We start from the raw sequence: 115,343 nt of genomic DNA, 5'->3' as shown, positions 1-115,343 counted from the left end.
TGCCCCTCTGTGGAGACGCGGGGTGGAGCAGCTTGGTAGCTCGTCGGGCTCATAACCCGAAGGTCGTTGGTTCAAATCCGGCCCCCGCAACCAATTCACAACATACGCAGTAAGTTAAAATTTATAGATTCAGTCGCGGGATGGAGCAGTCTGGTAGCTCGTCGGGCTCATAACCCGAAGGTCGTTGGTTCAAATCCGGCTCCCGCAACCAATTTCTATGAATGTTTTCGGACGCGGGGTGGAGCAGCATGGTAGCTCGTCGGGCTCATAACCCGAAGGTCGTTGGTTCAAATCCGGCCCCCGCAACCAATCCTTTCCCTAATTCTATTTTCTACAAATTCCCATTAAATACTCTCTTAATCCCTACTCTATTTACAATAACCGATATACTCCCTGTTACTCAGTTATGATTTAACTTATTGGATAAAAAATAATAAGTTGTTACCTCTAGTAGAAAATAACTATTTATTTCCCACTAGAAGTCTCAAAAATAAGTTGTAGTTGTATAGCGAGATCAGCCTCGATCAGCTAATGTCAGTTCACCACCATTAGCAAAATAGGCTTTAATACCTTTGAAAATAGATTCAGCAACTTGTTGCTGGAATTTGGCTGTTTTGAGCTTTCGCTCTTCTTCAATATTACTAATAAAAGCCGTCTCTACTAAAATAGAAGGGATCTCAGGGGCTTTTAAAACCGCAAATCCGGCTTGATCGACCTTATTTTTATGTAGCTTATTCACGCCACCTAATAATTTTAATACCTCACTACCAAATTTTAGGCTGTCATTAATTGTCGCGGTCTGTACTAAATCAAGCATTGCGTGATCAACATAGCGATCACCACTTCGACTCACCCCACCAATTAAATCCGCTTCATTTTGGGTTTGAGCTAGGTAACGTGCGGTATTACTTGTTGCGCCTGTTTTGGATAGCGCGAAAACAGAAGAGCCTCTAGCCGAGCGATTGGTAAATGCATCTGCATGAATAGAGACAAAGAGATCAGCCTGCATTTTCCGCGCTTTCGCTACTCGCACTTTTAAGGGGATAAACACATCCTCATTACGCGTCATATACGCTTTCATTTTGGCATCTTTATCAATCAAAGCTCTTAAGCGACGGGCAATTTGTAGTACAACGTCTTTCTCACGAGTTTTATATTTCCCCATCGCTCCCGGATCTTCACCACCATGACCGGGGTCAATCATGATAATAATCGGCCTATCTCGTCCTGCTCTTCCGGGCTTACGCGTATCCGTTTGTTCAGGCACAGCTTGTTGTAAATCCCCTTCGTTATATTCACGCAATAGCGCTAATAGCGGATCATCTTCACTTGTCGCCGCATGACTTGGATAGAAATCGAGCACTAAGCGATTTTTAAATTCAGCAACGGGTTTTAAAGTAAACATTTGTGGCTGAACGGGGGTTTTAATTTCAAACACTAAACGAACCGTAGTTGGGGCATTTTGACCGACACGAATAAGTTTTAAGTAAGGATCGTTTGTTTGCACTTGACTAGCCATACCTTTCAGAACGCTATTCAGTTGGATACCTTCAAGATCAACCACAATTCTATCTGGTGCTGATAACGCAAACTGGCGATATTTCAAGGGTCTACTTGATTCGATAGTCACACGTGTATAAGTCGATGCAGGCCATACCCTGACGGCAACCACTGATGATGTTGCCGCTAAGCCAACAGGACTAACACTTAATAACAATAACGCGCCAATTCCTTTAATAAGACGACGACGTGTTTGATTATGTTCTGAATGACTCATGAAAATATTCCAAAAAAAACGATTAACATCAAAAAGTGCTAAAACAGACGGTCAAAAAATATCTGAACGAAAAACTTTACCGAATCCACACTTCACTGTCACTTAAAAACAGCACAATTACACACTTTTATACAAATATTCTGCCTTCTGTTAAAACAGTAAGATCGGATTTTACTTGCCATTTCCGCTCAAAAAGAATAAAAATACATTAAATGCGAATAAAAATTCACTCGAGAGGGGCTTTATGAAAGAGCGTAGCACCGAATTGGTCGATGGTTTTCGACACTCGGTTCCGTATATCAATGCACATAGAGGTAAAACATTTGTCATTATGCTAGGGGGAGAAGCAATAGCCCATGAGAACTTTCCCTCTATCATTAACGATATTGGTTTATTGCATAGTTTAGGAATACGGTTAGTGGTGGTTTACGGCGCTAGACCACAAATCGACATGGCTCTTGAAGAGCAAAAAATTTCTCCGCTCTATCATAAACACACACGAATTACTGATAGTAAAACCCTTGAAGTAGTTAAACAATCTGCCGGTACCTTACAACTCGATATTACTGCTCGTTTATCAATGAGTTTAAGTAATACGCCCTTGCAAGGAGCGCATATTAATGTGGTTAGCGGTAATTTTGTCATTGCCCAACCTTTAGGTGTCGATGATGGGGTCGATTATTGCCATAGCGGTAAAATTCGCCGTATTGATGAAGAGGCCATTCATCGTCAGTTAGATAACAATGCCATTGTGTTAATTGGCCCTGTTGCCGTCTCTGTTACAGGGGAAAGTTTTAATTTAACCTCTGAAGAGGTCGCAACCCAGCTAGCTATCAAACTTAAAGCACAAAAGCTTATTGGCTTTTGCTCTTCGCAAGGGGTTGTAGATGCAAGTGGCCAGATTGTGTCTGAACTTTTACCTAATCAAGCAGAAGAACGAATTCAAGCATTACAAACTACAGGCGATTATCACTCAGGTACTGTACGTTTTTTACGAGGTGCGGTAACAGCCTGCCGTCGTGGTGTTGAGCGTAGCCATTTATTAAGCTATCAAGCGGATGGTGCCATTGTTCAAGAGTTATTTTCTCGTGACGGTATTGGTACGCAGATTGTGATGGAAAGTGCCGAGAAAGTCCGCCGCGCCAATATTAATGATATTGGTGGCATATTAGAGCTTATTCGTCCATTAGAGCAACAAGGCATTTTAGTACGCCGCTCAAGAGAGCAACTTGAGATGGAAATTGATCAATTCACTATTATTGAGCGCGATAATCTCACCATTGCTTGTGCCGCCCTCTATCCTTATCAGTCTGAAAAAATAGGAGAAATGGCATGTGTCGCCGTTCATCCTGACTATCGTAGCTCTTGTCGAGGTGAAGTGTTGTTACAACGCATATCAACCCAAGCTAAACAGATGGGGTTAGATAAATTATTTGTGCTCACGACTCGTAGTATTCATTGGTTCCAAGAAAAAGGCTTTACGCCTGCTGAAATCGATAAATTACCTATTGAAAAACAGGCTCTGTATAATTATCAGCGCCGCTCTAAGATCTTAATTTTAGATCTACATAAAGAGTAGTTTTATTAATAAAGTAAAAAAGACAGGCTCCCCCTCTCAAAGCCTGTCTTTTACTATTCACTATAATTATATTAAATTAAAAAATCACTCAGTAACGCAGTTTTTCAACTAATCCACTGCGGCGTTGAATACGTGTCTGGATCGCCATTTTCACCATATATTCAGAAGAATAAAGTGATAGCTTCTGCTTGGCTCGCGTTATCGCCGTATAGAGTAATTCTCGGCTAACAATAGGAGAAAATTGTGTCGGCAATACCAATGCCGTATGGGTAAATTCCGAACCTTGTGATTTATGCACTGTCATCACATAGGCAGTCTCATGTTGCGGTAAACGACTAGGTTGGATAGCTTTCAATGTGCCATCAGGCAACTGAAAGAAAGCTTTCATTTCCCCTTCATCGTTATTAAGCATAATGCCGATATCACCATTAAATAGCCCCAATGTGCTGTCATTACGCTGGATCATAATTGGTCGCCCAATATACTCCCGCTGATAACTATTTATAGGTCGTCGTATCAAGTGTTGGCGATGTAACAGCATCTCAATACGTTCATTTAGTCCTGTGACACCAAAAGGCCCTTCTCGCAAGGCGCACAATAAACGATATTGATTAAAGCTATGAAGAATAGTCTCTGGTGCTGCTTTTTGCGCGACTAACGATAGATAGTGATGATAAGCCTTAGCAACATCTTGAAGCATCTTCATATAGCTCTCATCGGTGTCTAATGAGATAAATTCGATGTCCTGCGGATCGGTATGTTTTTCTCGCTCAGTGCTCTCTTGTGTTACTGTCGCTTTTTTCAGTAACGTCATAGCACTCTTCACTTGTCCTTGATTAACCGCAAAAGCTAATTGACCAATACCTGAATGTGAGCCAAAACGATAACTTTTACGCAATAAACATAGTGAATCACTGACCACCGAAACTGGCGTAGTAGAAGTCGTCATAGAAGCGGGATCTTTCTGTAATTCACCTTGTGTTAAGCGATCAATCTGCTCAAAACGGCGTTGGCTAAACCCCTGATCCGCAAAACGACAAATATCCCCTAAAACGGCTCCTGCCTCTACCGAAGCGAGCTGATCTTTATCTCCCAGAAAAATAACATGGCAATGTTCCGGTAAAGCCTCAATTAAACGCGCCATCATCGGTAAATCCACCATAGAAGCTTCATCTATAACCAAGATATCAAGTTGTAGCGGATTATCGCGATGATAACGAACTTGCTGACTTTCCGGTTGGGCACCTAATAAGCGATGAATGGTTTGCGCTTGATCGGGCATCCATTTTAACTCTTCTTCACTTAGTGCCAATTGCGCTAATGCTTTACCTAATGATTCGGTCAATCTAGCTGCCGCTTTTCCCGTGGGTGCGGCTAGTTGAATAATGGGTTTTTCATTCGCCGTTAGCATGACAAAAGCAGCTAAAATCTTTGCTACTGTCGTGGTTTTTCCTGTCCCTGGGCCACCCGAAATAATCGAAATAGGGCTTGTAATAGCAACCGCTGCGGCGACTTTTTGCCAGTTAGTTTCAGCATGTGTTTTAACGCTTGGGAAAAGTTGATTTAATACGTTTGTTAATTGATTTTCATCGATATCAACCGCCTGTTGCTCTTGGCGAAAAAATTGCGCAACTTGCTCTTCATAACGCCACATTCTTTGTAGATAAAGTAATCCGTTATCAAGAATAATAGGTGAAGGTAGATCACTATGGCCCTGATTAACACACTCGCTCTGATTAAGCTCTGCCAGTATTTCTTTCGCTGATGGTTGCGCCATTTCCTGCCAAATGGCTTGTGAAAGCTCGGTGTGTCGTCCATCAAACAATTTATCTTGTTGTATGATATTTAACGGTAAGCAAACATGACCCGCCCCTGTTTGAGCACTGAGATAGGCAAAAATAAACAGTAGGATAGGATTTTCATCTGCCACCAGCATTTGAGCAAAACGTAAATCTAATGGGCGCAATAGGTTTTGTTCAATTGCTTGTTCTAATAATTTAATCATTTGAATTGTTCTCACCCAGCGTGTTCACTTTACTGCCGTTAACCTCAAGCGCTTCCCCTTTAAATAGCGCATCTAATGCCTCTACAAACTTTTCTTCAGGGAAATAGGTATAGACGCCATTGCCCGGGTAGTCAGCATCAATACCACGTAAGAAGAGATAGCAGATCCCACCAAAATGACGTTGGTAATCATAATCAGGTAAGCGTTGTTGTAAAAATCGATGTAGCGCTAAAGTATAGAGTTGATACTGTAAATCATAACGATGATCGCGCATTGCATTGCTCATCGCCTCTTGCGTGTAATCCTCACTCGATTCACCAAGCCAGTTAGATTTATAGTCAACCACATAATACTTGCCCTCCCAACAAAATACTAAGTCAATAAAACCTTTTAGCATGCCTTGCACTTGCTGAAAATTGAGGGCTGGACATTGCGCAGATAAAGGATCGTATTGACGGGTTAATGCTGTTAACTGTGCCGCCGACATCTCCTTTTCAATAGGCAGATAGAATTGTAGCTCATCGAGTTGATGCTCCTTGGGAATATCAGCTAAACATAAGCCTTGCGCATTTAATGGGGTGTGAAAAAGGGTTTCCATCCAAGCCACCAACAATGGCGTCCATTTTTCCTCAAAACCTTGGGCAATAAGTTGCTCTTGCATCCAACTTTCATCAATAGGCTGTGAAAAATCAAGCTCTTCAAGCAAACTATGTAAAAATGTCCCCGCGACTGCACCACGAGGGAAGTGATGAATAGAGAGTTCATCGCTGTGTTGCGCTGTTTTCTCACCTTTAGCATCGGTATCTAAGCCCGGTGCGATAGATTGTACCAAGGCATCCAAATCAGCACTATCAAATAGATATCCACGAGCAGAGTGTTGTGCCGTTAATCCCGAATAACTGGTGATACGCCAATTATCATTAATTTTTCGCTTAAATATGGCGGCATCTAAAGCAATATCCGTTGTATGTGGAGATTGATATCGATGCGTTGAGGTATCACCTAACGTGATCACTTTTATATTGTCATCAAGCAATTGATTAATGGATTGATGTAATAGCTCACTATTACCCTCTTCCCCATGCTGCAACAGATATCCCAGCGCATTTTTATGCAAATCAGTTAATCCTGATTTACGTTTATTTCCTTTAACCAAAGGCGCAACACCAACATAACAACAAAATTTCGCCCGAGTTAATGCCACATACAACAAGCGTAAATCCTCTGCCAATCGCTCTTCATCAGCAAGACGCACGCTATCAGGTTGATTAAAAATATCTAATTTTGCGTAAAATTCATCTCTATCATGATAAAGCGCGCCCTTTTGTTCTTGATAATTACAGGCAAAAGGTAGACAAACAATGGGATATTCCAATCCTTTAGATTTGTGAATGGTACAAATTTGCACTAGATTTTTATCACTTTCCAAACGCATTTGCTGACTTTCCGCTTGTGCATCTGGTCGAGAAATTTGCTGGGCTAACCAACGAATAAGGGCGTGCTCGCTATCAAGCTGTAATGATGTTTCTTGTAGCAACTCGCCAATATGCATGATATCGGTTAAACGTCGTTCTCCTGCTTGGCTTGCGAGTAAGTTCTCAGCGATTTGGTTTTCTATCATGACTTTACGTAGCATAGGTAACACACCACGTTTTTGCCACAAGACAAAATAATCAGCGAATTGCTCCACATAGCGGTTCCAACGCTGTTCATCTTGATTAAGTTCGTCAATTTGTTGTGCGTTAAATCCAAACAGTGCACTGGCAAGAGAAGCTCTTAACACCCGTTCTTTTTCAGGGGTTACCACTGCTTGTAGTAACCAAAGTAGATCTTTGGCTTCATTGGTTTCAAACACACTTTCTCTATTGGATAAAAATACTGATTGGATAGATAACAGATCTAATGCATCTCTGATCAATAATGCTTCTCGGCGACTACGCACTAGCACCACAATATCGGCAGATGTAACAGCGCTTTTATTGTCTTGTTCGATTAACCAAGCTTGTTGATTGTCACCGGCTGATAACCAGTCACGAATTTGCATCGCACATTGCGAGGCCATTAATTGTTCATAATTACCAGTTGAAAGGCTTTCACCTTCAGCTAACCAAAAATTTAATGGGGCAACTGTTTTTTGCTGGTAAATAAACTTCATATGCTGATTTTTTTCAGCCGAATTGACCTCAATAAAAGGAATATGATCAAACAAAAAAGGGGTTTTAGAACGTAAAAACAGTTTATTAACTGCACTTACCATACCCGGAGCCGAGCGCCAGTTAGTATTCAATGTATAGTGGTGATCGGTTTGTTGCCGTGCCCGAATATAGGTAAAGATATCTGCACCACGAAATGCGTAAATGGCTTGTTTGGGATCACCAATAAATAGCAAACCACTCTCTGTATGCTCACCATAGATAGTATCAAAAATACGATACTGCTGAGGATCGGTATCCTGAAATTCGTCAATCATCGCGACGGGATAACGTTGGCGAATAGCATCTGCTAATGCTTCGCCTCCTTCTCGTTGCAATGCCTTATCGAGACGCGTTAACAGATCATCAAATCCCAACTCACCACGACGCATTTTTTCATTTTCTATCCCTTGGCGTATTTCAGGAATGGCATTGGCAATGATCACATCACGTAACGTTAAACTTTGTTGGCAAAGTAGTTCGATTTCCGCAAATAAAGCGTGCTCAGGCGCAGCACCCTTTGTAGTTTTTTCATGTAGGGTTGCTTGCGAAAAACGACTTAAACAGTCAGGTAACTGATAACTTTTGGTTTCGAGTGGAGTGGCCCATGCGGTGATTTCATCGATCCATTTAGGTAAGAAACGACTACTGTAACTGCGTTTATCAACACCAGATGAAGTTATCCAATCTGCAATTTCATTGCAATGATGACGCCATAGTGCTTTAACTTTATCAATGGCCTCAATGACTGCTTGATGACGCTGTTCAACAGTCTCTTTTTTAGCGTCGAAATCAATACCTTGAATTTCGGGGCATTCACCTTGTAAATAGGGTTGAATTTCATACAGCAGTTGCTCAGGGCCAGACCAAATTTCGCTTACCGCATAGGCAACATCATAAGAAAGGGGATAACAGTGCCTGCGCCAAAAATCAGCGCAGACACGTTTTTTTAACTCATATTCATCTTGGATCAACACCTGTTCAAACAATACACCAGATTCAAAGGCGTTAGTGGCTAACATGCGCTGACAAAAACCATGAATAGTATAAATGGCGGCTTCATCCATTTGACGCTCAGCTTCTAGTAGCCATTGCGCCGCCACCATTTTATTCGGGATTTGATCTAATAATATTTGGTAAGCGTTATTGTCATTTTCTACTTGATGACGGATACAGGCTAGCCTTAACTGATGAATATTTTGACGAATACGGGCGCGTAATTCATCCGTTGCCGCTTCGGTAAAAGTAACGACTAAGATCTCTTCAACACTTAAGGGACGATGAAATGCTGACTCACCCCCTAATCCAAGCAGTAATCGTAAATACAATAACCCTATAGTGTACGTTTTCCCTGTTCCCGCAGACGCCTCAATGAGGCGTCTTTGATACAAAGGAAGTGTATAGGGATCTAATACCTGTGCCTGTATCACTTCACTCACTCTTTAATTTCCTCAACAGGTAATGTTTTTTGTAATTCACTCACGGTTGAATAGATTTTCCACTGTTTATTTTGCGCATAATCAGCGTTGTTACCCTCTTTCCCGATTATTTGTGAAACAAACACGAGTCCTGTCGGTTTAATTATCGCTTTTTCATAAAATTCGATTGCTTGTTTTAGCGTTACCTTATTCAGTTGGGCTAAAAACTTCTCACGACCATCATATTTTAAGTTATTACGATAGAAATCATTACGATAAAGAGAAACCTCTTCATAAAATGTTTGCGGTGGTTGTTTTACTTCATCAATAATGGCTTTTTTATATTGATTAAATTCAGCTTCACTTAGCTTTTTCAAGCGATCATAAGCTTGTTGATAAAATGCATGATAACGCTCATTGAGATAAACAGGTGGTTTAGCATTACTTTGCAGTAAAAAGCCTAAACCGGACTGCTCACCCATTGAAGCTTGGAAAGCAAAGACCGCATAACCTAATTGCTCTTCTGTTCTGAGTTGTTCAAAGAACCAAGGATGCACGATAGAGGATAATACTGATGTAATCGCTTTTCCTTGTAGACGCTCATAGCCAACAGGAATAAACAGTTCACCTAGCGCATTATCGGTGCTTTTAGATTTATTTTGGAATGTAACTTGATTTAATTTATCAAAAACTAATGTGTCGCCAATCCAATATTCTGTTCCTTTATTGCCTAATAATGCCTGTGCCGATTTAACTATCTCACGGCTCTGCTCTGGCGTTAAATTACCGATAATTAATGCTTGAAGCGCTGCATTTTCAATGACATCACGACGATTATCTTTAATATCTTGTAACGTTATCGACTCTAACGCCTTAAGTTTATCGGCTTCTTCATAATAAGGGATCGTATTTAGGCGACGGGCAGGTAACATTGCAGCATCATACGCTTTAAGGTTATGCGTCACTTCCAGTTGTTCACGATACCAAGATTTAGCTTGATCAAGCTCTTGCTGAGTAGCTTCAAACGTTATATAGCTTTTTAGTGTGGCATTCACTAGCTCTGGTAAATGTTGAGTATAACCATTGACTGAGAAATCGACTCCACGCCCAGAAGAAGAGGAGATATTCATGCCGGCAACAGAAGCTTGATAAGCCAGTTCACTAGACGTTAGATCAGCAAGGTAATTGGTCAATGTTTGTATAACTTGCTGTTTAACTGTGCGATCTGCATTTTTATTCACTAAACTTAACGTCACACTGGCTTTCGGCTCATCAGAAAAATAGTGCGATGGCATATAGAATAACCGAGCATGACTGTCTTGCCATAATAATTGAGGCTTAGTGATGTTACTATCAGCATCAATAAGTGACAGATTATCAGGAATATAAGGGTTTAGTGTCGGTAATGACAATGAGATATCGCTGGCTAATTCCTGCCATGAAGCTAATTGCTTCGCAGTAATTTTATCCACTTGATAAGGTGCATGAACAAAATAGGCTTGCTTATTTGAAGGCTCATTAGGGCTAATCACCCAAATACGCGCATTTTCTGGTGTAAGCGATTCTAGACGAGAAAGGATCGCGGAAGGTTGATAGTCATCGGCAATAAAATCCGCATTAAGAATATTTTTAATCGGATAGCGCAGCATCATATCGGAGATATCTTCAATATAGTTCATATCTCTAACAATAGAGCCATAGCGGAATGAGAGGTCAAGCACATTGGCTATTTCTTTAAAATAGCGCTCACTGACCCCTTTATTTTGGATCAGTTGAATATAAGAAAATATCGCTGAAATAACTTTATCTTTCTCAGCAAGGCCTTTGTCTGTTAAAGAAACATAAATGGTAAATGAACCTTGGTTACGATCGATATAGGATTCAGATGAAGCACTAATATTCTCTGCTAATCCTTGCTCTTGTAGCCAAGTTGCTAGTGTACCCGTGCTACGATTGCTAATAAGGTAGCCAATATATTCATCTGATTTACTGCGAAAATCGGCAAGATTATTATCAATACCAAATTCGATTTGTAAGGTTTTTTGTGGCTGAGCTGGGACTAAGTGGATCATTATCCCTTTTTCTTTTTCTGTCATCGCTGGCACCGTCGTTACTGGTGCTTGGGTGTTTTTATTAGGAATACGGGAAAAAGTATCAGCCGCTAATTTAGCGAGTTCGTCCAGTGATTTATTACTATAAATCACCCCATTCATTAAGTTACCAGAATAGTATGTTTGATAGAATTTCACTAATTCATCTTGTAATTTACTCTCTGGCTTATCACTTAATGTTTCTAAGTTTCCTCCCATAAAGCGAGAGCTTGGATGAGCCGGATTCAAAGTTTCGGCTCTCACTTGCCAAAAACGCATTCCATCGCGGGAGCGAGCCATGGTTAATTCCGCATTAACCGCATTACGTTCACGATCGGCATATTTAGGATCAAGTAATGGCTCCGCTAATGCATCTGCCAAGCGATCGACTGCTTCATTAATGGCGCTATTTTCAACTTCTAAATAAAATGCGGTGCGGTAAGTGGTTGTGCTGGCGTTATGAGAGCCACCATTTTTATTTAAAAACTCTGTCAGATCCCCTGATTTTGGGTATTTGGTCGAGCCCATTAACACCATATGTTCTAAATAGTGGGCAAGACCTTGTTGGCTATCTGGATCTTCTAATGCACCGACAGGCAGAGCAACGGCTGTTAATGATTTGACCGCTTTTTTATCAGAAACCAGTAATACGGTCATATCATTAGCTAATTTAATAGCCTGATAATCACGTGGATCACTTTCACTTTTTTCAATGCTATCCGGCAATACTTGCCAAAGTGGATCTGTTGCGAAGCTGTTGATACTGACTAGCATCAATAGCAACATAATCCAAAGTTGCGATAAGTATTTTCTCATCTGATATGAGCTCCCTTATTTTTTTATAAATGGAATGATTGGCTTAAATATGGCTAACGTGGTCTGTTTTACTGCCTCAAGAAAAGGTGCATCAAGCTGATGAAATACACGTTGAATATAGATATCATTCATTTCACCTTCTCGGTTATAGCTATCGGTTAAATATTGCGTTAATACCAATTCTGCCTTGTTTTGTATCTCTTCATCATCAAATAAAAACGTCTGTGTTTTTTTATCGAAGCAAGCTTGTAACCAAGCCCAACCACTGTTGGCGAATAAGGCTAAAGGTGTATTCATACCTGTTTGATAATCTTGGATCAATCTTTCAAGGGTTGAATACGCAATATCCGCAGACACCGGTGATAGACACCATTGCGACTCTTTTCTACCATAAAAACGGCTTTCGCCAGTTCCACCACTTAAGCAGTACACGAGATGTTCTATCCATAATTGCAGTAGATCATTAGCTGTTAATGTGGCAGGTCGCCAACGGAGTAACCCATCGGCTTGTACTTCATTTAAACGACCAATTAATGGGATCGTATTAAATTGGTATTCTATTGTGACAGAATGGGTTGCTAAACGTTCACTTCTGACTTTTTCGGCTAAAGGTTGCAACGTTTCTATTTGTTGCTCCCAATAAATTTGACCAAACGCACTAGCTGGTAATTTTCCAGCAGCTTTAATGCGTTCATAAAGTGCTTCTGTTGATGTCCCTTCGATTAAGGCTTTTAATAACCATTGGTTTAATAGATAACGTTGTAATGCATTAATGACAAAAGGCTCTTCTTCCGGTAGCTCGGTCTCTTCAATAACAAAATTCGTTTTTAGACTTTGCTGGAAAAAAGCGCGTACGGGATGGCGATAAAAGCGTGATAGTTCATCTAAAGAGACTTTCTCAATTTTTTTATTTAATGGCGTTGAAAATGCTTGGTGAGCAGTCCCTTTCCCACTTGCTGCCGGTAACCATTCAGCGGCATAAGAGCGATATAGCGCATCCGTTTTAAAGTTTTCTGGCGCAAAAGGCACTCGACTATGTTGGGTTAATAAGTGGCTGATGATACGCTGCGCACTGTCATCAACATTTAATGATGCATCTTCCCTTAAACGGAAATTTTGACCAATATAATCTTGTAACTCTTTAATCAATACCGAAGGATTACATTCGCGATCGTCACGAATAGATTTACCAATATAACTGATATAAAGGTATTTTTCTGCTGAGCTTAATGCTTCTAAAAACAGGTAGCGATCATCATCACGGCGTTTTCTATCACCTCGACGACGTTTTTCTGCCATTAAATCAAATCCTAATGGCTGAATATTACGTGGGTAGACCCCATCATTCATTCCCAATAAACAGACTGCTTTAAATGGAATTGAACGCATTGGCATTAAGGTGCAAAAATTAAGGCTTCCGGCTAAAAAGCGTTGGCTAATTTTCTCATCATCAAAACGCACTGTAAGTTCATCGCGGATCAACACTAATGGAATTTCATGTTGATAGTGCGCCTCTAGACCATTTTTTATCACCTTTTGCCACTGTTGCGTGATAAGCGCCAATACCAGCTCTGTCTCTTCATCTGTGTCAAAAAAGGCATCAACAAGCTGTTGACCGATATCAAGCCACTCTTCTAAGTTGCGAGTTTCGCTTAATCGTGTTCGCCATTCACTTAAGGTATATAAAAAATCTGCTAGATGCCCTGCTAACTCAGCGACTAGGCCACTTGATTCATCGTAAGGCAGTACCCCTTGCCACGGCCCTGCCTCACTGTCCATCGCATAACCAAGAAGCATCCTTAATAACCCAAACTCCCACGTATTTTTTCCTGTCACAGGTAATAAAAAGGAGGCCACATTTTCATCATCTAATCCCCAACGTATACCTGACTCTTCAACCCAGCGCCGTAGTAGCTTCAACTCATTTTCAAAAATGGCAAAATGCGCAGCTAAGGCGGGTACTTCAAGTAATGCAAGCACTTGCTCTGCGGTAAAACGGCTTTGAGGTAATTCTAATAAAGTGATAAAAGCTTGTAAGACAGGATGTACTTGGCGAGCTTTTCGGTCTGAAATGGCAAAAGGAATATAACGCTCTGCGGGCGCATTACCAAATACGGCTTGAATATAAGGCGTATAGCTATCAATATCCGCCACCATAACAATAATATCTCGCGGTAATAAATCAGCATCTTGCTCGAGGAGATGCAGTAATTGGTCTTGTAATACCTCGACTTCCCGTTGTGGGCTATGGCTAGCATGAAAGGTCAAAGAACGATCATCATTGGCAATGATCCGCTTTTTTTCACTACGTTGGTAATCCTCAAGCGTCTGACCTATTTGTGAAAAATCCTCTAAATCGAGTATATCGGCCTGAAGTTGATGCAGTAAATTATCTCTTGGTATATCAACAAAAGCATCTAACACATCGCTATATTCAAGCTCAGAAAGAAAATAGAGATTATCTTTACCTAACTTTCCCCAAGACGCTAATAGTGGATTGCCGACATTTTGCTCCCCTTCTTCATTAAATAGTGTCGATGCATTTTGTTCATCTTTAAACCAAGGTAGTTCATGAAGTTGCTGATAATGTCGAGGCTTTCTACTATTTAGACGAGCGAGGAATTTTGGATCTTGAATATCTCCCCAGTAATAGCGGCAAGGATTAGTAAACAATAAATAGATTTCGGTATGTCTGCCGATTGCTTGCAGTGCTTGCAAATAGACTTGTGGCAATGCTGAAATACCACAAATAAAAATACGTGATGGAAAACAGTGCGCTAGCGCCCCTACAGGCGCATCATTCAAAGTAGAAATAAATTGTTGATAAAGATTAGCACGATGCCATTTGGGTTGCGCAAGATCTTCTGTATAGCGTTGCAGTGCCAACCACAGTGTTTTTTGCCAGTATTGATTGTCACTCAAGCCATCAATTAGTTGATCATTTTCCCATGCCGACAACCAATCGGGACGATAAACCAGATATTGGTCAAAGAGATCCGCCACACGCCCCGCTAGTTGATGTAATTTACGTTTGTCTTCATCATCTTTAAGATAATGTAGCAAGGGTTTAAATGCCGGATCATCAAGGTAATTAGGCAATAATGCCATTAGTTTCCATGTCATGGCATCTTTAGAAAACGCACTTTCTTTAGGTATACCTGATAATACCCGAGTAAACATTTCCCAAATAAAAGTAGCGGGTAATGGATAACGGATATTAGCAGCAATACCCAAACTTTCTGCTAATTGGATTTGTAACCACTGCGACATTCCGGGACTTTGCACTAAAATCACTTCTTGCTCAAAAGGCGATGATAGTGGCCGATTTTGCATAAAATGTACCATCAGTGATTTAAGTAGTGATAATTGATTTGAATGGTAAATATGGAACATCAGATCCTCATTTTATTAATCACATGACCAATGGTATAAGCGTGTCACATAACCTGAATGGTGGGTTATCGATCCCTCTATTTTTTGACAGCCTTCCGCTTCAATAAGTGATTGTGTCATTATTTTAAGGTTATCAACAGAGTTGAATGACATTTGCCCATAAAAAGCAAAAAGAGACGCTCCGGCTTGTTGGATAGCCACTAAGCGCTGAAAATCAACTTTTAAGGCTTGGCTATACCATATAATAGCGACAAAGCTAATATTAAAGAATAGCAATACTGACATCATATTAATTAGCATACTATCTTCTTTTCTTTCATGATTAATTAAGTATTTATTATCAAATACAGCCTTCTTTAACTAGTGGACAGTAGTCTAGCCAACCATTATGTTGGGCTTCAATATGCAGTTTTTCCTTACCCACCAGATTAATCCATTGATAATGAGATATCTTATCTCCGCTATGACTTTTAGCCTCTCCGAGTAGTAAAGCGCTTGTCTTTCCTCTCAAAGAGAAACAGCTTTTCATATTAGGTTCAGCAGTAAAAGTACGACATTGCCATTGGTAAAGACGAGAAGGCGATAAATCCCATGTTAAGATCATTCCCCATGACAACGCAGATCCAGCGAATAAAAAGGTCTGCTTTGCTTGTAACTCTTGCATCACCATTAATTGACATTGACGATAGTGATAAGCAAAACTTGTCAGTAACGATAAACTTATCACCATAAAACCTACTGCAGCCATCAGACCGATGACACCCTGTTGCTCCTTTATTGTTCCCTGTGTCGTTATCACGAAATATTCCTTAATAGTATTGATGTTTGATAGTGTACTTTTAGGTTAATATTTTGTTTTTCTTGGAATTTTAATGATAATGATAGATAGTTAAATGCACGTTTTTTTATTGGAGAATAGTGTGTATAGGGAGTTAAGATAAATTCTGTCACCTCAATTTCTTCTTTTTCGAAGATCTGTTGCCAACCTGTTGAATCACAATTTTGCACACCACGACGTTGTTCAAGCTGACCGTTTTTTAATCTAAAACCAAAGTAATCACTTTCTTGTTCTTCTGGACTCTCCCAACGGCCGTTATTGTTCATATCGTAAACAAACAAAACACAAGAGCCATGAGGGTGATAAGGATAATGACCTATTTTAAGTGGTACAGGTAAAGAAGCCTTTTTAACAGTGCAATCACCATTGCAGTACCCTGCTCGCCTTAATTGCGTTTCCAATAACTGCAAACGCTGCTTTAGATAAATTTCTAAACGATATTGTTGATAAGAAGAAGTTAACTCATTGATAATATAAGGATAAGCACGTCCAATACAAACTAATAAAATACTACTTATCGTCATCACAAAGAGGCACTCCATCAACATAAAACCCGCAAAATCATGATGTTGAATAGACAAAGGACGCTTTAGCATACTGAAAATGCCTTTATTGTCTGACTGCACGCTCGAATACGCCCTAATGAAGAGATAATAATTTTGACCTCTTCATCACCATTTGACAGCACAAAATGCATCGGTCGTAATGTTTGGCGTAAGCCACAAAATGTAAAGCGTGTTGCTGTAGAGCGAATAAGCTGATTGCTTAACCCTAATTGAATACTGTCTTTGGTTGTGGATGTTGTTAACGATCTTGCCTCTAATTTATTGATAGGTGATAGCCACAATACAATTTGCACTTTGCAATTAAAGAGCAGTGAGCGTTGTTGTTGATAAGCTAAAAACGCCATCACTTCTCTTACACTTTGAACTAACTGGCGTTGGCGTAACAACTGATGATATGAGTTCAAAGATAAAGCGCTCAATATTGCTACTATAGCCATAACAATAAGTACCTCGAATAAGCTACTCCCTAAATGTTTAGAGTGGGAATAATGATTGCCTGTCATCCATGCCTCCTGCTTGTTTTCCTTGTCATTTTTACTGTTTTATCTCAATAACAATGCAGGCAAAAACCAGATAGGTAAATAAAAGCTCATCAAATTTAAGAGAGGTTACGCAATACGATATTTTTTTAAGTTAATAACAATAAAATGACGATTTTTTGATATCAAAAACCCCCAATAATTGAATTCAACTATTGGGGGTCACTTCAAAGGTTCGGGCTTAGCTGGAGTGCTACATTTCAAATTTTTTTACTGGCTTCGGATCTTTACTTCCATAAATATCTGTTTGGATAGTGACTAGCAGTTCATGAAGAGTAATTTGTAAAAATTCAAGAAAATCTGGGTGAAGGAGAGTTCTATCTACGACAGACACAGGTAAGAATCGCTTCATCTCTCCCTTAAACTTTTCACTCGCAACCAATGCAGGCAAAGACTCAATTCTTGCTTGCAACCATTCCTCAAAATGCTCATTGAGCTTATAATCGGCAACCTTTTTCATTACCAGTTCAGCGTCTGGTTTAACCCCTTTCTGGTGCAACCACACCAAATCCCACATATCTCTATACCGAATACGTGAGGTTGTTGCTGGGAATGAAACCAATTTATCAGCCATGACCTCCGTGAGCTCTTCCACTCTAATAATCAGGTCAGAATAGCCACTAGGAAGCTGCTCATAGTTTTTAACAAGCGTTCGAAGGGTGTTGGTGTATGCAGGAATGTTGGCTATTTCCACTTTGATCTTCTGCTTTGGTAGGTCTTTTTTTCCTGGATTGGTAGTCACTGATATTTGCCACTTATCGACTTTTACATCTGCATAATCAGGTTCTTTTCTTAGCTCTTTTGGCTCTTTAACCACAACCTCCAAGCCATATCGTTCACCAACATATTTCTCAATACACGCTTTAATCTCAAGCAGTTGCGCTGAACAGAAGTCACGACCACCAGCAAAGTCCAGATCTTCACTAAATCTGTTTGATCCATAGCAAAGCCTAAGCGATGTACCGCCCTGAAATGTGATGTGCTTTAAAAGCCCTGTGGCGGAAAGAGCATAAAGAATGTCATAATGTAGCAATTCTTTTTCCACGACAGGCCTGTTCGCGCCGTAATCCTTTTCGATGACAATGCTGTCAACCAGCTCATTAAAATTGACAAAATCAGACATAGTTTAATTCCTCACGTTGGATGAGGTGTGTATTCCTGCCAACCTTCATTAGATCCTTAATGGCAGTCTCCTTTGTTGCAATTCTTAATGGCCCCCTTCCTTCCACCGTAGTATTGAGTATTTCAAGAGGCTTCTTGGCAGTATGGGTAACCTCAATAACGCCCCAAGGCGTTACAAACTCTCCAGACCGACCTGTGGACATAATCGTAAGTCTGTCGATGGGGATCTGTGAAATTACACCGTACTGAGATAGAGCGGATTCCAAACTAATATAGTTGTAGTGGCCTCGTCGAATATTTTCGGCCAGACGTTCTAAAGGGTAAGGCCCCAATGAACCTTGAGTATAGATATATACACCTTTTGATGCTCGGCGTAGCACATCATGCGCGATCAGCCGGTCAACTGATTTTTGTAATGTTTTCGGAGACTCATCAGGAAAAAGCATTTTTAAATCTTTGGTGAGGAAGATATTTCTACCTTGCTTACTGAATTTGTTAAAAACATTAATTGCTCTTATTAACTCCATATCAACCTCTACTAAATCACCCCCAACGAGGGGTTATTTTGTATATTTGAGTATAGTACATTACCTTGATATACAAATAAACCCCAATAAAGGGGGTGTTTTGTATATCAAAAACCCCCAATAATCGAATTCAACTATTGGGGGTTATTAAGTGTTAAACCAAATCAGTGAGTTAAACTACACCGTAAACGGGTATTTTATCGCCTCGTGACACTGATAACCTTCAACACTAAAGTCATCTGTCGTGACCCAAGTTTCTATATCATCTAATGTCTTAATGTTTGGATTAATATGTAGCTTAGGTAATGGCAATGGCTCTCTTTTTAGTTGAACATCACGCATCAGAGGTAATTGGTTCTCATAAATGTGAGCATTAACTATCTTATGGAATGCTTTACCTGGTTTATGCCCTGTGATTTGAGCCACCAGCGCTAATAATACAAAGCATTGAATTTGATTAAAATTCAACCCTAATGGGACATCACAGCTACGTTGATATGAGGTTAAATAAAGCCTGTCACCGAGCAATGAAAAAGTATGTGTATGCATGCATGGACGTAAACACCCTAACGCTGTTTCTCCGGGATTATAGAAAGTGACTATCTCACCACGATCGTCAATACCGTTAGTTAAGTTATCTACCACTTTACGTAATTGATCAAAGTGCGAGCCATCAGGGCGTTGCCATTGGCGTCCTTGAACACCATAGACTCGGCCCATATCATCTTCACCCTTACGATGCGGATTATTTAACCATGCGCTATTTTCATTAGCATTCGCGTTCCACGTATTACAGCCAATAGCACGAAATTGTGCTGCATTATCATAACCACGTAAGTACCCTAATAGTTCCGCAATCGCGGCTTTGTAAAAACTTTTACGTGTTGTTATGAGTGGAAATTGGTTATTGGCAACATCATATTCCAGATCGGCATTTATCACCGTTAAACAACGGGTTCCTGTCCGTTTATTATCAATCCATTCACCTTCATCGATAATGCGTTGACACAATGCCAGATACTGCTTCATGTAGTCTCTCTTTTTTGTTAGCTAATAATAGTTAGTGTGTTGTTGGCGTCTGTGGAGTGGCTTTATCGCGACGATACGCCCACACCATAAAGATAATGCCTAATATTATCATTGGAATGGAAAGAATTTGCCCCATGCTGATACCGCTAAATAAACCTAATTGCGCATCAGGTTGGCGGAAGAATTCAACAATAATACGGAAAGCACCATAACCAATTAAGAATAACCCCGATACACTGCCCATAGGACGATTTTTGCGTACAAAGATATTCAGAATAATAAATAATACCACGCCTTCTAGGAACATTTCATAGAGTTGCGATGGGTGGCGAGGCAATACACCGTATTGCTGAATGATAGGTAATAGTGTAGTGGGATCTTGCGCGACAAGCTGTAGATCTTCTGCACGGGAGCCTGGGAATAAAATCGCCCACGGGGTATCTAAGGTGACTCTCCCCCAAAGCTCTCCATTAATAAAGTTACCAATACGTCCTAAACCTAAACCAAATGGAATTAATGGAGCAACAAAGTCTGCGACTTGAAAAAAGTGACGTTTAGTGCGACGAGCAAACCAAATCATGGCGCAGATCACCCCAATTAAGCCACCGTGGAAGGACATTCCGCCATCCCAGACTTTAAATAGGTAAAGTGGATTGTCTAAAAATACCGGTAAGTTATAGAATAAAACATATCCTAGACGCCCACCAATAAACACGCCCACAAACCCTACATAAAGTAATGTTTCGACTTCACTTTTTTGCCAACCACTGTTAGGTTTTGCCGCTCTGCGGTTTGCTAGCCATAATGCAAACACAAATCCAATCAAATACATCATGCCGTACCAGTGCAAAGATACTGGCCCGATAGAAAACATAACTGGATCGATTTCTGGAAATTTAAGGTAGTTTATACTCATTCTTCCCTACTTCACTTTATTAATGATTTTCTATCTATGGGTCGATATGGATAACCCCTTAGACAAAAAGTTTATACGAAGGCCTATCAGATACCTCCGCGAATTAATCCACCTAATCCTTGTCTTTCCATAAAATCAGCAGACAATTTTTTTATCTCTATTGCCGTTTCAGCTTTCAACACCTGTTGCATAAAAGGCTGTAAGATAGCAGGATCTAGATGGCGCAATAAGTATTTTACCCTAGGTAAACTACGGCCACTCATGCTTAACTGACGAAAACCTAGCCCTATTAGTAGCAATGCCCCCATCGGCGTACCCGCCATTTCGCCACAAACACTGACTGGTAACTGATAACGTTGGCATTCTAAAGCAATAATATTAAGCGAACGCAGTAATGCAGGATGCAAATTATCATAGAGCAGTGCTACATGGGTATTATTACGATCGACTGCAAGTAAATATTGCGTTAAATCATTAGTACCAATCGAGATAAAATCTACTCGATGTGCTAATTGCGGTAACATAAAGACCAATGAGGGGACTTCAAGCATGATCCCCACAGGTGGTAGAATGCATTCGCATTTCATTTCTCGGCTAACTTCAGCACATGCTCTTAGTAACAATGCTTTCGCTTCTTCAATTTCATCAATACTTGTCACCATCGGCAACAATATTTTCAAATTTTTAAATTCAAGATTAGCTTTTAACATCGCTCGTAGTTGGATCAGAAATATTTCTGGCTGATCGAGTAATATTCTGATCCCCCGCCACCCTAAACAAGGGTTCTCCTCATTTATCGGCATATAAGGAAGCTGTTTATCTGCACCTATATCTAAAGCACGTAGTACGACGGGTTTATTGGGAAAAAATGATAAGATTTCACGATAACGGTTTTTTTGTTCATCTTCGGAAGGAAAACCGCTTTGTAACATAAAAGGGATTTCTGTGCGATAAAGACCAACACCATCTATGCCAACGCTAATACGTTGTTCATATTTAATGCTTAGCCCTGCATTTAATTGCACACTGATGGATTCACCATTTTTTAATACCGCTTGCTGTTCAAGCTGCTCTTCAGCAAGTTGACTCAATACTCTTTCTTCATCAATAATTTGCCGATATTCCTGCATGATAAAGGGTTCTGGTTCAATAAAAATCTCACCACGATAACCATCAAGAATCAGCATTCGGTTGTGAAGTAGCTCCGGTTGAATATCTGCCCCCATAATGGCAGGGATCCCCATTGCTCGAACTAAAATCGCTGAGTGTGAATGAGTCGCACCATCACGAACTATCACCCCCGCCAGTTGTTGTTCTGGCAACTCAGCCAATAGATTGGCACTAAGCTCATCCGCCACAAGAATAAAGCGATCTGGCCATGTATTTGTCGTGCTGAGATCATCATCTAAATGAAATAGTAAGCGCTGACCTAATGCTTTTAAATCTGAAGCTCGTTCTCGCATATAACTATCTTTAAGACTTGAGAACTGTGCAGAAAACTTCTCTATCACCACTTTTACTGCCCACTCAGCAACATAGCCTTGTTGTATAACCCCAGTCATTTTTTGTCTTAATTGAGGATCGTTAAGTAAATGCGAATAGAGATCGAAAATAGCCGCACTCTCTTTTTGTGAATTTGCCATAAAGCGCTTACTAAAACGGCGACACTCCGATGTCGCATCTTCTAAGGCGACCATTAATCGGTTTAATTCACTTTTTATATCCAGTGCGCTGGCTTTAAAAACATGATCTAAGGTTGGCTGAGACATCTCTTGCCAACCATATGCCATCACTACCCCCGTAGAAACGGATAGGGCTTTAATACGGCTTTGACGATATTGTCCAAATAATCCTTTCGTTTGCACTTGCGACAATATCGCCCCTAATTGGGTGGCTAGTGTCACCATAAAAGACTCTTCGCTTTCATTAAATAAGCGTCGCTCTTTTTGCTGAACCACCAGCACCCCAAGTAACTGACGACGATAGACAATGGGCACGCCGAGAAAAGCGCGCAGATCATCCTCTTTTACTTGTGGCAGATAGGTAAAATTAGGATGTTCACGAATATCAGCCAGATTAATCAGCTCAGAAAGACGTCCTACTTCACCCACCACCCCCTCATCAAATGAGAGGCTGACGGCACGCCCTTTCGGCTTTTTCAATCCTTTTGTGGCCATTAAATAGAAACAGCGATGGGGAATATCGGCAAGATAAATAGAACACACATCCGTGTGCATAGCTTGACACGTTTCTTTCACTAATAGTTCAAGTGCTTCTGGCAGACTCGCTGCCATAGCCACTTTTTCTACAATTTCCCGCAAACGTGTCAGCATAGTGTTATCTAATACCTTTTACGGCGATATCCATAGGAAGGACGAGACATAGACACTTGTTCTTGTAATGGCATAACTACTGGTGCGAACTCTTTCATCACGCGACGATATACATCTCGCTTAAAAGAGACGACTTGACGAACAGGATACCAATAGCTAACCCAACGCCAACCATCAAACTCTGGCGTTTTGCTCTGCTGAACATTAATGTCCTTGTCGTTACTTGTTAACTGCAAAAGGAACCAACGCTGTTTTTGTCCAATACAAACAGGTTTTGTGTCCCAACGCACCAAACGCTTAGGTAACTTGTAACGTAACCAGTTACGCGTGGAGGCAAGGATTTTAACATCCTTACGACTTAATCCAACTTCTTCGAACAACTCACGATACATGGCTTGTTCTGGTGATTCTCCAGGATTAATTCCCCCTTGAGGAAATTGCCATGAATGTTGTCCATAGCGACGGGCCCAAAGCACTTGCCCTTGCCGATTACAAATTACAATCCCCACATTCGGGCGGTAGCCATCATCATCGATCACCAGACTACCTCAATAACCAAACTTGAAAGATAACTCATTGTTTCATACTACCCACAAACGGTAAACCACTATCAACAGACTTTGCACAACGTGAGTATTTATCTACAATGGGAATGTCTCAACGGGGTGCTTTTTTAAGCTGAGAAAAACTCGTGGAACCTGATCCAGCTAATACTGGCGTAGGGATTTGAGTCAGGATGGCGCAATAATAACTCATTTGCCTCCTCACTCCTCAGATCCTACTTGACTTTTTACTGAGGAAAATAGCGTGTTAATAAATTCTCTTCGTTCAACTCTCTTATTCAGTGCACTAGGTTTGTTCAGTGCTTTTGCCGCAAATGCACAACAAACCAAACCCACACTTACCGTCTATACCTATGACTCTTTTACCGCGGATTGGGGGCCTGGTCCGGCAATTAAAAAAGCATTTGAACAGCAATGTGATTGTGAGCTAAAACTGGTTGCCCTTTCTGATGGGGTTTCTCTCCTTAATCGTTTACGTATGGAAGGGAGTAAAAGTAAGGCAGATATTATTTTAGGGCTAGATAACAATCTTATTCATGCGGCAAAACAGACCGGACTTTTTGCACCAAGCAATATTGATACATCAAAACTGGCATTACCTGAAAAATGGACTGATGACACTTTTGTGCCTTATGACTACGGTTATTTTGCTTTTATTTACGATAAAAATCGTATTACTCAACCCCCTAAAAGCATGGATGAGCTGTTAAATAGCCAACAGCCGTGGAAAATCCTTTATCAAGATCCACGTACCAGTACCCCCGGATTAGGCTTAATGTTATGGATGCAATCACTGTATCCAAACAATACCGCTGAGCAGTGGCAAAAATTGGCGAATAAAACACTGACAGTAACCAAAGGCTGGAGTGAGTCCTATGGCTTATTCTTGAAAGGAGAAGGGGATTTTGTGCTTAGTTACACCTCATCTCCGGGCTACCATATTTTGGCTGATAAAAAAGACAATTATGCGGCTGCTATTTTTGATGAAGGACACTATTTACAGGTAGAAGTTGCAGCCAAGCTAAAATCCAGCAAACAGCCAGAATTAGCTCAGCAATTTATGCAATTTATGCTAACCCCCGCTTTCCAAGAAACCATCCCAACCACTAATTGGATGTATCCTGTTATTGATATGCCACTACCTGAGGTCTACTCCGTTATGCCTAAACCGCAAAAGTCATTACAATTTGATGCTGATGTGGTAGCCAAAGAGCGCCAAACATGGACTCGTAATTGGCAATCTGCGGTTAGCCGCTAATGGGTAAATGGCTTATCCCGGGGCTATGTGCCTCGGGATTATTACTTACCGTCGCCCTTCTCTCCTTCGGTGCTTTATGGTTTAACGCGCCAAGTGGTGATTTATCGACTATTTTTGCTGATAGTTACCTATGGCATGTGGTGCGCTTTACTTTTTGGCAAGCATTTTTATCCGCGCTATTTTCCATTTTACCGGCAATTTGGTTAGCAAAAGCGCTCTATCGACGCCAGTTTGTTGGCAGAACGCTCTTTTTACGCTTATGTGCAATGAGTTTAGTTCTACCGGTGTTAGTGGCGCTATTTGGCATTTTAACTGTGTATGGTCGCATGGGGTGGCTGGCTCAAATATGCCAATGGTTAGGGATTGATTATCATTTTACGCCTTATGGTTTACAAGGCATTTTACTCGCACATATTTTTTTCAATATGCCACTGGCTACCAGAATGTTGTTACAAGCCTTGGAAAGTATTTCTACCGAGCAACGCCAATTAGCATCACAATTGGGAATGAATGGCTGGCAACGTTTTCGTTTTCTCGAGTGGCCCTATTTATGGCGACAAATCCTGCCTACTGCATCACTGATTTTTATGCTCTGCTTTGCAAGTTTCGCGACTGTATTAGCGCTGGGAGGTGGGCCTGCGGCAACAACTGTTGAATTGGCAATTTATCAAGCATTAAGTTATGACTACGATTTACATCGTGCAGCGCTATTAGCATTAATTCAGCTATTTTGCTGCTTAGGATTAGTACTTGTTAGCCAAAAATTAAAGGGAACACTCTTTGTCGGTAGTCATCAAAAACTAAGCTGGCGTGATCCTAGCGACTCATTAATCAATAAAATAACGGATAGTTTAATTATCGTACTTGCTATGCTCTTTTTACTTCCTCCGTTATTAGCGGTGATAAGTGATGGCTTAAACAGTCAATTATTAGGTGTTCTACAACAGCCGGTACTTTGGCAAGCCTTTACAACATCATTAATTATTGCACTTGGCGCTGGGGGACTTTGTGTTATTTTAACGATGATGTTGCTCTGGAGTAGTCGAGAATTACGCTTACGCCATTTTAAAAAGGCCGGACAAGCGCTGGAAATGAGTGGGCTCATTATTCTGGCTATGCCGGGCATTGTATTAGCGACGGGCTTTTTTCTATTATTAAACAGCACAACCGGATTACCTGAATCCCCCTATCTTTTAGTGATCCTCACTAATGCGCTTATGGCTATTCCTTATGCTTTAAAAGTACTTGAAAACCCGATGAATGATATTGCAGCCCGCTATAATCTATTATGTGCTTCCCTTAATTTGCGAGGTATTAATCGTTTACGTTGGATAGAGCTACGCGCTTTGAAAAAGCCACTATCACAAGCACTGGCTTTTGCTTGTGTCATTTCCATTGGTGATTTTGGTATTGTTGCCTTATTTGGAAATGAAACTTTTAGAACATTACCTTTTTACCTCTATCAGCAAATCGGTGCTTATCACACACAAGATGGCGCTGTCACCGCGATGCTCCTTTTGCTGTTATGTTTCACGCTTTTTAGCCTTATCGAACGCGTTTCAGGAAAATCCCATGATTAAGTTAGAGCAGCTTTCTTACACCTATGAGCACCAACATCTGACCTTTAATTTAACGGTAAAAGCGGGGGAGCGTATTGCTATTTTAGGTCCCAGTGGTGCAGGTAAAAGCTCATTACTCAGCTTAATAGCGGGTTTTCTGCCCTCAGAGTCAGGCTCATTATTTTTAAAAGGGAAAGATCATACCAAAACAGCCCCTGCCCAACGCCCTATCTCGATGTTATTTCAAGATAACAATCTTTTTCCTCATCTCACGGTAAGACAAAATATTGGTTTAGGGCTAGATCCGGGGCTAAAGCTCACTGTGGCACAGAAAGCACTATTAGAAAGTCGAGCCAAACAGGTTTCTTTAAGTGATTATCTAGAGCGTTTACCTTCACAACTATCTGGGGGTCAACGTCAACGAGTGGCAATTGCCCGTTGTCTGGTACGTGAACAGCCTATTTTATTGTTAGACGAACCTTTTTCCGCCCTTGATCCCGCATTACGTATCGAAATGCTGACATTATTAGAACAAATTTGTGACGAAAAAAATCTCACTTTACTCATGGTGTCTCACAGCTTAGAAGATGCCCATAAAATCGCACCAAGAGCACTTGTTATTGATAATGGCACCATTGTCTATGATGGAAATACAGCGTCATTAATCAAAGGCGAAGTGGATCAATCACTGCTTTTAGGGATACCTTTTAATTAATCTATTGAAATATAGCGATATCGAAAGAAGCTTATTCCCCCCTACAAGCCTCTTTCGAATATTTCGAATACTTGACTATTTTTCGAATATTTCAGATAATCTAGTTATTAAAAAGGGGGAAATACTAATGAATACGATAAGTGAGAGACTTAGTGCTGAAGATATTGCATTAGCAAAATTAAGTAGCCAAGAGCTATCCGCTGTTATGGATATTAATGGCAAAACGCAGAAGCTATCCATTATAGATAAGACGGGTAATAATCATATTGTACAAATACCAAATAGTGCATTACGCCTAATGATTGAAATTCTTACTCAACTAGGGCAAGGGAATACTGTTAGTATCACACCAATCCATGCTGAGCTAACGACACAGGAAGCGGCTGATATACTCAATATGTCCCGTCCTACATTTGTAAAATTATTAGATACACGAGCGATACCCTACTCTAGAAAAGGAAATCGTAGGAAAGTTGCTTATGCTGATATTGTTGCTTATAAAAATGAATTGGAGCAAAAACGACTTGATGCCCTTGCTGAATTATCGCAATTAGATCAAGAAATGGATATGGGGTATTAATGACAAACTATACTGTTTTGCTTGATGCCTGTGTCATGTATCCAGCCCCTCTTAGAAGTTATTTAATGTATCTTGCTAATACTGGTTTATTTAGAGCACGTTGGAGTAATCAGATCCATGATGAATGGATCACTAATTTATTAGTCAACAATCCAACATTAACAGCTGAGCGACTAATACGAACCAGAGATTTAATGAATGCACATGTTCCTGATTGTTTAGTAGAAGGCTACGAACCGCTTATTTGTGGTTTAAAGCTACCTGATCCTAATGATCGTCATGTGCTAGCAGCAGCAATAAAAGGACAGGCTCAAGCTATAATTACATTTAACTTAAAAGATTTTCCGCAAAAATACCTTAATTCTTTTGATATTTCAGCTATCCATCCTGATGAATTTTTGAGTGACATGTTTGAATTAAATCCTAGTAGCTGTATTAAAGCGGCGCAACAACATAGACAAAGCCTAAAGAATCCACCAATGACCGTAGAGACCTTTTTAGGCTGTTTACAAAAGCAGAAATTACCCCAGTTTATTTCCCATTTACGGGCATTCCAGATATTATTATAAGTACATCAACCCGTATAATATCCCATTTCCTATCATAACAAGGCTATGATTAATATTATAATTAATAGTTAACGATCTCTTTTTCAAGCTTCAATATCTCGCTTATTAGGAAATTATGACAATTCACACAGAGCAAGGCTTTATTCTTACCCGCCATTGGAGTGATACCCCACAAGGTATCGCTGTCTCCTATTGGTTGGCGACAGAAAATGGACCGCGTAAAGTCACGGTTGCAAAGCAGTATGCTATTGGTTTTGTTGCCCAACAAAATGAAAGTATATTACGCTCAGTGGTTGGTCATAATCGCGATATTGATATTCGTCCTCTGGCGTTAAAAGACTTTGAAAGACAACCTGTTTTGGGGGTTTATTGTAAACAATACCGCCAACTTACCCAGCTTGAACAGCAATTAAAACAGCATAATATTCGCCTATATGAAGCCGATATCCGCCCACATGAACGCTATATGATGGAGCGTTTTATCACCGCGCCTGTATGGTTTCGTTATCAAAATAGTCATACTGTCACGCTAAAACCTGCCAGTGTTTATCGTCCTACATTACGTACCGTCTCTTTAGATATTGAAACCAGTGAGTTTGGTGAGCTTTATTCTATTGGATTAGCCGGTTGCGGTGATAACGTTGTTTTTATGCTTAGTGACACCCTCCCAGAAGTTCAAGAAAGCCAACAACCTGAAGGCTATCGTCTGTGCTATGTAAGTAGTCGATTACAACTCCTTGAAAAACTAAATGCTTGGATACAAGAGTACGATCCTGATGCGATTATTGGTTGGAATCTTATTCAATTTGATTTGCGTATCTTGCATACCCATGCTCAGCGTTACGGGATCAATTTATTATTAGGACGACAAAATACCCCATTAGAGTGGCGTGAACATGGCTTTAAAGCGGGGCACTTTTTTGCCTCAGCACAAGGGCGTTTAATTATTGATGGTATTGATGCTTTAAAAATGGCGACATGGAATTTTCCCTCTTTTAGCCTAGAGTCAGTTGCTCAAACACTGCTAGGGGAAGGGAAAGCGATTGATACACCTTATGCCAGAATGGACGAAATCAATCGCCGTTTTAAAGAGGATAAGCCCGCCTTAGCGTATTATAACTGGCAAGATTGTGTCTTGGTTAATCGTATCTTTGATACCACACACTTAATGGAATTCTTATTAGAAAGAGCCAGTGTAACAGGACTGGCAGCAGATAGAAGTGGTGGCTCTGTCGCAGCATTTACTCACCTCTATTTACCCTCAATGCATCGTCTTGGTTATGTTGCCCCCAATCAAGGTGAAAAACCCGAAGAGCATAGCCCTGGTGGTTTTGTCATGGACTCAACACCGGGTCTCTATGACTCAGTGGTGGTACTGGACTATAAAAGCCTATATCCCTCTATTATTCGCACCTTTTTAATCGATCCGGTGGGTATGATTGAAGGTATGCATCACCCTGATAGCACACATGCCGTTCCCGGTTTTCGTCAAGCGTGGTTTTCACGAGAAAAACACTGTTTACCCACCATTGTTTCACAAATCTGGCATGAACGAGATAATGCTAAACGTCATAACAACGCCCCGCTCTCTCAAGCATTGAAAATTATTATGAATGCTTTTTATGGTGTATTAGGCTCGGTAGGCTGTCGTTTTTTTGATCCTCGATTGGCTTCATCAATTACTTTACGTGGTCATGAAATAATGAAAAAGACCCGTGAATTAATTGAGTCAAAAGGCTATCAAGTGATTTATGGTGATACTGATTCTACTTTTGTTTGGCTTAAAGCCGCTCATAACGAAGTACAAGCAGAGCAGATCGGTCGTCAATTAGCGCAAGATGTTAATCAATGGTGGAAAAGCTATCTGACTGAAACTTACCAGCTTGATAGCCAATTAGAGCTTGAGTACGAAACCCATTATCGCCGATTCTTGATGCCCACTATTCGAGGCATGGAAACCGGAAGTAAAAAACGTTATGCAGGGCTAAGTCATGATAAAATGGTGTTTAAAGGATTGGAAACGGTCAGAACAGACTGGACACCACTAGCGCAAGCGTTTCAAAAAGAGCTTTATACACGCATCTTTAATCAGCAACCTTATCAACAGTTTATTCGTGATTATGTTGCTGATACGCTATTAGGAAAATATGATGATAGACTGGTTTATCGAAAAAGATTGCGACGAAAATTATCAGACTACCAGCACCATATCCCCCCTCACGTCAAAGCAGCTCGATTAGCGGATGACTATAATCAGTTACAAAATAGGCCGCAACAATATCAGCAAGGCGGTTGGATTAGTTATATAATTACTCACTTGGGGCCAGAGCCGTTAGAGCATATCACTTCGACACCTGACTATGAACACTACATTAATAAGCAATTAATGCCGATAGCAGATGCTATTTTGCCATTTCTACAAGATGATTTTTCTACCTTGTTAAATGGGCAAATGACGCTCTCTTTTTAAGATGTGTTATTTTGCAGGTGACGGCTTGCTTTGCATCTATTAACATAACGCCCCTTTGGTGATAATCACCTTTTTTCTCATCTTGAGAAAGATACTATTTTTTATCCCGTAGATTGGATGACAACACCGCAATACTGCATTCATTAATAATGATTTTATAAATTATATATTTGAGAGCTGAGTTTATATATATGCCTTTTACTCTTGGTCAACGTTGGATTAGCGATACAGAAAGCGAACTTGGACTAGGTACTGTTGTGGCAATTGATGCCCGTATGGTGACCTTACTTTTTCCTGCATGTGGCGAAAATCGTCTTTATTCCCGCCATGATGCCCCAATAACGCGGGTGATGTTTAATGTGGGGGATACTGTCACCAGTCATGAAGGCTGGAAGCTCGCCATCGACAACGTTGTGGAAGATAATGGCTTACTTATTTATCACGGCGTACGTTTAGATACCGAAGAGCCAGCACAACTGCGTGAAGTATTCTTAGATAACAAACTCACTTTTAATAAGCCACAAGATCGTCTTTTTGCTGGTCAAATAGACCGTATGGATCGTTTTGCTTTACGCTATCGTGCGCGTAAATTTATGAGCGAACAGTTTAAGCAAGCACAAAGTGGTCTACGTGGTATTCGCGCAAGTCTTATTCCTCATCAGCTCTATATTGCTAATGAAGTGGGTAAACGTCATAACCCACGTGTTTTATTAGCGGATGAAGTTGGGCTGGGTAAAACTATCGAAGCGGGTATGATAATCCACCAGCAAATCATGGATGGACGCGCTGAGCGTGTTTTAATTATCGTTCCTGAAAGCTTACAACATCAGTGGTTAGTTGAGATGTTACGTCGTTTCAACCTACGTTTTTCACTATTTGATGATAGCCGTTATAGCGAATCTTTATTAGATAGCGATAATCCTTTCGAAACAGAGCAGATGATCATTTGCTCATTAGACTTTGTGCGTAAAAACAAACAACGCTTTGAACACCTTGTTGAAGCGACTTGGGATATGTTAGTTGTCGATGAAGCCCACCATCTGGTATGGAGTGAAAAGGCACCAAGTCGAGAATACCAAGTTATCGAAACGCTGGCTGAAGCGATCCCTTCTGTATTGTTATTAACCGCAACACCGGAGCAACTTGGTCAAGAGAGCCATTTTGCCCGCTTACGTTTGCTCGATCCTAATCGTTTCCACGATTACAACGAATTTATTAATGAACAACAAAAATATCGCCCCGTGGCCGATGCGGTAACTATTTTGCTTTCAGAAGATGATTTAAATAACGAACAGCAAAATAGCATCAGTGAGATGATCAGCGAGCAAGATATAGAGCCGTTGCTAAAAGCCTCTAATACCCAAGGTGAAGAGCGTACAAAATCTCGCCAAGCACTTATTCATATGTTGATGGATAGACACGGTACGGGTCGTCTGTTATTTCGCAATACTCGCTCCGGCGTCAAAGGCTTCCCTAACCGACTGTTGCACGCAATAAAAATGCCACTACCAACTCAGTATCAAACCGCCATTAAGGTGGCTGAGATTATGGCAGCGAAAAAGAGCCTCGAAGTACGAGCAAAAGAGATGCTCTACCCTGAACGTATCTACCAAGAGTTTGAAGGTGAAAATGCCACATGGTGGAACTTTGATCCACGCGTTGAATGGCTACTAGGCTTTTTAACCGCCAATCGTCATGAAAAAGTATTAGTCATTTGTGCTCAAGCCGCCACAGCATTGCAATTAGAACAAGTTTTACGTGAACGTGAAGGTATTCGTGCCGCAGTATTCCATGAAGGGATGTCTTTACTTGAACGAGATCGTGCAGCCGCTTATTTCGCCTCAGAAGAGGAAGGCGCACAAGTGTTACTATGTTCTGAAATCGGTTCAGAAGGGCGTAACTTCCAATTTGCTAATCAACTAGTGATGTTTGATCTCCCCTTTAATCCTGATTTATTAGAACAACGTATTGGTCGTCTTGATCGTATCGGTCAAAACCGCGACATTGATATCAGTGTGCCTTATCTTGAAGGAACCGCTCAATCTGTTCTATTACGTTGGTATCACGAAGGGTTAGATGCATTTGAACATACCTGCCCGACGGGTCGTACAATTTATGACAACGAATATGATGCGCTAGTCAATTATCTTGCTCAACCTAATGAACTAGGTGATTTTGATAAGTTTATCGTTTCTTGTCGTAAGCAACATGATGAGATGAAACTCAAACTAGAACAAGGTCGTGACCGTCTATTAGAAATGCACTCTAACGGCGGTGAAGTTGGCGTTGAGTTAGCGAATAAGATTGCAGAGCAAGATAACGATCCCGATCTGGTTAACTTCGCCTTAAACTTATTTGATATTGTGGGCATTAACCAAGAAGATCGTAGTGATAGCTTAATTGTATTAACGCCATCAGATCATATGTTAGTTCCTGACTTCCCAGGATTACCACAAGATGGTTGCACAATTACCTTTGATAGAGAGCACGCACTCTCTCGTGAAGATACGCAATTTATCAGTTGGGAACATCCTATTATCCGTAATGGATTAGATTTAGTCTTATCTGGTGATACTGGTAGTTGTACGGTTTCTTTATTGAAAAACAAAGCATTACCTGTAGGTACGCTATTAGTTGAACTGATTTATGTCGTAGAAGCGCAAGCCCCTAAACATCTTCATTTAACTCGCTTCTTACCGGCAACTCCAGTACGCTTATTACTTGATTTAAAAGGTAATAATCTTGCATCACAAGTTGAGTTTGAAAGTTTTAACCGCCAATTAAATGCGGTAAATCGCCACACATCCAGCAAATTGGTCAATGCGGTACAAAATGAAGTTCATCATGTACTAAAAGCATCTGAATCCTTAATGGAAGCGGAAGCGAAAACGCTAATTGAACAAGCGAAGCAAGAAGCAGACAACGCATTAACACATGAGTTATCACGCTTAGAGGCATTACGTGCCGTTAACCCAAATATACGTGATGACGAAGTTGAAGCAATTGAAAATGAGCGTACGCATATTCTTAACCACTTAGATGAAGCGACATGGCGCTTAGATGCGATCCGTTTAATTGTTGTTACCCACCAATAATCACTGTTAAAACGGGGGAAAGCTTTATCTCCCCCGTTATTTTGCTGAGATATCCACTATGATGGAAGTTTATAACCCCCCCACTGATCCTTGGTTACACGTTTTATATCAAGATGAGCATATTATTGTTGTTAATAAACCCAGTGGATTGCTATCTGTACCCGGTAAAGCGCTAGAACATCACGACAGCATTATGTCGCGTATAAAAGCCGATTTTCCTGATGCGGAATCTGTTCATCGCCTTGATATGGCCACGAGTGGTGTGATGGTTGTTGCGCTTAATAAAGCAGCCGAGCGTGAATTAAAACGCCAATTTCGTGAACGAGAGCCGAAAAAAACCTATATCGCCCGTGTCTGGGGAAAGCTTGAAAAACCACAAGGATTAGTTGATCTGCCGTTGATCTGCGATTGGCCTAATCGACCTAAGCAAAAAGTGTGTTATGAAACAGGAAAGTCTGCACAAACTTTTTATGAAGTGTTGGAATATGAAGAAAATGCAACGCGGGTAAAACTATCACCAATAACCGGACGCTCCCATCAGCTACGGGTTCATATGCTAGCATTAGGTCATCCTATTTTAGGGGATCGTTTTTATGCTCATCCGCAGGCAAGAGCACTTGCACCTCGCCTGCAGTTACATGCTCAGGAATTATTTATTACGCATCCGGCCTTTCATTCACCGATACATTTTGAATGCCTGGCAGATTTTTAACCTGTCTTACGACACTAAAACGGTCACCGAACTTAGTGAAGCAAGGAGCAGACAGAGCGCTAATCCTATTACCCCAACAAGAACACGGACGTTTGACATTGATATAGTTCCTTTTATAAGAGAATGAGAGTGAAATAATTAAATTTCACTTATATTTTACCGTGACAAATAATAATCTCAACTAAGACTGAGTTATCTTCATCACGGATTAATTCTCTCTTTTCTCATCTTTATTTACAAGATGTTAACGAAATCCTTTTTCTTTTTTAATCAAATCGTAAGCAACTTGGATAGCTTGTGCTTTTTGTTTTGCAATTTCCATCATCTCCGGTGGTAAACCTTTTGCAACCAATTTATCAGGATGATGTTCTCCCATTAATTTTCGATAAGCTCTTTTTATTGTTTTAACATCATCCCCCTCTTTAATACCTAACACTTTATAGGCGTCAGAAAGCGTTGGGCCTTGAGTTTGTGGCTGATAATTTTGCCCTTGTTGATAATGAAAACTTTGCCCCGCCTGCATCATGGCTAATATATGTTCAAAACGGGCGCGAGAAAATCCGAGCTCATCAATAATAATAAACAGCATTTTACGTTCGTTAGGATGTAACTGCCCATCAGCAAATGCGGCTTGTAATTGAATTTCCAGAAACATCTGCAGTAAATCACGGCGACCAGCACAAATTTGGCGAACACGTTGTAAGGTGGCTCTGAGTGGGAAATCAACCTCTTTACCTTCTCGAAACGCCTGTTGTGCTGCTTGACGTGCTGCCCCATGTAAATTCATTCTATCCATTAACGTACTGGCTAATGTGATATCGGTTTGTGTCACTCGTCCTTTGGATTTGGTTAAATGCCCTAAGACTTGGAATGTGGCAGCAAAGAAATAGGCTTGTCTATCACGATTATAGCGCCCACCATAGCTTAATTTACTTCTTTGTACGTCATAAAGGTGTCCTAGAAAAACCCCAATCACAATGCCCCAAAAGCCGATCCCGGCAAAACTACCGATGATAAGGCCTAATAATTTTCCCCAATAGCGCATAGACTCCTCAAATCTTCAATGCCCTGCTCACAATTTTGCATTATCATACTATTCATTTGCTTTCACACCTAACATCAAGCAAGCTCAAATAAACTTTTTCTTAAAATGATGAGGTTTTCGCTAGCTGCTTGCACAGAGATAATGCTGTTTTCGTTTAAATTGTGTTAAAGTAAAATAAGTGACCAAACGAATAACTTTAGCGTTGTTATGCAGCACGAAATACCGCACAAGCGCGGTGTTTTTTTGTTTCTAATAAAGCTATAAACCGATTTCAACATAGAAACATCGAAAAAAGGGAACTGCTCTTTTTTCGGTTACCGTTAGAACAATGTTCAGGACGTTGGGCTAGTGTTGCATAACTCCCTGCGTTAGTTTCTCGCTATTTAGCAGTAGAAGCCACTGATGACGGAAGCACATAAATACTCATGAAAAAAAGTTATCCCACACTGCTGGCCACCTTAGTTTGGGCCACAATTTATGCTCAGCCTGCATATGCTGATCTTGCCTCTCAATGTTTACTGGGAGTCCCTGTTTATAATAAGCCATTAGTCGAAGGCGATCCTAACTCATTACCTGTCACCATTACGGCTAAGGATATGCAGGGGGAATACCCACGCATGATCCAATATAGAGGCAATGTAGACATTAAACAGGGAAATCAAACATTAAGCGCAGATAATGTTGAGTTGACCCAAACAGAAGGTGAAACACCATTAAGAATGGTCACCGCGACAGGTAATGTCTCTTATGATGATCCACAAATCATCTTAAAAGGCCCACGTGCTTGGTCTAATCTAAATAATAAAGATACTGATATCGAAGAAGGTAAATACCAAATGGTGGGCCGACAAGGCCGTGGCTACGCGAATAAAATGCAAATGCGTGGCGAAAACCGCTATACCATTATGGATAAAGGGATGTTTACCTCTTGTCTACCCGGAGACGATAGTTGGAGTGTTGTCGGCTCTGAGGTTATCTTAGATCGTGAAGAGCAAGTAGCAGAAATTTGGAATGCGCGTTTTCGTGTTGCTAACGTCCCAGTTTTCTATAGTCCTTATCTGCAATTACCGATCGGCGATAAACGTCGCTCTGGTTTCTTAATTCCTAATGGTAACTATTCTCGTAGTTCTGGGTTTGACTTCCAACTACCTTACTATTGGAATATTGCCCCTAATTATGATGCGACTATTACCACGAATTATATTAGTCGCCGTGGTTTAAAGCTCGATAATGAATTTCGTTATTTAACAAAACCGGGTCGCGGTACGATTGCGGTTGATTGGATCAACCACGACAGTCAATACAATAAAGATAAAGCAGACGAAAAAGCGGGTTATCTGGCGCGTGATTCTGCTACACGTTGGTTATTCTATTGGGGTCACAGTGGGGTGATGAACAATGTGTGGCGCTTTAATGTTGACTACACAAAAGTCAGTGATAACAAATATTTCACCGACTTTACTTCGCAATATGGTAATACCACTGATGGTTATGCGACGCAAAAATTCAGTACCGGTTATGCTCAGCAAAATTGGAATGCCACATTAACCACTAAACAGTTCCAAATTTTCTCGGATAATAAAGATGCAAGGGCTTATCGTGCTGAGCCGCAGCTTGATCTTAATTATTATAAAAATGATATTGGCCCATTTGATTTTCGTACTTATGCACAATTTGTCCGCTTTACCAGTGTCGGAGAAAACACCCCTGAAGCGAACCGTTATCATATAGAGCCAACCATTTCCTTACCTGCCTCCACTGGCTGGGCAAGCTTTAATAATGAGTTTAAATTGATGGCGACTCATTATGATCAAGATATTCCTGATGCTTATAAGAAGAAGTATCCACATCAAAAACTTGATGATAGCGTCAACCGCGTACTACCACAATTTAAGTCAGATATGAAAGTGGTATTTGAGCGCCAATATGACACTAACGATATTACGCAAACGTTAGAGCCACGAGTACAATATCTGTATGTGCCGTATAAAGATCAGTCTAATATCAATAACTTTGACTCAGCGCTATTACAATCCAACTATAGCGGACTTTTCCGTGACAGAATGTACGGTGGTCTAGATCGCATTGCTTCTGCAAACCAATTAACGGCGGGTGTTACTTCACGTTTTTATGACAGTGAACTGGTTGAACGTTTTAATATTTCTGTTGGTCAAATCTATTTCTTTGAGCGTCCGAAAACAGGTTCATCGAATGAAATTATCAATAGCAAAGATGAAACCGGATCTATGGTATGGGCAGGCGATGCATATTGGCGTATTACTGATACTTTAGGTATGCGTGGTGGTTTACAATATGACCGTCGTTTAGGCAGTGTCTCTATGGGTGATGCGATTATGGAGTATCGCCGTGATAGCGACCATCTCTTACAATTGAGCTATCGTTATGTAGACCGTGATTATATTCAAGCAACACGGGTTCGCCCTTATGATGGCGGGGTCAATCAACTACCAGAATACCAAAAAGGCATTTCTCAAATTGGTATTGTCGGCAGTTGGCCTTTAGCAGAACGTTGGGGACTGGTCGGCGCTTATTACTTTGATACCAAAGATTCAGAGCCAGTAAGCCAAATGGTCGGCTTGCAATATAACACCTGTTGCTGGGCGGTAAACGTTGGTTATGAACGTAAAATTGTTGGCTGGAAAGAAGACCACAGCGATATTGACAACAAATGGTCAATCAATTTGGAACTCAGAGGCCTAAGTAACAATCATAGTTTAGGTAGTCAAAAAATGCTTGAGCGCGGTATCTTACCTTATCAAAGAGCGTTTTGATTAACCCAAACGACAAAATTGGCTGAATGAATATGTCATCGCGCAAAATGCGGAAAACACATAATGGGAAACTTATGAAAAATTGGAAAACGCTGGTTATCGGCTTAATGATCACGGTTGGTGCAGCCACCAGCACAACCACTTTTGCAGCACAAGAACTCAACCGCGTATCGGCTATCGTCAATAACGGTGTCGTTCTGGAAAGCGACGTCAATAGAATGTTACAAACGGTGCAAATGAATGCCAAAAATGCCGGGCAAGAAATGCCTGATGAGCAAGTTTTGCGCCAACAAATCTTAGAGCGCTTGGTGATGGATAACATCATCTTGCAAATGGCTCAACAGATGCAAATTGATATTCCTGAAGCTGCCGTTGAGTCAACCATTCAAGGGATTGCCGCAGAAAATAACCTGACACTAGAGCAGTTAAAAAAACGTCTTGCTGCCGATGGCATTGCTTATAACGATTATCGTCAAGATATTCGTAAAGAGATGATGTTAGCAGAAGTGCGTAATAACGAAGTTCGTCGTCGTATTACGATTTTGCCACAAGAAGTGGACTCATTAGCTAAACAAATTGAAAGCCAAGCAAGCCAAAGTATTGATCTTAATCTTAGCCATATCTTAATTCCATTATCAGAAAATCCATCACCTGCAGAAATTGAAAAAGCACAGCAAGTGGTGAACCGTATTAAGAACCAGCTAAAAAACGGTGCTGATTTCGGAAAATTAGCCGCCACTTATTCTGCCGATCCACAAGCACTTAATGGTGGTAATATGGGATGGGCATCAATTGATGAGTTACCGACAATCTTTGCTAAACAGCTTGCTAATGCACAAAAAGGTGAAATTGTCGGGCCACTGCAATCAGGTGTTGGTCTACATATTATTAAAGTCAATGATATACGTGGTGCTTCAAAAACCGTTTCTGTGACTGAAGTAAAAGCACGCCATATCTTACTAAAAAGCTCGCCTATCATGAATGATGAGCAGGCTTATGCCAAACTACAGAAAATTTCCGCCGATATTCGTAGCGGTAAAATCAGTTTTGCGGATGCGGCTAAAGAGTATTCTGAAGATCCCGGTTCAGCATTACGTGGCGGTGAGTTAGGATGGTCAATGCCTGATATTTATGATCCAGCTTTCCGTGACGCGTTGATGCGTTTAAACAAAAATGAATTAAGCCAACCTGTGCGCTCTAATTTTGGCTGGCACTTAATTGAACTTGAAGATACGCGTAGCGTTGATAAAACAGATGCAGCGAATAAAGAACAAGCTTACCGCTTACTGTTTAACCGCAAGTTTAATGAAGAAGTGCAAAACTGGATGCAAGAGTTGCGTGCAGGCGCTTATGTGAAAATAATGAACGAGAATAATGCAAACTAAGCTAAAAAAACCCCTCGTTATCACCCCCGGCGAACCCGCCGGGGTTGGTCCTGACCTGATTATTTCATTAGCACAGTCACAGTGGGCACTTCCTTGGGTAGTATGCGCTGATCCTCAATTATTACGAGCAAGAGCACAGCAACTCAATCTCCCACTCACTTTAGTTGAATATTCCCCAGATAATCCACCTACAGCACATATCCCTGGCCAAATTTGTGTACTTGCCGTTGAATTAACCGACCCTTCGGTTGTCGCAGGTACACTTAATACTGCCAATGGCCACTATGTGGTACAAACGCTTGCTCGCGCTTGTGATGGATGTTTAAACGGAGAGTTTTCTGCTTTAGTCACAGGGCCGGTACATAAAGGGGTTATTAATGATGCCGGTGTGCCATTTACAGGGCATACAGAGTTCTTTGCCGATCGTAGCCATTGTCAACGAGTGGTGATGATGCTGGCAACGGACACTTTAAGAGTCGCTCTCGCCACCACACACCTGCCCTTAAGAGAAGTTGCTGATGCGATTACGGGTGAGTTGCTTAATGAGATCATCACCATTTTAAACCATGATCTAAAAACCAAATTTGGCATCTCATCACCACATATTTACGTATGCGGCCTAAATCCTCATGCTGGAGAAGGCGGTCATATGGGGCGTGAGGAGATCGATATTATTGAACCCGCATTAGAGCAATTACGCCAACAAGGTATTCAACTTCATGGGCCTTACCCTGCGGATACCTTATTCCAGCCTAAATATTTAACACATGCAGATGCTGTGCTTGCGATGTACCACGATCAAGGATTACCTGTGCTAAAATATGAAGGTTTCGGTCGTGCTGTGAATATCACGCTCGGTCTACCTTTTATTCGTACATCTGTTGATCATGGGACAGCCCTTGAACTTGCAGGTACTAAAAGCGCAGATGCTGGCAGTTTTCGCACCGCATTAAATTTAGCCATTAATATGATACAAAATTGTAATGAATAATAGAGTCCATCAGGGGCACTTTGCCCGCAAACGCTTCGGGCAGAACTTTTTAACAGACAGCTATATTATTGAAAGTATTGTTGAATCTATTTATCCACAACCCGGTGAAGCCGTTATTGAAATCGGTCCTGGTTTAGGCGCGCTTACTGAGCCGGTGGGGGAAAGAATGGATAAAATGACGGTCGTCGAAATTGACCGTGATTTAGCTGCACGCTTAGAAGTTCACCCTACATTAAAAGATAAGCTAACCATTATTCAGCAAGATGCGATGACGATTGATTTTGCCCAATTAGCAAAAGAGCGTCAGCAACCTCTGCGGGTTTTTGGTAACCTACCTTATAATATTTCAACGCCATTAATGTTCCATCTATTTAGTTTTGCTGATGCCATTTCTGACATGACTTTTATGTTGCAAAAAGAGGTGGTTAATCGCCTAGTGGCAAGTCATGGTAGTAAAACTTATGGCCGCTTAAGTGTCATGGCACAATACCACTGCCAAGTCATTCCTATTATTGAAGTGCCACCAAGCTCATTTAGGCCAGCCCCGAAAGTAGATTCTGCCGTTGTGCGTCTGATCCCTTATAAGGAAAAACCCTATCCGGTGACAGATATTGCTATGTTAAGCCGTATCACATCACAAGCCTTTAATCAGCGCCGTAAAACGTTACGTAATAGCTTAGGTGGACTACTTACAGCAGAAGATATGCTGGCATTAGATATTGATCCCACTGCACGCGCAGAAAATATTTCTGTTGAGCAATACTGTAAAGTGGCAAACTGGTTATCATCACAACAGCAACACGCTGAGTGAAATAGCGCACACTAGACCTAGGAGGTATTATGTTTACTTCATCCAAAGTGGCGATACAGGTACAAAGCGTTTACATTGAGAGCCAATCTTCGCCAGAAGAACAGCGCTATGTTTTTGCTTATACCATCACCATACATAACTTGAATAAACATGCTATTCGCCTCCTACGTCGCTATTGGTTGATCACCAATGCACAAGGAAATACCACTGAAGTTCAAGGTGAAGGGGTTGTTGGTGAACAACCTCTGATTGAAGCTGGCTCACGGTATCGTTATACCAGTGGCGCGGTTCTTGAAACGCCGATGGGCACCATGGAAGGTCATTATGAAATGATTGACGCACAAGGACGTCTGTTTCAAATTGACATCCCTGTTTTCCGCCTTGCTATCCCTACATTGATAAATTAATTATGGCTACTTATTTAATTGGCGATGTTCACGGCTGTTATCGTGAATTACGCCAACTTCTCAATCAAGTTAATTTCGACGCCAATCAAGATACACTTTGGTTAACGGGGGATCTGGTTGCTCGAGGACCTGATTCACTTGAAGTATTGCGTTTTGTCAAAAGCTTAGGCTCAGCGTTAAAACTCGTATTAGGGAATCACGATCTGCATCTACTGGGTGTATTTGCAAAGATTAGTCGTAATAAACCCAAAGATAAGCTTAATGAATTACTCAATGCACCAGATGCTGATGAATTAATTAATTGGTTACGACGTCAACCGCTATTACAAGTTGATGAAGAAAAGAAAATCGTTATGGCACACGCAGGTATTACCCCTCAGTGGGATTTAGCAACAGCTAAAAAATGTGCCCGAGAAGTAGAAGCCATATTAAGTAGCGATAGTTACCCCCTTTTCATTAATTCTATGTATGGTGATATGCCCAATAATTGGTCACCCGAATTAACTGGCTTACCGCGATTACGCTTTAGCACCAATGCTTTTACTCGTATGCGCTATTGTTTTCCTAACGGGCAGTTGGATATGATTTGTAAAGATAAGCCTGAAAATGCGCCTGCGCCATTAAAACCTTGGTTTGATTTACCTAATCAACTACCAAATGATTACAGTATTATCTTTGGCCACTGGGCCTCTTTAGAGGGAAAAGGCACCCCTGAAAACATCTATGCGCTAGATACTGGCTGTTGCTGGGGCGGTGTTCTAACCTGTCTACGTTGGGAAGACAAACGTTATTTTATCCAACCTAGTCTCACACATTTACCATAATTTGGTAGCGTCAAGATAGCATAGGTGTTGATTTATTTTACTATGCTATCTGGGCTATCTGGGCTATCTACTCTCTTCTGAGAGCTATTACAAAGATAACCTGATTTAAATCAATAGATTGTTTTTTCTCAAAACAAATTAAGTAGCTTTTTTATAACAACAAGCAGAATTCACCGCTATATTGCGCTATTTATTATAGATTATTCTTTATAAAGATATTTATTAAAAGATAAATAATGAATATTTAATTATAGGGTACTCTTTATAGCTAATTATATTTTAGTTATAGTATATATTCATATTTAAATATGAATATATTAATAAATTAATAAAAATAAAAAGGAGATATTTAATCTCCTTTTTTATTTAAATTTTGTTATTTTCTTCTTTTTAATATTTCAAAACAGTAGTTATGCGAATTATTTTCATCTGCCTCATGGTATTCCATAAAAGTAGAATCCCACTCATCAGGCTCATAATCGGGGAAAGTTGTATCACCAATCACTTCAGCATCAATATGAGTAAGGTATAATTTATTCGCCATTGGTAGGAATTGCTCATAAACCTTACCGCCACCAATCACCATGATTTCATCATTATTTTCAGCAGCTTGTAGTGCTTCTTCAACGGATTTCACCCAAACAACATTGTCATCATTTCCAGGCTGACTGCTTAATACAATATTGAGACGATTAGGTAAAGGACGCCCGATAGACTCATAAGTCACCCGGCCCATAATAACGGGTTTATTTAATGTATTTTTTTTAAACCATGCGAGATCACCCGGTAATGTCCAAGGCATCGCCTTTTCCATACCAATAATACGATCCGCCGCTAATGCTGCGATTAAACTAATATTCATTTACATACCTACGGGTAAAAATGGGAAAACTATTTATACTATACGGAAAGCGAAAACTTGAGTCGATACAATTTATGCTTCACCGATAATAAATAATTGCTTTATACAGGAAGTGTTAACTTAATCATGAAAGCTTTAAACATTATAATAGTGCTATATGGCAGTTGCTATTATATTTGAAAATTCTTTAGGTGTTTTTACAATTACTTTACGCTCATTACAGGCGCGAGAACCTTACTTTTTTCTCATCGTAAAAAATGTAGCACCTTATCAATAACATGCGAAAAGAGGCACTGCTACTTCTCATTGACTGGCTTATAGCACTTTTAACATTAAAGTATCACTTTTCGTTAAGGCAATCATACGATTGATAAAAATAGAGAGTATTAGTTGCAAATCTACGTTAAAAAGACTCTTACACCATTTTCTCTTTCATCAACACTCTCTTAAGCTCCCCCCCTTTTTTATCGCTATGTAACATCAATATGAGTCAGTTCGAGTACAGGTGAAAAATTGTGATACGCTTTTATTACTTAGGATTAATAGTCGTTTGCTTGCTTTTGTTAGTTAAAGTTTGCCAATAAAAAAATGGCTCAATAAAGTGCTAAGTGTCGTGCTGGTTGGTTTAAAAATTAAAGTAGTGTTAAAGAAACAAAGATCTCTTTAATAAAAAGAATTAAAATAGGTGTAACGGATTATTAATGAATCAAAATTCCAATCCTTATCGTCCCTTAAGTAATCAATAATATCCAGTAAAATATCTTTATATTTATCTTTAAGATCATCACACTCATTGTCTATTTGTTCTAAAATATCCTCATAATTATTTCTAATAATATTAGCAATGGTATATTTCATTTCATCACTATTTTCATTCTTAGTAAAAATATTTTGCATTCTTCTATTATGTTTAGTGATAAAACTCTCGTCTTCCATTGTCATTTTTTTAGCTTTAATAATATCTTTTTTTTCTAACACTCCTAATGTAAGCATATCATCTACAAACTTTTGAACGTCTTCATTATTTCTTAATTTATTAGTTAGAAAATTTAATATTGACTTTTTAAAAGTATCGTTAATATAGTTTACCGTATTAAATTCCATTGCTTTATCAATAAAACATTTAGTTATATTGACAATAAACGCTTTATCCATCTCCACCGAATAAACATTATACATCATAGTAACTAAATTTATTATTGAATTAATTAATTCATTATTATCTTTTCTATTAATCTCTTTACAAACATAACTTAATGCCATATCAATATGTTGTTTATAGTTAAAATCACTATAATATACCATATCATCGCACTTTGGGTGATATTTCTTCAATTGTTCAAACATTTCTTTTGGATAATGATTAATTACATTGAAAGCAATGTTCATTATAGTAATAAAGTCTCCTTTTGTTTTTGATTGTTCATAAAGATAACATTGTATTAATCTTTTAACATCATCATGACAATCATTTTTTATTGCAAAACTTAAATTTAAAAAAAATGTCTCTAAATGTTTATTCTTAAAGCTAACAAAATCTGAGTTAATTAGCTTACAGTTTTTAAAATATACTTCCCCTCCATTTCTCATCAAAATGGATAATGTATTAATTTTAGCATGTTGACTTTTGTCTAATAGAAAAACCACCCCAACATTAATATTAAAAATACTCTTTATAAAAAATGATATTTTAGATAGTAAAGTAATCTTTTCCCTTTCAATATAAAGACTTGAAAGTGTATTTAACACATTGTTGATTTTATTTTTTATTTGGTATTTCTCTTTTATATTTTCATAGTGTTTTTTTATTGAAGTAACGTTATCAGAATTATTTCTTATATGCATAAAAACTCCTTATTCATAGTAAAACTATCCTTTATTTACTTACATCTTCATACAAAAAAAAGCCCTTATTACTAAGGGCTATAAATATCAAAAAACAAATAAGATTTAGAAATTAATTTTCAATATTGCATTAATACCACTCGAATTGATATCACTATTATATTGACCTTGATAAGAGATACCGAAAGTGGTTGATTTACTTAACTGCGCATCAACACCTAGACCAACACCAAATAAATTATCTAGTTTACCACCTCGTAGTGATGCCTCACCTGAATTGGATAACCATAGACGTGATTCAGGGCGATTATCACCAAACAGATGGCTTGCTGATATATCACCTTTTAATGCCATATTAATATTGCCTGCCATAAATGGATATCCACCACGTAAACCAACCGTAGTAACTTGAATATCTTGTGCATCTGTTTTAGTGGTAAACTTCATATTACCCACATTTTCATTGATATTATCAGTGGATACTCTTAACCAACTAAATCCAGCATAAGGTTCAATTGAGTACTGGCTAGTATTCAATTGAGTATAAGCGCCTTCTAAAAAGAATTGACTAATTTTCGCATCGTAACTGGTTGAGTTATAACCTGCAGTTTGTCCTATCCAGAGTGTTCTTTTTGCATCTCTATCTTGGTTTGTATGTGTAAATCCATAATTTAATGAGGCAACATCATAAAGATTAGAGATCCCATAAGCACCAATATGAATATCATTACTATCTATCTTTCCATATTGATTGCCTTTATATTTGGTGGAGCCTGCACCGAAAAATAGACCCGCTTTAGTATTTTCAGTAACATCAATTTCAGCACCTAATAACCCAACATAGAAATCAACATCCATATCACTGTGGCCATAATCCGTCTTACCCCACTGACCCATGCCGCTGATCCAAATACGCGCATTACTATTACCTAGTTGTGCATGACGACCATCACCGATACCAATAGCCTGATCTTTCACTGTACGAGTTAAACCCAATACATTAACAATACTGGCATTATTGGCATTTAAATACATATCACTACCCAATGATTGATAAGTGGTTTTCAGATCATTTTCATTCATCGGTAATACAGCATTAAATAGCTCACCATCTCCTGTATTATCTAATGCATTAGCAATAGCACGACCATTTTCATTATCAGCAAAGGTGGCTAAAGTCGTATTTTCTTTCTTAGTTAAACTGCCACTGATGGTTTTATCTGTTATCGTGATATGTTTATCAAATAAAGCATAATCATTATTGGTGACAGTAGTGGTTGTGGCTGGATCTGCAACCACACGGTTACTGGCTAACATTTTCGTTTTAGTACGATTATCAACTAAACTATCTGTATTCACCTCACCGACAACAACACTATTATTAAGATAAATATCTTTTAGTTGCCCAACATTATCCGCCCCCACATCAATATCGGCTCCTTGATTAAGCACTAAGTTACCAATATTAACATTGTGTCCTGCGGTCACTAAATAACGACCTTTATCATTAATATTAATGTTTACTTTATGGTTTTGGTTTGAGGTTAATTGGCCTTTTTGAGTAAAAGTATCGTTATAACGCTCAATAATACCTAATTTCCCACCATTAACATTGACGGCTTGTGTCCCAAAAGATCCGCTAAAGCCATATAAAGTACCTTGTTCGACAGTTGTACCACCACGGTAACTATTATTTCCCGTCATGACTAACGTACCTTCGCCTCGCTTCACCAAAGCACCATCATATAAGCCAGCATCAATTTTAGCTTGAATAGCATCAGCGCGTTTTTGGTAATATTCTTGACGCCATTTTTCAGCATCTTCTTGGCTAACAATATGTGATGTAGGATCAGGATTGCCATCATTAATCACAAAATCAGTACCGAGATGATAATCACCTCCTGCCGCAATACCTTTTTCGGTATATTCTTTCAACCATGCGAGATCTTCTTGCTTACGTAGATCTAAAGCTGTTTGGGAAATATCATTAGTCCACACATCAAGCGGTGTCGCATTTAGGTTATATTCAAATTTACCTAGCAATTGACCCGGACCATACATCCCTTTATCTAAATCTGGTGTTCCCCACCCATAACGTACATCGGGAGTACCTTCTGCAGCCGTCCAGCTCTCATATAAAGAGCCATCAGGATCACGATGGTTAGCGGTAGTGAACATGACATCACGAACTTGAATGGCGTTCATGGAAGGATAACGAGACATTAATACTCCCATCGCCCCCGTCACATGAGGAGCTGCCATTGAAGTACCACTAAAGGTATCCCAACCTGGATTTCCCTCTTTATCAACCACTGTAGAATAGATATTTCGACCTGGTGCAACCACTGTCCACCATTTTGCATTACCCGCTTCATTGAAGACTTTTTCTAATACATAACCGGTGTTATCCGCATTTTGCTTCAATCCTGCCACCGCAATCCAATGCTGTTCGGCTTCGGGATTAAAATAAGGATAAAGAGGACGATAATAAGGTTGAGCAAAGTCGCGATTACCCGTTGTAAAGACCTGAACAACATTCGTTCCTTTAACTGCATCATAAGCAGCATCAACAAAGGAAGGTTTATCACCATAGACTTTTTTAAAGCAGAAATATTCGTATTCTGTCTGTGCCGTGGTGTTAACAGGCATATGTATCGTGGTATTACCACCATCAGGCCCCTCTGTTTTATCTGTATTAATAATGCGCGGGTTAGTCCCCCAGCTATTATTAATCACTTGCGCACCCGCATCGACCATCGCTTTCCAGCCAGTATAGAAATAGGTATAGTCTTGATAAGGGCCATAGTTATTGCTGTCTGTTGCCCCAGTATTCCCTAAATAAATATCAGCCCCCCACGCCACACCATGCATACCATTACCATCACGGTTAGCCCCCACAGTACCAGTGACATGTGTGCCATGGGTATCATTCACCCCTTTGATCCAATTACCATCGACATCAAAGACTTGGCCTTTTTCATAATGTCCGCCCATTTCTTGTGGATAGCGCATTCCCGTAGAGCCATATTCACCTTTGGCTTTTACTGCATGAAAACGAGATCCACTCAACTCTTGATGTGAGAGCAGTGCACCAGAGTCCATCACCCCGACTTTAGCACCTTGACCATGAAAACCCAGAGCATAAGCACTAGAGGCATTCATGGCTGCAAGCCCCCAGTCTTTTTGATATTCAGGGCTTTCCCAACTTTGTTTATTACCTAATTGTCCAACTTCTGAATATGCAACAGCATAGCCAGAAAAAAGAAGTGCCGAAGTAATAAGGGAGAGTTGAAATAGAGAGTTTGTGGTATTTTTTTTCTGATTAATGGGATGGTGACTTAAAGCTATTTCTTTGTTCATTCTGTACCTTCTGTTATGTTGAAAGGGATAACATTAATTAAGGAATAAAAACAAAAGACGTAGCGATCCTCTCTTTTTTATAACAATAATTACTTGAGGGATCTCTCAAATATACGAAGCTAAACCACAAAAATAGATAGATTGCCTAACAAATCACAACTTAATAGTTTAATTAAACAATTTTAAAACATAATCTAATATTATATAAATAAATAGATTTAACGTTTTCTACGGTAATACTGACAGCTTTCAATAGCTAAATAAAGCTGATAAAAAGCAAACCAATAAAAAAACATAATAGCTAAATTAATTAACAATTTATTTTATAATCTGATTTAGCTATTTAATTCTAGTATGAAAAATTTATTTTTCTTAATTTTATAGTAATAAAAAAAACAGTATCTTTATTTTAAAAATACTGTTTTTATTTTAATTTTTGACGTGATATTACTTAATTTTTATTCTGATGGCGTGATTTCCATTTGCCCCGCAATCCCTTTATCCGCATTTTCGAGTATTTGGCTATAATAAACAAAAGGGAAATGGGAATAAGAAGGCTGTTTTAGCTCAACTAATAATTCACTCTGTTTTTCGATCCACACTGTATCTTTCCAACCAAAATCAGCAGGCGCTGGTTTTTGTCCATCATGATTAATCACTTTAAAACGTGCACCTTCAATATGAAAAGGTTGTGGTGTTTCCACTGTCACTAACCAACGTTCCCAGCCATTTTGTTTACCGACAAGATCGATCCTTGATAACTCCCAACGCGCATTATTAATACCTGGAGGACTGTTTTGTAATTGGATCGTTCTCGGTTGAATTGAGGTGGTAATTTGTGTGTCATCCACCACCAACTGTTGTGGAGCTTTATCGGTAACCAGTGACATCAGTCCAGTAGGCTTGATGGTTAGCACATTGGTATTGCGCAATAAGTTAGAAGGTTCAAAAATACCACGTAATCTATCCATAAATCCGGCACTTTGCCCAGCAGTGATAGTCACTTCTTCGCCTTCTGATAGATCAATAAGAATTTCACGTCGCTCACCCGGTGCCATAGGAATAGATTTCAATTCTACCGGTGATGTTAACAAACCTTGATCAGAGGCTATCAGATAGAGTGAGCGACCATCATTCGCCGATAACTCATAGCGTCGGGCATTCGAGGCATTAACTAAGCGTAAACGAATCCAACCTCTTGATACTTCAATATAGGGATCTTCACAGCCATTCACTAATAATGTGTCACCATAAAAGCCCTCTGTCGCGGCTTCTTTGTCGTACTGTGGAGTTCCAAAGTTATCAAGGCGTTTATCTTGAAGAATAATAGGAAAGTCATTTACCCCATAATGTTTAGGCAATGGTAACGATTTGCTCTCTTCGTCTTCAACAATCCACATGCCTACCAATCCGTTATAGACATGAGGCGCCATTTTAAAAGGCGTATTCGCATGATACCAGCAGGTGGCCGCTTTTTGACGAATAGGCAACACCGGTGACCAATAGGCTCCCGGAGACATCATCCTTGCAGCTCCACCTATTTGTGTTCCCGGAACTAATAAGCCACTTACGGTCATAGAAACGGGTTCATTAAGGCGATTGCTATAAATCAGTTTGACATCATCACCGCTTTTTACTTTGATTGTCGGACCCGGCATTGAGCCATTAATGCCCCAGACTTCTGTTTTTTGTGTGCCATCAAAGGCCCAATGCACTTTTTGTAACGTTACAAAAAGAGGCTGACCATTACGTGATTCAAGTAATGGGGGAATAGGTAGTTTTCTATCACTAACTGATCCTGCACGAACAGATGAAGATAATGAGCCCAGACATACCGCTAAGCCTGAAGCCTGTAAAAACTGGCGACGACTAAATGACATACTTTCTCCGCAACAAAATACCCATATTCCTATCCCACGAGTGAGGATCAACTGATAGGAAAAAAGCTGCTGTGATATTTAAAGACAAAAGACTTAAATCAAATTATGACAGCATAATAACGCGGATATGACATAAATCCTAAAAATAGTTGATAACTTAGTGCATTTTAATTTATTAAAGACAATATCCGTCCGAAAATCGGGATATATTCAAACGATCAATCAACCTATAACGTTTATTGTTAGCCATTATAAAGTATATAATTAAACCATTAAAATCATGATGTTATAAAAATGCCAAATCTAATCGATTTGGCATTAGGTATGATAAACAATTAAATAAATTACAGACTGTTAATTTAACTTACCTGCAAAATCGCGTTTATTCATTTCTTCCACTTCTTTATCAAGTTCTTCAATTTTAGCCTTCATGATCTGACGACAATCTTCAGCTAATTCTCTCACCTGATCTTTGTTATATTTTGATACATCAATCGGTGGCAACATTTCAACAATAACGTAGCCATTATTCCAGCGATTTAATTTTATCTTACCTTGTGTGGTAGAGACACAAACAGGCACAATAGGCACCCCCGCTTGCATCGCCGCGTGAAAAGCCCCTGTTTTAAAAGGTAATAAACCACGTCCTCGGCTACGAGTTCCTTCAGGAAACATCCATACAGAGATTTTTTTCGCTTTGATTTGCTCTGCAACCTGAGTGATGGTGCTATGGGCTTTAGAGCGATTACCTCTATCAATCAAAATATTGCCAGTGATCCAATAAAGCTGTCCAAAGAAAGGAATAAACACCAAGCTTTTTTTACCCACCGTCACGGTATTAGGTTGTACCGCATTCGACATTGTCACCATATCAAAGTTATTTTGATGGTTACCAATATAAATACTGGGTCCATAACTTTTAGCTTCTTTAGGAAAACGCTCAACTAATTTGATCCCAAAGACATGTGATAATTTGCCGAATAAACGTCCATAAGTCATTACGTGTTTCGGATTTCTGGGAGAAAACATGCAATAGATCATCCCAAAAGTCACCACAATAATGGTGTACAGAATGACAATAATGCCTCGAATAATGGCTAGCATAAGCTTTTAGCGTCCTAATAATAAGTGGGTCATATGACCCACTAATCTACATTGAAAGTTAAAATTAATGAGTTTCGATATCTATATGATCGATACTTTGTGCACCACGAGGGAGCGAGGTTCCACGACGACCACGTTTGGCTTTAAATGTCTGTAATTCATTCATCGACATCGTGAGTTTACGTTTACCAAAATGCAATGTAACACTGGCATTTTCTGGTAATACCCGCAACCAAGCGACTTTATCTTCACCACTTGCAGCCTGTGAAGCAGGAATAGAAACCATTTGGTTACCTTTTCCTTTTACCATAGTTGGCAACTCAGAGGCTTCAAAAATCAGCATTCGCCCACCCTGAGTAATGATCATGATCAAATCACTCAATTCAGCATTTAAGCGTTGAGGTGGTAATGGTAATGCATTTTCAGGTAATGTTAATAATGATTTACCAGCTCTATTTTTAGAGGTTAAGTCATCAATACTACAGATAAACCCATAACCAGCGTCGGATGCCATTAAGATCTTATCGCTACTTTCACCCATCACCACATGACGTAATTGAGCCCCTTTTTGGACTTTTAATCGTCCTGTTAAATCATCACCTTTACTACGGCCTGATGGTAATGCGTCAACATCAACAGTATAACTTTGACCCGTGGTATCAATCAGATGTACCGCTTGATTGCTCATCCCTTCAACTGCATCAAAATAATCATCCCCTGTTTTAAAGCCCACTGATTTCGCATCAATGTTATGGCCTTTTTGGCAACGGATAAGCCCTTTTTCGGACATGATCACGGTAACCGCTTCAGGGTGAAGATGTTTTAATGGGATAGGCTCATCGCCAACATCACCACTAAAATAGCTAATCTCTTCTGCTTTTAATGTTTGTTGTTGACCATCAACAGTAAAAGTGAGGGCTTCATTTTTTGCTATTAATACGATTTGTTCGATAACATCACTTTGCTCTTTGCCTAATGCAACTAAGCGAGTGCCTCGACCTTTCTTATTCATCTCATTTAGATGTTCTGCAGATATCGCCAGAATACGTGTTTTATCGGTGATAATAACTAACCAATGTTGATTGTTTTTCTTTTCTGCATCGACTAAGAAAGGCGCTAGCAATTCTGTTTCATCTGAAACCGTTAACAACCCTTTACCGGTTTTATTTTTTGTCTCCATCTCTTCATAACTGAGTACGGAGCCATAACCCTCTTTTGTTGCCAGTAAATACTCCTGTTTAGCGGCTCCCGCTAACATATATTTTACGCTGGCGTCAGGGGGGAAGGTCAATTTACCGGTTAAAGGCTCACCTTGGCTACGGCCTGATGGCATGTCATTGGGACTTAAACTATAGCTTCTACCCGTTGAATCAAGGAACAATACTGGCTGGTTGCTCATACCCCGTACCGCACTATGATAACTGTCTCCGGCACGATAACTCATGGTACTAGGATCAATTTCGTGCCCTTTCGCACTACGCACCCATCCCATTTCAGAAAGCACAATAGTCACAGGCTCTGATGGCAACATATCTTGTTCATTAACCACTTTCGCCTCTTCTTGAGGTCGAATAGGAGAACGTCGTTCATCACCAAACTCTTTAGCGTCTGCCTCTATCTCTTTTTTCAATAACGTATTGAGACGGCGAGGAGAATTTAACAGTTTTTCAATACTGTCGCGCTCTTTTTCCAGTTCATCACTTTCAGCTTGCAGTTTTATCTCTTCAAGCTTAGCTAAGTGACGTAAACGTAACTCTAAAATCGCTTCTGCTTGAATATCTGATAATGCAAAACGACGCATTAATTCGGCTTTTGGCTCATCTTCATAACGGATGATCTCAATCACTTCATCAATATTGAGATAAGCGATTAATAAACCTTTTAGAATTTCTAAACGACGTAATACTTTTTCTAAGCGATGGTTTAAACGATTGGTTACGGTTTGACGGCGATATACTAACCACTCATTTAAAATGGTTAATAGCCCTTTCACAGCAGGACGGTTATCTAACCCAATCATATTGAGGTTAACGCGATAACTTTTCTCTAAGTCTGTATTTACAAATAAGTAATACATGACTTGTTCTAAATCGACGCGATTACTACGAGGAACAATCACCAATCGAGTAGGATTTTCATGATCTGACTCATCACGTAAATCATCAACTAAAGGCAATTTTTTCGCTCGCATTAATGCAGCAATTTGTTCAAGTACCTTAGCACCAGAGACTTGATGAGGGAGAGCTGTTATCACCGCACAACCCTCTTCTTTTTGCCAAACAGCACGCATTCTAATAGAACCACGTCCTGTTTTATAAATCTTTTTGATATCCTCAGGAGCGGTGATCACTTCCGCTTCTGTTGGATAATCAGGTCCTTGTACATATTGCATAACATCAGATAACCCAGCATCAGGATTATCTAATAGCATGGTTAATGCTTGGCCGATTTCCCGCGCATTATGTGGCGGAATATCCGTTGCCATACCGACAGCAATCCCCGTTGTCCCATTTAATAAAATATTAGGTAAACGAGCAGGCAACATTTTTGGCTCTTGCAGGGTGCCATCAAAATTGGGGATCCAATCAACAGTACCATGTCCCAATTCGCTTAGCAGGATCTGTGAATATTTAGATAAGCGAGACTCGGTATAACGCATAGCTGCGAAAGATTTTGGATCATCCGGAGCCCCCCAGTTACCTTGCCCATCAATTAATGGATAACGATAAGAGAAGGGTTGCGCCATCAATACCATGGCTTCATAACAGGCGCTATCTCCGTGGGGATGATATTTACCTAATACATCCCCCACTGTTCGTGCTGATTTTTTAAATTTAGCACTGCTGTTTAAACCTAATTCAGACATCGCATAGACGATACGACGCTGTACTGGCTTTAACCCATCGCCAATAAAAGGCAATGCACGATCCATAATCACGTACATTGAGTAATTGAGATAGGCATTTTCCGTAAATAAGTGGAGCGGTTGGCGCTCTACACCATCATGAGTCAGTTCACTCATTCAATATTTTCCTCAGACGCTTGGTGAGTTCCATTACACTTCGATGTCAACTTCGTCGCCTTTTTCTTGCAACCAGTTACGGCGATCTTCAGAACGTTTTTTGGCAAGTAACATATCCATCATGCCCAACGTTTCTTGATAATTTTCATCATCAATCACCAATTGCACTAAACGACGTGTATTAGGATCAAGCGTTGTCTCACGTAATTGCAGTGGATTCATCTCACCTAAGCCTTTAAAGCGTTGCACATTTGGCTTACCTTTTTTACGGCTAAGGCGTTGCAAAATAGCGTTCTTTTCTGCTTCATCAAGGGCATAACTCACTTCTTTACCTAAGTCGATACGATAAAGAGGTGGCATAGCCATATAGACATGACCTTGCTTTACTAATGCCGGGAAATGACGAACAAATAAAGCACAAAGCAAAGTGGCGATATGTAAACCATCGGAGTCCGCATCCGCAAGGATACAAATTTTTCCGTAACGTAATTGGCTTAAATCATCACTATCAGGATCCATCCCGATCGCCACAGAAATATCATGCACTTCTTGTGACGCTAATACTTCATCAGAAGAGACTTCCCAAGTATTAAGAATTTTACCACGTAGAGGCATAATCGCTTGATATTCACGATCGCGAGCTTGTTTAGCAGAGCCCCCCGCAGAGTCCCCTTCAACTAAGAAGAGTTCGGTATAACGTAAATCTTGCGAAGTACAATCTGCTAATTTACCCGGCAATGCAGGCCCCGAAGTCAGTTTTTTTCTCACCACTTTTTTAGCCGCACGCATACGTCGTTGCGCACTACTAATAGCCATTTCAGCGAGTAATTCACCGACTTGAACGTTTTGGTTTAACCATAAACTAAATGCATTTTTTACTGCACTAGCAACAAAGGCACTGGTTTGACGTGACGATAGACGCTCTTTGGTTTGTCCTGCAAATTGAGGATCTTGCATTTTTACTGATAACACATAAGCACAACGCTCCCATGTATCATCTGCGGTTAATTTAATGCCTCTTGGCAATAAATTATGGAATTCACAAAACTCGCGCATGGCATCTAATACACCTTGGCGCAAACCATTAACGTGTGTACCACCTTGTACGGTTGGAATGAGGTTCACATAACTTTCTGTGAGTAAATCGCCTCCTTCCGGCAACCAAAGCATTGACCATTCAACGGCTTCGTTATCACCTTCAAATTTCCCTGTAAATGGCTCTTCAGGCAGGCGAACAAATTCAGCGACAGCTTCACTTAAATAGTCTGTTAAACCATCAGCGTAACACCACGTTTCTTGGGTATTATTGACTTTATCGGTAAAAGAGACATTGACGCCTGGGCACAACACCGCTTTGGCTTTTAATACATGAGATAAGCTTTTTGATGAGAAACGAGGAATATCAAAGTAAGTGCTATCCGGCCAGAAATGAACACTGGTTCCTGTATCTCGTTTAGCACACGTACCTATTTGATGTAGCTCTTCAACTTTATCACCGTTCTCAAAAGCAATTTGATATATTTTGCCTTCTCGGCGCACGGTGACTTCAATACGCTTTGATAACGCATTAACCACTGAGATCCCGACACCATGCAAGCCACCAGAGTATTGGTAGTTTTTATTGGAGAATTTTCCTCCGGCATGAAGATGGGCAAGGATCAGCTCAATAGCAGAGACTTTCAGTTCTGGATGGATATCAACCGGCATTCCTCGCCCATTGTCGATAACCTCAATAGATTGGTCTGCATATAAGATAACTTCGACCTTGGTTGCATGCCCCGCAAGCGCCTCGTCCACGCTATTATCTATCACTTCCTGTGCCAAATGGTTCGGTCTAGTGGTATCGGTATACATACCAGGACGCCGACGTACAGGCTCTAGACCATTAAGAACCTCAATATCCTTTGCATTATAACTTGATTGAGTCATTGTTTTAATCTGCGGTTCACTGTTTGAGAATACTGTTTATAATAACAGGTGTTAGCGGTAATATGATATTCATTTTTGAATTGAGACATCAACCCCAGTATTGCAGGTTAATGAGTCGAAAACGATGTTATTTTCAAAAACTGAACAATTTCCGGGAAAAAACGTTCAAAATTAACAAAAGCATGGTTTCCTCCCTGCTCTACTGTTTGCTTACAAGCGCCAAGATATGAAACCGCTTGACGATAATCAAGTATTTCATCTCCAGTTTGTTGAAGCAACCAAATAAGATCGGGGGAAGTTATCGTAGGAATACGTAAGGCAAGTAACTCATCCATATGGTGAGGTGCTAATCTATACTTTTGATGAGTATAAGGATTTTCATTATCGCCTAAAAAATCCTGTAGCAAATCAAACGGGCGAACCGCAGGATTCACCACCACTGCAGGTAAATGAAAACGTTGTGATAACCAAATAGCAAGATAGCCCCCCAGCGACGAGCCAATTAATCCTAACTTATCATTGGCATTATCTTTTACTAATTTTTCAATTAATTGAGCGGCTTGCTGAGGATAAGGGGGTAATTGGGGTACAAGTAGCTCAATATCAGGATGAGTGACTGATAACCATTGTTTAAACCCTTGCGCCTTGGCTGATTGAGGCGAGCTATTAAAACCATGTAAATAGAGGATACGAGACATGACTTAATAGCCATCCGCGTCAAGATCTGGACAAAAATCTTTACCCACTAGACGATGTACTTGAGTATCAATATTCCTCTTACCCTGTGCAGATAATGATAACTCTAAATAGCGCCAACCCGGCGAAACGGTATCTAAAGAAAAATTAGTACAATGCGGGCGAAACTGAATACAGGTAGAGGGTGTTGCTAATAAGCGAATACCATTCCACATTTCATCCATTTCTTGATGAATATGACCACATAGCATCATTTTTATTTGAGGGTGATCTTTAACACGCTCAGCTAACTGGTGAGAGTTTCTTAAACTATGTTGATCTAACCAAGTACAGCCAGAAGGCATCGGATGATGATGCAATAAGATCACAGTATCTCTTTCTTTGTGGCTTTCTAGACAGCGAGTTAGCCAATCTAACTGACAGTCAGATAACTCGCCATGGGGAACACCTTGAATTTGGCTATCTAATAATAACAATTGCCAATGTTCACCAATTAACACTTGTTTTGCCGACAGAATGCCTGCCTGATTTAAAGCATCAATCATTGCTGGTTGATAATCATGATTACCGGGTAACCACACACAAGGTGAAGGTAATCTTGCAATCCCATCAGCAAAATGCTGATAAGCTGCAAAGGATTGATCTTGAACTAAATCCCCAGTAGCAACAATCAAATCAATCGATAACCCTTGCTGTTTAATCGCGTCCAATACCGCATGATAGCTACGATAGGTATTAATTCCCAACAAGGTATCATCCACATTAGCAAAAAGGTGGGTATCTGTGATTTGTAATATTCTAACGGTGTGTTGTTGATCCACCGACAATTCAAGCTGGCTTTCCAAAAGGTTTCCTTGTTTCTCTCTTACTAGCCGTTATTTTAACGTAATTTTGTATTAAAGATCTGCCACCCAATACACATTTCAAAAGATTATTGAGAAATATTCTCGCTACCAGTCACATTTTTTATCTCTTATGTTCAAGCTTAATCGATTGTATATTCATATACTTTAAAGATAATTACGTCATTTATCATATCTTTTCATAGTGACGAATAAAGTTTCTTTTGGCAATTATCACAACCAATCTTTTCTTAAGGTGACATGATGAAGTTGTAACCACTGAAGTGCGATGACAGAAGCAGCATTATCAATTATCCCTTCTTCAACCCATTGATAAGCCTGCTCTCGGCTGACGACATGAACACGAATATCTTCATTTTCACAAGCTAGCCCATGTATGCCTGTTGCTGTTGTGGCATCCACTTCCCCTACATAGACATACATCCGCTCACTGGTTCCTCCGGGGCTTGAAAGGTAACTTACAATGGGCTTACAACGACCTATTGTGATCCCAGCTTCTTCTGTGGCTTCCCGTCTTACCACCTCTTCAGGGCTTTCTCCTTCTTCCACCATGCCGGCAATCACTTCTAATAACCAAGGTGTTTGACTTGTTTCATAAGCTGGAATACGAATTTGTTCGATTAATACAACTTCGTCTCGTTTAGGATCATAAGCCAATAAAACACCCGCATGACCACGTTCGAACACTTCTCGCTTAACTTCTGCACTCCATCCTCCCTTAAATAAACGGTGTTTGAAACGATACTCGTTCATACGGAAAAAGCCTTTATAGAGTGTTTTTTTACTTATTAGCTCAACATCATTACGTGTATATAAAAATGGTGTATTTTCCTTTTTGTTCATACAATATTCCTCTGGTTATACTTAAGTCTTTTTTTATTGCATACGTTTAATACAGATTTAAAGATATTTGCCCGCAAATCCTGTAAAGTTAACCTAAAATAAAAGGATATGGCACAAATGGCTACCCCTACTTAGGGAAACAATCTGCTAGAATTGTTTCTATACAAGATTAACAGAGGCAACTCAGCGAAACTGTTGCAACAAGGAATTAAAATGAAAAAACTGCTCTCTCTTTTAGTCACGATGAGTTTGGCAGGATTCAGCACTGCAAGTCAGGCTGAGGATCTGCTACAAGTTTATCAAAAAGCAAAGGACAGTAACCCAGAATTACGTAAGTCATTAGCTGAACGCAATCAAGCTTTTGAGAAAATCAATGAGGCACGTAGCCCATTATTACCACAATTAGGATTAGGCGCTTCTATTGATTATAAAAGTGGCTATCGTGATGCTAAAAATACCGAGTCTAACTCTCTTGGTGCGAATTTAACGCTGACTCAGACTATTTTTGATATGTCTTTATGGCGTCAATTGACCATGCAAGAAAAAACGGCGGGTATGAGTGATGTTACCTATCAAACAAGCCAACAACAGCTTATTTTAGATACCGCAACAGCTTATTTTAATGTTCTGCGTGCCATTGACTCCTTATCATTTATTGAAGCACAAAAAGAGCAGGTTTATCGCCAATTAGATCAAACTACACAGCGTTTTAATGTAGGACTTGTTGCGATTACTGACGTACAAAATGCGCGTGCAAACTACGACAGCGTGTTGGCACAAGAAGTGGCCGGACGTAATGAACTGGATAACGCATTAGAAAAACTGCGCCAAGTCAGCGGTGTGTATTATATTAATCTGGCTTCACTTAATATCGCACGTTTTTCCACCACTCCACCAGACGCCATTGATAAACTGTTAAAAGACGCAGAAGAGCGTAACTTAAGTTTACTCAGTGCTCGTTTAGGTCAAGATTTAGCCCGTGAAAATATTCGTTTAGCGCAATCAGGCCATTTGCCAACCGTAAATTTAAATGCTTCAACGGGTGTCTCAAACAGTCATAATCATGGTAGTGCTTTACCACCAGAAACACCGGCTAACAGCCGTAATAGCTATAATGGTCAAAGCAGCATCGGACTCTCTTTAAGCATTCCATTATATACAGGTGGCAGAACGAGCTCACAAGTAGAACAAGCTCAATATGGCTTTACCAGTGCCAGTGAGCAGTTAGAATCGGTATACCGTTCTATCGTACAAATTGCACGTTCTTCTTATAACAATATTTCAGCCTCCATCAGTAGCATTAAGGCCTATCAACAAGTGGTTGTATCCGCGCAAAGCTCTTTAGATGCAACTGAAGCTGGCTACCAAGTGGGTACTCGTACTATTGTTGATGTCTTAAATGCGACCACAACGCTTTATGATGCTAAACAAAAATTATCAAGTGCACGTTACGACTATTTGATTAACCAATTAAATATTCAATATGCACGTGGTACCTTAAACGAAAATGACTTAATTCAGTTAAATAATGCGTTGGGTGAAGAGATTTCTACTTCCCCTGACAACATTATTCGTCCATTAACAAGTCCCGTACTGAATACGACAAATTAATCGTTAATAGACACCGTTAACCATCAAAACCGCTTACAGTGATATACGGGTAAGCGGTTTTTTTATACACTAGCGAGAAAAAACATTTTTGGTTACAAATAGATTAAAAATAAATTCACCTAATGCCCATTACTTAAATTTATAAATAACCTAATCATTATTTGTTTAATAAATAGAGGATTTAGCTGATTTCATTGCCATTATCCCTATGAAGATCACAAATTTCTGCTAATCGCTGATGATTAGGTGTTTCTTATTTATTTTCTAACCTATTTAACCTATCCTAGCTTTTATTTTGAACGTTTTACTTTTTATGGATCTTACCAATATGACAATGAAACGTACCAAATCGATTAATCGCGATGCTTTTCGTAAAGCATTTCGCCCTTATCGTCTGGCGCCTGTTGCCATCGCCATCACCGCGGTATTCGCCCTTTCAGGGTGTGAAGAGAGTGATGAGACGGTTTCACTGTATATGAATGCACAAGAATGTGCGCAAGCGAATCCATCACAAGCAGCACAATGTGAAGATTCTTACCGCACGGCATTACAAGAAGCGCAACGTACTGCACCTAAATACGCAACAATGGAAGATTGTGTTGCTGAATTTGGTGATGCGCAATGTACACAAACTGCCTCAATTGATGGTAACCCCGTTAACACCGAAAACGCCAATAACCTCAACCCTGATAGTTCACAAATGGCACAAGCTAACTCTGGTGGTAGCTTCTTTATGCCACTGATGGCAGGTTATATGATGGGGCGTTTAATGGGTGGTGGCGCACCAGCACAGCCTTTATTTAGCTCACGTAATCCAAGTAGCCCAGCTAATGGTAAGTTTGTTGATGCAACGGGTCGTAACTATGGTCCAGCTGTCGGTGGTCGTCAAATGAACGTCCCTAAAACAGCTATGACACCAAAACCATCTACAACATCAACCATTACGCGTGGTGGCTTTGGTAATACCGTTTCACGACAAGCGGCAGCTCAACGTGCAAGCGCGACAAATAACAACCGTAGCTCAACAGGCTCCTCTTCATATCGTGCAGGTGGTTAATTAAACCATGAAACGCGAACAAATTATTGAACGTCCTGATTGGCGCGAAAAAGCCACTGAATATGGTTTTAACTTCCATACCATGTATGGCGAGCCTTACTGGTGTGAAGATGCTTATTATCAATTTTCAATGGAAGAAGTGGAAACATTAGAAGAAACCACGGAAGAGCTTCATCAGATGTGCTTACAAGTCGCTGATAAAGTGGCTAATAGTGAAGAGCTATTGACTCGTTTTCAAATTCCTCGCCATTGCTGGGATTTTGTCCGTGAGTCATGGAAAACCTCGCAACCATCGCTTTATTCACGTCTTGATTTAGCTTATGACGGTAAGGGGCCGGCAAAATTACTCGAAAATAATGCCGACACACCAACTTCATTGTATGAGTCTGCTTTTTTCCAGTGGATCTGGCTTGAAGATCAAATCAATGCGGGTCGTTTGCCACAAAATGCCGATCAATTTAATAGTATCCAAGAAAAATTGATCGACAGATTCGCTCAATTGCGTGATCAATATGGTATGCGTTATCTGCACATGTCATGTTGCCAAGATACGCAAGAAGATCGCGGTACCGTACAATATTTACAAGATTGTGCAGAAGAAGCCGAAGTCACTACCGATTTCGTTTTTATTGAAGATATTGGTTTAGGTGAACGGGGTGAGCTGACCGATCTACAAGACCAGATCATCAGCAATATGTTTAAACTCTATCCTTGGGAGTTTATGTTCCGTGAAGATTTCTCGACCAAACTTGCTGATGCAGGGATCCGTTGGTTAGAGCCAGCTTGGAAAAGTATTATTTCCAACAAAGCATTACTGCCAATGCTGTGGGAAATGTTCCCTAATCATCCTAATTTATTACCCGCTTATTTTTATGACGGTAAAGCGCCAGATTCATTATCACGCTATGTTATCAAACCGCTCTTTTCACGAGAAGGGGCGAATATTCGTATCGTTGAAAATGGTAAAGATATCGCTGTTGCTGATGGCCCTTACGGTGAAGAAGGCTTTATTGTTCAGGACTTCCATCCACTGCCAAAATTTGGTGATAGCTATACATTAATTGGTAGCTGGCTAGTTAACGACCAATCTGCAGGTATTTGTATTAGAGAAGATAAAGAGCTTATCACGCAAGATCTGTCTCGTTTCTATCCACATATTATTTTAGATTAATAACGCAATTGCTGTGATAGCAAAACTTATTGTCTAGCATTGACCCCCTCCCCGCCCTGAACTAAAGGGCGGGGTTTTATGGCACACCTAAAAAATAAATTTAGCCTTAACATTCTATCAATTAGTTTTATTGAATATTTTACCCAATTTGAAAGGTCATCATGCTAAGTGATTTATTAATAATATCATTATTTAATAAAGTTACTTTTTCATCCGGCTGTTTTAAACCGAGTAGATATAATGCAGGTAAAAAATGTTCTGCTGTTGGGTGTGCGAGTTGCCCTTCTTGCGTTGATAAAATGGTAAAAAGCGCTTCAGGCACTTTATCACTTTGTAAACAGCGCTCTACTGTTTCACTAAAAGATAATGCCCAAGAGTAAGGCTCTGCTTGGTCATTTTGCCAATCCATCATTCTTAAATTATGAACGATATTACCACTGCCAATCACTAATACACCTTCTCTACGTAGCTCAACCAGTTTTTTTCCAAACTCATAGTGCCACTGTGGCGATTGGTTAGCATCAATACTTAACTGAACAACAGGAATATTAGCATTAGGGTACATCTTCTCTAATATTCCCCAACTACCGTGATCGAATCCCCATTGCTCCATATCCAGTTTTAATTTCATCGGATCAATCAGATCTTCAATTAATGCAACGAGACCAATGGAGCCTTTTGCAGGATATTCTATTTGGTATAACTCTGGTGGAAATCCATAAAAATCATGGATAGTTTTAGGATGAGTCATCGCTGTAATATAAGTCCCTTGCGTATACCAATGCGCTGAGATGACTAATATTGCTTTAGGCTTAGGCAGTGTCTCTCCTAACGTCGTCCAGAGGCGAGTATATTTATTATCTTCCAATACATTCATTGGACTGCCATGTCCAACAAATAGCGCTGGCATCAATTTTCTGTCCATAATCACCTCTTATCATCTTGCTATCTATGGCATTTAGCATACTGCCTTCTTACTTGAAATATAGTCAAAGAAGTGTGAAATAGTTATTCAAAAAATATGAAAAAGCCACTTAGGGAAACTTAAGTGGCTTGAATAAGTGTGTGTGTGTTTTCAGTGTCGTTTTAACTTGTTAATTTCAGCCCGCTTTCTTCTCCTCGCGAAGACGATAAGCCACTAAATCTTCAATCGTTAACACTGGCATATCATGCTGTTTAGCAAAAGTGACAACTTCTGGCGCTCTGGCCATGGTGCCATCGTCATTGGTTAATTCACATAACACGGCAACAGGTTTAAAACCCGCTAACGTTGCTAAATCAATAGAAGCTTCAGTATGTCCACCACGTGTTAATACACCACCAGGTTGCGCTCGTAATGGGAATACGTGACCTGGACGATTTAAATCACTTGGTTTTGCATTATCAGCAGCAGCTGCACGTACTGTCGTTAAACGGTCTGCTGCTGAAACTCCCGTAGTCACCCCTTGGGCTGCTTCAATAGTTACCGTAAATGCGGTATGAAAATGACTGGTGTTATTTTCTACCATCATAGGTAAATCGAGTTGTTGACGGCGCTCTTCGGTAATACAGACACACACAATACCACTGCCATGACGAATAGACATCGCCATTTGTTCTGTGGTCATGGTTTCTGCGACAAATACCATATCGCCTTCATTTTCACGGTTCTCATCATCAAGCACCATCACACCTTTACCGGCACGAAGGGCTTCAAGCGCACGCTCAACACGCTCTAATGGAGAGCCAAATTCGGAAAGTAGCGTCTGATTCATGGTAAAAAAACCTCAATAATTAATGAAAGTTACCAGAACCAGGGCAGTCTTAGGAGTGGATCTCTGCTGTATAAATAGACAAGCAGAAACAACAGGAATGGATACAAGGATCCCACTGATGCTATTTTATTCTCTCCCATCCAGACTTTAACTGTCGGCTCCAGAATTACACTGGATCTGCTGACCTTTGCATCACATTGGTAATACAAAGCGCTCGCGGGCTTTACCTGATTATTCAGGTATCTACCGCCGGTGGGGACTTTCACCCCGCCCTGAGATAAACAGGGAAACTATACGCTTTAAAATAATAAGAGGCAATCCCAATCCACAATAACCCTTGTCAAATCACACTAATCTGTTATTGATAGGCAAAGAATTTAACGATTTATCATAAAAATATAACAATAATATCGATATCAGGTTTTATTCCCACAGCCCTCATATTACACTTAGCATAGCTTTCTATTTTATTGTGAGGACTATCCATGCTGGACCCAAAAAAAATTGAACAAGTCGCTCGCCAAATCCAAAATGTACTACCACAAGGTATCAAAGATTTAGGTGATGATATTGATAAGAAAATCCGTGCAATACTTCAATCTCAATTAAACAAATTAGATTTGGTTAATCGCGAAGAATTTGATGTGCAAACACAAGTGCTGTTACGTACTCGCGAAAAATTGGCTCGTTTAGAGCAACGTTTAAATGAGTTGGAAGCAGGACAACAAGCGCCAGTGGAAGTTGCACAGATTGAAGAAGTTGATGTTATTGTTGAAACTGGGAATGACAGTAAAGCTTAGTTGATAGTGTAATAACACCCTGTGCCACATTCGGACAGGGTGTTTTCTCAAAAATAACTTTCATTTGTTAATAAATTCTCTTAGTTCGGCTATTGTTTGTTCTATTTTATCTTCAAAATCAATATCGAGGATATTAAAAAAAGCTTCGTAACCAATATCTTTAATTACTGTTTTACAGTAATATTTACTTTTACAATTATCAACCCCGATTGAAGGTAAATTAAATCTATTATTTTCTTCAGTATATTTTCTAAAAAACTCATCTTCTATATCTAAAAATGGACTATATAAGATATTATCTCCAGATACTTTACCTCGAGAGTCACCATCTAAAAAAGAAATCATATGTTTACTTTCACAAATAAAGTTTTCCCGCTTATTTCTTCTCATAAAATCTATAACATTTGAAGCACCACCTATATAAATAATCTTTACTGATTTATTTGTATCAATTTTAGAAATTAATCTTTTTAAATAAATTTCCAACATTATATCTTCTGTTAGAATATATTTATCATAATCTTTAAAACCAAAAAGCTCACCCACAATATAACTATATGAGACTTCTCTCATAATTAGCCTGGAATTAATATTCTCTAAATAAAATATAGACTCACCAACCTGTTGATATAACACTCTCATAATAGGAAGAGAATGTGTTGTAAATATTATTTTTTTCTTATATTTATCACACAAATTATTGAGGGCTTGTATTAATCTAACTTGAGCAGAGGCATCAAGAGAAATATCAATTTCATCTACAACAATTAATTTACAATCAGAAGTTACTGTCTTATATAGATTTATTACAAAGTACTCTCCAGAGCTAAAATAATCCTCTCTAATATATCTATATCCATCAAGAGGAAGAAAATAATACTTATTACCTCTTATTATTACCTCTTTGAGTGATGAGAATCTCTCTCCTATATAGATTTGGCTCAAAAAATAAATTATTTCTATATTTTTATTAAACTCTCCCTTAATATAACTCTCTCTTAATTCTTTATCAATATTACCTAAAACAGGAAAATTAGAGAAACGTTTTCCATAAGGAATAGGGAGTTCAACATTTAAAAAACTTTCATCAATAATATCTTTTGAATCAATTTCTCCGTTATTACAATAATAATGATAATTGTTTTTATTTATAGATATTGTTATATTAGTTTCTTTATTTATACTGAAAATTGAAGATGTCTTATTTAAGACACTTATATCTTTTAATAAGCATAATGATTTTACTATAGATGTTTTCCCTATTCCATTCCGGCCAGTTATACAAATTAAATTCCTATTGGAAAAATCGAAATCTAATAAAACATTATTAATGTGTTGTAATGATTTAATGTTTAGTGATATAAACATCACAAATCACCTTTATTTTTAATTAATTTATTAATTATTGAATTACCATATTTACGTCTTAGCTTATTTATATAAACTGGATCAACACCTAATGCATAAGATAATTTTCCAGCTAAAGAAAATATTGCACTCATTTCATCCATTTCTGAAAACTTGACAAATTTATCTTTATTATTAATAAGAAAAAATATTTTAACTTCTATCTCTTTTTTTAACTGACGACTTATCGAAAGAGTTCCTACAGGAGAAATACTTATACCTAATATATTCCTTTCAAATTTTTTTGTTATTATTTTTGTTTTTTTATCATTTAAATGAAATACATTATCCTGATTATAATTCAATATATTATTAATCTCTTGGTTAATTGAATTCTTATCTAAGTTATTTTTACCTGATAAAATAATATCATCCGCATATCTTGTATATATTAAATCGTTATTTTTAGCAAAACAATCTATTTTACAATCAATATCATACATAACAAAATTACTTATAGCTGGTGATGAAGAAAAACCTATAGGTAGTTTTTTATCTATAGTAACTAACTCTAATATTCTAGATAAATGAACCATTACATCATTTGTATCTAAAAAAGAAATATCTTTTACTTTTTCTATTATTTTATTTTTTATTAAGTCATAGCCTATAGATGGAAAAAAATTTTCAATATCTGTTTTATATATATAATTATTAAACCTATGAGGAGAAATACAATCTACTACATTAACTCCTTTTCGATAAGAGTAAACTAAATCTTTTCTAAACTCTATATTTTCAAAAATAAATTTAGATAAAAATAGTTGAATTGTTTTTAATTCATCACTGATTGAATAACATTTTTTATTATTAAAATTAAATTCTTTAATATGATCATTTAAAGATAATGTATAAAATTGTTCGAAACTCTCTTTTCCATTAAAATAAAAATTAAAGACTTCCTCTAATTTCATATTCTTTCCCCCTATATATTAGAAAGGGTGAAGAATCTCTCTTCACCCTTTCTAATATATTTATACTGCCTTTAGGGACTCCCTTTATGACTGGAGATAACTCGCTAGTCAGGAGTATGGTTATATTATAGCCATTTCCAACATAAACGGCAAGTACATCCAACAAAAGCACTCATTAGAGTGCCCTTTCAATTATAATAAACAGCTTAATTATTTCTTTTTAATGGCATTAATAATATTAGTTGTGGAAATACCATCTTCAAAATTAAGTACTTTCACTTCACCACCCGCAGCCCACACCTCTTTACTGCCAGCAATGTCTTCGGGTTTATAATCGCCACCTTTTACTAAAATATCAGGCAATACTGATGCAATTAAACGCTGTGGGGTATCTTCTTCAAACGCGACAACCCAATCAACTGCCCCTAACGCGCCTAATACGGTCATTCGTTGCTCTAATGGGTTGACTGGGCGACTTTCACCTTTTAATCGTTTAGTTGATGCATCACTATTTACCGCAACAATCAGGCGATCACCCAATTTACGTGCATTAGCTAAATAACTAACATGCCCAGCATGAAGAATATCAAAACAACCATTTGTCATCACTATGCGCTCACCACGTTGACGCGCTAAAGCAACCGCTTGTTTGAGTTGTGACTCTTCCATAATACCAAAGCCGTTATCAGCACGCCCGCGAATAGCATTTTCAAGCTCAATAGGAGAAACCGTTGACGTTCCCAGTTTCCCCACAACCACACCAGCCGCAGCGTTGGCAAGAAAGCACGCTTCCGCTAATGGTTTGCCTGCAGCTAACGCAGTAGCAAGCACGCCGATAACCGTATCTCCCGCCCCTGTCACATCATAAACTTCTTGTGCTTGAGTGGGTAAATGCAATGGCGCTTCATTGGCTTGTAATAAACTCATGCCCCGCTCTGAACGAGTGATCAATAGTGCATCAAGTGCTAAATCTTTTACTAGTTGAGTGCCCTTTTCTACTAGCTCATCATCTGTATGACAAACGCCCACTACTTGCTCAAATTCTGACATATTCGGTGTTAAGAGTGTGGCACCACGGTAGCGTTCAAAATCACTGCCTTTAGGATCGATTAGTACCGGCACACCTGCTTTTTTAGCTAATTGGATCATTTGCTGTACGTGAGAAAGTGCACCTTTAGCATAATCCGATAAAATTAAGGCACCCATTGAGGGTAATGCTTGTTGAATACGCTCATAAATTGGCTCTGGAGAGACATTGCTAAATCCCTCTTCAAAATCAAGGCGGATAAGTTGTTGGTTACGTGATAGGACACGTAATTTAGTAATAGTTGGATGTGTCGCAATAGAGACGAAATCACAACGCACATTAACCTGACTTAATGTATTGCTTAATGCTTTTGCCGCTTCATCGATGCCGGTTAACCCCACCAAACGAGAATTAGCCCCTAAAGAAGCAATATTCATTGCAACGTTAGCTGCACCACCCGGACGCTCTTCTATGGTATCTACTTTTACCACAGGCACTGGTGCTTCTGGTGAGATCCGACTTGTAGGACCATACCAATAACGGTCTAACATGACGTCACCGACAACCAGCACATTGGCTTTATTAAAATCCGGCAGCGTTACTTTCATCCCATACTCCACATTATTTTCAAAAATAAGCCGAAATAATACCATAACTTGTTACGCAAAAAGCGAAACTCATCAGAATAGTGTGAACAAAAAAGAGCGTTTATTCATCTAACCATTTTTGTTTACTACTCAATACCCATTGCCGTTCTGTTATAAAACAATGTTCATCAACAACCGCAGGTAATGTTTGTAATGCAAGATGATGAAGCTCATTACGTAAGGTGACATAAGCTTGAGTTAATAACTGAGCCTCTTGTTCACTCATCACTTGGTATTTTGCCATTAATTCCAAAATTCGCACATTATCAGACCAACGGGTCAAAGCCGGATATTGATGTGAAAAGCGCAATACCAAATATTGTGCGATAAACTCAATATCAGTGATCCCCCCTGATGAGGCTTTTAAATCAAATGTATTGCTTTGAGTGGGTGCCAAATGCTGTACCATTTTTTGGCGCATCTCACGCACTTCCTGCTGCAGTACAGTTGCGTTACGTGCTAAACATAATGTTTCATGGCGAGTACGTGCAAACATCTGCTGTAATTGGTCATCGCCATAAATCATTCTTGCACGAATTAATGCTTGATGCTCCCAAGTCCAAGCTTCATTTTTCTGATACTCATCAAAAGCTTGAATAGTGCTTACCAACATACCTGATTCACCAGAAGGACGTAAGCGTGCATCTACTTCATATAACACGCCGGAAGAGGTTCTGGTGCTAAATAGATGAATAATACGCTGCGCTAAACGTAAATAGAATTGGCGAGCATCAATCTGTTTTGCCCCCGTTGTCAGAATATTCATTGGGCAATCTAATAAAAAAACCAAATCTAAATCAGAACTATACCCTAATTCCCAGCCCCCTAATTTGCCATACCCAACGACCGCAAAACCTAAACCGTCTCGTTGCGCTAAATGCGCAGGCTCCCCATAGCGTTTCACCATATAGGACCATGCTTGGTGAACAACGGCATGGATAATGGCTTCCGCTAAATAGGTTAGGTGATCGCTGACTTTCATCACCGGTAATACCCCTGCAATATCCTCTGCGGCAATACGCAATAGCTGGGCTTGTTTAAATTGGCGTAATGCTTCTAAACGTTGCTCTTCATCTTCTTCTGGCACACGCAATAAATATTGACGTAATTCGTCCTGATAGGCATTTAATGGTAATGGTTGATAGAGGGAATGAGGATCGAGTAATTCATCCAATAATAATGGATGTCGTGTTAATTGTTCAGCAATCATCGGTGATGCAGCACATAAGCGCACTACGTGGGTTAATACCTCATCAGACTCTTGCATTAACTCTAGATAAGTGGTTCGACTTACAATGCCCAATAACAACGGGGTGATACGCTGTAAGATCACCAACGCTTGTGGTTGAAGACACACTTTAGCCAATAACTTAGGCATTAGCGCATCAAGCACGTCACGCCCTCTAGGCCCTATAGTACGTTTACTGATATCTTGGCGAAACAGTTGCAGTGTTTGACAAATAGCTTGCCTATCTTCTGCCGTTAGCCCTTGATGAAAAAGCGTTGCGCTATCAGGTAAACGCCCTAATAACCATAATCGCTTAAATTCGCTGACATCTTCTTCATCTTCATTTTCATCATCTTCGCCAATCAGTTGCGTAAAAATAACGGAAACAGCCTGCATTTTTTGGTTAATTTGTTGATAGAGCATTTGCCAATCGTCAAATCCCATCGCAAACGCCAGTCGTGCCTTATCTTCAAGATTGTCAGGTAACGTTTGTGTTTGTTGATCCGCAATAGATTGAAGAAGATTTTCTAATCGACGTAAGAAAAGATAGCTATCTGCTAACTGTGATGTTTCTTGTGCAGAGAGTAATTCCAATTTAGCAATGACATTAAGCACTGTTAATAGTGAATGACTTTGTAGCTCAGGCTCTCTACCGCCTCGAATTAATTGAAAAACCTGAGTAATAAATTCAATTTCACGTATCCCCCCCGCCCCAAGCTTTATATTATCAATCATCCCTCGACGACGTACTTCACGACTTATCATCGATTTCATATTACGAAGAGATTGGATCACACTAAAATCGATATAGCGACGATAAACGAAAGGGCGCAACATTTGGCGTAAGATTTGGCAATACTCTCTTTTTTCTGCCCCCAAAACACGCGCTTTTACCATTGCATAGCGCTCCCAATCACGCCCTTGCTCTTGATAATAATCTTCAAGCGCGGCAAAGCTCATCACTAAAGGGCCACTTTCGCCAAAAGGACGTAAACGCATATCTACACGATAAACAAAACCATCTATTGTATGTTGATCTAACACTTTAATCAGTTTTTGCCCTAATCGGGTAAAAAACTGAGCATTATCTAATTCACGTCGCCCACCTTGAGTCACACCATTTTCAGGATAAGCAAAAATAAGATCGATATCAGAAGAGAAATTCAGTTCAAATCCACCTAACTTGCCCATTCCCAAAATAAGTAATGGCTGAGGTTTTCCCTCACTATCACAAGGCGTTCCCCATTGTTGGCAACATTGCTGATATAGCGTATCTTTGGCGACACTAATCAAGGTTTCCGCGAGTACACTCAATTGTTTGAGCGTACAGGGTGTATCACAGAGTTGGAAAAATTGTGACCAGGCAATACGCACTAATTGTTGATGACGGAACTGTCGTAAAATGGCCATCAAGTCATCTTCATTATCAACATGAGTGAGTTGTTGCTTTAATTGAGATGAGTAATTTTGCCACTCATCACTAACAGGTGGTGTTTGTCTGATTTCCGTTAACCAGTGAGGATTGACACGTAAATGCTCGGTTGCAAAGGGGCTAAAGGCAAAAAATTGCTGCTCTCGCTCACTAAAAGGGGCAAGCTCGTTGAGCTTTGTAGAAAACGTGCATTGTGCTTTATCCCATAATTGTTGAAACACACTGTTAGCAGACATAATAAACTCTCAATTGTCAGAAAATTAAGCGATAGCCAGCAACCACGCCATTGCAGATAATTTAAAATTCAGCCATAACACATGATAATAATCCGTTGCGCGGGTAAAGGATAACAACGAAAGATTATCGAGTGCTTGCTGCATTGATTCAGGTAACTGAGGCTGCTTTTTACACCAATCAGAAAACAGTGCTAACATAGCGGGCATAGTGAGTGTTGGTGGCGTCGGATTAGCAAAAATAGCTTCTTCTAACGCTTGAATAGCCGCTAACCACTTAGTCAGCTGTTCCGCTATTGTGTCATTAGGTGCAAGATTGACCACACTTAACGATAATGCGGGCTTATCTTTAGCAAGATAATAACCACGGGCAGCTTTACTGCGTGAAGCAAGTCGTAATCCCCCTTGTTCACCTAAAAAAGTCGCCAAAGCAATCACATCCGCCACTTGACCTTTTTTTAGCTCCAGTTCAAACTCTTCAATAGGTAATTCATATTGCGCTGTACGAATAGTGCCTTTATCTAGCACCACTTCAATTTGACTCTCTAAATAATCCACCAGCCAAATTTCACGATGAAAATCGGTATGAAAAAGAACCTTTAATTGTGCTTGTAATGCCGTTAAATCGGTATTATCCGGCCAAATTTCTGCGGGGAAACGGGTTAAATCGAGGGTTGGCTCATTTAATGTCACATTATATTCTGGGCGTTGATGTAACCCCGCAACCACTTTACCCGCTGTTTTAATTGTCATTTCATAATGAGAGTCAATGCCACGGATACGTAGCCCCATGTCCCAATTACGCATCTGATTATCTGAGGTTTCAAAGTAAAGATTAGTCAATTTATGCGATGGTGTATGCTGGTATGGCAAAGTCAGAATGCGCTGAATAATCTGAGGAATAGCGGCAGGTATCGCACTAAGTTTGAGTTCGGTTTCTAATTGGCTCATTCTATTTCCCTTAAGTAAATCAATCGATTAGTAAAATATTTAACGCATTGTTATTTCGCAAATGGTAGTCTATTCACAATAATGAATAAAAGGCAGATTACCCTTATATTCTATCAGTTAAGACTGTTCTCATTCTGGTTTACTATTTGCTTACGCAAACTTTACTCTTTAGTATCAGTAAAAATATTCTCTTGTATAGATAAAAAAGTTGAAAACATAATGCGAAAATTACCTTTACTTTTTCTTTCCTTACTTGGCTTAGGCGTTTCTCTGAGCTCACACGCAGAAACTCGTTATGTTTCCGATGAATTATCCACCTATGTTCACAGTGGCCCTGGTAATCAATACCGTATTGTTGGCTCATTAAGTTCAGGGGCAACAGTTACGGTACTTTCTCGTAATGCCGCTACAGGTTATGTGCAAATCAAAGACGATAAAGATCGGACAGTTTGGTTACCAGAAAATCAATTAAGTACACAACCGAGTATGCGCACTCGCATTCCGGCTATGGAAAAAGAGATCCAAACCCTACGCGATAAATTAGCGAATATCGACCAAAGCTGGAACCAGCGCACAATTGACATGCAAAATAAAGTGTCAAACAGCGATGAAATTATCAATGGTTTGAAAAAAGAAAATGAGCAGATGAGAACAAAATTAGCGGTTGCTGAGAAAAAACTCGATTTTGCTAATCAACAATTAGATGATAGGCAGCGTGATATCATCCTACAGTGGTTTATGTATGGTGGTGGTGTTGCCGGTGCTGGTCTTATTTTGGGTTTAATATTGCCACATATTATTCCTCGTCGCCGTAAGCGTAATGACCGTTGGATGAATTAATCACAGGCAATTAAGGATCAAGATCCCGTGAAAATCTACCTTGTTGGTGGTGCTGTGCGCGACCAACTATTAAATTTACCGGTAAAAGACAGAGATTGGGTAGTGGTTGGCGCAACGCCAGAGACACTATTACAACAAGGCTACCAACAAGTGGGTAAAGATTTTCCGGTTTTTCTTCACCCTGATACTCACGAGGAGTACGCTTTAGCGCGTACCGAACGAAAATCAGGCTCAGGTTACACGGGATTTACCTGCTATGCAGCCCCTGATGTGACCTTAGAAGATGATTTGCAACGGCGTGATTTAACCATTAACGCCATTGCTTACTCTGCTAAAGGTGAATATATCGATCCCTATCATGGCATTGATGATATTCATGCCAAATTACTGCGCCATGTTTCTGATGCATTTAGTGAAGATCCATTAAGGGTACTACGTGTCGCTCGTTTTGCGGCTCGTTTTGCCCCCTTAGGTTTTACAATAGCGCCGGAGACGATGTCATTGATGCAAGAGATGACAAACAGTGGTGAATTAAATGCCCTCACGGCTGAACGAGTGTGGAAAGAAACGGAAAAAGCACTTCACAGCCAAGCCCCACAAGTCTATTTTGAGATCTTACATCAATGTGGCGCTCTAAAAATACTTTTCCCTGAAATTAATGCACTCTTTGGCGTTCCTGCCCCTAAAAAGTGGCATCCTGAGATTGATACGGGTATCCATACCATGATGGTATTAGCCATGGCCAGCTGGTTGACTGACGATATCGCGGTACGTTTTAGCGCGCTTTGTCATGATCTCGGTAAAGGTGTTACCCCGGTAGAAAATTGGCCTCACCATCATGGACATGGCCCTGCGGGTGTTCCTTTAGTTGAGGCTCTGTGCCAACGTTATCGTATTCCTAACCAGATACGTGATCTCGCCAAACTGGCAGCCAAATATCACGATCATCTCCACCGCATAGAAAAAATGCGCCCCTCAAAAATAATTCGACTTTTCGATGCGATTGATGCTTGGCGCAAACCAGAACGCATCGATCAACTCGCTATAATTAGCGAGGCCGATGCAAGGGGACGCCAAGGAGCAGAAAATTTGCCTTATCCCCAAGGAATATTTTTTCGCCAAGCCTTTAAGATTGCCAATCAAGTTGATGTTAAATCAATTGTCAGTCGTGGTTTAAAAGGCAGTGCCATACGAGAAGCATTAACTAAACAAAGAGAAGTCGCGATAATAGAATGGAAATCGCGACTTTAACTATTGAGGCAAATATTAAGCGTAACGCTCAATAATCACCCCGACGTTGGCGGCTTGTGCTATCGCCCCTGGTTTAGCTAATTTTATTTTGACTCGTGGTACAGAAAACTGAGTTATCAGTAGCTGTGCCACTTCTTCAGCAACACGCTCGACTAATTCAAAACGTCGCTTTTCCACATACTCTATTATGGCGTGACTGACACTGGCATAATCTAAACAGTGAGCAACATCATCGGTTTGGGATGCGCGTTTATTATCCCACTCCATTTCGATATCGAACACTAACTTTTGCTTAATGGTTTTTTCCCAATCATAAACACCGATTGTGGTTATTACTGATAATTGTTCAATAAATACGATATCCATCACGTCATCTCTTATTTTTTCTGCTCATCGGATACCACTTCCGATGAAATATGCGTATTATCCATACATGTCTAACGAACGTTCATCAACATTGGAGAATACAAATGAGTGCTAACGCACTTGGAATGATCATCTTCGCCTATTTGTGCGGCTCAATCTCCAGCGCGATTTTGATTTGCCGACTGGCAAGACTCCCTGATCCAAGAAAATTTGGCTCTGGTAATCCTGGCGCCACCAATGTGCTACGTATTGGTGGTAAACTTGCAGCGGCATCTGTGCTTATCTGTGACGTCCTAAAAGGGATGATCCCCGTTTGGCTCGCCTATTACCTAAATGTGCCTCCCTTTTATCTCGGTATTGTCGCAATAGCGGCTTGTCTAGGCCATATTTACCCTGTTTTTTTCCACTTTAAAGGCGGAAAAGGGGTTGCTACTGCATTTGGCTCTATCGCTGCTATTGGTTGGGATCTTAGCGGACTGATTGCGGGAACCTGGCTACTAACTGTTTTACTCAGTGGCTATTCCTCACTGGGTGCTATTATCAGTGCATTGCTTGCCCCATTTTATGTCTGGTGGTTTAAACCCGAATTCACTTATCCCGTTGCACTATTATCATGCTTAGTACTTTACCGTCATCATGACAATATTCAACGTTTATGGCGAGGACAAGAGAGTCGCATTTGGCATAAGCTGAAAAAAAAGACAGAGAAAACAGATAAAGAGATAATCCAAGAAGCCAAAGAGCAAGAAAAAGAAGATTAACGCTTATCCTTATTAAAAAAAGGTCATTTATTAACTAAGTGACCTTTTTTATTTAATAATTAAATTCTATTATAAAATATAAATAAATTAAAAACAATCACACATAAAAAAAACACCCTTTTTATATTCGAAAAATAAAAATAATAAATAACATTATTAATAATACCCTTCTATATTTAGATTAAATATATCAACATTGGTTTTATTTATTACAAAAAAACATTAAAAATAAAAATCTTAAATAAGATAAACTTATATAAAAAATCAAATTTAACGAAATAAATAGCTTGAAAAAAAACCAACTTACATCTATTAATTAATAACCATAAAAAAATAATCATTTAACTCTGTGAAACATTGGAGTTCACCATGCTACAAAAAATATCTGCCAATAAAATTGCATTAATAAAAAGAATGCAACTTAGTACTCCTACATTAGTCGATATTCTCGATAGTTTAGGAAAAACCATTGTATTAAATAGTCAATTAAAAAGTATTAACCTAGAAAACTTTTATTCTGTTGGACAAGCTTATACTGTGCAATGGAAATTAATTAGAAAACAAAAATCTATTTTAGATAAACAACCTTCTACGTGGGAACAAGTTAGTTCTTTTTTAGTCCCTGAAATAACAGATGCAAAAGGATTATTCTATATAGCCGGAGGACATGAACTAATAACCGAAGCAGCACTTGCAGGAGGCATGAGTTGTACTTATTTTGAAAAATTAGGCTTTGAAGGAGTTATTTTAGGGGGTGCGGTACGAGACAAGAAAGATCTCACCAATCTAACCATTCCAGTCATTGCCACCAATCTTACTCCTACAGATACACAAGGCGCTTATTTTGTCAGTGAGACTGGCACTCAATGCACCATTGAGCATGCCACAATCTGTAGTGGTGATTTAGTGATATCCGACCCTAATGGCACCGTGATTATCCCTTTTTCACTCGTCGATAATGTTCTAGAAGAAGCGATTAAGATAGATAGCATTGAAAATAACATGCTAGAAAAAATCAAACATGGGCAACGTTTACCAGAACTTATCAATATAACGGGACGTATATAATAAATAAAGGTGACTGACCATGATAAATATTCATACATTGGGTCCTGCAGGAACAAACTGTGAGAAAGCCGCTTATTATTGGCTAAATAAAAATAATCAACAAGGAAATATTATTCTTCACCCTACATTAGAAACCGCAGTAAAAGAAATGGAGGTAAGCCAAAATAGTATTCTATTAGGTTGTATTGTTTATCCTTTTTTACACAATATTGTTTTTAATAATCTCTCTTTTATCAAATTAACAGATTGTTTTGTTATGGATACCCATAACATGTTATTTGCTAGCCGATTTAATAATATTAAGGAGATAAAAAAATTAGGTTCTCATCCCGCACCACAAGATCTATTTAGAAAAATAACAGAACTCGATAATATTGAAAGAGTTCTTTTTAATTCAAATAGTGAAGCAGCACTTCAATGTGGTTTAGGGCGAGTAGATGGCTGTATTACCACACTTAGTGCGGCTAAAAAATATCATTTAAATATTTTATATGATTTTGGCCCTGTCCCTATGGGATTTTCTATTCATTCAAAATTAAATTAAGTAATTAATTACATCACAACAGTCAAAACGTTAATTATCTAGTCACTTGGTTAATAAAAAGGAAAAAACTATGAGCTTATATTTATCTAGTGAAATGATCTCTTATGATATGGATCTAAATAGAAACGAAGGTGAAGAAAGTAAAATTCAAGCTAAATTTATTCATGGCTCTAATTTTACAATGGCATTTTGGACATTTAAAACTAATGCCATTATTCCTGAACATAAACATGAACATGAAACTGCCACATCCATACTAAAAGGCTCTTTGAAACTGACGGTAAATAACCGCATTGTTTATTTACATGCTGGCGACTCTTTTATTATTCCCTCATGGGCCGTTCATCACGCAATTGCTTTAGAGCCTTCTGAGGTTATTGATGTCTATACCCCCGTTAGAGAAGACTATGTTGCAAGGCAAAATGGCGTCATTAAAACCTATTTAGAAACATCTCAACCCCAAGGATAACAAAAAGCGAGGATCACCTCGCTTTTTCTATTCTTACTATAATCGCAGGAGCACTTTCTATGTTTAGCACCTATAATATTGATGTTTTAACAGAACAAAATCATCAATATTTACCAATAGAAAACACCCTATCATTACAGAATATATTTTCCATCTCTTGGCACCCATCATTATGGAAATCTTTACCCGCCAAGCAACTCCCTGAATACCCAGATATACATGCCTTAAATTATTGCAAAGAAAAGCTTAAGCATTATCCCCCGCTAATTTTAGCTTCCGAAATCAGAGCATTTAAAAATTTATTAAAACTTGTTGCAAATGGTGAAGCTTTTCTTCTGCAAGGAGGAGACTGTGCAGAATCTTTTGATGATTGCCAAGCCACTATTATCCGTGATTTAACATTCACTTTATCGCAAATGTCCGCATTAATTGAACAATCAACGGGATTGCCGGTGATTAAATTAGGCCGTATGGCTGGACAATACGCTAAACCTCGTAGCCAAGCATTTGAAACACAAAATGGCTTAACTTTACCCAGCTATCGAGGAGAAATTATTAATGGTCTTGATTTTTCAGTTAAAAGTAGAGAGCCAGATCCGATTAGAATGATAACTGCCTATCATCACTCAGCAGCGACCTTAAATCTGTTACGTGCGATGAATTATACACAATATACCAAGCAACAATGGGCCTTGGATATTAACGCTCATCCTGGCTCTACAGAGCCTGAGCATTATTTCCATTTGCTAGAACAACTCTATCATTCACAACATCATATTATTAATAAACAGCCCGATACCTCTTCTTATTATGTTAGTCATGAAGCTTTGTTACTGCATTATGAGGAATCGATGACTCGTCAAGATTCCATTGACAACAAATGGTATAACTGTTCAGCACATATGGTTTGGGTAGGAGAACGAACAACCGATATTGATCATGCCCATATCGAGTACCTACGAGGTATTGAAAACCCTATCGGTATAAAATGCAGCACCAGAATGTCTGGAGAAAAACTGATTAAGCTAATAGATATTCTTAACCCGAGCAATGAAGTTGGAAAAATTATCTTAATCATTCGCGTGGGTAAAGATGCTATTCATGCATATCTTCCGGAATTAGTAAGAACGGTAAAAGAACATCAACGAGCGGTTATTTGGCAAATAGATCCAATGCATGGCAATACACAATCAGCAAATGACAGTATGAAAACCCGACATTTCAATGATATTGCCGAAGAAACTCGTGCTTTTATTCATATTTTACATGAGATGGGCATACAGGCTGGGGGGATACATTTAGAAATGACCGGACAAGAAGTCACTGAATGTACTGGAGGATTACAACAAATTCGATACACTGACCTAAGTCATGGTTATCAAACTTTATGTGATCCTCGTCTTAACCGGACACAGTCATTAGAGTTAGCGTTCTTGGTTGGACGGCATTGGCATAATTCACTTTAATTGTAACCAAACATAAGTGCTTAGTACTTAAGCCAAGCACTTATCATTACCAACACCGCCAATGGCTAATTATTTATCCGCTAAAGCAGGTAATTCAGCTAAAGGCCAACGCGGTCTCACTGTCACCCCTAAAGGCCCTTCGGTACCACCTTTAAAACGGATCATCCCCGCCAAAGCAATCATGGCACCATTATCGGTACATAACTCAGGGCGAGCATAAAACACTTCCCCTCCGAGTTGTTCCATTATCATTGCCATTTTGGCGCGTAAAGTACGGTTAGCACTTACCCCCCCCGCCATCACTAAGCGTTTAAAGCCTGTTTGCTCTAATGCTCGACGACATTTTATTGCCAGAGTATCTACTACGGCATCTTCAAAAGCACGCGCAATATCTGCTCGAGTTTGCTCTGAATCATCGTTTTGACGAATAGTATTAGCGGCAAAGGTTTTTAAACCAGAGAAACTAAAGTCGAGTCCGGGTCTGTCTGTCATAGGGCGAGGAAAAACAAAACGTCCTTCTACACCTTGTTGTGCCATTTTTGATAAAACAGGGCCGCCGGGATAATCAAGCCCCAATAGCTTGGCTGTTTTATCAAATGCTTCACCAGCAGCATCATCAATAGACTCACCTAACAGGGTATATTCCCCAATCCCTGTTACACTAATTAATTGTGTATGCCCTCCCGAGACAAGTAACGCCACGAAAGGAAAATCTGGCGTTTTCTCTTCAAGCATCGGCGCTAATAAATGCCCTTCCATATGGTGAACTGGAATAGCAGGCACATCCCATGCAAACGCCAGAGAACGACCAATGGTCGCCCCCACCAGCAATGCTCCTACCAGCCCTGGTCCTGCAGTATAAGCGACCGCATCAATATCTTTTGCAGTTAAATTTGCTTCTTTAAGGGCGGCTTGGATCAGTGGCACTGTTTTGCGGATATGATCTCGTGAAGCAAGCTCGGGAACAACACCACCATAGTCGGCGTGCAGTTTTATTTGGCTATAGAGTTGATTCGCTAACAGACCGGCTTTATCATCGTAAATTGCGATACCGGTTTCATCGCAAGATGTTTCAATACCTAAAACTCGCATGACGCTTCCAAATTCTTCCTCGCGCAATGGCGTAATGGATCGATTGTAGCATTATTTCGCTAATTTAATACGCCTTCGCCACAACTTTTACATACCAGTATGTGACAAATTTCTTTTTCTGGTCTATAATTATCCACCTATTTTACATGATTTAAATGTGTGGTTAGCAACTATCACGTTGTGTTTTGAATAAATTAAGACACAAAAGTGAGAGTTTGCGTTTCAATTTTGTGCATCTCTTTACAAAGTGCCCTGCTTTGAAGTAAAATTCCGCACCATTTTAAATGTCGGCTGGCTAAAATCATGCCAGCACAAACCGATTTCTATTGAGGTGAGAGGCACATGCCGGTAATCAAAGTACGTGAAAACGAGCCATTTGACGTTGCTCTTCGTCGTTTCAAACGCTCTTGCGAAAAAGCAGGCGTATTAGCAGAAGTTCGTCGTCGTGAATTTTATGAAAAACCAACGACTGAGCGTAAACGCGCTAAAGCATCAGCAGTAAAACGTCACGCTAAAAAATTAGCTCGCGAAAACGCACGTCGTACTCGTCTGTACTAATATTTTGCGGCTGATACCGCAATTTATGCAGACACTGTAGTCGCAGTTAAAAGGCCGTGCTTTCTTATGAGAGCGCGGCTTATTCTCGTTCAACAACAGGCGTAAAAGGGCTTATGGCTGGACGAATTCCACGTTCATTTATCAATGATTTATTAGCACGAACCGATATCATCGATCTTATCGACGCTCGTGTGCCGCTTAAAAAACAAGGCAAAAATCATTCAGCGTGTTGTCCGTTTCATAATGAAAAAACGCCCTCTTTTACAGTAAATAGCGACAAACAGTTTTATCACTGTTTTGGTTGCGGTGCGCATGGCAATGCTATTGATTTTTTGATGAACTACGACAGACTTGATTTTGTCGAAACCATTGAAGAGTTAGCAGCAATGCATGGGTTAGAAGTTCCTTATGAATCAGGAACTGGCAGTAGCCCGATTGAGCGACATATAAGACAAAATCTCTATCAAGTGATGGAGAAATTGAATCAGTATTACAAAAGCACCCTCAATACCCCTGACGCTCAGGAAGCAAGAAATTATCTTGCGCATCGCGGGCTAAGTGAAGAGGTTATTACCCGCTTTTCTATCGGCTTTGTACCTACGGGTTGGGACAATATCCTAAAACGTTTTGGGCAAAATCCCGATAATCAAGCCCTGTTACTTGAAGCAGGAATGGTAATAACAAACGATAAAGGTCGCACTTATGACCGTTTTCGTCAGCGCGTTATGTTTCCGATTAGAGACAGACGAGGTCGTGTTATTGCATTTGGTGGACGTGTATTAGGTGATGATTTACCCAAATACTTAAACTCCCCAGAAACAGAGATTTTCCATAAAGGCCGCCAACTTTACGGGCTTTATGAAGCACAACAGACTCACCCTAACCCAGCTAAGTTATTAGTGGTTGAAGGTTATATGGATGTTGTGGCATTAGCGCAGTTTGGTATTGATTATGCTGTCGCCTCGTTGGGTACATCAACAACCGCAGAACATATCCAGTTGCTGTTTAGAACTACGGATAACGTTATTTGCTGCTATGATGGTGATAGAGCAGGACGAGATGCCGCATGGCGAGCATTAGAAACTGCACTGCCTTTTTTAAACGATGGCCGTTCTTTACGTTTTATGTTTTTACCTGAAGGCGATGATCCTGATTCACTGGTTCGCCGCGAAGGGAAAGAGGCATTTGAAAAACGAATGGAACAAGCACACTCTTTATCTGAGTTTTTATTTGATTCGCTGGTTCCACAAGTGGATTTGAGCACCCAAGAAGGCAATGGCAAACTCTATAGTTTAGCGCGCCCATTAATTGATCAGATCCCAAGTGAGACTTTACGTCTATATTTATTAAGAGAGCTTGGAAATTTAACGGGAAATCCCGATATTGAGCAGATGGATCGTTTATTTGGTAGAAACTCGCTACATCACGAAACATCGTATCAACCGACAAAACTACGTACTACACCAATGCGTATTTTAATTGCCTTGTTGATACAAAATCCCGAGTTTTGCCAATTAGTGCCACCGCTTGAGGGGCTAAATACAGAAAAAATAGCGGGTTTATCGCTTTTTATTGAATTAGTTTCTCTTTGCCAAGCACAGCCAGGCTTGAATACAGGTCAGATTATCGAACTCTATCGAGAGAATAAATTCGGTAAACAACTTGAAAAACTGGCGATGTGGAACGATATAGATATAGATGAGATAGCTGAAAAAACATTTACAGATACGTTAGATCATCTCTTTTTAACCGCAATGGATGAACGTTTAAACGCCCTCATTGCCAAAGAGAGAACTGAAGGTCTAACACAAAATGAACGCGAAGAAGTCCAATTGATAATACAGGCTCGCGTTAAAAAGTAAAACCTAAATTAAGATTAAAAACACGGCTTAATTGCCGCTATCGGTAGGTATAAAAAATAACCTACATTTGCTACGCTGAGGGGATCGTAGCAATCGACAATGAAAATGCCCCTCCGTAGTTATTGTTGGCTGAACCGTTTATCGCCGACCGACACCAACCCAAATTACTTTGAAGTGTGGATACCGTCTTATGGAGCAAAACCCGCAGTCACAGCTGAAGCTACTTGTTACGAAAGGTAAGGAGCAAGGCTACCTGACCTATGCTGAGGTCAATGACCATCTGCCGGAAGATATCGTCGATTCAGATCAAATCGAAGACATCATCCAGATGATTAACGACATGGGCATTCAGGTCATGGAAGAAGCACCTGATGCCGATGATCTGATGTTGGCAGAAAATTCAAATGACACTGATGATGATGCTGTCGAAGCCGCTGCTCAGGTACTTTCTAGTGTAGAATCTGAAATTGGCCGTACAACCGATCCTGTGCGTATGTATATGCGCGAAATGGGAACCGTTGAACTGCTCACCCGGGAAGGTGAAATTGATATCGCAAAACGCATTGAAGATGGTATTAACCAAGTTCAATGCTCAGTTGCTGAATATCCTGAAGCAATCACTTATCTTCTTGAACAATATGATCGTGTTGAAGCCGGTGAAGCGCGTCTTTCTGATTTAATTACTGCCTTTATTGACCCTAATGCCGAAGAAGTGGCAGAAAGTGATGATGTCAATTTAGGCAAAGACGACGATGAAATCGACAACAGCGCCGATGACGAAGATGAAGACGAAGATGAAGATAGCGACACAGACAGCGATAGCGATGATGATAACAGCATCGATCCTGAACTTGCTCGCCAAAAATTCACCGAGCTTCGTGAACAGTACGAAAAAACGCGTCAATCTATTAAGGCCAAAGGTCGTAATCATAAAGATACCGAACTGGAAATTTTACAGTTATCAGAAATTTTCAAACAGTTCCGCTTAGTGCCAAAACAGTTTGATTATCTGGTTAACAACATGCGTGAAATGATGGACAGAGTTCGTGCTCAAGAGCGTCACATCATGCGTCTTTGTGTTGATCAGGTCAAAATGCCTAAGAAAAACTTCATTACTCTGTTTACAGGAAATGAAACTAACGACACATGGTTTACTGCCGCTCGTGCGATGAATAAACCTTGGTCTGAAAAACTGGCAGGTATTGAAGAAGAAGTACAACGTAGCTTACAAAAGTTACAGCAAATTGAAGTTGAAACAGGACTGACAATCGAACAGGTTAAAGATATTAACCGTCGTATGTCTATCGGTGAAGCAAAAGCACGCCGTGCGAAAAAAGAGATGGTCGAAGCGAACTTACGTTTAGTTATCTCTATCGCGAAAAAATATACCAACCGTGGCCTACAGTTCCTTGACCTGATCCAGGAAGGGAATATTGGTCTAATGAAAGCGGTTGATAAATTTGAATATCGTCGTGGTTATAAGTTCTCAACTTATGCAACATGGTGGATCCGTCAGGCTATTACTCGTTCAATCGCCGATCAGGCACGTACCATTCGTATTCCGGTACATATGATTGAAACGATTAATAAGCTAAACCGTATCTCACGCCAAATGTTGCAAGAGATGGGACGTGAGCCTTCACCAGAAGAGCTTGCAGAACGTATGTTAATGCCTGAAGATAAAATCCGTAAGGTACTAAAAATCGCTAAAGAGCCTATCTCCATGGAAACCCCAATTGGTGACGATGAAGATTCACATTTAGGTGATTTTATCGAGGATACTACCCTCGAATTACCTCTGGATTCAGCAACATCAGAAAGCTTACGTTCAGCGACACACGAAGTATTAGGTGGTTTAACACTGCGTGAAGCTAAAGTCCTGCGTATGCGCTTTGGTATCGATATGAATACCGACCATACATTGGAAGAAGTGGGTAAACAATTTGATGTTACCCGTGAACGTATCCGTCAGATTGAAGCAAAAGCGTTGCGTAAATTACGCCACCCAAGCCGTTCTGAAGTGCTACGTAGCTTCCTTGATGAATAATCAATCTCTTTGATTTTGGTAGTAATACAAACGCCTGTGACTCACAGGCGTTTTTTATTATCTGGTCTAAACCATATCTGTTTTCAGCGCTGATAATTTACTTTTATCATCCCTATTCTCTTTTTGGTCTATCTTAAGTAACCGCTATCGTTTTCGCTAAAAATCTGCTGATTTTTTCTACCTCTATTTACAAAAAATCACCCTTTTATTTTTACTCTTGTCTATTTTTTACTCATCAAGTCTTTCTTTTTAAACTATCTCATTGAAATAAAAGATTATTATTTAATTTATTTTTTCTGCTCTATATTGAACACAAATTGCGCATACAGTCACACAAAGGCTAGACCTCGCCTCAAATGGCACGTATAATCTCACACCATTAAGGCCCCTTAGCTCAGTTGGTTAGAGCAGTCGACTCATAATCGATTGGTCACTGGTTCAAGTCCAGTAGGGGCCACCAAATTTTAGCTGTTAAATCAGCATATTAAGCCACTTTGAGAAAAGTGGCTTTTTTGTATCTAATAGTCATTGCCCCCTTTTTGTCCTCTGAGATTTTTTACTGCCCTAATTTTTTCCGTGATATGCTACGACGACTTTTATTTTCTCAAAGTATGTCATGCTAATTTTCCCCAATATATTTGTAATTCATTTCAGTTTCAAAAATCTATATAGCCACCAGCTTAACGGACAGTTCGCCAGCACGCGGAAGCGAATCACAAAACCGACCATGTAGTTTGGTGTATTTGTGACAAACTGTGCTCAGCATATACAGATCCCCTGTGGTTTATTACTCAGGACTTTCAGTATCCCCCTCCTTACTACTGACGAAATTTGATGGAGATGTAGGTAAATCGTCCCAATATAAAAACCAGATTTTTGTTTTGTTAACTACATAAAAAATATAATTAATTTAAGGTAAGTATTATATTATTATAAAAAATTGTAATTATTATTTTATAAGGGTCGGTATGTATTTTTTTCTTGGTTTTTTGTTGTTTCTAATTGTTTTGATGGTTATTTGCAGGATTAGAGTTTTATGGTTGGCAAGAAAAAACACAATAACTGAAAAGGATTTTAAAACCTTCAAAGAGTATAACAATATTGAAGATTATGAAAAAGAAGCAAAGCAAGCTGTTTATGCAACAACAATAAGCAAAACTCTTTTTGAAAAATGCCAATGTCTCATAACATTAAGAACAATGCTTGAATCCCTACACACTGATTATGAAAAATATGAAAAAGTAAATCCGTTATTAATGGAGCTATTACGCAAAAAATTTACTTTTACATACTCCGCTTTCATTACTATCTATCCAGAACCCATCGAAGAAAGCGGGCTAGAACGATTTAGTTTAATTAATACAAAAAAATACTGTCCAGAACATGTATGGAAACATATTCTCAAATCCGCTATTTATACCAATGAAGAATTGGATGACTATTTTGGGTCGCAGGAATTCCCCCCACTGGAGCGGATGTGTACAGATATGGATTTATATAACGAGTTTAAAGGCACGGTTTTATTTGATGAAGTGATCGGGTGCTATGTTGATGAAGAAAACGAAGGATCTCAAATTTTTGATAATGAGGTTTATTCTGTTACCGAAGAACAGTTACGCCAGTGGCTAGATGAAGAGCTTGCATTTCTGAGTTATGTCACTGAAGGTCTTTTGAATATTTGTATTGAATACATAAGAAAAGAGAATGGAATTATAAGGGTTTGAAGTGATGGACAAAAACAAACTTAAAAATCTTAAGTTTTTTTTGAAAATACCCCATTGGTTCAGCATTTGAATTATTCCCTTTCTGAAGATGAGGAAAGAAATTAAGTGTATTATGAAAGTCTGAACTTTCGAACTGGGCTATATCAACTATATTGTTGATATAACAACCTTAATCTTTCAATAGAATTAATTAGATTATTATTTATTTTATTGCGATAATAACTTAACAAACTTTCTTTTTATATCACTATTATTATGGTCATACGTCCTAATCAACACTGGTTTTTTCGGTTATTTGATTGGCACGGTTCAGTGCTATCAAAAATAATCTTTCGCTTATGTCTTAATATTGCAATGTCTATTATCGCTATTTTGGTTTATCAATGGTATGAGTTATTAGGTATTCATTTAACTGTTGCCCCATTTAGTTTATTAGGTATTGCTATCGCAATATTTCTTGGTTTTAGAAATAATGCAAGTTATAGCCGACTTGTGGAGGCAAGGACATTATGGGGAAATATGTTAATTACCCATCGCAACATATTAAGAAATATAAAAGCCTTATTACCGGAAGATAAACAATTTAATCGTGACTTTTCTAATCTACTTATTGCTTTTAGTTGGAGTCTAAAACATGAGCTAAGAAAAACAAACCCAATGGTCGATCTCTATCGCCTCTTACCCCGACCTTTATTTGATGAGATAATGAATAGCCCTTACCCCACTAATCGGATTTTATTGCATATTGGCCTAAAAATTGGCGAATTGCGAGATAACAAAGTAATAAGTGATGTTATCTTTCAATCAATTAATAAAGATATTAATAACTTATCTGATGTATTGGGTGGCTGTGAACGTATTTCAAATACTCCTGTACCTTTTGCCTATACGCTCATATTGCAACGTACGGTATATCTATTCTGTGCTCTGCTACCTTTTGCATTGGTTGCCGATCTCCACTATATGACGCCATTTGTTTCCGTATTTATCTCTTATACTTTTTTATCTTGGGACTCATTAGCTGAAGAGTTAGAAGATCCATTCGGTGTTTCTGCCAATGACTTACCATTAAATGCAATATGTAACACCATAGAAAGGAATTTATTAGAGATGCAAGATATCACTCCACTCCCCATCAGAGTTAAACCTGACCAATATTATAATTTATTGTAATTAATAAAATAAAAACAAATAAAAAAGACAGTGTTAATTAATAACACTGCCTTTTTTATTAATAATACATCTTTTATGTTATTAATGCGTTCTCATTCCTGCGCTGTACATTAATAATTTAAATAATGAGGCGATAATTGCAAGACTTAATACACTTAAAGACCAAATAATTATCATCCATCCGATTTGTTGATACCAACGAGCTTTATTTTTCGTTGGTTTTATTGTTAAAAAATGACTAATGATAACTTTCATTGGCATTTACCTTTCCACGAAATACATAATAACTCCAACTGGTATAGGCTAATATCACAGGAATAATTATAACCGCTCCAACTAACATAAATTGCTGACTTAAAACAGGTGCTGCCGCCTGCCAAATCGAAATAGAAGGTGGAATAATATAAGGAAAGATACTGATCCCTAATCCTGCAAAACCAATAAGTACCAATAAAAGCGATAATAGAAAAGGCTGATAATGACCATAATTATAGGCACTACGAACAATGCCCCAAGCACAAGCCAATACGAGCAACGGAACAGGTAATAAAAAATATAAATTAGGTAAACTAAACCAGCGTTGTGCAATATCTGCATGTGTGAGTGGTGTCCATAAGCTTACTATTGCAATCACCACCAGCAATGTAATAGCCAGATACACCGTTATAGTGCACATTTTACGATGCAGTTGATGCTCTGTTTTCATAATCAACCATGAACTGCCTAACAATGCATAAGTGACTAACAAAGCAAAACCACAGAAAATAGGGAATGGTGTTAACCAATCCAATGCCGAGCCACTGAAATGGCGCTCTGTCACATTAAAACCATTAATAACTGCACCTACTGTGATCCCTTGGCAAAAGGTAGCAAGAAAAGAGCCACCAATAAAAGCTGAATCCCAAAATAGGCGATGTTTAGGAAGTGCATTAACGCGAAATTCAAATGCCACACCACGGAAAATAAGCCCAATAAGCATCAATGTCAGTGGTATTGTTAACGCATCAATAATAACTGCGTAGGCAAGAGGAAAAGCACCATAGAGCGCAGCCCCTCCTAATACTAACCATGTTTCATTGCCGTCCCAAACCGGTGCCACACTATTAATCATGGTATCTCTTTGTATTTTATCTCGGGTAAAAGGCAAAATAATGCCAATCCCCAGATCAAATCCATCTGCAATAATATACATAAGTGTGGCAAAAATAATGATCGCAAACCAAATCATCGAAAAATCAATATTCATTATTTTTCACCCTGTGTTAATTGGTCGGATTTAAGCACTACAGGGCCTTTCTTCATCAGATGCACCATATAAAAATACCCAATGCCAAATACTGAAAAATAAACCAAAATAAAGGCCAATAAGCTCAAACTCATTTGAATATCACCATGAGCAGAAACGGCATCTTTGGTACGTTGTAGACCATAAACAACCCAAGGCTGACGGCCAATTTCTGTGGTAAACCACCCCGCAAGGATCGCAATCAGTCCTGTAGGCCCCATTAATAAAGCAAAGCGTAAGAAAAGGGGTGAGTGATAGAGTCTTTTCTTCTTACGTAAAATAACGCTCAACAAACCTAAGCAAATCATCAGCATACCTAAACCTGCCATGACTCTAAATGACCAAAATATAATGCTAGAATTAGGTCTATCTTCCGGCGCAAAACTTTTTAATGCCGGAATTTGCTTATCTAAACTATGGGTAAGGATCAGGCTACCTAAATAAGGAATTTCAATCGCATATTTTGTTTTTTCTTCTGCCATATCTGGGATGCCAAATAAAATCAGCGGAGTCGCTTCTTTCGTTGCATTATCCCAATGCCCTTCTATAGCTGCGATTTTAGCCGGTTGATGTTCTAGTGTATTTAATCCATGAGCATCACCTACAAACGCTTGTATGGGGGCAATAATTAGTACTAACCATAAGGCCATAGAAAACATTTTTCGTACAGGTGCTGTATTTTGTCCTTTTAATAATAACCACGCGGCACAAGAGGCGATAAATAAAGCACTGGCTAAAAAAGCCCCAATAGACATATGCAATAAACGATAAGGGAAGGAAGGATTAAACACGACCTGTAGCCAATCAACAGGCACGACAACACCATTTTCAATAGCATAGCCTTGTGGTGTTTGCATCCAACTATTGGATGACAAGATCCAAAAAGTAGAAATCAATGTGCCAAGCGCTACCATACAAGTTGCAAAGAAGTGAAGTTTTCGCCCCACTTTATTCCAACCAAACAACATAATGCCAAGAAATCCCGCTTCTAAGAAAAAGGCGGTCAAGACTTCATAAGTTAGCATCGGCCCTGTGATACTACCGGCAAATTGTGAAAAACCACTCCAGTTAGTCCCGAATTGATATGCCATCACTAACCCTGATACCACACCCATACCAAAGTTTACGGCAAAAATTTTTATCCAAAACTGATATAAAGAAAGGTAACTTGGTTCTTTTGTTTTTAACCATAAGCCTTCTAATAGGGCTAGAAAGCTAGCTAATCCTATGGTGATAGCAGGGAATATAATATGAAATGAAACGGTAAACGCGAATTGTATTCTTGCTAGGTGAAAAGCATCTAATCCAAACATAATGCCTCTCTCAATATAAATCTATATTCTATAAATTTATTCATTTTCTATTATCCTAATTATATTTTTCTCACAAAAATCTTATTTGTTTTTTATTATGAATGCTGATTAATTTCACTTTATTTTCAGAAAGTAAAAACTGAAGATAGTGAGTTTATATAGATATACTATTTAAATTCCTCTCTCTTAATTACTAAAAAAGAGAACAACAAAAAATCATTACGCAATAAATCACATAACGATACCATGGTAGCCAACAAACTGTTATTTCGTCATTTTTCAATAAATCAAGTTTAAAAAACTTGTCCATTAGCGTATTAACATTTTTAACCAAGTAATAACAGAGAGTCAAATAAATTGATTTTATCACACGATAGATATGCTCTATCATCATATAAAATAAAGTTATAAAGCGTCATTTAGCCTATTTTACTCATTGACAATATAATTACATTATTTTAACTTCTTAAGTAACAGAAGAATTGCAGATTATATAATTTTAATACCAATAACTTATTATTTATTGGTATTAACAAGTTTGAATATATCCTTTATTCCTAGTAAGAAATATATTTTAAATTATATAACCATATTGCTTTTTATATTCACCTGCCAACTATTCATCATTAAATATTATTATTAACGTTTTAGGAATGCCTATATGAGTAAGAAAAAATCACCTATTCCTGGAGTGAAACCCTATAATGGACCCGCAGGAGGATGGGGGGCATTAAAAGCAACAGCAATCGCGGTACGCACTCAAATGGATGCTTTTATTGCACCTAAAACATTGCTTAATACTAATCAGCCTGATGGTTTTGATTGCCCCGGCTGTGCATGGCCAGACAAAGAGCATCATTCTACTTTCCAATTTTGTGAAAATGGAGCTAAAGCGGTCACATGGGAAGCAACAAAAAAAAGAGTCACACCTGAATTTTTAGCACAACATACCGTAACAGAATTGCTGACAAAGTCAGACTTCGAATTAGAAGGCTACGGTCGTTTAACCCATCCTCTCGCTTATGATGCAGATACTGACACTCTTCGTCCTGTGACTTGGGAGCAAGCATTTACTCGTATTGGTGAGCTATTAAGAAATATGCCATCACCTGATAGTGTTGAATTCTACACCTCAGGTAGAGCTTCCAACGAAGCCGCGTATCTATTCCAACTGTTTGCGCGAGAATATGGCACCAATAATTTTCCTGATTGCTCAAATATGTGTCATGAACCGACTAGTGTAGGCTTACCTCAATCGATTGGCATAGGTAAAGGCACAGTTTCTTTAGATGACTTTGATAACACTCAACTCATTATTGCCATTGGACATAACCCTGGAACTAATCACCCAAGAATGATGGGAACACTGCATGAAGTAGCTCGTCGTGGTGTACCTATTGTTGTATTTAATCCATTGAAAGAACGTGCTTTAGAGCGATTTACCGACCCTCAAAGTGTTATTGAGATGGCGACTTATAGCTCAACCAATATCGCCTCATCTTATTATCAAGTCAAAGCCGGTGGTGATGCTGCGGCGTTAAAAGGCATTATGAAAACCTTAATTGAGTGGGATAATGAGCGTGGAGATATTCTCGACCACGATTTTATTGCTGAGCATACACTAGGTTTTGAAGCCGTAGTTGAAGATCTTAAACAAACTTCTTGGCAAGATATTGAAAGTGAAAGTGGCCTTTCGCAAGCAGATATTGAGAGTGTCGCACTCCTTTATGCCAATTCTCCGGCCACCATTATTACCTATGGTATGGGGATCACCCAACATAACAAAGGTACAGCGAATGTGCGTCTGATTGCTGATTTGTTATTAATGAAAGGGAATATTGGTAAGCCGGGTGCTGGCATATGTCCATTACGTGGGCATTCTAATGTGCAAGGTAACCGAACTGTTGGGATCACAGAAAAACCATCTGTCGAATTTTTACAAAAAATAGAACAAACTTTTGGTTTTAAACCACCTTATAAACATGGCCACGATGCAGTTAACGCAATGCAAGCGATGGTTGATGGCAAAGCAAAAGCGTTAATTTGTTTAGGGGGTAATTTTGCCGTGGCATTACCCGACCCTCAACAGTCATTTGCTGCAATGAGAAAGCTTGATTTAAGTGTACACATCGGCACTAAATTAAATCGCTCACATTTATTAACGGCAAAAAATACCTTTATATTACCTTGCTTGGGGAGAACAGAATTAGATGTACAAGCATTAGGTCGTCAATCCATCACGGTCGAAGACTCAATGTCAATGGTGCATGCCTCTTCTGGTAAATTAACACCCGCTTCACCATTATTAAAATCAGAGCCTGTCATTGTTGCAAAAATGGCTGCTGCAACACTGACAGATAGCAAAACCCCATGGCTAAGATTTACGGAAAGTTATGATCTTATTCGCGATATGATTGAAAAAACCATTCCCGGATTTGATAATTACAACCAACGAATTCGTGTCCCCGGGGGTTTCCGTATGCCACTCCTTGCCGTTGAGAGAGTTTGGGATACCCCCACAGGTAAAGCCATGTTCTCGGTATTTAAAGGTGTGAAAGAGAATAAAATGGTCATGGGTGATGATGTTCTTCGTTTAGTCACTATTCGTAGTCATGACCAATATAATACGACCATTTATGCACTTGATGATCGCTATCGTGGCATTTTTGGTAGACGCGATATACTGTTTATGAATAATGTCGATATGATAGCAAGAGGCTTAAACGAAGGTGATAAAATCACCATTGAAACGGTCAGTGAAAATAGAAAACTACAGCTAGATAATATAACTGTTGTTTCATTTAGCATTGCTCCTGGCACAGTGGCCGCTTATTACCCAGAAGCCAATGTCCTTGTACCATTAGATTATATTGATAAAGAGAGTGGAACCCCCTCTTATAAAGCAATACCTGTCAGAATTTATGATAAAAAAACACAAGTCGCTTAATCATAATTCATACGCAAAACAAAAAACAAAGGCGAGCTATTTATTAATACTCGCCTTTTTATCTCTATCCATCTATAGACCTGTACTTTCTAAGTAAGTACGCATTTGTGCAAAGCATTTTTCAATTAATATAGAGCGCGGCTCTTCTTTGCGGATCACAATCCCCAATGGGGCATTAATGGTTGCATCAACAATAGGTACAACATCTAGATCTTGGCTGAGATTTTCCATACCTTTAGCAATAGGGACAATCGAGGCGCAAAACCCTGCATTAACTGATTGTATAAGATGTAATGTAGAACTACTTTCGACCAACACCTTGGGGTGTAAGTTATAACGCTGAAAAGCTAAATCCACGGATTGCCTAAAGTGATTCTCTTTATTTAATAAAGCCAATGGTTGTTTAGCCGCTTCATGCCACGAGATAATTCTTGTTGAAGGCATAAAGTGATTGCGATGAAATAAAAGTCCTAACTCCGTTTGTTTTAATGCATAAATTTCATGCTGTTGAGTATTCGCTTTTTCCAAATAGCAGATACCAATATCAAGACTATTACTATTAAGACGATCTATAATATTTTCGCTATTCGTTGAGAGCACCTGAAAACTTATCTCAGGGAATAGTGTCGATATTTTCTGCAACATCAGCATAGGATTTAAATTGGTTAAAGGCACAATACCTATACGCAGTTGCCCAAATAGTTGCTGTCGAAAGTTAGCGGCTTCTGCTTGTAATCCATCGTAAGCAGATTGCATAGTTTTCGCCCATTTTAATATTTTCTCGCCTTCTTCGGTAAATCCCTCAAAGCGAGAGCTACGCTTGATAAGAACCACATCAAGCTCTTTTTCTAAATTACGTAATCGCATTGATAAGGTAGGTTGCGTAACATGGCACATTTCGGCAGCTTGACCAAAATGTTGCGTTTTATCCAAAGCGATTAAATAAAATAACTGTTTAATATCGATACGCAATAACCTCGTCATTTGCAGGTGAAGGAAATAGTTATCTGTTTTTATATTGCACTATTAACAACACTAAAGTTTGCGCTGTCTATAATTATTTTTCAATAATAAACGAAGAGAAAAGAAATAGTCGTCTTATCGATTAGCCATAAAATAAAAAAACTCACCCTAATATTGCAACTAAGGTGAGTTTATTTTTACTAAAATATTAATGTATTAATTAAAGATAAGCTTATTCTTTGATTTGAAAAACTGATACTTTATCGGTCAGATTTTGTGCTTTTTCATCTAACATCATGGTTGAGGTGGCTCCTTGTTCTACTAAAGCCGCATTTTGCTGAACCACAGAATCCATTTGATTTATCGCGACGGCTATTTGTTCAATTCCCACTTTTTGCTCTTCCGATGCAATGCTAATTCCCTGCATGATATCGCTTACTTTGGTAATTGAGGTGACAATTTCTTGTATATGCTCACCGGTTTTATTAACCAGTTCACGACCATGTGCGACATCCGCCACAGAAGCTCGAATAATCTGATTAATTTCACGAGCGGCTTCCGCACTTCTGGCTGCTAAATTGCGAACCTCTGTTGCAACAACTGTAAAACCCCGCCCTTGCTCCCCTGCACGAGCGGCTTCCACTGCCGCATTCAACGCAAGAATATTGGTTTGACTGGCAATATTGTTTACCACGTCATTGATTTCAGCGACTTTTAACGTACCGACTTCAATTTTTTTCATCGAAGTAATGGCATCATTCATAATGCTAGCGCCATCGATAGCCAAATCACGCGTTTGTGCTGTGATAGAGTTTGCTAATACGGCATTATTGGTATTATTCACTACCGCAATTTTTATCTCTTCCATGCTGGCTGCGGTTTGTTGCAATGCACTCGCTTGCTCTTCTGTACGAGAAGAGAGATCTTGATTACCCGCTGCGATTTCTGCTGAACCGCTTTTGATCACTAATGCTTCTTCTTTCACCAAACCAATAGTCGATGTCAGTGCATTTTGCATATCACCGACATGAGAAAATAGTGTACCAAACTCATCTTTTCTATTTTTGGGTAACGAGAAGTTTAAATTCCCTTCTCCCACTTTTTGCAAAATGGCAGAGAGTGTATTGAGGTTAAAGAGAAAGGTTTTATTAACCCAACGGATCACTAAATAAAGCAGTCCAATCAGTATCACTAAAGCAATACATGTAGTGTAAATAAAGAGTTGAAACATCCATTTTTGTTCGTCTTCAATTTGATCATTAACATTTTGAGTTATCACTAAGTATTCATCAAACAACTCAGCAAGTTTGGAAAAATCTTTCGATAAATCAATATTTTCATAAGCTAGCGTATCAATAGGCGCAATAATAGTATCGACGAGTTTGATAAATAGTGCCGATAATTGTTCTGAGTTTCTTTGTGCGTCAGCACTGATTTTGCTTTCCCTTTCCCAAGCGTTAATTGTCTCTTTTGATTTAGCCGCTAATGTTTTAGCTTCAGAAACTAATCGAGCTTTGGTTTCTTGCATATCTAAATTTTCATGACCAATATTGACTAAAAAGTTAACATGAGAGCGTATGGTTGCTAGTTCATATCTTGCCTCTTGCACATTATTTAATCTCGTAGTTAACGAGTTTAATGAAGCAAAATTATCCTGCATTTGATAAATAAAAAACGATGATAAAGCTGATGTCACTAAGAAAATAGCTAATAGTATAATAGAGCCTACTTTCGCTGTTCTTTCAATACTCATGAAATAATCCACCCCGGTAATTAAATAACATAAATGTATTCATATATCGGCAGTGGATAGATTTTATTTACTCATTAATCAGAATTATCGACACAAATGTTTTACACACACCACCCTCAGTGATAAAAGATGATGTTTTATACTATTATGGTAGTTTATTCTTGTTCATTGATTAACTCTTGTTTCTGCTCTGGCTCTTTTTCGAGATCGTCAATATTAAAGACTGCAACATTATCCATCAGTACTTGTGCTTTATCGTTTAACATCATGGTAGAAGAGGCGGCGAGATCGACCAAAGAGGCATTTTGTTGTACTACCGTATCCATTTGATTAATTGCTACTGCAATTTGTTCGACACCAAGACGTTGCTCTTCAGACGCTAAACTAATCCCTTGCATGATTTTGTTTACTTTTGAAATAGAAGAGACAATCTCTTGCATGCACTCACCGCTTTTATTCACTAAATTTGTACCATAGGTAACATCATTGATAGATGCTTTAAGAACTTGGCTAATCTCTTTTGCTGCTTCAGCACTTTTTGCGGCTAAGTTCCGTACCTCAGCGGCCACAACGGTAAACCCACGCCCTTGTTCGCCTGCTCTTGCTGCTTCTACGGCGGCATTTAAGGCCAAAATATTAGTTTGATTGGCTAATTTATTAATAACATCATTAATTTCCCCAACTTTCACTGCACCTTGTTCTATTTTCTTCATCGATAATACGGCTTCTTTCATGACATTAGCGCCATCCATAACAATGTCAGTAGATTGATTAATAATATTATTTGCTTCAATTGTGTTATCGGTATTGTTAGCAACGGCTATTTTGATCTGCTCCATACTGGCAGCGGTTTGTTGTAACGCACTGGATTGTTCTTCTGTACGAGATGAAAGCTCTTGATTACCAGAAGCAATTTTAAATGCGCCCCCTTTTATATCCATAGCCTCTTTTTTGACAGAAAAGATTGTCGAGGTTAATGCTTTTTGCATATCACTGACACGGGAAAAAAGTTTACCAAACTCATCATTTTTTACTTGTGGTACAGAAAAAACCAAGTCAGCATTACCTACTTTATTTAATATTTCAGACAATGTATTAAGATTAGAGACAAAAGTTTTATTGATCCACTGAAGCACAAAGTACAAAACAATTAATAAAATAATTAATGATATAATTGTTGAGTAGATAGAAAACTCAACCATTGAATCTTGTTTATGAGTAAGATAGATACTATTTTTATTTCTAGTCTGAATATACCTTTCAAATAATTGATCAAGATGTTCAAAATCTTGATCAAACTGATTAGATTTTATATCTATTGTCGATAATTTATTGGGTGCCAAAACTAATCTATCTATAAGACTATAAAATAACGTCGAAATATCATCAGCATCTTTTTGTGCAGCAACAGTCATTTTCTTCTCTTTAACCCATGTTTCCATGGTGTTTTTAGCCATAATAGCTAGCTTTTTATTTTGCTGAATAAGTTTATTACGATCTGCGACACGACTATCTTTGTCTTGTAATAAATAATTGACATTAGAACGCATAATAGCCAGTTGATAACGAGCCATCAAAACATCATCATAACGTGCAGATAAAACATCAACTTGAGTAAAATTGTTTTGCATTTTATAAATAAAAAATGAAGATAAGGCAGACGATAGAATAAAAATCAATAACAGTAAAGAAGAGCCTAATTTTACGGTTCGTTTAATACTCATGATAAAAATACCTATATGCGCATATCGATAAGATTTATTTTTTATCGACATAATGATATTTTTATTTAATTATTAGAGATAGCACTAGGTCATTGATTTTTATTTTAAATAAATTTTTATATCATAAACAAAATAAGTTATTTTTAATAACTACTATAATTATTGATATATTATAAAATAAAACAAACCAATTCTTTTAAAACACAACCCGTTATCAATTAGCACATTCTTCTTTATGCTCAATATCAATTTTCATTTTATATGACTAATATCATCAACGATTAAAAATAAAAACCTTATTTTTTCAATAAGATACTGATGATACTATCTCATTTTGAGAACAATGATATAATAGGCGCTTTACCTCATAAACTCTGATGATTTACGGAGCTCAATATTTATGCAACCACAATTTGAAAACGCAAAAAACACCGTAAAAACATTATCAGTGTTTGATTTTGATGGTACGTTAACCTATCACGATAGCTTTATCCCTTTTCTAAAGTTTGCCTTTGGGCGTCGTAAATTTGCTCGTCGTATTATCAAAATGGTATTCCCCACATTACGTTGTTTTAGACGTAAACTGACTCGTGATGAATTAAAAGAAGTGCTGATTAAAACTTTTTTAACCGATATCAAAGAAGAATGGCTCAAAGAAAAAGCCGAAGCCTTTTGTAAAGCTTACTGGACTAAGTTAATGCGTCCTGCAGGTTTATTAGCCGTTGCTGAAGAGATTAACCGTCATGCTGAAGTGACCATTTGTTCAGCTTCTCCAGCTATGGTGTTGCAACCTTTTGCGGATCGACTCGGTATAAAGTTAATAGGAACAACACTTGAAGTGGTTGATGGTGTGCTGACAGGAAAAATCATTGGCAATAACTGTCGTTGTGGCGAAAAAATCAAACGATTAGAGCGTGTCTATGGCGATCTTACTCAATACCACTTAAGGGCGTGGGGCGATTCACGTGGTGATCATGAATTACTCTATGCTGCACAAGATCCACATTGGCGCTATTTCCACACAGGAAGTAATAAGTCAAAAAAATCACCTATTAAAATAACGCTTAAAAAAGACTCATAAGTGATTATATAAAAATAAAGCGGGAAACGTATTTTCCCGCTTTATCCATAAACTAACTATTTATCTAGTCATCTTGGCGCTTTTATTAGCGAAAGATTAAATATTGACGCCATGTTGTGCGGCTAGTGCGCCTAAACCACCCGCAAAACCTTGGCCTACTGCTTTAAATTTCCAATCTGAACCATGACGATAGAGTTCACCAAAGATCATCGCCGTCTCCGTAGAGGCATCTTCAGAAAGATCAAAACGTGCAATTTCAGTGTTATTGTCGTTATTATAAACGCGCATAAAACTGTTGCTCACCATACCAAAGTTTTGTTTGCGGTTTTCAGCATCGTAAATAGTGACAGCAAAAACCAGTTTTTTCACTTCAGCAGGAACTTTGGATAAAGTGATTTTGACTTGTTCATCATCACCTTCGCCTTCTCCAGTACGATTATCGCCTTGGTGTTCAACACTACCACATTGGCTCACTTTATTATTAAAGAAGATAAAACTTGCATCTGAAAGCACTTTTCCATCTTCACCGACCATGAATACTGACGCATCTAAATCAAATTCAGCGCCATCTGTCACGCGGGCATCCCATCCTAAACCAACCATAGCCACCGTCATGGTTGGTGCTTCTTTAGTTAGCGAAACATTACCACCTTTAACAAGGGAAACAGCCATATCAAAGCTCCTACTGTGTTGAATAAACTGGCAATTAGGAATAACTGCCAGTAATTTGTGATTTCATAACATACGATTAAGAGGCGTTAATACCATATTGCGCACATACTGAGCCTAAGCCCCCTGCATATCCTTGGCCTACAGCACGGAATTTCCACTCACCGTTATGACGATATAACTCACCAAATAACATCGCCGTTTCCGTTGATGCATCTTCCGTTAAATCATAACGAGCAACTTCAATTTGGTTGTCATCATTAACTAAACGAATAAACGCACCAGATACCTGACCAAAGCTTTGACGACGCGCTTGCGCTTCATGGATAGTCACTACAAAGATAATTTTTTCGACATCACTGGGGATGGTATCTAGTTTGATTTTTAGTGCTTCATCATCACCATCACCTTCACCTGTTCGGTTATCACCAGTGTGAACAACAGAGCCGTCGGCAGATCTTAAGTTGTTATAAAAAATGAAATCGGCATCGCTACGTACTTTTCCATTAGCGGCTAACAGAAATGCAGATGCATCTAAGTCAAAATCTTGACCATCTGTAGAACGGGCATCCCAACCAAGTCCGACTAGGACGTTTTTCATCGTTGGGGCTGCTTTGCTTAAAGAAACATTACCACCTTTAGAAAGAGAAACGCTCATCTTCAACCTCTTCAATTTATGTTGCGATATTCTAATTTCCCAAGAATATCGGTTATCATTATTTACCTTATTTATTCTTTTTTTCTGGGAATACAAAACTTGCCAGAATACCCAGAGCAAGAACACCAAGCACTACGAATAGGCTGGTTGTCGCGGAAATGCTATATCCATGCTGCCAAATATGATCTGTTGCATTAAGCCCCAGCTTTACAGCAATAAAGAACAGCAATGCAATAACCGCTTTTTCAAGGTGAATCAGATACTGTTTTAATGCCTCTAACACAAAGTAGAGAGTACGTAAGCCCAAAATAGCGAACATCATTGCACTATAAACAATCAGTGGCTCACGACTAACGGCAATGATTGCAGGCACCGAATCGAAAGCAAACATCACATCAGAAAGCTCTACCACCGCCACACACAACATAAGCGGTGTCGCATATAACGCAGCTTTTGTACCTCGCCCGATAGTTATGTCTTTGTTTTCCGGTTTTGCTAACTCTACATCAACCTCTTTTTGTGTTAATAAGAAGGCATGTCCAGTAATTTTTGGCCATATAGGGAAAAATCGTTTTACTAGGCGATAAGCAAGATGCTGTGAATAGTCTTCAATTTCTTCACTATCATTCCCACTTCTCAGCATCATTACGGCTGTCCAAGCAACAATCAGAGCAAAGACTATCTCAACGTAAGGCCCTAAACTTAATAAGCCGGTACCAATAGCAACAAAGATCGCACGGAATACAATGGCACCAATGATCCCCCAATACAGAATGCGGTGACGGAAACGATCAGGAACCGCAAACCAAGAGAAAATCGCCATCATGACAAATAGGTTATCGACAGACAGTACTTTCTCTAATGCATAACCCGTCACGAATAAGCTTGCAACTTCTGCACCATGGTGGACGTATAAAAAACCCGCGAATGCCATGGCAACGACTACCCAGAATATTGACCAAAAAACAGCATTCTTTAACGTTATCGGCTTATCTGCACGATGCATAAATAAATCGATAAAAATAGCGCCTATCGCAAGTACAACAAAAACAATGACAGTTTCTGTCGGAAAACCAATATGTGTGGATACCATAATTATTCCTAAACGGTTCCCTATATAAAATTAATTACAAATCAAACTCTGCGGGCTCAAAGCCTAATGCAACGGCAATAGCACGCACCGCCTCTTTTTCGTCATTGTCAAAATCACCATCACTTTTCGCAACAGCAATACCGACACGGATCGCTAATTGTGCAGCTTCTGGCTGATCTTTCATTGCCAGAATATACTTCATCGTTTCACCTTTACCGACTTCAGTATCAAATTCAAAACTGCTAATTAGCTTATTAAAGAATTCGATCACCTCGGAGGTATCAAAGACTTTAAGCTCTTCTGATGCTTTTAAAAAACCGAGCATCTTCTGCTTTTCTTCAGAACTCACACCATCGCTGGCAATAGCGATACGAGCACAAACTGCGACCGTACCTTGCATAAATTTTTTGTTTTTAAAACGACTGACTTGCTTAGTTAACTCCGCTCGCCCGGAATTGAAACCTTCTTTTAATTTATTGAAAAAACTCATTTTTATTCTCCTTATTTCGTGTATTCACTTAGATCCAGCAGTCCAGCGAAATCCCCATCCGTAGGCATTATCCATATCGCGATGGCCTTTAAAAAATTCATTGAGACGTTCAACTTTGATTGATCCGTTTTCATTAATAAGTCGTGCGATGGCACACATAGCTCGACCATTATTACCATCCGTTAAACGTGTTTCGATAGGGGGTTGCTCGGGAACATGAATAGTGACCACACCATCTGTTTTACTCCAGTTAGGAACCCCTTCATAAATAAAAGTAAAAATAAGCACTTGCTTGATATTTTTCCATTCACGTCCATTGATAAAAATCCACTCGCCACCCGCTACATCACCAGTGCGATCATCACCTTGTAACTCAACATAAGGCATGCGATTAAAATCACCGAATCCATTTCCTAAGGCTTGGATCACTGACTTATAACCGTCTTGTAGTTCAACAAAGGCGCCAATATCTAAATCAATACCTTTGTTACCACCAAATAATCCACCTAATAACCCGGAGCCACCGCTTTTACTTTCTCGATGCCAATCGAGGTTAATGCGGATTTTGCCGAAATCATCCTTTTTAGTTAAGCTAATTGCAGGTTTCTCTTTAGTTAGCGAAACCTTGCTTAACTTCACTGAGCTCGGTGCTGGTGCTGGTGCTGGTGCTGGTTCAGGATCAGCAATATCAACACCAAAATATTCCGCCAATGGTTTTAATCCACCGTTAAATCCTTGCGCAATAAACCGAAATTTCCAGCTTCCATTGCGACGGTATAGCTCACCTAAAATTAATGCCGCTTCAGTGCGTCCATCGATATCAACATGGCCGTTCGCAACGACATTATTGTTAGCATCAACTTGAATAGACAAATGTTGTAGATGAGCAATGGTTTGTTGCCCTTCACAAGTTGCAGTAAAAGCAATTCTATCGACATCCGGTCGTAAGCGAGTTAAGTCAACCGTAAACGACGTGCTATTACCTGCTGTTGCATAAATAATAGTACGGTCATCATTAGTGGTTTGACCATAAAACACCATATCAGCATCACCGTTCACTTTTCCTGAGGCATAAAGCCTAAATGCAGATACATCAACAGGTGAGCCTGAGTGAATACGCACCATTAACGTTTGATCAGGTACGGATATATTTCCGCCAGGTGTTAGGGTCATTTATCGCACCACCGTCGCCAAAATATCTGGCATCATCTCGTCAATGACAAGCCCTTTACAAGGTGAGCCAAAAGCCGTGAAATCCCATTGTCCGTGATTACGTTGTAAAGCGGCAATCACGATCCCTGTATGAGCGCCTTGTTCCGTTAATTTGTAATGAGCAAGCTCTTTATTGGTTGTTTTATCGACAACTCGACAAAACGCATTTTCAACTTCATTAAAAGTCTGCCCACGGAAACTATTGACAGTGAAAACCAAATATTCAACCAATGAAGGAAGACGATTTAAATCAACAAAAATAGTTTCATCATCACCATCACCCTCTCCTGTTAAGTTATCTCCTGAGTGAATAACGGACTGACAAGTTGATTTTAGTTTACGAAACCAAATAGTATCGATTTGTTTACCATTTACATCGAGTAATACACAACTTGCATCTAAATCTATCGAATTATTACCACCAAAGAGTCCACCGAGAAATCCCTTTTTCTTAATAGGATCCCAGCCTAAACCAAACATTAAGTGACTCAGTGCAGGGGCTTGTTTACTGAGAGAGACTGTCTGATCCTTGCGTAATGAAACCATAATTAACTCCCTTCAAAGGTAGAATGAAACAACAATATCACTTGCATATAAATACAAATTATAAATCATCATATCATGATGAAGTAGTTCGGCAAGTCTATTTTTATCAACTTACTTCAAGAGATTGTAAACATATTGAAATAAAAGAAATTTTTATAGATAAACACAATTAAAACTTAAGTTAAAAACAAAAAATACCGCATTAACCTAATTATTTTAAATTAAAGTAAAATAGATCACATTATGATTGACATGATTAAATAGAAACTTCATGATGAGAAAACAGGTTTTAGCTTAAACATTCACAGTATGTGACGTTATGTTCAACACGGCTTAGCTTATACCCAGATAAATGCACTTAAAAAACTAATTAGTACGGATAATAAAGAATAATGAATAGTTTGATTGGCTCTTCTGTTTATCGTCGCCAACTCACTTGTGGCACATTAAGCGTAACGCCAAATTGCTCATTAGAACATCTTGATGAACTTTTTGATATTGCGGAAAGACGCAACCCTAAGCGCGCTTTTTTGTTTGTCAGTAAAGTATTAGGGCGCCATATTCCTGTTTCACCTAAGAAAATGCGTGAAACTTATCAACAAATGGCCAAACAATTTCCTCAATCACTCGAAGGCCCTATTCTTTTTATTGGTATGGCAGAAACTGCGGTCGGTTTAGGTGCGGGAATTTTTGATGAAGTAAGAGATCGCTATCCTCAAGCCCTCTACCTTACTTCAACGCGCCATCCTATTGCTGATGGTGAATTATTCTGTAAATTTAAAGAAAATCACAGCCATGCAACTGATCACCTACTTTATTTGCCTCATAACCTAGAACAACGCCAATGGATCCAGCAAGCGAAAACCATTGTGTTAATTGATGATGAAGCAACCACAGGTAACACCTTTCTTAACTTGCTGTCTGCATTACGTGAAGAAGGCAAGTTAACACAAATTAAGCAGATTATTGCTGTCACATTAACCGATTGGAGTGGTGATGCTCTGCAAAAGCGTTCACCATTACCCATAACAACCTTCTCTTTAGTGCAGGGAAAATGGCAATGGCAAGCCAATCCCGATGCACCATTACCTGTTATGCCAAATGTCAATATTACTGCTTCAGGACAGGTTGCTATCACAGGGAAACAAAGCTGGGGACGCTTAGGCATGACAACCCCTGCTAATGATCTTGGCCTATTTATTCATGTTTCTGAGGGTGAAAAAATATTGGTTTTAGGCTCTGGTGAATTTGTCTGGGAACCCTTTTTATTAGCAGAACGCTTAGAAAAACAAGGGGCTATTGTAAAATATAGCTCGACGACTCGCTCACCTATTGCCACTAATTTTGCTATCCAATCAGCGATAACTTTTACTGACAATTACGGATTAGGCATTCCTAACTTTGTCTATAACGTGGCTCATCAGCAATTTGATCGCATTCTGCTTTGTTGTGAAACCCCTGCCGAAAGTATTGATAGTCAACTTATTGAAGCTCTCTATAAAGTTGCCCCTATTGTTGAAGTAATTAGCTATGACTAACCCCGTTATTTTAGCCGATCTTGACGATACCTTATTTCAAACTCGTCGCAAAATGGTAGATGAGTTAGCGCTTGCCCCCTATAAAACTGGTGCGTTGGATAGAAATTTAACGCCACGTAGCTTTATGACTCAAGAGCAAGCTATGCTGGTTGATTGGATGCTAGAACATGCTGATTTAATTCCAGTCACAGCACGTGGAACGGAAGAAATGAGCCGTGTCACTATTCCTTTTCATTCATGGGCTATTACCACACACGGTGCTGTTGTCTTAACCCCAGAAAAAGTCACAGATGAACAATGGCAACACCATATCACACAAAGCTTAACACCTTATAAGCAACCTTTACTTAGGTTACAGCAATCTATTACCCAATTAATGGCTGAACGTAATATTGATGCTTGGGCGAGAATTAACTATGAATATGATGATTTACCCATTTATTTAGTGATGAAGCATAACGACAGCGCTCGATTAGATGAGCTATATGCTATCGGTGATGAGATAGAAAAAATATTCTCAACCAAAGGTTTTTATATTCATCGTAACAGTAACAATATTGCTTGGTTACCTGAGCCAATTGAAAAAGGTAAAGCCGTCACTTATTTGCTTAATAAATTAAAAGCAGAACGTGGCGTTTTTCCTGTGATTGGTTTCGGCGATAGCCTAAGTGATCATCGCTTTATGAAATTATGCAATTGGTATGCTATCCCCCGCCAAAGCCAATTCGCGAATGCGATCAACACAAAAATTTTTGGAGAATAAACATGATGGATCATCAACCTTTTTCAGGCTCTTATCTACTGGGTGATGTTGATTTTTTACTGCAACCCGTCAAGATTGAAATGACACCTGTTGAGTTAAAAGAAGAACTTATACAGTCTGGTAAACGTCACTATTCTGATATGTTAAGCCAAGAGCCAGAACCCACAACCTGGCATCTTGAACTGTTTGAAAAAGCACTGGCTGCTGGCGCAACACGTTTAGCAACACAAGTAATTATGCTAGCAAAATCACTTATTGCGCATTTTGGTGACACCCCTATTATTCTGACAAGTCTTGTGCGTGCGGGTGTTCCACTTGGCGTGATGTTACAACAGACCTTGCGCAAAATGGGAAAAACGTCTTATCACTATGGTATTAGCATTATTCGTGATAGAGGTATTGATAACGAAGCGCTTTCATGGATTGAGCAACGCCATCGGACAGAAGGTATTGTATTTGTTGATGGGTGGACAGGAAAAGGCGCTATCACAAATGAGTTAATTCGTTCATTGGCGGGACGTGAAGGTTTTCCTGCACAACCCCATCTTGTCGTCCTTGCTGATCCTTGTGGTTGCGCTTGGTTAAGTGCCAGTGATGAAGATTGGCTAATCCCTTTTGGGATTATGGGAGCGCCCGTTTCAGGATTAATTTCACGTTCAATTTGGACAGAGCAAGGCTTCCATGGTTTTGTCGATTGCCAACATTTAAAACAATATGAATGTAGTCGCTATCTTGTTGATAAAGTCGGAAAAATAGTTGACGCCTTAATAGATAACGATATTCCACTCGCCACATTTAAACATCAACCGTCAGACTTAAAAAAACTGAGCGAAAATGTCGTTAGTTTACTTGCCAACAAATATGACATTTCAAATATCAATCGTATAAAACCCGGTATTGCTGAAGCAACTCGCGCCGTTTTACGCCGTGTACCTGAGCATATTCTGGTAAAAGAAATTGCAGATCCTGATGTTGCATTACTGATTTATCTTGCTAAACAAAAAAATATTACTGTAACCGAGGCAGGTAAAGCATTAGGACAATATCGTGCCGTTACTATCATTAAAAAGGTGCAATAATGATTGAACGATTATCCCCTTGGAATTTAGGGGCAACGCTGTATATGCCCGCAACACGAACCGATATCGCCGCAACAATTATTGATCAAAAAATTGATGGATTACGTTCATTAATTATTTGTTTAGAAGATGCCGTCAGTGATACTGATATTCCACAAGCATTACAAAATCTAGCAACATTATTAACCACATTATCAGACTATAAAAAGCATCATGATTGTACTGAATGGCCGTTGCTATTTATACGCCCCCGCCATACAGAAATGGCGCAATGGCTGGTTGAGCATGTAGATTTAACCGTGATTGACGGCTTAGTATTACCTAAATTTACCCAAGCTTCATTACCCCTTTGGTGGCGTATCATCAAACCCACCCATTTATGTATGATGCCAACATTGGAAACAGAAGAAGTGTTCGACGTTCTTCAAATGACCTCACTGGCAGACTTGCTACTAGCCCACCCTTGCCATAAGAGAATTATTGCCTTACGTATCGGTGGAAATGATTTAATGAATGTTATTTCTCTTAGACGTAATCGCCATTTAACACTCTATGATGGACCTATGGGATACGTGATAAAAATGTTGGTTGCTGTATTTGGTGCTCGTCAGTTTGCGCTTACCGCTCCTGTTTGTGAGCATATTGATGATCAACAAATTATGGATAGAGAATTAGCCCTCGATATTGCCAATGGTTTAGTGGGTAAAACCGCTATTCATCCCAAGCAGATAGACAAAATAGAACAGGCATTAATGGTATCTCAGTCTGATCATTCCGATGCGTTGCGCATCTTAAATTCAACACAAGCCGTATTTAAATCTCATGGTGCCATGTGTGAACCGGCAACACATCGCCGTTGGGCATTGAGTATTTTAACTAGAGCAAAACTGTATGGCATTATTCCCAATTCAAAAAATAGTGTTCAACGATTTAATACACCATAAGTTTAAATATTCGTTTTTATATTTACTATAAGCATTTTTTTATTTATTAATATTTTAAACTTAGTCTCTAGTTGAAGAATAATATCTTTAACTAGAACTTCTATTTATAAAACTTTAACATATTATTTAACAATATTTTTATTTCGGTTGTTATTTTATAAAATCTTTAATATTTGACATTATTTCAGATATACTTGTAGAAAAATAATACAGACACAATAAAAGCTGGGTCTAATTTCTTAACACACAATTGACAGATACGTGGTAACCAAACATGCAATTGAGCTCTCGCCAAATCAGAGTTTTTAAGCTGGCTATACTTTTAAGTACAGGGAAAAAAGTCCCCACGATTAAGATTATTTCTGCTCTTGAATGCTCGGAGCCAACGCTCACCCGTGTTTTAAAAGAAATAAGAGAGTCTTATAGTGCTGAAATTAAGTACAGTAAATCATCCAGATCGTATCAAATGACTGAACGAGGTCAGCTTGATAATAAAACATTACGTCGTATGCGAGAGGCATTATCTTCGAATGAAGAACTACAACATAGTGGCACAACGAGTCGTGTTTATTTAGATAAAGATAAGAAAAAATCAGTATCACTATCTTTAAAAATGTCAGCACTACGGAAAATAGATAAACTTTCGTTTTTAAGAAGTACAACCCGAAGTCAGACGGTTGAGTTTCTTGTTGATAATTATGTAGAACATTTAATTCAAGTTGCTCTCCAAGATAAAAAATAAATAGGGTAATTATATGAAATAACTTGGTATTTAATATCGAGTTATTTCATTGATATTTTTCAATAATCCTGTACGGATAATTGTCATTCCCCCTAATGGTAAAATAATGTTTATATATTATTTATTTTATTCATTTAAGAAGAGCGTAGCGATTTTAAAAAAATACTCTACATATTAAAATTCAAGATTACGAATAAAACGATAATCCGCAGACGACTTCTTAAGTCGATAGAGACTAGCAGGGCGTCCCTTCTCAGCACGTTTTTCTCCGGTATCAATTAATAAGTCGGCTTGTTCAATCCGTCGTCTAAAAGATTTTTTCTGGATCTCTTTACCTATCAATATCTCATGCACATGCTGTAATTCAGGCAAAGTAAACACTTCAGGTAACGCAAATCCCGGCACAATAGAATAAAGCGATTTTTGCTTTAATCGCTCTCTCGCTTGCGCAATCAGTTCATTATGATCAAATGCCAAATTTTTCTGTGCTACTTCATCAATAGGTAACCACATCACATGATCCACACTATCAATATGCGCTTTACATGCTTGGTGAGCAATTAACGCCGTGTAACATACAGTAACAGACCAACCTCTTACATCGCGCTGATTATTTCCCACTGAGCAGAGTTGTTCAATGTACGGCGGGATCACCCCTGTTTTCTCTTTTAATTTTCTGAGCACAGTATCTTCTAGACAGTTGTCTTGTGTTTCATCAACAAAGCCACCAGGTAATCCCCATTTTCCTTTTTCAGGATGATTAGCTCTTTCCACCAAGAGCACTTTTAACTGCCCTTCATGGTAAGTGAATAGTACTGAATCAACAGTAATAAGCGGCGATAAAAAATCACGGCGATTGTAATTTGCTAAAAAATTTTGTTCGTTCATGGTCTGCACTTTGTAAAAAGATAATGAGTTTATTTTAATGTTAAACACATGAAAATCAAATTTTGTCATAAAGACACTAAATGACTTGACACAAATAGTGTCCATAAGACAATATATTTAATGTCATAAGGACACTAACTGGAGAAGACTATGTTTAACTTAAATTATTTCAAAGCAGACTCATCAACATTTATTATTAAATCGGTCAACGGGAAAGTGCGCCAACAAGGTAAAGGCTTAAGTTTTTGGTATAATTCGGCGACAACATCTATTGCAGCACTGCCGTTAAATGCACAAGAAGCCCCTTTTATCTTTAACTTCCAAACTGCTGATTTTCAGGCACTACGTATTCAAGGACAAATTTCATTCCAAGTCACATCACCTGAAAAAACCGCTGAAGTCCTCAACTTTAATTTAAGTAAGAATGGCAAATCTTACGCCAGTGAAGATCCCCTAAAGCTCAACGATCGCGTGGTGCGTATTGCTCAAACCCTGATCCAAGCCAAGATCCAAAGCACCCCTTTACGAGAAGCACTACAACTTAGCCAATCCTTGGTTACTTTAGTGATGAAACAACTTACTGAACACCCTTCATTAGAGGCCTTAGGTATTACTATTTTAGATGTTTCTATTGCGGCCATCTCACCCTCTCCCGAAACGCTTAAAGCATTAGAAGCTGAGGCGCGGGAATCCTTACTCAAAGAGGCTGATGATGCAATTTATGCACGTCGTAAATTCTCAGTAGAGCAAGAGCGCACCATTAAAGAAGCTGAATTAGAAACAGACTTATCTATACAGCGTAAACGACAAGAAATTGAAGAAGCTCGTTTAGAAAATGAACGTACCCTATTACGTGAACAAGCCGAAATAGAAAAAGAGCGTCTTGAAGCCAAAGTCAATGCCGAAGCAAAACGTAAAGAATTAGTCGCGTTAAGTGCGGAAAATCAACGCATACAATCTGATGCTGATGCTTATGCAATTGAAGCAACTATGCGAGCTTACCGTGAGTTGCCCGTTGAAAATCTCAAAGCAATGGCTCTAGCAAAAATGGACTCACAACAATTAATGGCAATGGCATTTGAAACTTTAGCGCTTAATTCAGGAAAAATTGGTGAATTAAATATTACTCCTGATTTATTTAGCCAATTTATGAAAGAAAGAGGATAACCTATGAAAAATAATACCGATTTTCGTTTCATATTAGTGATGCGAAAAAGTCGCTTACAAGAATTAATTGAGCGTTTTAACACTTGGTCACAAGCCAAATTCTATTTAGAACATAACCATGTTGAGGTAACAGATTATCTTAATGAACATAATCTCTATCAAAAACAACTCACAGAAGCTGAGCTTATTTTAAAATCATTTGGGCGTTTTCAGCTCTTGGAAAGAGGATTATTGCCTAGTTATCAATTTTCCTCTCATGATATTGTAGTGGTAATAGGTCAAGATGGCCTCGTCGCTAATACTCTGAAATATCTTAATCAACAACCCGTTATTGCTATCAATCCAGATCCTTCAAGATGGGATGGTAAGCTCTTGCCCTTTGAAATAGGGCAATTGAAAGAGATTATAATTAATACAATAAATCACAAAATGCCTTTTAATTCGGTCACTTTTGCACAAGCAAAAACCAATGATGGTCAATCACTGTTAGCGGTTAATGACTTATTTATTGGCCCTAAAAGCCACACTTCCGCACGTTATATCTTACAATGGGGAGACTCTCAAGAAGTGCAATCCTCATCAGGCATTATTGTATCAACGGGACTTGGCTCTACAGGGTGGTTTCAATCTATTCTTGCTGGAGCCATGGCCATCACCGGAAAAGCATCACACCCTCTTTTACAAGGGTTTAGCTGGAGTGATAAAAAATTACAATTTAGTGTAAGAGAGCCATTTCCTAGTAGAACAACAGGCACCGCTTTAACTTTTGGCACGATTGAGCCGGACTCTCCATTGCAATTAGGATCTTTAATGCCCGAAAATGGTGTTATTTTCTCAGACGGCATTGAAGAGGATTATTTACATTTTAATGCTGGCTGTATTGTGCAAATCAATATCGCAGATAGACAAGGGCAACTCATCGCCCCTAAGGGGCGTCAGCCTATTTAATGATGATTATTTAGCACTGTTTCTAGCCCTGAAATCATCACATCGAGCACAAAAAGGAATGCAGCTTCACCATTATCACTATCCATAATATCAATAGCTTGTGTTAATAATGGTGGGTAGTTTATCTCTGTTTTTGGCACTTTTTCTCGCTCTTTTTGGCTCTCTTGATGTTCTTGGGTTTCAAGCACTGAACCAAGTGTAAAATGCGCGATGGAACTTAATGCATAAACAGCTTGCGTTAACGTAAAGCCAGCATCGCACAAAAATTGCAATTGTTGCTCTGATGTCTCAAATTGATTGGCTGATGGTCGTGTGCCTGCATGGATCTTTCCACCATCACGATACATTAATAGCGCCTGACGAAAACTTTTTGCGTTATTACGCAAAAAATCCTGCCAACTTTCATTCGCTAATGGCAAAACATGATGATGATGCTTTTGTAAAATAGTCTCAGCTAAAGCATCTAATAACGCACGTTTATTCTTTACATGCCAATAAAGTGTCGGTTGCTCTACCCCTAATTTTTGCGCCAACTTACGTGTTGTTAACCCTTCCATACCGACTTCATTTAATAAAATCAATGCGTTATCAATAACCTGTTCTTTATCTAATTTTGCCATTTGCGTCCTCATAATAAAATATTCTTGACAATCTATCATTGATAGAGATATTTTTCACCTCTCTATCAGTGATAGATTTTTAGGATATTTATGAATAAATCAATTATTATCATACTGCTTGTCACAGTATTAGATGCCATTGGTATTGGCCTTATCATGCCAGTACTACCAACACTATTAAACGAGTTTGTGAGCGAAAACAGACTCGCCAATCATTACGGTATATTATTAGCACTCTATGCGACGATGCAGGTGATCTTCGCACCTATTTTAGGAAAATTATCAGATAAATATGGCAGAAAACCTATTTTATTATTTTCGCTATTGGGTGCGGCATTAGATTACCTATTAATGGCTTGCTCTACCTCATTATGGATGCTCTACATTGGACGCATTATTGCGGGTATAACAGGAGCCACTGGTGCAGTATGCGCATCAGCAATGACTGATGTTACTCATCCTCATGAAAGAACACGCTATTTCGGTTTTTTGGGTGGTGCATTTGGTGTGGGTTTAATTATTGGCCCCATGTTAGGGGGATTACTCGGTGAGATCAGCGCCCATACGCCATTTATCTTTGCGGCTATTTCTCATTCGTTATTATTTATATTTTCATTACTTTGTTTCCAAGAAACTCAAACCACAAAAATATCGACTGAAATATCCGTATTAAATCAGGATACAGCGCCTCACTCTGCCACTGGTTTTATTAAAAAGAGTCTCTGTTTTTGGCTTATTGCCTATTTTATTATTCAACTAATAGGGCAAATTCCGGCCACCATTTGGGTGCTATTCACACAAGTGCGTTTCGCTTGGCACACTACTGAAGTAGGTTTATCTCTTGCATTTCTTGGTGTATTACATATTTTTTTTCAAGCGGTTCTCGCAGGAAAACTGGCGCAAAAATGGGGAGAACGCAACACGGTTATCATTAGCATGTCAATTGATGCATTTGGTTGCTTATTATTAGCCTGGATAAGCCATGTTTGGGTTATGCTCCCCGCTTTAATCTGTTTAGCTGCGGGAGGAATGGGACAACCTGCTTTACAAGGATATTTATCAAAATCTGTTGATCATCATGTTCAAGGACAGTTACAAGGAACGTTAGTCAGTCTAACGAATATAACTGGGATTGTTGGCCCGTTACTCTTCTCTTTTATTTATAGTTACAGCGTTGAATATTGGGATGGCTTATTGTGGTTTATTGGTGCAATGCTTTACAGTGGGTTACTTGTAGCCAGTTATTTTAAACAGAAATCACCAATATTAAAAAAATTTCCCTCATAACATACTTGTCATTAAACAGGTTGAAGATCAAGACTGGCTTCCTTGCAGACTTGATCTTCATTTATCGTGATAAACGTTCCTTGTCTCCACGTCACGCAGTCTCGATACTCATCTTGAGCAACCCAATTTACGCTACTTGCAATCCATACCAATCAATAGCGCTATTGGATATCACTTAATTCCCTATGATACGAAACCACACAAATATCATAAAATACAAATATAACGCTCAACTTATTGATTATTGATAATTAATCATTGGTCACTTAGTTTTTCTTCCGTGAAAATAGCTCATTTCCTTTTTTCCTTAGCCAAATTTCGACAAGTTGATAACCGGCGATCCCCAGGGCAGAGCCGATCCCCATAACCGCAATAGGATGAATACCCGGCCATAAAATCAACAGAGCACCTGCCACAACAGAAACCGCTGATCCTAGGATGATCCTGCCAATAAATAGTCGTAATGTGATAACTTCATTAGCAACTAGCATCTTCCCTAATGCAATAAAAGCGCCAACAACTACCAATGATACTAGTGTGTGATCATATTCATCCATGAATATACCTCGCATTCGCTTACAGTATTTAGCCGTAAAAAGAACCCTCACCTCCTAGTATCAATCAGATAATCTGTATGGAATATGCAAGATCCTTTTGCTCAAGGATAAATACAACGTCCTTTTGTACTATCCTTGCCCACTTCCTTGTTAATTTGTAATAGGTTATCCATTACCTATTTTTCTCCACATATTAGTCATTACAACAAATTAAATAATATTTAAATTCAATACGTTGTATCTCCACATGTAGGTTTAACGTGAAATCATTATCTATAAATTTTGTATTTTATACTAGTAACT

At 39.0% G+C, this 115,343-nt stretch carries 91 protein-coding genes, 4 tRNA genes, 1 pseudogene and 2 riboswitches; of the genes and pseudogenes, 45 read left to right on the top strand and 51 right to left on the bottom strand.

What is annotated here, in order from left to right:
- Positions 1-16: 16 nt before the first annotated feature.
- The 3 genes from AACV01_RS07300 (at position 17) to AACV01_RS07290 (ending at position 309) form a co-directional block, all read left to right on the top strand.
- Positions 17-93: transfer RNA gene (locus AACV01_RS07300), tRNA-Met, on the top strand.
- Between the two features lie 41 nt (positions 94-134).
- Positions 135-211 (top strand) — tRNA-Met (locus AACV01_RS07295).
- Positions 212-232: 21 nt separating this feature from the next.
- Positions 233-309: transfer RNA gene (locus AACV01_RS07290), tRNA-Met, on the top strand.
- Between the two features lie 205 nt (positions 310-514).
- Here the strand turns inward: AACV01_RS07290 and amiC are convergent.
- Positions 515-1,777, bottom strand: coding sequence for an N-acetylmuramoyl-L-alanine amidase AmiC (gene amiC, locus AACV01_RS07285; protein WP_161682644.1), 1,263 nt, complete (start codon positions 1,775-1,777; stop codon positions 515-517).
- A gap of 244 nt (positions 1,778-2,021) precedes the next feature.
- On the opposite strand from amiC, the gene argA reads away from it, so the two are divergent.
- Positions 2,022-3,356: an amino-acid N-acetyltransferase gene (gene argA, locus AACV01_RS07280; protein ID WP_036895561.1), complete on the top strand. Its 1,335-nt coding sequence runs from the start codon at positions 2,022-2,024 to the stop codon at positions 3,354-3,356.
- A gap of 88 nt (positions 3,357-3,444) precedes the next feature.
- Here argA and recD read toward each other — a convergent pair whose 3' ends face one another.
- The 14 genes from recD to rppH all read right to left on the bottom strand — a co-directional run bounded on the left by recD (position 3,445) and on the right by rppH (position 23,679).
- Positions 3,445-5,361, bottom strand: coding sequence for an exodeoxyribonuclease V subunit alpha (gene recD / locus AACV01_RS07275; RefSeq protein WP_046334727.1), 1,917 nt, complete (start codon positions 5,359-5,361; stop codon positions 3,445-3,447).
- The gene (recB, locus tag AACV01_RS07270) at positions 5,354-8,992 is read right to left on the bottom strand and encodes an exodeoxyribonuclease V subunit beta (RefSeq protein WP_161682642.1); all 3,639 of its coding nucleotides are present in this window, start codon (positions 8,990-8,992) and stop codon (positions 5,354-5,356) included. The genes recD and recB overlap by 8 nt, the downstream gene beginning before the upstream one ends.
- Positions 8,989-11,877 carry a pitrilysin gene (gene ptrA, locus AACV01_RS07265; RefSeq protein ID WP_041701258.1) on the bottom strand — a complete coding sequence of 963 codons (2,889 nt, stop codon included), beginning with the start codon at positions 11,875-11,877 and terminating at the stop codon, positions 8,989-8,991. Before ptrA ends, recB begins: the two co-directional genes overlap by 4 nt.
- Positions 11,878-11,892: 15 nt before the next feature.
- Positions 11,893-15,270 carry an exodeoxyribonuclease V subunit gamma gene (recC, locus tag AACV01_RS07260; protein ID WP_046334725.1) on the bottom strand — a complete coding sequence of 1,126 codons (3,378 nt, stop codon included), beginning with the start codon at positions 15,268-15,270 and terminating at the stop codon, positions 11,893-11,895.
- Between the two features lie 15 nt (positions 15,271-15,285).
- Positions 15,286-15,570 (bottom strand): hypothetical protein, encoded by a 285-nt coding sequence (locus AACV01_RS07255; protein ID WP_161682640.1) that lies wholly within the window; start codon positions 15,568-15,570, stop codon positions 15,286-15,288.
- A 40-nt stretch (positions 15,571-15,610) separates the two neighbouring features.
- Positions 15,611-16,069, bottom strand: coding sequence for a DUF2509 family protein (locus AACV01_RS07250; RefSeq protein WP_161682638.1), 459 nt, complete (start codon positions 16,067-16,069; stop codon positions 15,611-15,613).
- Positions 16,066-16,704 (bottom strand): prepilin peptidase-dependent protein, encoded by a 639-nt coding sequence (locus AACV01_RS07245; RefSeq protein WP_020946188.1) that lies wholly within the window; start codon positions 16,702-16,704, stop codon positions 16,066-16,068. The genes AACV01_RS07250 and AACV01_RS07245 overlap by 4 nt, the downstream gene beginning before the upstream one ends.
- On the bottom strand, positions 16,698-17,177 hold the full coding sequence (locus tag AACV01_RS07240; RefSeq protein ID WP_041701261.1) for a prepilin-type N-terminal cleavage/methylation domain-containing protein: 480 nt from the start codon (positions 17,175-17,177) through the stop codon (positions 16,698-16,700). Before AACV01_RS07240 ends, AACV01_RS07245 begins: the two co-directional genes overlap by 7 nt.
- A gap of 229 nt (positions 17,178-17,406) precedes the next feature.
- Positions 17,407-18,336, bottom strand: a complete 930-nt coding sequence (locus AACV01_RS07235) for a nucleotidyl transferase AbiEii/AbiGii toxin family protein (protein ID WP_004245519.1) — start codon at positions 18,334-18,336, stop codon at positions 17,407-17,409.
- Positions 18,329-18,862: a type IV toxin-antitoxin system AbiEi family antitoxin gene (abiEi, locus tag AACV01_RS07230; protein WP_004245520.1), complete on the bottom strand. Its 534-nt coding sequence runs from the start codon at positions 18,860-18,862 to the stop codon at positions 18,329-18,331. The genes AACV01_RS07235 and abiEi overlap by 8 nt, the downstream gene beginning before the upstream one ends.
- Before the next feature lie 177 nt (positions 18,863-19,039).
- Positions 19,040-19,891: a thymidylate synthase gene (locus AACV01_RS07225; RefSeq protein ID WP_004245521.1), complete on the bottom strand. Its 852-nt coding sequence runs from the start codon at positions 19,889-19,891 to the stop codon at positions 19,040-19,042.
- Between the two features lie 31 nt (positions 19,892-19,922).
- On the bottom strand, positions 19,923-20,807 hold the full coding sequence (lgt, locus tag AACV01_RS07220) for a prolipoprotein diacylglyceryl transferase (protein WP_004245522.1): 885 nt from the start codon (positions 20,805-20,807) through the stop codon (positions 19,923-19,925).
- An 86-nt stretch (positions 20,808-20,893) separates the two neighbouring features.
- Positions 20,894-23,140: a phosphoenolpyruvate--protein phosphotransferase gene (ptsP, locus tag AACV01_RS07215; RefSeq protein WP_046334724.1), complete on the bottom strand. Its 2,247-nt coding sequence runs from the start codon at positions 23,138-23,140 to the stop codon at positions 20,894-20,896.
- Between the two features lie 8 nt (positions 23,141-23,148).
- The gene (rppH, locus tag AACV01_RS07210) at positions 23,149-23,679 is read right to left on the bottom strand and encodes an RNA pyrophosphohydrolase (protein ID WP_004245524.1); all 531 of its coding nucleotides are present in this window, start codon (positions 23,677-23,679) and stop codon (positions 23,149-23,151) included.
- Positions 23,680-23,791: 112 nt separating this feature from the next.
- A riboswitch (TPP riboswitch) is annotated at positions 23,792-23,883 on the top strand.
- 64 nt (positions 23,884-23,947) lie between these two features.
- Here rppH and thiB point away from each other — a divergent pair.
- The 8 genes from thiB (at position 23,948) to rluA (ending at position 34,661) form a co-directional block, all read left to right on the top strand.
- Entirely contained in the window at positions 23,948-24,961 is a 1,014-nt protein-coding gene (thiB, locus tag AACV01_RS07205) for a thiamine ABC transporter substrate binding subunit (RefSeq protein ID WP_041701263.1), read from the top strand.
- Complete coding sequence (gene thiP / locus AACV01_RS07200; RefSeq protein ID WP_046334723.1) at positions 24,961-26,541, top strand: thiamine/thiamine pyrophosphate ABC transporter permease ThiP; 1,581 nt, start codon at positions 24,961-24,963, stop codon at positions 26,539-26,541. The genes thiB and thiP overlap by 1 nt, the downstream gene beginning before the upstream one ends.
- Positions 26,534-27,235 carry a thiamine ABC transporter ATP-binding protein ThiQ gene (gene thiQ / locus AACV01_RS07195; protein ID WP_004245527.1) on the top strand — a complete coding sequence of 234 codons (702 nt, stop codon included), beginning with the start codon at positions 26,534-26,536 and terminating at the stop codon, positions 27,233-27,235. Before thiP ends, thiQ begins: the two co-directional genes overlap by 8 nt.
- Before the next feature lie 127 nt (positions 27,236-27,362).
- Entirely contained in the window at positions 27,363-27,815 is a 453-nt protein-coding gene (locus AACV01_RS07190) for a helix-turn-helix domain-containing protein (RefSeq protein WP_004245528.1), read from the top strand.
- Positions 27,815-28,384, top strand: a complete 570-nt coding sequence (locus AACV01_RS07185; protein ID WP_004249488.1) for a PIN domain-containing protein — start codon at positions 27,815-27,817, stop codon at positions 28,382-28,384. Before AACV01_RS07190 ends, AACV01_RS07185 begins: the two co-directional genes overlap by 1 nt.
- Before the next feature lie 115 nt (positions 28,385-28,499).
- Positions 28,500-30,854, top strand: a complete 2,355-nt coding sequence (locus AACV01_RS07180; RefSeq protein ID WP_046334722.1) for a DNA polymerase II — start codon at positions 28,500-28,502, stop codon at positions 30,852-30,854.
- Positions 30,855-31,045: 191 nt separating this feature from the next.
- The gene (gene rapA, locus AACV01_RS07175; RefSeq protein WP_161682636.1) at positions 31,046-33,949 is read left to right on the top strand and encodes an RNA polymerase-associated protein RapA; all 2,904 of its coding nucleotides are present in this window, start codon (positions 31,046-31,048) and stop codon (positions 33,947-33,949) included.
- Between the two features lie 58 nt (positions 33,950-34,007).
- Positions 34,008-34,661, top strand: coding sequence for a bifunctional tRNA pseudouridine(32) synthase/23S rRNA pseudouridine(746) synthase RluA (gene rluA / locus AACV01_RS07170; protein WP_004245532.1), 654 nt, complete (start codon positions 34,008-34,010; stop codon positions 34,659-34,661).
- Between the two features lie 244 nt (positions 34,662-34,905).
- On the opposite strand, the gene djlA is transcribed toward rluA, so the two are convergent.
- On the bottom strand, positions 34,906-35,706 hold the full coding sequence (djlA, locus tag AACV01_RS07165; protein ID WP_004245533.1) for a co-chaperone DjlA: 801 nt from the start codon (positions 35,704-35,706) through the stop codon (positions 34,906-34,908).
- A 425-nt stretch (positions 35,707-36,131) separates the two neighbouring features.
- On the opposite strand from djlA, the gene lptD reads away from it, so the two are divergent.
- Genes lptD through apaH form a run of 6 tightly spaced genes read left to right on the top strand, consistent with a single transcriptional unit; the run spans position 36,132 to position 42,916 of the window.
- Positions 36,132-38,498, top strand: coding sequence for an LPS assembly protein LptD (lptD, locus tag AACV01_RS07160; RefSeq protein WP_161682634.1), 2,367 nt, complete (start codon positions 36,132-36,134; stop codon positions 38,496-38,498).
- A gap of 47 nt (positions 38,499-38,545) precedes the next feature.
- Positions 38,546-39,883 (top strand): peptidylprolyl isomerase SurA, encoded by a 1,338-nt coding sequence (surA, locus tag AACV01_RS07155; RefSeq protein WP_004245538.1) that lies wholly within the window; start codon positions 38,546-38,548, stop codon positions 39,881-39,883.
- Positions 39,873-40,874, top strand: coding sequence for a 4-hydroxythreonine-4-phosphate dehydrogenase PdxA (pdxA, locus tag AACV01_RS07150; RefSeq protein WP_004245539.1), 1,002 nt, complete (start codon positions 39,873-39,875; stop codon positions 40,872-40,874). Before surA ends, pdxA begins: the two co-directional genes overlap by 11 nt.
- A complete protein-coding gene (gene rsmA / locus AACV01_RS07145) occupies positions 40,867-41,685 on the top strand; it encodes a 16S rRNA (adenine(1518)-N(6)/adenine(1519)-N(6))-dimethyltransferase RsmA (RefSeq protein WP_004249482.1) in 819 nt (272 codons plus the stop codon). Before pdxA ends, rsmA begins: the two co-directional genes overlap by 8 nt.
- Before the next feature lie 29 nt (positions 41,686-41,714).
- A complete protein-coding gene (gene apaG, locus AACV01_RS07140; RefSeq protein ID WP_004245543.1) occupies positions 41,715-42,092 on the top strand; it encodes a Co2+/Mg2+ efflux protein ApaG in 378 nt (125 codons plus the stop codon).
- Between the two features lie 2 nt (positions 42,093-42,094).
- Positions 42,095-42,916: a bis(5'-nucleosyl)-tetraphosphatase (symmetrical) ApaH gene (gene apaH / locus AACV01_RS07135; protein ID WP_004245544.1), complete on the top strand. Its 822-nt coding sequence runs from the start codon at positions 42,095-42,097 to the stop codon at positions 42,914-42,916.
- Positions 42,917-43,292: 376 nt separating this feature from the next.
- Here the strand turns inward: apaH and folA are convergent, their stop codons facing one another.
- From folA to nudF, 11 genes and pseudogenes are all read right to left on the bottom strand, one after another.
- Positions 43,293-43,778 carry a type 3 dihydrofolate reductase gene (gene folA / locus AACV01_RS07130; RefSeq protein ID WP_004245545.1) on the bottom strand — a complete coding sequence of 162 codons (486 nt, stop codon included), beginning with the start codon at positions 43,776-43,778 and terminating at the stop codon, positions 43,293-43,295.
- A 663-nt stretch (positions 43,779-44,441) separates the two neighbouring features.
- Positions 44,442-45,623, bottom strand: coding sequence for a hypothetical protein (locus AACV01_RS07125; RefSeq protein WP_161682632.1), 1,182 nt, complete (start codon positions 45,621-45,623; stop codon positions 44,442-44,444).
- Between the two features lie 105 nt (positions 45,624-45,728).
- Positions 45,729-48,983, bottom strand: a complete 3,255-nt coding sequence (pta, locus tag AACV01_RS07120; RefSeq protein ID WP_161682630.1) for an autotransporter Pta — start codon at positions 48,981-48,983, stop codon at positions 45,729-45,731.
- 458 nt (positions 48,984-49,441) lie between these two features.
- Positions 49,442-50,863: a cell division protein FtsP gene (gene ftsP / locus AACV01_RS07115; protein ID WP_036918984.1), complete on the bottom strand. Its 1,422-nt coding sequence runs from the start codon at positions 50,861-50,863 to the stop codon at positions 49,442-49,444.
- 354 nt (positions 50,864-51,217) lie between these two features.
- Positions 51,218-51,967 (bottom strand): 1-acylglycerol-3-phosphate O-acyltransferase, encoded by a 750-nt coding sequence (locus AACV01_RS07110; RefSeq protein ID WP_004245551.1) that lies wholly within the window; start codon positions 51,965-51,967, stop codon positions 51,218-51,220.
- Between the two features lie 64 nt (positions 51,968-52,031).
- Positions 52,032-52,481 carry a DNA gyrase C-terminal beta-propeller domain-containing protein gene (locus tag AACV01_RS17855; protein ID WP_237585005.1) on the bottom strand — a complete coding sequence of 150 codons (450 nt, stop codon included), beginning with the start codon at positions 52,479-52,481 and terminating at the stop codon, positions 52,032-52,034.
- Between the two features lie 327 nt (positions 52,482-52,808).
- Positions 52,809-54,989, bottom strand: a pseudogene (parC, locus tag AACV01_RS07105) (DNA topoisomerase IV subunit A); the annotation flags it as partial.
- Between the two features lie 33 nt (positions 54,990-55,022).
- Complete coding sequence (gene parE, locus AACV01_RS07100) at positions 55,023-56,918, bottom strand: DNA topoisomerase IV subunit B (RefSeq protein WP_004245554.1); 1,896 nt, start codon at positions 56,916-56,918, stop codon at positions 55,023-55,025.
- A 107-nt stretch (positions 56,919-57,025) separates the two neighbouring features.
- Positions 57,026-57,616: an esterase YqiA gene (gene yqiA, locus AACV01_RS07095; protein ID WP_004245556.1), complete on the bottom strand. Its 591-nt coding sequence runs from the start codon at positions 57,614-57,616 to the stop codon at positions 57,026-57,028.
- A gap of 3 nt (positions 57,617-57,619) precedes the next feature.
- Entirely contained in the window at positions 57,620-58,459 is an 840-nt protein-coding gene (gene cpdA, locus AACV01_RS07090; protein WP_004245557.1) for a 3',5'-cyclic-AMP phosphodiesterase, read from the bottom strand.
- A gap of 231 nt (positions 58,460-58,690) precedes the next feature.
- On the bottom strand, positions 58,691-59,320 hold the full coding sequence (gene nudF / locus AACV01_RS07085; RefSeq protein WP_004245558.1) for an ADP-ribose diphosphatase: 630 nt from the start codon (positions 59,318-59,320) through the stop codon (positions 58,691-58,693).
- A 213-nt stretch (positions 59,321-59,533) separates the two neighbouring features.
- Between nudF and tolC the strand changes: the two genes are divergently transcribed.
- From tolC to AACV01_RS07070, 3 genes are all read left to right on the top strand, one after another.
- Positions 59,534-60,931, top strand: coding sequence for an outer membrane channel protein TolC (tolC, locus tag AACV01_RS07080; RefSeq protein ID WP_004245559.1), 1,398 nt, complete (start codon positions 59,534-59,536; stop codon positions 60,929-60,931).
- 328 nt (positions 60,932-61,259) lie between these two features.
- A complete protein-coding gene (locus tag AACV01_RS07075; protein ID WP_004249472.1) occupies positions 61,260-61,988 on the top strand; it encodes a DUF1190 family protein in 729 nt (242 codons plus the stop codon).
- Between the two features lie 7 nt (positions 61,989-61,995).
- Complete coding sequence (locus AACV01_RS07070) at positions 61,996-63,159, top strand: glutathionylspermidine synthase family protein (protein ID WP_004245561.1); 1,164 nt, start codon at positions 61,996-61,998, stop codon at positions 63,157-63,159.
- 139 nt (positions 63,160-63,298) lie between these two features.
- Here AACV01_RS07070 and ygiD read toward each other — a convergent pair whose 3' ends face one another.
- Entirely contained in the window at positions 63,299-64,084 is a 786-nt protein-coding gene (ygiD, locus tag AACV01_RS07065; protein ID WP_004249471.1) for a 4,5-DOPA dioxygenase extradiol, read from the bottom strand.
- Positions 64,085-64,259: 175 nt separating this feature from the next.
- Entirely contained in the window at positions 64,260-64,913 is a 654-nt protein-coding gene (ribB, locus tag AACV01_RS07060) for a 3,4-dihydroxy-2-butanone-4-phosphate synthase (RefSeq protein ID WP_004245565.1), read from the bottom strand.
- 124 nt (positions 64,914-65,037) lie between these two features.
- A riboswitch (FMN riboswitch) is annotated at positions 65,038-65,197 on the bottom strand.
- A gap of 201 nt (positions 65,198-65,398) precedes the next feature.
- Here ribB and ubiK point away from each other — a divergent pair.
- The gene (ubiK, locus tag AACV01_RS07055; protein ID WP_046334374.1) at positions 65,399-65,713 is read left to right on the top strand and encodes a ubiquinone biosynthesis accessory factor UbiK; all 315 of its coding nucleotides are present in this window, start codon (positions 65,399-65,401) and stop codon (positions 65,711-65,713) included.
- Between the two features lie 60 nt (positions 65,714-65,773).
- Here ubiK and AACV01_RS07050 read toward each other — a convergent pair whose 3' ends face one another.
- The 5 genes from AACV01_RS07050 to AACV01_RS07030 form a co-directional block, all read right to left on the bottom strand.
- Positions 65,774-67,081: an AAA family ATPase gene (locus AACV01_RS07050; RefSeq protein ID WP_004250215.1), complete on the bottom strand. Its 1,308-nt coding sequence runs from the start codon at positions 67,079-67,081 to the stop codon at positions 65,774-65,776.
- Positions 67,081-68,034 carry a reverse transcriptase domain-containing protein gene (locus tag AACV01_RS07045; protein ID WP_004250214.1) on the bottom strand — a complete coding sequence of 318 codons (954 nt, stop codon included), beginning with the start codon at positions 68,032-68,034 and terminating at the stop codon, positions 67,081-67,083. Before AACV01_RS07045 ends, AACV01_RS07050 begins: the two co-directional genes overlap by 1 nt.
- Before the next feature lie 210 nt (positions 68,035-68,244).
- Positions 68,245-69,669 carry a bifunctional D-glycero-beta-D-manno-heptose-7-phosphate kinase/D-glycero-beta-D-manno-heptose 1-phosphate adenylyltransferase HldE gene (hldE, locus tag AACV01_RS07040; protein WP_004249466.1) on the bottom strand — a complete coding sequence of 475 codons (1,425 nt, stop codon included), beginning with the start codon at positions 69,667-69,669 and terminating at the stop codon, positions 68,245-68,247.
- 100 nt (positions 69,670-69,769) lie between these two features.
- Positions 69,770-72,604, bottom strand: coding sequence for a bifunctional [glutamate--ammonia ligase]-adenylyl-L-tyrosine phosphorylase/[glutamate--ammonia-ligase] adenylyltransferase (glnE, locus tag AACV01_RS07035; protein ID WP_161682625.1), 2,835 nt, complete (start codon positions 72,602-72,604; stop codon positions 69,770-69,772).
- 24 nt (positions 72,605-72,628) lie between these two features.
- Entirely contained in the window at positions 72,629-73,552 is a 924-nt protein-coding gene (locus AACV01_RS07030; RefSeq protein ID WP_046335388.1) for a CYTH domain-containing protein, read from the bottom strand.
- A 219-nt stretch (positions 73,553-73,771) separates the two neighbouring features.
- On the opposite strand from AACV01_RS07030, the gene AACV01_RS07025 reads away from it, so the two are divergent.
- Positions 73,772-74,392 carry a TIGR04211 family SH3 domain-containing protein gene (locus AACV01_RS07025; protein ID WP_012368329.1) on the top strand — a complete coding sequence of 207 codons (621 nt, stop codon included), beginning with the start codon at positions 73,772-73,774 and terminating at the stop codon, positions 74,390-74,392.
- Between the two features lie 27 nt (positions 74,393-74,419).
- On the top strand, positions 74,420-75,643 hold the full coding sequence (locus tag AACV01_RS07020; RefSeq protein ID WP_060554866.1) for a multifunctional CCA addition/repair protein: 1,224 nt from the start codon (positions 74,420-74,422) through the stop codon (positions 75,641-75,643).
- Between the two features lie 15 nt (positions 75,644-75,658).
- Here the strand turns inward: AACV01_RS07020 and folB are convergent, their stop codons facing one another.
- Positions 75,659-76,009, bottom strand: a complete 351-nt coding sequence (folB, locus tag AACV01_RS07015) for a bifunctional dihydroneopterin aldolase/7,8-dihydroneopterin epimerase (RefSeq protein ID WP_004245575.1) — start codon at positions 76,007-76,009, stop codon at positions 75,659-75,661.
- A 104-nt stretch (positions 76,010-76,113) separates the two neighbouring features.
- Between folB and plsY the strand changes: the two genes are divergently transcribed.
- The 5 genes from plsY (at position 76,114) to AACV01_RS06990 (ending at position 80,317) form a co-directional block, all read left to right on the top strand.
- Positions 76,114-76,770, top strand: a complete 657-nt coding sequence (gene plsY / locus AACV01_RS07010) for a glycerol-3-phosphate 1-O-acyltransferase PlsY (RefSeq protein WP_004245577.1) — start codon at positions 76,114-76,116, stop codon at positions 76,768-76,770.
- 369 nt (positions 76,771-77,139) lie between these two features.
- Complete coding sequence (locus tag AACV01_RS07005) at positions 77,140-77,838, top strand: RraA family protein (RefSeq protein WP_046335391.1); 699 nt, start codon at positions 77,140-77,142, stop codon at positions 77,836-77,838.
- Positions 77,839-77,857: 19 nt separating this feature from the next.
- Positions 77,858-78,382: a prephenate dehydratase domain-containing protein gene (locus AACV01_RS07000; RefSeq protein WP_004245580.1), complete on the top strand. Its 525-nt coding sequence runs from the start codon at positions 77,858-77,860 to the stop codon at positions 78,380-78,382.
- A gap of 70 nt (positions 78,383-78,452) precedes the next feature.
- The gene (locus tag AACV01_RS06995) at positions 78,453-78,851 is read left to right on the top strand and encodes a cupin domain-containing protein (protein WP_004245582.1); all 399 of its coding nucleotides are present in this window, start codon (positions 78,453-78,455) and stop codon (positions 78,849-78,851) included.
- A 59-nt stretch (positions 78,852-78,910) separates the two neighbouring features.
- Positions 78,911-80,317, top strand: a complete 1,407-nt coding sequence (locus AACV01_RS06990) for a 3-deoxy-7-phosphoheptulonate synthase class II (RefSeq protein WP_161682623.1) — start codon at positions 78,911-78,913, stop codon at positions 80,315-80,317.
- A 69-nt stretch (positions 80,318-80,386) separates the two neighbouring features.
- On the opposite strand, the gene tsaD is transcribed toward AACV01_RS06990, so the two are convergent.
- Positions 80,387-81,409 carry a tRNA (adenosine(37)-N6)-threonylcarbamoyltransferase complex transferase subunit TsaD gene (gene tsaD / locus AACV01_RS06985; protein WP_004245584.1) on the bottom strand — a complete coding sequence of 341 codons (1,023 nt, stop codon included), beginning with the start codon at positions 81,407-81,409 and terminating at the stop codon, positions 80,387-80,389.
- A 342-nt stretch (positions 81,410-81,751) separates the two neighbouring features.
- Between tsaD and rpsU the strand changes: the two genes are divergently transcribed.
- From rpsU to AACV01_RS06955, 6 genes are all read left to right on the top strand, one after another.
- Positions 81,752-81,967 carry a 30S ribosomal protein S21 gene (gene rpsU / locus AACV01_RS06980; RefSeq protein WP_001144069.1) on the top strand — a complete coding sequence of 72 codons (216 nt, stop codon included), beginning with the start codon at positions 81,752-81,754 and terminating at the stop codon, positions 81,965-81,967.
- Positions 81,968-82,080: 113 nt separating this feature from the next.
- Complete coding sequence (dnaG, locus tag AACV01_RS06975) at positions 82,081-83,829, top strand: DNA primase (protein WP_004249459.1); 1,749 nt, start codon at positions 82,081-82,083, stop codon at positions 83,827-83,829.
- A gap of 190 nt (positions 83,830-84,019) precedes the next feature.
- Positions 84,020-85,876: an RNA polymerase sigma factor RpoD gene (gene rpoD / locus AACV01_RS06970; RefSeq protein WP_004245586.1), complete on the top strand. Its 1,857-nt coding sequence runs from the start codon at positions 84,020-84,022 to the stop codon at positions 85,874-85,876.
- Between the two features lie 383 nt (positions 85,877-86,259).
- A tRNA-Ile gene (locus AACV01_RS06965) sits at positions 86,260-86,336 on the top strand.
- Between the two features lie 508 nt (positions 86,337-86,844).
- Positions 86,845-87,600 (top strand): DNA-binding protein, encoded by a 756-nt coding sequence (locus AACV01_RS06960; RefSeq protein ID WP_104836732.1) that lies wholly within the window; start codon positions 86,845-86,847, stop codon positions 87,598-87,600.
- Positions 87,601-87,855: 255 nt separating this feature from the next.
- Entirely contained in the window at positions 87,856-88,773 is a 918-nt protein-coding gene (locus AACV01_RS06955; protein ID WP_004249454.1) for a bestrophin family protein, read from the top strand.
- An 81-nt stretch (positions 88,774-88,854) separates the two neighbouring features.
- Here the strand turns inward: AACV01_RS06955 and AACV01_RS06950 are convergent, their stop codons facing one another.
- The 3 genes from AACV01_RS06950 to AACV01_RS06940 are packed head-to-tail and all read right to left on the bottom strand — an operon-like array spanning position 88,855 to position 91,371.
- On the bottom strand, positions 88,855-89,034 hold the full coding sequence (locus tag AACV01_RS06950; RefSeq protein ID WP_012368332.1) for a DUF2474 domain-containing protein: 180 nt from the start codon (positions 89,032-89,034) through the stop codon (positions 88,855-88,857).
- Positions 89,012-90,019, bottom strand: a complete 1,008-nt coding sequence (gene cydB / locus AACV01_RS06945; RefSeq protein ID WP_012368333.1) for a cytochrome d ubiquinol oxidase subunit II — start codon at positions 90,017-90,019, stop codon at positions 89,012-89,014. Before cydB ends, AACV01_RS06950 begins: the two co-directional genes overlap by 23 nt.
- Complete coding sequence (locus AACV01_RS06940; protein WP_004250206.1) at positions 90,019-91,371, bottom strand: cytochrome ubiquinol oxidase subunit I; 1,353 nt, start codon at positions 91,369-91,371, stop codon at positions 90,019-90,021. The genes cydB and AACV01_RS06940 overlap by 1 nt, the downstream gene beginning before the upstream one ends.
- Positions 91,372-92,032: 661 nt before the next feature.
- On the opposite strand from AACV01_RS06940, the gene AACV01_RS06935 reads away from it, so the two are divergent.
- On the top strand, positions 92,033-94,318 hold the full coding sequence (locus tag AACV01_RS06935) for an FdhF/YdeP family oxidoreductase (RefSeq protein ID WP_161682621.1): 2,286 nt from the start codon (positions 92,033-92,035) through the stop codon (positions 94,316-94,318).
- 72 nt (positions 94,319-94,390) lie between these two features.
- Here the strand turns inward: AACV01_RS06935 and AACV01_RS06930 are convergent, their stop codons facing one another.
- From AACV01_RS06930 to AACV01_RS06920, 3 genes are all read right to left on the bottom strand, one after another.
- Positions 94,391-95,302, bottom strand: a complete 912-nt coding sequence (locus AACV01_RS06930; protein ID WP_161682619.1) for a LysR family transcriptional regulator — start codon at positions 95,300-95,302, stop codon at positions 94,391-94,393.
- A 211-nt stretch (positions 95,303-95,513) separates the two neighbouring features.
- Positions 95,514-97,034 (bottom strand): methyl-accepting chemotaxis protein, encoded by a 1,521-nt coding sequence (locus tag AACV01_RS06925; RefSeq protein ID WP_036907414.1) that lies wholly within the window; start codon positions 97,032-97,034, stop codon positions 95,514-95,516.
- Between the two features lie 155 nt (positions 97,035-97,189).
- Complete coding sequence (locus AACV01_RS06920; protein ID WP_046334925.1) at positions 97,190-98,758, bottom strand: methyl-accepting chemotaxis protein; 1,569 nt, start codon at positions 98,756-98,758, stop codon at positions 97,190-97,192.
- A gap of 400 nt (positions 98,759-99,158) precedes the next feature.
- On the opposite strand from AACV01_RS06920, the gene AACV01_RS06915 reads away from it, so the two are divergent.
- Positions 99,159-99,839 carry an HAD family hydrolase gene (locus AACV01_RS06915; protein ID WP_004245602.1) on the top strand — a complete coding sequence of 227 codons (681 nt, stop codon included), beginning with the start codon at positions 99,159-99,161 and terminating at the stop codon, positions 99,837-99,839.
- A gap of 96 nt (positions 99,840-99,935) precedes the next feature.
- On the opposite strand, the gene AACV01_RS06910 is transcribed toward AACV01_RS06915, so the two are convergent.
- The 6 genes from AACV01_RS06910 to AACV01_RS06885 form a co-directional block, all read right to left on the bottom strand.
- Complete coding sequence (locus AACV01_RS06910; protein ID WP_004245603.1) at positions 99,936-100,511, bottom strand: TerD family protein; 576 nt, start codon at positions 100,509-100,511, stop codon at positions 99,936-99,938.
- Between the two features lie 76 nt (positions 100,512-100,587).
- On the bottom strand, positions 100,588-101,166 hold the full coding sequence (gene terD, locus AACV01_RS06905) for a tellurium resistance membrane protein TerD (protein ID WP_004249446.1): 579 nt from the start codon (positions 101,164-101,166) through the stop codon (positions 100,588-100,590).
- 67 nt (positions 101,167-101,233) lie between these two features.
- Positions 101,234-102,259, bottom strand: coding sequence for a TerC/Alx family metal homeostasis membrane protein (locus AACV01_RS06900; RefSeq protein WP_004245605.1), 1,026 nt, complete (start codon positions 102,257-102,259; stop codon positions 101,234-101,236).
- Between the two features lie 34 nt (positions 102,260-102,293).
- Positions 102,294-102,749: a tellurite resistance TerB family protein gene (locus AACV01_RS06895; protein ID WP_004245607.1), complete on the bottom strand. Its 456-nt coding sequence runs from the start codon at positions 102,747-102,749 to the stop codon at positions 102,294-102,296.
- Positions 102,750-102,773: 24 nt separating this feature from the next.
- Entirely contained in the window at positions 102,774-103,922 is a 1,149-nt protein-coding gene (locus AACV01_RS06890; protein ID WP_041701272.1) for a TerD family protein, read from the bottom strand.
- A complete protein-coding gene (locus AACV01_RS06885) occupies positions 103,923-104,507 on the bottom strand; it encodes a TerD family protein (protein ID WP_004245609.1) in 585 nt (194 codons plus the stop codon).
- A 392-nt stretch (positions 104,508-104,899) separates the two neighbouring features.
- Here AACV01_RS06885 and AACV01_RS06880 point away from each other — a divergent pair, with 392 nt between their 5' ends.
- From AACV01_RS06880 to AACV01_RS06860, 5 genes are all read left to right on the top strand, one after another.
- Positions 104,900-106,045, top strand: a complete 1,146-nt coding sequence (locus AACV01_RS06880) for a phosphoribosyltransferase domain-containing protein (RefSeq protein ID WP_017827550.1) — start codon at positions 104,900-104,902, stop codon at positions 106,043-106,045.
- Positions 106,038-106,808, top strand: a complete 771-nt coding sequence (locus tag AACV01_RS06875; protein WP_161682617.1) for an HAD family hydrolase — start codon at positions 106,038-106,040, stop codon at positions 106,806-106,808. Before AACV01_RS06880 ends, AACV01_RS06875 begins: the two co-directional genes overlap by 8 nt.
- A 2-nt stretch (positions 106,809-106,810) precedes the next feature.
- Positions 106,811-107,887, top strand: coding sequence for a cysteine protease StiP family protein (locus AACV01_RS06870; protein WP_161682615.1), 1,077 nt, complete (start codon positions 106,811-106,813; stop codon positions 107,885-107,887).
- The gene (locus AACV01_RS06865; RefSeq protein WP_004245614.1) at positions 107,887-108,831 is read left to right on the top strand and encodes an HpcH/HpaI aldolase/citrate lyase family protein; all 945 of its coding nucleotides are present in this window, start codon (positions 107,887-107,889) and stop codon (positions 108,829-108,831) included. The genes AACV01_RS06870 and AACV01_RS06865 overlap by 1 nt, the downstream gene beginning before the upstream one ends.
- A gap of 274 nt (positions 108,832-109,105) precedes the next feature.
- Positions 109,106-109,573 (top strand): hypothetical protein, encoded by a 468-nt coding sequence (locus tag AACV01_RS06860; protein WP_004245615.1) that lies wholly within the window; start codon positions 109,106-109,108, stop codon positions 109,571-109,573.
- A 174-nt stretch (positions 109,574-109,747) separates the two neighbouring features.
- On the opposite strand, the gene AACV01_RS06855 is transcribed toward AACV01_RS06860, so the two are convergent.
- Entirely contained in the window at positions 109,748-110,461 is a 714-nt protein-coding gene (locus AACV01_RS06855; RefSeq protein WP_012368340.1) for an NUDIX hydrolase, read from the bottom strand.
- 150 nt (positions 110,462-110,611) lie between these two features.
- Here AACV01_RS06855 and AACV01_RS06850 point away from each other — a divergent pair, with 150 nt between their 5' ends.
- Complete coding sequence (locus tag AACV01_RS06850; RefSeq protein ID WP_161682613.1) at positions 110,612-111,628, top strand: SPFH domain-containing protein; 1,017 nt, start codon at positions 110,612-110,614, stop codon at positions 111,626-111,628.
- A 3-nt stretch (positions 111,629-111,631) separates the two neighbouring features.
- On the top strand, positions 111,632-112,576 hold the full coding sequence (locus AACV01_RS06845; RefSeq protein ID WP_004245619.1) for a sugar kinase: 945 nt from the start codon (positions 111,632-111,634) through the stop codon (positions 112,574-112,576).
- On the opposite strand, the gene tetR(J) is transcribed toward AACV01_RS06845, so the two are convergent.
- On the bottom strand, positions 112,573-113,196 hold the full coding sequence (gene tetR(J) / locus AACV01_RS06840) for a tetracycline resistance transcriptional repressor TetR(J) (protein WP_004249435.1): 624 nt from the start codon (positions 113,194-113,196) through the stop codon (positions 112,573-112,575). The genes AACV01_RS06845 and tetR(J) overlap by 4 nt on opposite strands.
- Before the next feature lie 90 nt (positions 113,197-113,286).
- On the opposite strand from tetR(J), the gene tet(J) reads away from it, so the two are divergent.
- On the top strand, positions 113,287-114,483 hold the full coding sequence (gene tet(J) / locus AACV01_RS06835) for a tetracycline efflux MFS transporter Tet(J) (RefSeq protein ID WP_071425332.1): 1,197 nt from the start codon (positions 113,287-113,289) through the stop codon (positions 114,481-114,483).
- Positions 114,484-114,749: 266 nt separating this feature from the next.
- Here tet(J) and AACV01_RS06830 read toward each other — a convergent pair whose 3' ends face one another.
- Positions 114,750-115,040, bottom strand: coding sequence for a phage holin family protein (locus AACV01_RS06830; RefSeq protein ID WP_004249433.1), 291 nt, complete (start codon positions 115,038-115,040; stop codon positions 114,750-114,752).
- Positions 115,041-115,343 lie beyond the last annotated feature (303 nt).

It is taken from the genome of Proteus sp. G2609, assembly GCF_963896135.1.
Taxonomy (GTDB): Bacteria; Pseudomonadota; Gammaproteobacteria; order Enterobacterales; family Enterobacteriaceae; genus Proteus; species Proteus mirabilis.
This window is presented reverse-complemented; position numbering and strand designations above follow the sequence as displayed.

Excerpts from the sequence above, each read along its gene's own strand:
- AACV01_RS07245 (WP_020946188.1), bottom strand. The coding sequence starts at position 16,704 with ATGCTAAAGCGTCCTTTGTCTATTCAACATCATGATTTTGCGGGTTTT.
- rapA (WP_161682636.1), top strand. The coding sequence starts at position 31,046 with ATGCCTTTTACTCTTGGTCAACGTTGGATTAGCGATACAGAAAGCGAA.
- pdxA (WP_004245539.1), top strand. The coding sequence starts at position 39,873 with ATGCAAACTAAGCTAAAAAAACCCCTCGTTATCACCCCCGGCGAACCC.
- hldE (WP_004249466.1), bottom strand. The coding sequence starts at position 69,669 with ATGAAAGTAACGCTGCCGGATTTTAATAAAGCCAATGTGCTGGTTGTC.
- glnE (WP_161682625.1), bottom strand. The coding sequence starts at position 72,604 with ATGTCTGCTAACAGTGTGTTTCAACAATTATGGGATAAAGCACAATGC.
- AACV01_RS06830 (WP_004249433.1), bottom strand. The coding sequence starts at position 115,040 with ATGGATGAATATGATCACACACTAGTATCATTGGTAGTTGTTGGCGCT.
- cydB (WP_012368333.1), bottom strand. The coding sequence starts at position 90,019 with ATGAATATTGATTTTTCGATGATTTGGTTTGCGATCATTATTTTTGCC.
- AACV01_RS07225 (WP_004245521.1), bottom strand. The coding sequence starts at position 19,891 with ATGAAGCAGTATCTGGCATTGTGTCAACGCATTATCGATGAAGGTGAA.
- AACV01_RS06880 (WP_017827550.1), top strand. The coding sequence starts at position 104,900 with ATGAATAGTTTGATTGGCTCTTCTGTTTATCGTCGCCAACTCACTTGT.
- dnaG (WP_004249459.1), top strand. The coding sequence starts at position 82,081 with ATGGCTGGACGAATTCCACGTTCATTTATCAATGATTTATTAGCACGA.
- terD (WP_004249446.1), bottom strand. The coding sequence starts at position 101,166 with ATGAGCGTTTCTCTTTCTAAAGGTGGTAATGTTTCTTTAAGCAAAGCA.
- AACV01_RS07075 (WP_004249472.1), top strand. The coding sequence starts at position 61,260 with ATGACAATGAAACGTACCAAATCGATTAATCGCGATGCTTTTCGTAAA.
- ptrA (WP_041701258.1), bottom strand. The coding sequence starts at position 11,877 with ATGAGAAAATACTTATCGCAACTTTGGATTATGTTGCTATTGATGCTA.
- AACV01_RS07235 (WP_004245519.1), bottom strand. The coding sequence starts at position 18,336 with ATGTCTGATTTTGTCAATTTTAATGAGCTGGTTGACAGCATTGTCATC.
- AACV01_RS06895 (WP_004245607.1), bottom strand. The coding sequence starts at position 102,749 with ATGAGTTTTTTCAATAAATTAAAAGAAGGTTTCAATTCCGGGCGAGCG.
- rluA (WP_004245532.1), top strand. The coding sequence starts at position 34,008 with ATGATGGAAGTTTATAACCCCCCCACTGATCCTTGGTTACACGTTTTA.
- parE (WP_004245554.1), bottom strand. The coding sequence starts at position 56,918 with ATGACTCAATCAAGTTATAATGCAAAGGATATTGAGGTTCTTAATGGT.
- AACV01_RS07190 (WP_004245528.1), top strand. The coding sequence starts at position 27,363 with ATGAATACGATAAGTGAGAGACTTAGTGCTGAAGATATTGCATTAGCA.
- pta (WP_161682630.1), bottom strand. The coding sequence starts at position 48,983 with ATGAACAAAGAAATAGCTTTAAGTCACCATCCCATTAATCAGAAAAAA.
- AACV01_RS06960 (WP_104836732.1), top strand. The coding sequence starts at position 86,845 with ATGTATTTTTTTCTTGGTTTTTTGTTGTTTCTAATTGTTTTGATGGTT.
- AACV01_RS07185 (WP_004249488.1), top strand. The coding sequence starts at position 27,815 with ATGACAAACTATACTGTTTTGCTTGATGCCTGTGTCATGTATCCAGCC.
- AACV01_RS07030 (WP_046335388.1), bottom strand. The coding sequence starts at position 73,552 with ATGAGCCAATTAGAAACCGAACTCAAACTTAGTGCGATACCTGCCGCT.
- tsaD (WP_004245584.1), bottom strand. The coding sequence starts at position 81,409 with ATGCGAGTTTTAGGTATTGAAACATCTTGCGATGAAACCGGTATCGCA.
- AACV01_RS06900 (WP_004245605.1), bottom strand. The coding sequence starts at position 102,259 with ATGGTATCCACACATATTGGTTTTCCGACAGAAACTGTCATTGTTTTT.
- AACV01_RS06925 (WP_036907414.1), bottom strand. The coding sequence starts at position 97,034 with ATGAGTATTGAAAGAACAGCGAAAGTAGGCTCTATTATACTATTAGCT.
- AACV01_RS06860 (WP_004245615.1), top strand. The coding sequence starts at position 109,106 with ATGCAATTGAGCTCTCGCCAAATCAGAGTTTTTAAGCTGGCTATACTT.
- amiC (WP_161682644.1), bottom strand. The coding sequence starts at position 1,777 with ATGAGTCATTCAGAACATAATCAAACACGTCGTCGTCTTATTAAAGGA.
- AACV01_RS07000 (WP_004245580.1), top strand. The coding sequence starts at position 77,858 with ATGATAAATATTCATACATTGGGTCCTGCAGGAACAAACTGTGAGAAA.
- AACV01_RS06910 (WP_004245603.1), bottom strand. The coding sequence starts at position 100,511 with ATGGCTGTTTCCCTTGTTAAAGGTGGTAATGTTTCGCTAACTAAAGAA.
- AACV01_RS07180 (WP_046334722.1), top strand. The coding sequence starts at position 28,500 with ATGACAATTCACACAGAGCAAGGCTTTATTCTTACCCGCCATTGGAGT.
- tolC (WP_004245559.1), top strand. The coding sequence starts at position 59,534 with ATGAAAAAACTGCTCTCTCTTTTAGTCACGATGAGTTTGGCAGGATTC.
- yqiA (WP_004245556.1), bottom strand. The coding sequence starts at position 57,616 with ATGTCTCGTATCCTCTATTTACATGGTTTTAATAGCTCGCCTCAATCA.
- recC (WP_046334725.1), bottom strand. The coding sequence starts at position 15,270 with ATGTTCCATATTTACCATTCAAATCAATTATCACTACTTAAATCACTG.
- AACV01_RS06940 (WP_004250206.1), bottom strand. The coding sequence starts at position 91,371 with ATGTTTGGATTAGATGCTTTTCACCTAGCAAGAATACAATTCGCGTTT.
- AACV01_RS06845 (WP_004245619.1), top strand. The coding sequence starts at position 111,632 with ATGAAAAATAATACCGATTTTCGTTTCATATTAGTGATGCGAAAAAGT.
- AACV01_RS06995 (WP_004245582.1), top strand. The coding sequence starts at position 78,453 with ATGAGCTTATATTTATCTAGTGAAATGATCTCTTATGATATGGATCTA.
- thiP (WP_046334723.1), top strand. The coding sequence starts at position 24,961 with ATGGGTAAATGGCTTATCCCGGGGCTATGTGCCTCGGGATTATTACTT.
- AACV01_RS06865 (WP_004245614.1), top strand. The coding sequence starts at position 107,887 with ATGATTGAACGATTATCCCCTTGGAATTTAGGGGCAACGCTGTATATG.
- AACV01_RS06885 (WP_004245609.1), bottom strand. The coding sequence starts at position 104,507 with ATGGTTTCATTACGCAAGGATCAGACAGTCTCTCTCAGTAAACAAGCC.
- AACV01_RS06875 (WP_161682617.1), top strand. The coding sequence starts at position 106,038 with ATGACTAACCCCGTTATTTTAGCCGATCTTGACGATACCTTATTTCAA.
- argA (WP_036895561.1), top strand. The coding sequence starts at position 2,022 with ATGAAAGAGCGTAGCACCGAATTGGTCGATGGTTTTCGACACTCGGTT.
- AACV01_RS06950 (WP_012368332.1), bottom strand. The coding sequence starts at position 89,034 with ATGCCAATGAAAGTTATCATTAGTCATTTTTTAACAATAAAACCAACG.
- plsY (WP_004245577.1), top strand. The coding sequence starts at position 76,114 with ATGAGTGCTAACGCACTTGGAATGATCATCTTCGCCTATTTGTGCGGC.
- djlA (WP_004245533.1), bottom strand. The coding sequence starts at position 35,706 with ATGCGCTATTGGGGAAAATTATTAGGCCTTATCATCGGTAGTTTTGCC.
- rpoD (WP_004245586.1), top strand. The coding sequence starts at position 84,020 with ATGGAGCAAAACCCGCAGTCACAGCTGAAGCTACTTGTTACGAAAGGT.
- AACV01_RS07125 (WP_161682632.1), bottom strand. The coding sequence starts at position 45,623 with ATGCATATAAGAAATAATTCTGATAACGTTACTTCAATAAAAAAACAC.
- recD (WP_046334727.1), bottom strand. The coding sequence starts at position 5,361 with ATGATTAAATTATTAGAACAAGCAATTGAACAAAACCTATTGCGCCCA.
- ptsP (WP_046334724.1), bottom strand. The coding sequence starts at position 23,140 with ATGCTGACACGTTTGCGGGAAATTGTAGAAAAAGTGGCTATGGCAGCG.
- AACV01_RS07110 (WP_004245551.1), bottom strand. The coding sequence starts at position 51,967 with ATGCTAGCCATTATTCGAGGCATTATTGTCATTCTGTACACCATTATT.
- AACV01_RS06870 (WP_161682615.1), top strand. The coding sequence starts at position 106,811 with ATGATGGATCATCAACCTTTTTCAGGCTCTTATCTACTGGGTGATGTT.
- rpsU (WP_001144069.1), top strand. The coding sequence starts at position 81,752 with ATGCCGGTAATCAAAGTACGTGAAAACGAGCCATTTGACGTTGCTCTT.
- ftsP (WP_036918984.1), bottom strand. The coding sequence starts at position 50,863 with ATGTCATTTAGTCGTCGCCAGTTTTTACAGGCTTCAGGCTTAGCGGTA.
- ygiD (WP_004249471.1), bottom strand. The coding sequence starts at position 64,084 with ATGGACAGAAAATTGATGCCAGCGCTATTTGTTGGACATGGCAGTCCA.
- AACV01_RS07025 (WP_012368329.1), top strand. The coding sequence starts at position 73,772 with ATGCGAAAATTACCTTTACTTTTTCTTTCCTTACTTGGCTTAGGCGTT.
- AACV01_RS06915 (WP_004245602.1), top strand. The coding sequence starts at position 99,159 with ATGCAACCACAATTTGAAAACGCAAAAAACACCGTAAAAACATTATCA.
- apaG (WP_004245543.1), top strand. The coding sequence starts at position 41,715 with ATGTTTACTTCATCCAAAGTGGCGATACAGGTACAAAGCGTTTACATT.
- surA (WP_004245538.1), top strand. The coding sequence starts at position 38,546 with ATGCGGAAAACACATAATGGGAAACTTATGAAAAATTGGAAAACGCTG.
- abiEi (WP_004245520.1), bottom strand. The coding sequence starts at position 18,862 with ATGGAGTTAATAAGAGCAATTAATGTTTTTAACAAATTCAGTAAGCAA.
- AACV01_RS07050 (WP_004250215.1), bottom strand. The coding sequence starts at position 67,081 with ATGTTTATATCACTAAACATTAAATCATTACAACACATTAATAATGTT.
- AACV01_RS07255 (WP_161682640.1), bottom strand. The coding sequence starts at position 15,570 with ATGCTAATTAATATGATGTCAGTATTGCTATTCTTTAATATTAGCTTT.
- folB (WP_004245575.1), bottom strand. The coding sequence starts at position 76,009 with ATGGATATCGTATTTATTGAACAATTATCAGTAATAACCACAATCGGT.
- ubiK (WP_046334374.1), top strand. The coding sequence starts at position 65,399 with ATGCTGGACCCAAAAAAAATTGAACAAGTCGCTCGCCAAATCCAAAAT.
- thiQ (WP_004245527.1), top strand. The coding sequence starts at position 26,534 with ATGATTAAGTTAGAGCAGCTTTCTTACACCTATGAGCACCAACATCTG.
- AACV01_RS07005 (WP_046335391.1), top strand. The coding sequence starts at position 77,140 with ATGCTACAAAAAATATCTGCCAATAAAATTGCATTAATAAAAAGAATG.
- nudF (WP_004245558.1), bottom strand. The coding sequence starts at position 59,320 with ATGAACAAAAAGGAAAATACACCATTTTTATATACACGTAATGATGTT.
- AACV01_RS17855 (WP_237585005.1), bottom strand. The coding sequence starts at position 52,481 with ATGGCATCCGACGCTGGTTATGGGTTTATCTGTAGTATTGATGACTTA.
- AACV01_RS06920 (WP_046334925.1), bottom strand. The coding sequence starts at position 98,758 with ATGAGTATTAAACGAACCGTAAAATTAGGCTCTTCTTTACTGTTATTG.
- lptD (WP_161682634.1), top strand. The coding sequence starts at position 36,132 with ATGAAAAAAAGTTATCCCACACTGCTGGCCACCTTAGTTTGGGCCACA.
- AACV01_RS06855 (WP_012368340.1), bottom strand. The coding sequence starts at position 110,461 with ATGAACGAACAAAATTTTTTAGCAAATTACAATCGCCGTGATTTTTTA.
- AACV01_RS06890 (WP_041701272.1), bottom strand. The coding sequence starts at position 103,922 with ATGACCCTAACACCTGGCGGAAATATATCCGTACCTGATCAAACGTTA.
- apaH (WP_004245544.1), top strand. The coding sequence starts at position 42,095 with ATGGCTACTTATTTAATTGGCGATGTTCACGGCTGTTATCGTGAATTA.
- AACV01_RS07045 (WP_004250214.1), bottom strand. The coding sequence starts at position 68,034 with ATGAAATTAGAGGAAGTCTTTAATTTTTATTTTAATGGAAAAGAGAGT.
- lgt (WP_004245522.1), bottom strand. The coding sequence starts at position 20,807 with ATGAGTATAAACTACCTTAAATTTCCAGAAATCGATCCAGTTATGTTT.
- AACV01_RS06930 (WP_161682619.1), bottom strand. The coding sequence starts at position 95,302 with ATGACGAGGTTATTGCGTATCGATATTAAACAGTTATTTTATTTAATC.
- AACV01_RS06990 (WP_161682623.1), top strand. The coding sequence starts at position 78,911 with ATGTTTAGCACCTATAATATTGATGTTTTAACAGAACAAAATCATCAA.
- AACV01_RS06850 (WP_161682613.1), top strand. The coding sequence starts at position 110,612 with ATGTTTAACTTAAATTATTTCAAAGCAGACTCATCAACATTTATTATT.
- AACV01_RS07070 (WP_004245561.1), top strand. The coding sequence starts at position 61,996 with ATGAAACGCGAACAAATTATTGAACGTCCTGATTGGCGCGAAAAAGCC.
- AACV01_RS06935 (WP_161682621.1), top strand. The coding sequence starts at position 92,033 with ATGAGTAAGAAAAAATCACCTATTCCTGGAGTGAAACCCTATAATGGA.
- AACV01_RS07240 (WP_041701261.1), bottom strand. The coding sequence starts at position 17,177 with ATGACAGGCAATCATTATTCCCACTCTAAACATTTAGGGAGTAGCTTA.
- folA (WP_004245545.1), bottom strand. The coding sequence starts at position 43,778 with ATGAATATTAGTTTAATCGCAGCATTAGCGGCGGATCGTATTATTGGT.
- AACV01_RS06955 (WP_004249454.1), top strand. The coding sequence starts at position 87,856 with ATGGTCATACGTCCTAATCAACACTGGTTTTTTCGGTTATTTGATTGG.
- rsmA (WP_004249482.1), top strand. The coding sequence starts at position 40,867 with ATGAATAATAGAGTCCATCAGGGGCACTTTGCCCGCAAACGCTTCGGG.
- ribB (WP_004245565.1), bottom strand. The coding sequence starts at position 64,913 with ATGAATCAGACGCTACTTTCCGAATTTGGCTCTCCATTAGAGCGTGTT.